General features: G+C 62.7%; 109 protein-coding genes, 1 tRNA gene and 1 pseudogene (2 of these 111 only partly in view). 57 read left to right on the forward strand and 54 right to left on the reverse strand.

All coding sequences use genetic code 11. From position 1 onward, the window contains the following. Both V1290_RS12815 and V1290_RS12820 read right to left on the reverse strand, forming a co-directional pair. On the reverse strand, window positions 1-195 hold the 5' portion of the coding sequence (locus V1290_RS12815) for a D-amino acid dehydrogenase (RefSeq protein ID WP_334364737.1). Its footprint begins 1,071 nt before the window's first position; the window shows 195 of its 1,266 coding nt (coding positions 1-195); its start codon is at window positions 193-195; the stop codon falls past the left edge of the window. 63 nt (window positions 196-258) lie between these two features. Then, entirely contained in the window at window positions 259-1,587 is a 1,329-nt protein-coding gene (locus tag V1290_RS12820) for an aspartate aminotransferase family protein (RefSeq protein ID WP_334364738.1), read from the reverse strand. Window positions 1,588-1,740: 153 nt separating this feature from the next. On the opposite strand from V1290_RS12820, the gene V1290_RS12825 reads away from it, so the two are divergent. Further along, window positions 1,741-2,289 carry a cupin domain-containing protein gene (locus V1290_RS12825; protein WP_028347208.1) on the forward strand — a complete coding sequence of 183 codons (549 nt, stop codon included), beginning with the start codon at window positions 1,741-1,743 and terminating at the stop codon, window positions 2,287-2,289. 140 nt (window positions 2,290-2,429) lie between these two features. Here V1290_RS12825 and V1290_RS12830 read toward each other — a convergent pair whose 3' ends face one another. Next, entirely contained in the window at window positions 2,430-2,966 is a 537-nt protein-coding gene (locus V1290_RS12830) for an ATP-binding protein (RefSeq protein WP_334364739.1), read from the reverse strand. A gap of 143 nt (window positions 2,967-3,109) precedes the next feature. Further along, window positions 3,110-3,721, reverse strand: a complete 612-nt coding sequence (locus V1290_RS12835) for a TetR/AcrR family transcriptional regulator (RefSeq protein ID WP_334364740.1) — start codon at window positions 3,719-3,721, stop codon at window positions 3,110-3,112. A 120-nt stretch (window positions 3,722-3,841) separates the two neighbouring features. Here V1290_RS12835 and V1290_RS12840 point away from each other — a divergent pair, with 120 nt between their 5' ends. Further along, entirely contained in the window at window positions 3,842-4,330 is a 489-nt protein-coding gene (locus V1290_RS12840; protein ID WP_334364741.1) for a tautomerase family protein, read from the forward strand. Window positions 4,331-4,380: 50 nt separating this feature from the next. Beyond that, window positions 4,381-5,160, forward strand: coding sequence for a crotonase/enoyl-CoA hydratase family protein (locus V1290_RS12845; protein WP_334364742.1), 780 nt, complete (start codon window positions 4,381-4,383; stop codon window positions 5,158-5,160). A 135-nt stretch (window positions 5,161-5,295) separates the two neighbouring features. Here the strand turns inward: V1290_RS12845 and V1290_RS12850 are convergent, their stop codons facing one another. After that, window positions 5,296-5,709: a LysR family transcriptional regulator gene (locus V1290_RS12850; protein WP_334364743.1), complete on the reverse strand. Its 414-nt coding sequence runs from the start codon at window positions 5,707-5,709 to the stop codon at window positions 5,296-5,298. Between the two features lie 89 nt (window positions 5,710-5,798). Between V1290_RS12850 and V1290_RS12855 the strand changes: the two genes are divergently transcribed. Beyond that, a complete protein-coding gene (locus V1290_RS12855; protein WP_334364744.1) occupies window positions 5,799-6,236 on the forward strand; it encodes a cupin domain-containing protein in 438 nt (145 codons plus the stop codon). A 51-nt stretch (window positions 6,237-6,287) separates the two neighbouring features. Here the strand turns inward: V1290_RS12855 and V1290_RS12860 are convergent, their stop codons facing one another. Further along, window positions 6,288-6,566, reverse strand: coding sequence for a DUF1488 family protein (locus V1290_RS12860; RefSeq protein ID WP_334364745.1), 279 nt, complete (start codon window positions 6,564-6,566; stop codon window positions 6,288-6,290). Between the two features lie 169 nt (window positions 6,567-6,735). Here V1290_RS12860 and V1290_RS12865 point away from each other — a divergent pair, with 169 nt between their 5' ends. Further along, complete coding sequence (locus V1290_RS12865) at window positions 6,736-7,140, forward strand: DUF4864 domain-containing protein (RefSeq protein WP_334364746.1); 405 nt, start codon at window positions 6,736-6,738, stop codon at window positions 7,138-7,140. A gap of 3 nt (window positions 7,141-7,143) precedes the next feature. On the opposite strand, the gene V1290_RS12870 is transcribed toward V1290_RS12865, so the two are convergent. Beyond that, entirely contained in the window at window positions 7,144-8,343 is a 1,200-nt protein-coding gene (locus V1290_RS12870; protein ID WP_442893773.1) for an MFS transporter, read from the reverse strand. A gap of 220 nt (window positions 8,344-8,563) precedes the next feature. Between V1290_RS12870 and V1290_RS12875 the strand changes: the two genes are divergently transcribed. The 3 genes from V1290_RS12875 (at window position 8,564) to V1290_RS12885 (ending at window position 10,910) form a co-directional block, all read left to right on the forward strand. Continuing rightward, window positions 8,564-8,965, forward strand: a complete 402-nt coding sequence (locus tag V1290_RS12875; RefSeq protein ID WP_334364748.1) for a hypothetical protein — start codon at window positions 8,564-8,566, stop codon at window positions 8,963-8,965. A 136-nt stretch (window positions 8,966-9,101) separates the two neighbouring features. Further along, entirely contained in the window at window positions 9,102-9,563 is a 462-nt protein-coding gene (locus tag V1290_RS12880) for a cupredoxin domain-containing protein (RefSeq protein ID WP_334364749.1), read from the forward strand. 273 nt (window positions 9,564-9,836) lie between these two features. Then, complete coding sequence (locus tag V1290_RS12885) at window positions 9,837-10,910, forward strand: AI-2E family transporter (protein WP_334364750.1); 1,074 nt, start codon at window positions 9,837-9,839, stop codon at window positions 10,908-10,910. Between the two features lie 128 nt (window positions 10,911-11,038). On the opposite strand, the gene V1290_RS12890 is transcribed toward V1290_RS12885, so the two are convergent. Continuing rightward, window positions 11,039-11,881, reverse strand: coding sequence for a GNAT family N-acetyltransferase (locus tag V1290_RS12890; RefSeq protein ID WP_334364751.1), 843 nt, complete (start codon window positions 11,879-11,881; stop codon window positions 11,039-11,041). A 211-nt stretch (window positions 11,882-12,092) separates the two neighbouring features. Here V1290_RS12890 and V1290_RS12895 point away from each other — a divergent pair, with 211 nt between their 5' ends. The 3 genes from V1290_RS12895 (at window position 12,093) to V1290_RS12905 (ending at window position 13,829) form a co-directional block, all read left to right on the forward strand. Continuing rightward, window positions 12,093-12,494, forward strand: a complete 402-nt coding sequence (locus V1290_RS12895) for a hypothetical protein (protein WP_334364752.1) — start codon at window positions 12,093-12,095, stop codon at window positions 12,492-12,494. Between the two features lie 733 nt (window positions 12,495-13,227). Next, window positions 13,228-13,416, forward strand: coding sequence for a hypothetical protein (locus V1290_RS12900; RefSeq protein ID WP_082637412.1), 189 nt, complete (start codon window positions 13,228-13,230; stop codon window positions 13,414-13,416). Further along, on the forward strand, window positions 13,413-13,829 hold the full coding sequence (locus tag V1290_RS12905; RefSeq protein WP_334364753.1) for a hypothetical protein: 417 nt from the start codon (window positions 13,413-13,415) through the stop codon (window positions 13,827-13,829). The genes V1290_RS12900 and V1290_RS12905 overlap by 4 nt, the downstream gene beginning before the upstream one ends. Before the next feature lie 522 nt (window positions 13,830-14,351). Here the strand turns inward: V1290_RS12905 and V1290_RS12910 are convergent. The 4 genes from V1290_RS12910 to V1290_RS12925 all read right to left on the reverse strand — a co-directional run bounded on the left by V1290_RS12910 (window position 14,352) and on the right by V1290_RS12925 (window position 18,177). Further along, window positions 14,352-14,852, reverse strand: coding sequence for a hypothetical protein (locus tag V1290_RS12910; protein WP_334364754.1), 501 nt, complete (start codon window positions 14,850-14,852; stop codon window positions 14,352-14,354). Between the two features lie 457 nt (window positions 14,853-15,309). Next, the gene (locus tag V1290_RS12915) at window positions 15,310-15,660 is read right to left on the reverse strand and encodes a DUF6665 family protein (RefSeq protein WP_334364755.1); all 351 of its coding nucleotides are present in this window, start codon (window positions 15,658-15,660) and stop codon (window positions 15,310-15,312) included. Window positions 15,661-15,705: 45 nt separating this feature from the next. Beyond that, window positions 15,706-16,854: an OpgC domain-containing protein gene (locus V1290_RS12920; protein WP_334364756.1), complete on the reverse strand. Its 1,149-nt coding sequence runs from the start codon at window positions 16,852-16,854 to the stop codon at window positions 15,706-15,708. Between the two features lie 333 nt (window positions 16,855-17,187). Further along, window positions 17,188-18,177 carry a LysR family transcriptional regulator gene (locus V1290_RS12925; protein ID WP_334364757.1) on the reverse strand — a complete coding sequence of 330 codons (990 nt, stop codon included), beginning with the start codon at window positions 18,175-18,177 and terminating at the stop codon, window positions 17,188-17,190. A 93-nt stretch (window positions 18,178-18,270) separates the two neighbouring features. Between V1290_RS12925 and V1290_RS12930 the strand changes: the two genes are divergently transcribed. Next, window positions 18,271-18,834 carry a YybH family protein gene (locus tag V1290_RS12930; RefSeq protein ID WP_334364758.1) on the forward strand — a complete coding sequence of 188 codons (564 nt, stop codon included), beginning with the start codon at window positions 18,271-18,273 and terminating at the stop codon, window positions 18,832-18,834. A gap of 374 nt (window positions 18,835-19,208) precedes the next feature. Next, window positions 19,209-19,598, forward strand: coding sequence for a VOC family protein (locus V1290_RS12935; RefSeq protein WP_334364759.1), 390 nt, complete (start codon window positions 19,209-19,211; stop codon window positions 19,596-19,598). Window positions 19,599-19,651: 53 nt separating this feature from the next. Here the strand turns inward: V1290_RS12935 and V1290_RS12940 are convergent, their stop codons facing one another. Beyond that, window positions 19,652-20,293 (reverse strand): hypothetical protein, encoded by a 642-nt coding sequence (locus tag V1290_RS12940; protein WP_334364760.1) that lies wholly within the window; start codon window positions 20,291-20,293, stop codon window positions 19,652-19,654. 254 nt (window positions 20,294-20,547) lie between these two features. Continuing rightward, the gene (locus tag V1290_RS12945) at window positions 20,548-20,823 is read right to left on the reverse strand and encodes a hypothetical protein (protein ID WP_334364761.1); all 276 of its coding nucleotides are present in this window, start codon (window positions 20,821-20,823) and stop codon (window positions 20,548-20,550) included. Window positions 20,824-21,137: 314 nt separating this feature from the next. Here V1290_RS12945 and flhA point away from each other — a divergent pair, with 314 nt between their 5' ends. Together flhA and V1290_RS12955 are read left to right on the forward strand one after the other, a co-directional pair. Continuing rightward, window positions 21,138-23,273, forward strand: coding sequence for a flagellar biosynthesis protein FlhA (gene flhA / locus V1290_RS12950; protein WP_334364762.1), 2,136 nt, complete (start codon window positions 21,138-21,140; stop codon window positions 23,271-23,273). A gap of 328 nt (window positions 23,274-23,601) precedes the next feature. Beyond that, complete coding sequence (locus tag V1290_RS12955; protein ID WP_334364763.1) at window positions 23,602-23,808, forward strand: hypothetical protein; 207 nt, start codon at window positions 23,602-23,604, stop codon at window positions 23,806-23,808. Between the two features lie 170 nt (window positions 23,809-23,978). Here the strand turns inward: V1290_RS12955 and V1290_RS12960 are convergent, their stop codons facing one another. From V1290_RS12960 to fliI, 4 genes are all read right to left on the reverse strand, one after another. Continuing rightward, a complete protein-coding gene (locus tag V1290_RS12960; RefSeq protein WP_334364764.1) occupies window positions 23,979-24,884 on the reverse strand; it encodes an anti-sigma factor in 906 nt (301 codons plus the stop codon). A 3-nt stretch (window positions 24,885-24,887) separates the two neighbouring features. Continuing rightward, on the reverse strand, window positions 24,888-25,445 hold the full coding sequence (locus tag V1290_RS12965; RefSeq protein WP_028347245.1) for a sigma-70 family RNA polymerase sigma factor: 558 nt from the start codon (window positions 25,443-25,445) through the stop codon (window positions 24,888-24,890). Window positions 25,446-25,643: 198 nt separating this feature from the next. Next, window positions 25,644-26,060, reverse strand: a complete 417-nt coding sequence (fliJ, locus tag V1290_RS12970; protein ID WP_057842912.1) for a flagellar export protein FliJ — start codon at window positions 26,058-26,060, stop codon at window positions 25,644-25,646. A 109-nt stretch (window positions 26,061-26,169) separates the two neighbouring features. Then, on the reverse strand, window positions 26,170-27,495 hold the full coding sequence (gene fliI / locus V1290_RS12975) for a flagellar protein export ATPase FliI (protein ID WP_334364765.1): 1,326 nt from the start codon (window positions 27,493-27,495) through the stop codon (window positions 26,170-26,172). 366 nt (window positions 27,496-27,861) lie between these two features. Here fliI and ctrA point away from each other — a divergent pair, with 366 nt between their 5' ends. The 5 genes from ctrA (at window position 27,862) to V1290_RS13000 (ending at window position 31,656) form a co-directional block, all read left to right on the forward strand. Further along, window positions 27,862-28,563, forward strand: a complete 702-nt coding sequence (gene ctrA / locus V1290_RS12980) for a response regulator transcription factor CtrA (protein WP_016848562.1) — start codon at window positions 27,862-27,864, stop codon at window positions 28,561-28,563. 169 nt (window positions 28,564-28,732) lie between these two features. Further along, window positions 28,733-29,539 (forward strand): cytochrome P460 family protein, encoded by an 807-nt coding sequence (locus tag V1290_RS12985; RefSeq protein ID WP_334364766.1) that lies wholly within the window; start codon window positions 28,733-28,735, stop codon window positions 29,537-29,539. Window positions 29,540-29,684: 145 nt separating this feature from the next. Further along, entirely contained in the window at window positions 29,685-30,089 is a 405-nt protein-coding gene (locus V1290_RS12990; protein WP_213289180.1) for a DUF350 domain-containing protein, read from the forward strand. Between the two features lie 2 nt (window positions 30,090-30,091). Next, window positions 30,092-30,493 carry a hypothetical protein gene (locus V1290_RS12995; protein ID WP_334364767.1) on the forward strand — a complete coding sequence of 134 codons (402 nt, stop codon included), beginning with the start codon at window positions 30,092-30,094 and terminating at the stop codon, window positions 30,491-30,493. Window positions 30,494-30,498: 5 nt separating this feature from the next. Continuing rightward, the gene (locus V1290_RS13000) at window positions 30,499-31,656 is read left to right on the forward strand and encodes a glutathionylspermidine synthase family protein (RefSeq protein WP_334364768.1); all 1,158 of its coding nucleotides are present in this window, start codon (window positions 30,499-30,501) and stop codon (window positions 31,654-31,656) included. Window positions 31,657-31,839: 183 nt separating this feature from the next. Here V1290_RS13000 and V1290_RS13005 read toward each other — a convergent pair whose 3' ends face one another. From V1290_RS13005 to V1290_RS13015, 3 genes are all read right to left on the reverse strand, one after another. Continuing rightward, the gene (locus V1290_RS13005; RefSeq protein WP_334364769.1) at window positions 31,840-32,154 is read right to left on the reverse strand and encodes a hypothetical protein; all 315 of its coding nucleotides are present in this window, start codon (window positions 32,152-32,154) and stop codon (window positions 31,840-31,842) included. A gap of 90 nt (window positions 32,155-32,244) precedes the next feature. Next, window positions 32,245-34,161 (reverse strand): putative bifunctional diguanylate cyclase/phosphodiesterase, encoded by a 1,917-nt coding sequence (locus V1290_RS13010; RefSeq protein WP_334364770.1) that lies wholly within the window; start codon window positions 34,159-34,161, stop codon window positions 32,245-32,247. A 2-nt stretch (window positions 34,162-34,163) separates the two neighbouring features. Then, complete coding sequence (locus tag V1290_RS13015) at window positions 34,164-35,594, reverse strand: sensor histidine kinase (protein WP_334364771.1); 1,431 nt, start codon at window positions 35,592-35,594, stop codon at window positions 34,164-34,166. Window positions 35,595-35,999: 405 nt separating this feature from the next. On the opposite strand from V1290_RS13015, the gene V1290_RS13020 reads away from it, so the two are divergent. Together V1290_RS13020 and V1290_RS13025 are read left to right on the forward strand one after the other, a co-directional pair. Continuing rightward, a complete protein-coding gene (locus V1290_RS13020; RefSeq protein ID WP_334364772.1) occupies window positions 36,000-37,283 on the forward strand; it encodes a sensor histidine kinase in 1,284 nt (427 codons plus the stop codon). Further along, window positions 37,276-37,665: a response regulator gene (locus tag V1290_RS13025; protein WP_334364773.1), complete on the forward strand. Its 390-nt coding sequence runs from the start codon at window positions 37,276-37,278 to the stop codon at window positions 37,663-37,665. Before V1290_RS13020 ends, V1290_RS13025 begins: the two co-directional genes overlap by 8 nt. A gap of 26 nt (window positions 37,666-37,691) precedes the next feature. Here V1290_RS13025 and V1290_RS13030 read toward each other — a convergent pair whose 3' ends face one another. Continuing rightward, window positions 37,692-38,483, reverse strand: a complete 792-nt coding sequence (locus tag V1290_RS13030) for an outer membrane protein (RefSeq protein ID WP_334364774.1) — start codon at window positions 38,481-38,483, stop codon at window positions 37,692-37,694. Window positions 38,484-38,605: 122 nt separating this feature from the next. Here V1290_RS13030 and V1290_RS13035 point away from each other — a divergent pair, with 122 nt between their 5' ends. Next, entirely contained in the window at window positions 38,606-40,099 is a 1,494-nt protein-coding gene (locus V1290_RS13035) for an aminotransferase class I/II-fold pyridoxal phosphate-dependent enzyme (protein WP_334364775.1), read from the forward strand. Between the two features lie 230 nt (window positions 40,100-40,329). Here V1290_RS13035 and V1290_RS13040 read toward each other — a convergent pair whose 3' ends face one another. The 6 genes from V1290_RS13040 to chpT all read right to left on the reverse strand — a co-directional run bounded on the left by V1290_RS13040 (window position 40,330) and on the right by chpT (window position 46,953). Beyond that, window positions 40,330-41,208 carry a CheR family methyltransferase gene (locus V1290_RS13040; protein ID WP_334364776.1) on the reverse strand — a complete coding sequence of 293 codons (879 nt, stop codon included), beginning with the start codon at window positions 41,206-41,208 and terminating at the stop codon, window positions 40,330-40,332. After that, the gene (locus tag V1290_RS13045; RefSeq protein WP_334364777.1) at window positions 41,205-42,371 is read right to left on the reverse strand and encodes a protein-glutamate methylesterase/protein-glutamine glutaminase; all 1,167 of its coding nucleotides are present in this window, start codon (window positions 42,369-42,371) and stop codon (window positions 41,205-41,207) included. The genes V1290_RS13040 and V1290_RS13045 overlap by 4 nt, the downstream gene beginning before the upstream one ends. An 80-nt stretch (window positions 42,372-42,451) precedes the next feature. After that, on the reverse strand, window positions 42,452-42,817 hold the full coding sequence (locus V1290_RS13050; protein WP_028347253.1) for a response regulator: 366 nt from the start codon (window positions 42,815-42,817) through the stop codon (window positions 42,452-42,454). Window positions 42,818-42,875: 58 nt separating this feature from the next. Continuing rightward, complete coding sequence (locus V1290_RS13055) at window positions 42,876-43,346, reverse strand: chemotaxis protein CheW (protein ID WP_334364778.1); 471 nt, start codon at window positions 43,344-43,346, stop codon at window positions 42,876-42,878. A 34-nt stretch (window positions 43,347-43,380) separates the two neighbouring features. Next, window positions 43,381-46,113, reverse strand: a complete 2,733-nt coding sequence (locus tag V1290_RS13060) for a hybrid sensor histidine kinase/response regulator (RefSeq protein ID WP_334364779.1) — start codon at window positions 46,111-46,113, stop codon at window positions 43,381-43,383. A gap of 192 nt (window positions 46,114-46,305) precedes the next feature. After that, window positions 46,306-46,953, reverse strand: a complete 648-nt coding sequence (gene chpT, locus V1290_RS13065; protein WP_334364780.1) for a histidine phosphotransferase ChpT — start codon at window positions 46,951-46,953, stop codon at window positions 46,306-46,308. A 150-nt stretch (window positions 46,954-47,103) separates the two neighbouring features. On the opposite strand from chpT, the gene V1290_RS13070 reads away from it, so the two are divergent. Continuing rightward, window positions 47,104-47,928, forward strand: a complete 825-nt coding sequence (locus V1290_RS13070; protein WP_334364781.1) for a 3'(2'),5'-bisphosphate nucleotidase CysQ family protein — start codon at window positions 47,104-47,106, stop codon at window positions 47,926-47,928. A 62-nt stretch (window positions 47,929-47,990) separates the two neighbouring features. Here the strand turns inward: V1290_RS13070 and V1290_RS13075 are convergent, their stop codons facing one another. Continuing rightward, entirely contained in the window at window positions 47,991-48,455 is a 465-nt protein-coding gene (locus tag V1290_RS13075; RefSeq protein WP_334364782.1) for a YHS domain-containing (seleno)protein, read from the reverse strand. A gap of 152 nt (window positions 48,456-48,607) precedes the next feature. Between V1290_RS13075 and V1290_RS13080 the strand changes: the two genes are divergently transcribed. The 3 genes from V1290_RS13080 (at window position 48,608) to V1290_RS13090 (ending at window position 50,854) form a co-directional block, all read left to right on the forward strand. Continuing rightward, entirely contained in the window at window positions 48,608-49,240 is a 633-nt protein-coding gene (locus V1290_RS13080) for a DUF1134 domain-containing protein (protein ID WP_334364783.1), read from the forward strand. Window positions 49,241-49,379: 139 nt separating this feature from the next. After that, on the forward strand, window positions 49,380-50,663 hold the full coding sequence (locus V1290_RS13085; RefSeq protein ID WP_334364784.1) for a hypothetical protein: 1,284 nt from the start codon (window positions 49,380-49,382) through the stop codon (window positions 50,661-50,663). A gap of 116 nt (window positions 50,664-50,779) precedes the next feature. Then, window positions 50,780-50,854 (forward strand) — tRNA-Val (locus V1290_RS13090). 105 nt (window positions 50,855-50,959) lie between these two features. Here V1290_RS13090 and V1290_RS13095 read toward each other — a convergent pair. Both V1290_RS13095 and V1290_RS13100 read right to left on the reverse strand, forming a co-directional pair. After that, on the reverse strand, window positions 50,960-51,109 hold the full coding sequence (locus tag V1290_RS13095) for a hypothetical protein (protein ID WP_334364785.1): 150 nt from the start codon (window positions 51,107-51,109) through the stop codon (window positions 50,960-50,962). Window positions 51,110-51,211: 102 nt separating this feature from the next. Further along, on the reverse strand, window positions 51,212-51,412 hold the full coding sequence (locus V1290_RS13100; protein ID WP_028351264.1) for a hypothetical protein: 201 nt from the start codon (window positions 51,410-51,412) through the stop codon (window positions 51,212-51,214). A 180-nt stretch (window positions 51,413-51,592) separates the two neighbouring features. Here V1290_RS13100 and V1290_RS13105 point away from each other — a divergent pair, with 180 nt between their 5' ends. The 3 genes and pseudogenes from V1290_RS13105 to V1290_RS36510 form a co-directional block, all read left to right on the forward strand. Then, window positions 51,593-51,721, forward strand: coding sequence for a hypothetical protein (locus V1290_RS13105; RefSeq protein ID WP_334364786.1), 129 nt, complete (start codon window positions 51,593-51,595; stop codon window positions 51,719-51,721). A 1,045-nt stretch (window positions 51,722-52,766) separates the two neighbouring features. Continuing rightward, entirely contained in the window at window positions 52,767-53,141 is a 375-nt protein-coding gene (locus V1290_RS13110) for a nuclear transport factor 2 family protein (protein ID WP_334364787.1), read from the forward strand. A gap of 48 nt (window positions 53,142-53,189) precedes the next feature. Next, window positions 53,190-53,276, forward strand: a pseudogene (locus tag V1290_RS36510) (hypothetical protein); the annotation flags it as partial. A gap of 182 nt (window positions 53,277-53,458) precedes the next feature. On the opposite strand, the gene V1290_RS13115 reads toward V1290_RS36510, so the two are convergent. The 5 genes from V1290_RS13115 to V1290_RS13135 all read right to left on the reverse strand — a co-directional run bounded on the left by V1290_RS13115 (window position 53,459) and on the right by V1290_RS13135 (window position 57,554). Continuing rightward, entirely contained in the window at window positions 53,459-53,599 is a 141-nt protein-coding gene (locus V1290_RS13115) for a hypothetical protein (protein WP_334369288.1), read from the reverse strand. A 100-nt stretch (window positions 53,600-53,699) separates the two neighbouring features. Then, complete coding sequence (locus V1290_RS13120; RefSeq protein WP_156433882.1) at window positions 53,700-53,879, reverse strand: hypothetical protein; 180 nt, start codon at window positions 53,877-53,879, stop codon at window positions 53,700-53,702. Between the two features lie 122 nt (window positions 53,880-54,001). Then, window positions 54,002-55,321, reverse strand: coding sequence for a M20/M25/M40 family metallo-hydrolase (locus V1290_RS13125; RefSeq protein ID WP_334364788.1), 1,320 nt, complete (start codon window positions 55,319-55,321; stop codon window positions 54,002-54,004). Between the two features lie 22 nt (window positions 55,322-55,343). Next, on the reverse strand, window positions 55,344-55,859 hold the full coding sequence (locus tag V1290_RS13130; RefSeq protein WP_334364789.1) for a hypothetical protein: 516 nt from the start codon (window positions 55,857-55,859) through the stop codon (window positions 55,344-55,346). Between the two features lie 147 nt (window positions 55,860-56,006). Then, window positions 56,007-57,554, reverse strand: coding sequence for an acetolactate synthase large subunit (locus V1290_RS13135; protein ID WP_334364790.1), 1,548 nt, complete (start codon window positions 57,552-57,554; stop codon window positions 56,007-56,009). A gap of 229 nt (window positions 57,555-57,783) precedes the next feature. On the opposite strand from V1290_RS13135, the gene V1290_RS13140 reads away from it, so the two are divergent. The 3 genes from V1290_RS13140 (at window position 57,784) to V1290_RS13150 (ending at window position 60,441) form a co-directional block, all read left to right on the forward strand. Beyond that, the gene (locus V1290_RS13140) at window positions 57,784-58,380 is read left to right on the forward strand and encodes a L,D-transpeptidase (protein WP_334364791.1); all 597 of its coding nucleotides are present in this window, start codon (window positions 57,784-57,786) and stop codon (window positions 58,378-58,380) included. 175 nt (window positions 58,381-58,555) lie between these two features. Then, window positions 58,556-59,290 (forward strand): DUF2927 domain-containing protein, encoded by a 735-nt coding sequence (locus tag V1290_RS13145; RefSeq protein WP_334364792.1) that lies wholly within the window; start codon window positions 58,556-58,558, stop codon window positions 59,288-59,290. 152 nt (window positions 59,291-59,442) lie between these two features. Then, a complete protein-coding gene (locus V1290_RS13150) occupies window positions 59,443-60,441 on the forward strand; it encodes a LysR family transcriptional regulator (RefSeq protein ID WP_334364793.1) in 999 nt (332 codons plus the stop codon). Window positions 60,442-60,452: 11 nt separating this feature from the next. Here the strand turns inward: V1290_RS13150 and V1290_RS13155 are convergent, their stop codons facing one another. The 3 genes from V1290_RS13155 to V1290_RS13165 all read right to left on the reverse strand — a co-directional run bounded on the left by V1290_RS13155 (window position 60,453) and on the right by V1290_RS13165 (window position 64,105). After that, window positions 60,453-61,556, reverse strand: a complete 1,104-nt coding sequence (locus V1290_RS13155) for a M48 family metallopeptidase (RefSeq protein WP_334364794.1) — start codon at window positions 61,554-61,556, stop codon at window positions 60,453-60,455. A gap of 21 nt (window positions 61,557-61,577) precedes the next feature. After that, window positions 61,578-62,735: a DUF898 family protein gene (locus tag V1290_RS13160; RefSeq protein WP_334364795.1), complete on the reverse strand. Its 1,158-nt coding sequence runs from the start codon at window positions 62,733-62,735 to the stop codon at window positions 61,578-61,580. A 197-nt stretch (window positions 62,736-62,932) separates the two neighbouring features. Next, window positions 62,933-64,105 (reverse strand): isovaleryl-CoA dehydrogenase, encoded by a 1,173-nt coding sequence (locus V1290_RS13165; protein ID WP_334364796.1) that lies wholly within the window; start codon window positions 64,103-64,105, stop codon window positions 62,933-62,935. Between the two features lie 222 nt (window positions 64,106-64,327). Between V1290_RS13165 and V1290_RS13170 the strand changes: the two genes are divergently transcribed. The 7 genes from V1290_RS13170 to V1290_RS36515 all read left to right on the forward strand — a co-directional run bounded on the left by V1290_RS13170 (window position 64,328) and on the right by V1290_RS36515 (window position 71,577). After that, window positions 64,328-65,599: a cytochrome P450 gene (locus tag V1290_RS13170; protein ID WP_334364797.1), complete on the forward strand. Its 1,272-nt coding sequence runs from the start codon at window positions 64,328-64,330 to the stop codon at window positions 65,597-65,599. 32 nt (window positions 65,600-65,631) lie between these two features. Then, window positions 65,632-66,906 (forward strand): cytochrome P450, encoded by a 1,275-nt coding sequence (locus tag V1290_RS13175; protein WP_334364798.1) that lies wholly within the window; start codon window positions 65,632-65,634, stop codon window positions 66,904-66,906. A 329-nt stretch (window positions 66,907-67,235) separates the two neighbouring features. Further along, window positions 67,236-68,705: an FAD-dependent monooxygenase gene (locus V1290_RS13180; protein WP_334369012.1), complete on the forward strand. Its 1,470-nt coding sequence runs from the start codon at window positions 67,236-67,238 to the stop codon at window positions 68,703-68,705. A 258-nt stretch (window positions 68,706-68,963) separates the two neighbouring features. Further along, window positions 68,964-69,596: a LysE family translocator gene (locus V1290_RS13185; protein WP_334364799.1), complete on the forward strand. Its 633-nt coding sequence runs from the start codon at window positions 68,964-68,966 to the stop codon at window positions 69,594-69,596. Window positions 69,597-69,823: 227 nt separating this feature from the next. Further along, window positions 69,824-70,411: a helix-turn-helix domain-containing protein gene (locus V1290_RS13190; RefSeq protein ID WP_334364800.1), complete on the forward strand. Its 588-nt coding sequence runs from the start codon at window positions 69,824-69,826 to the stop codon at window positions 70,409-70,411. Window positions 70,412-70,422: 11 nt separating this feature from the next. Further along, the gene (locus V1290_RS13195; RefSeq protein WP_334364801.1) at window positions 70,423-71,211 is read left to right on the forward strand and encodes an SRPBCC family protein; all 789 of its coding nucleotides are present in this window, start codon (window positions 70,423-70,425) and stop codon (window positions 71,209-71,211) included. A gap of 192 nt (window positions 71,212-71,403) precedes the next feature. Beyond that, entirely contained in the window at window positions 71,404-71,577 is a 174-nt protein-coding gene (locus V1290_RS36515) for a hypothetical protein (protein WP_442893673.1), read from the forward strand. A gap of 87 nt (window positions 71,578-71,664) precedes the next feature. On the opposite strand, the gene V1290_RS13205 is transcribed toward V1290_RS36515, so the two are convergent. Further along, window positions 71,665-72,885 carry an ABC transporter substrate-binding protein gene (locus V1290_RS13205; RefSeq protein WP_334364802.1) on the reverse strand — a complete coding sequence of 407 codons (1,221 nt, stop codon included), beginning with the start codon at window positions 72,883-72,885 and terminating at the stop codon, window positions 71,665-71,667. 390 nt (window positions 72,886-73,275) lie between these two features. After that, complete coding sequence (locus V1290_RS13210; RefSeq protein ID WP_334364803.1) at window positions 73,276-74,199, reverse strand: LysR family transcriptional regulator; 924 nt, start codon at window positions 74,197-74,199, stop codon at window positions 73,276-73,278. A gap of 132 nt (window positions 74,200-74,331) precedes the next feature. Between V1290_RS13210 and V1290_RS13215 the strand changes: the two genes are divergently transcribed. From V1290_RS13215 to V1290_RS13235, 5 genes are all read left to right on the forward strand, one after another. After that, a complete protein-coding gene (locus V1290_RS13215; RefSeq protein ID WP_334364804.1) occupies window positions 74,332-75,498 on the forward strand; it encodes an acyl-CoA dehydrogenase family protein in 1,167 nt (388 codons plus the stop codon). Window positions 75,499-75,507: 9 nt separating this feature from the next. Next, window positions 75,508-76,638, forward strand: coding sequence for a CaiB/BaiF CoA transferase family protein (locus V1290_RS13220; protein WP_334364805.1), 1,131 nt, complete (start codon window positions 75,508-75,510; stop codon window positions 76,636-76,638). Continuing rightward, a complete protein-coding gene (locus V1290_RS13225) occupies window positions 76,635-77,486 on the forward strand; it encodes an FAS1-like dehydratase domain-containing protein (protein ID WP_334364806.1) in 852 nt (283 codons plus the stop codon). The genes V1290_RS13220 and V1290_RS13225 overlap by 4 nt, the downstream gene beginning before the upstream one ends. Before the next feature lie 120 nt (window positions 77,487-77,606). After that, window positions 77,607-79,229 (forward strand): benzoylformate decarboxylase, encoded by a 1,623-nt coding sequence (gene mdlC, locus V1290_RS13230; RefSeq protein ID WP_334364807.1) that lies wholly within the window; start codon window positions 77,607-77,609, stop codon window positions 79,227-79,229. A 386-nt stretch (window positions 79,230-79,615) separates the two neighbouring features. Beyond that, the gene (locus tag V1290_RS13235; RefSeq protein ID WP_334364808.1) at window positions 79,616-79,987 is read left to right on the forward strand and encodes a hypothetical protein; all 372 of its coding nucleotides are present in this window, start codon (window positions 79,616-79,618) and stop codon (window positions 79,985-79,987) included. A 138-nt stretch (window positions 79,988-80,125) separates the two neighbouring features. Here the strand turns inward: V1290_RS13235 and V1290_RS13240 are convergent, their stop codons facing one another. Together V1290_RS13240 and trhA are read right to left on the reverse strand one after the other, a co-directional pair. After that, window positions 80,126-80,920 (reverse strand): SDR family oxidoreductase, encoded by a 795-nt coding sequence (locus tag V1290_RS13240; protein ID WP_334364809.1) that lies wholly within the window; start codon window positions 80,918-80,920, stop codon window positions 80,126-80,128. A gap of 27 nt (window positions 80,921-80,947) precedes the next feature. Continuing rightward, window positions 80,948-81,646 (reverse strand): PAQR family membrane homeostasis protein TrhA, encoded by a 699-nt coding sequence (trhA, locus tag V1290_RS13245; RefSeq protein ID WP_028351231.1) that lies wholly within the window; start codon window positions 81,644-81,646, stop codon window positions 80,948-80,950. A gap of 271 nt (window positions 81,647-81,917) precedes the next feature. Between trhA and V1290_RS13250 the strand changes: the two genes are divergently transcribed. Continuing rightward, complete coding sequence (locus tag V1290_RS13250; protein WP_334364810.1) at window positions 81,918-83,381, forward strand: YcjX family protein; 1,464 nt, start codon at window positions 81,918-81,920, stop codon at window positions 83,379-83,381. After that, a complete protein-coding gene (locus tag V1290_RS13255) occupies window positions 83,378-84,409 on the forward strand; it encodes a YcjF family protein (protein WP_334364811.1) in 1,032 nt (343 codons plus the stop codon). The genes V1290_RS13250 and V1290_RS13255 overlap by 4 nt, the downstream gene beginning before the upstream one ends. A 191-nt stretch (window positions 84,410-84,600) precedes the next feature. On the opposite strand, the gene V1290_RS13260 is transcribed toward V1290_RS13255, so the two are convergent. From V1290_RS13260 to V1290_RS13275, 4 genes are all read right to left on the reverse strand, one after another. After that, window positions 84,601-85,173, reverse strand: coding sequence for a hypothetical protein (locus V1290_RS13260; protein ID WP_334364812.1), 573 nt, complete (start codon window positions 85,171-85,173; stop codon window positions 84,601-84,603). A 408-nt stretch (window positions 85,174-85,581) separates the two neighbouring features. Then, complete coding sequence (locus tag V1290_RS13265; RefSeq protein WP_334364813.1) at window positions 85,582-88,989, reverse strand: adenylate/guanylate cyclase domain-containing protein; 3,408 nt, start codon at window positions 88,987-88,989, stop codon at window positions 85,582-85,584. A 705-nt stretch (window positions 88,990-89,694) separates the two neighbouring features. Then, window positions 89,695-90,462, reverse strand: coding sequence for a hypothetical protein (locus V1290_RS13270; protein WP_334364814.1), 768 nt, complete (start codon window positions 90,460-90,462; stop codon window positions 89,695-89,697). Window positions 90,463-91,605: 1,143 nt separating this feature from the next. Next, complete coding sequence (locus tag V1290_RS13275) at window positions 91,606-93,105, reverse strand: glycosyltransferase family 39 protein (RefSeq protein WP_334369013.1); 1,500 nt, start codon at window positions 93,103-93,105, stop codon at window positions 91,606-91,608. Window positions 93,106-93,510: 405 nt separating this feature from the next. On the opposite strand from V1290_RS13275, the gene V1290_RS13280 reads away from it, so the two are divergent. Both V1290_RS13280 and V1290_RS13285 read left to right on the forward strand, forming a co-directional pair. Beyond that, window positions 93,511-95,241: an adenylate/guanylate cyclase domain-containing protein gene (locus V1290_RS13280; protein WP_334364815.1), complete on the forward strand. Its 1,731-nt coding sequence runs from the start codon at window positions 93,511-93,513 to the stop codon at window positions 95,239-95,241. Window positions 95,242-95,624: 383 nt separating this feature from the next. Further along, window positions 95,625-95,825: a cold-shock protein gene (locus V1290_RS13285; protein ID WP_028351035.1), complete on the forward strand. Its 201-nt coding sequence runs from the start codon at window positions 95,625-95,627 to the stop codon at window positions 95,823-95,825. Between the two features lie 148 nt (window positions 95,826-95,973). On the opposite strand, the gene V1290_RS13290 is transcribed toward V1290_RS13285, so the two are convergent. Continuing rightward, window positions 95,974-96,633 (reverse strand): hypothetical protein, encoded by a 660-nt coding sequence (locus tag V1290_RS13290; RefSeq protein WP_442894119.1) that lies wholly within the window; start codon window positions 96,631-96,633, stop codon window positions 95,974-95,976. Between the two features lie 246 nt (window positions 96,634-96,879). Between V1290_RS13290 and putA the strand changes: the two genes are divergently transcribed. The 3 genes from putA (at window position 96,880) to V1290_RS13305 (ending at window position 101,865) form a co-directional block, all read left to right on the forward strand. Further along, window positions 96,880-99,891, forward strand: a complete 3,012-nt coding sequence (gene putA, locus V1290_RS13295) for a bifunctional proline dehydrogenase/L-glutamate gamma-semialdehyde dehydrogenase PutA (protein ID WP_334364816.1) — start codon at window positions 96,880-96,882, stop codon at window positions 99,889-99,891. A 109-nt stretch (window positions 99,892-100,000) separates the two neighbouring features. After that, window positions 100,001-101,206: a CaiB/BaiF CoA transferase family protein gene (locus V1290_RS13300; RefSeq protein WP_334364817.1), complete on the forward strand. Its 1,206-nt coding sequence runs from the start codon at window positions 100,001-100,003 to the stop codon at window positions 101,204-101,206. Between the two features lie 11 nt (window positions 101,207-101,217). Further along, window positions 101,218-101,865, forward strand: coding sequence for a glutathione S-transferase family protein (locus V1290_RS13305; RefSeq protein WP_334364818.1), 648 nt, complete (start codon window positions 101,218-101,220; stop codon window positions 101,863-101,865). 27 nt (window positions 101,866-101,892) lie between these two features. Here V1290_RS13305 and V1290_RS13310 read toward each other — a convergent pair whose 3' ends face one another. Continuing rightward, window positions 101,893-103,395: a hypothetical protein gene (locus tag V1290_RS13310; RefSeq protein WP_334364819.1), complete on the reverse strand. Its 1,503-nt coding sequence runs from the start codon at window positions 103,393-103,395 to the stop codon at window positions 101,893-101,895. 89 nt (window positions 103,396-103,484) lie between these two features. Beyond that, window positions 103,485-104,498 carry a hypothetical protein gene (locus tag V1290_RS13315; protein WP_334364820.1) on the reverse strand — a complete coding sequence of 338 codons (1,014 nt, stop codon included), beginning with the start codon at window positions 104,496-104,498 and terminating at the stop codon, window positions 103,485-103,487. A gap of 201 nt (window positions 104,499-104,699) precedes the next feature. Between V1290_RS13315 and V1290_RS13320 the strand changes: the two genes are divergently transcribed. Further along, window positions 104,700-105,113: a Crp/Fnr family transcriptional regulator gene (locus V1290_RS13320; protein WP_334364821.1), complete on the forward strand. Its 414-nt coding sequence runs from the start codon at window positions 104,700-104,702 to the stop codon at window positions 105,111-105,113. Further along, window positions 105,110-105,922 carry an MBL fold metallo-hydrolase gene (locus V1290_RS13325; protein ID WP_334364822.1) on the forward strand — a complete coding sequence of 271 codons (813 nt, stop codon included), beginning with the start codon at window positions 105,110-105,112 and terminating at the stop codon, window positions 105,920-105,922. The genes V1290_RS13320 and V1290_RS13325 overlap by 4 nt, the downstream gene beginning before the upstream one ends. Before the next feature lie 272 nt (window positions 105,923-106,194). On the opposite strand, the gene V1290_RS13330 is transcribed toward V1290_RS13325, so the two are convergent. The 3 genes from V1290_RS13330 to V1290_RS13340 are packed head-to-tail and all read right to left on the reverse strand — an operon-like array spanning window position 106,195 to window position 108,214. Then, window positions 106,195-106,692, reverse strand: a complete 498-nt coding sequence (locus tag V1290_RS13330; RefSeq protein ID WP_334364823.1) for a TPM domain-containing protein — start codon at window positions 106,690-106,692, stop codon at window positions 106,195-106,197. Window positions 106,693-106,694: 2 nt separating this feature from the next. After that, a complete protein-coding gene (locus V1290_RS13335) occupies window positions 106,695-107,585 on the reverse strand; it encodes a TPM domain-containing protein (RefSeq protein ID WP_334364824.1) in 891 nt (296 codons plus the stop codon). 20 nt (window positions 107,586-107,605) lie between these two features. After that, on the reverse strand, window positions 107,606-108,214 hold the full coding sequence (locus V1290_RS13340; protein WP_334364825.1) for a LemA family protein: 609 nt from the start codon (window positions 108,212-108,214) through the stop codon (window positions 107,606-107,608). Between the two features lie 163 nt (window positions 108,215-108,377). Here V1290_RS13340 and V1290_RS13345 point away from each other — a divergent pair, with 163 nt between their 5' ends. The 3 genes from V1290_RS13345 to V1290_RS13355 are packed head-to-tail and all read left to right on the forward strand — an operon-like array spanning window position 108,378 to window position 111,595. Then, a complete protein-coding gene (locus tag V1290_RS13345; protein WP_334364826.1) occupies window positions 108,378-109,229 on the forward strand; it encodes an enoyl-CoA hydratase in 852 nt (283 codons plus the stop codon). A 22-nt stretch (window positions 109,230-109,251) separates the two neighbouring features. Next, window positions 109,252-110,385: an acyl-CoA dehydrogenase family protein gene (locus V1290_RS13350; protein WP_334364827.1), complete on the forward strand. Its 1,134-nt coding sequence runs from the start codon at window positions 109,252-109,254 to the stop codon at window positions 110,383-110,385. A 13-nt stretch (window positions 110,386-110,398) separates the two neighbouring features. Continuing rightward, window positions 110,399-111,595, forward strand: coding sequence for an acyl-CoA dehydrogenase family protein (locus tag V1290_RS13355; protein WP_334364828.1), 1,197 nt, complete (start codon window positions 110,399-110,401; stop codon window positions 111,593-111,595). 186 nt (window positions 111,596-111,781) lie between these two features. Here the strand turns inward: V1290_RS13355 and V1290_RS13360 are convergent, their stop codons facing one another. After that, a protein-coding gene (locus tag V1290_RS13360; RefSeq protein WP_334364829.1) for a xanthine dehydrogenase family protein molybdopterin-binding subunit crosses the window boundary here: on the reverse strand, window positions 111,782-111,985 show its 3' portion. Its footprint extends 2,121 nt past the window's final position; only the last 204 of its 2,325 coding nucleotides appear in the window; its start codon lies off the right edge, out of view — the gene reads right to left on this strand; the stop codon is at window positions 111,782-111,784.

The following is a 111,985-nucleotide window of genomic DNA, read 5'->3' on the forward strand; positions in this document are numbered from 1 at the left end:
GATCGCTTTGACCGGCACGCCGGGGCCGGCCCAGGGCGACGAATAGCCGGGCGAGACCTCGCCGGCATTGGCAAAACTGGTTTCCTGTGCGGGCTCCGCCTGACGGTCGACGACGACAACTTGGTGGCCGGAACGTGCCAGATAATAGGCTGTGGTGACGCCGATCACGCCACTGCCGAGAACGATGACTTTCACGATTCCTCACGCATCCGCCGCGGCACAATTGCCGCGGCCTCTGTCTTTCCCTGCGAGCAAGGATCAGGCCACACGCTTGATCGCGTCGCCGAGGATCGAAACCATGTCGTCGATATGGCTCTTCTCGACGATCAGGGGCGGCGACAGCGCAAAGGAATCGCCGCTCATGCGCAAATAAAGCCCGCGATTGAAGCAATCCACCATCACGTCATAGCCACGCGCGCCAACGCCGTCTTTGCGCGGCGCGACTTCGACCGCGCCCATCAGGCCGACATTGCGGATGTCGATCACGTTCGGCAGACCTTTCAGCGAATGCAGCGCATCGCGCCAGTATTCGGCCAGCGACGCGCCGCGCGTCAAAAGCCCCTCGTCCTTGTAGATGTCGAGCGTCGCGAGGCCCGCGGCGCAGGCGGTCGGGTGCGCCGAATAGGTGTAGCCGTGGAACAGCTCGATGGTGCCCTCGGGGCCGGTCATCAACCCGTCATGAATCTTGCGGTTGGCAAACACCGCGCCGCAGGGGACGGTGCCATTGGTGATGCCCTTGGCGGTCGTCATCATATCGGGCGTGACGCCGAAATAATCTGCCGCGAACGGCGCGCCAAGGCGGCCGAACCCAGTGATGACCTCGTCGAAGATGAGCAGGATGCCGTGCTTGTCTGCGATCTCGCGCAGCCGCTTCAAATAGCCCTTCGGCGGCGGCAGCACGGCGGTCGAACCCGGCACCGGCTCGACGATGACGGCGGCGATGGTGTCGGCGCCATGCAGCGCCACCATCCGCTCGAGATCGTCGGCGAGCTCGGCGCCATGCTCGGGCTGATCCTTCGCAAAGGCGTTGCGGGCGAGATCATGGGTGTGACGGATGTGATCGACTCCGGGCAGATGGGTGGCGAACGCGCGGCGGTTGGCCACCATGCCGCCGACCGACATGCCGCCGAAGCCGACGCCGTGATAGCCGCGCTCGCGGCCGATCAGGCGCGTCCGCGTCCCCTGCCCGATGGCGCGCTGATAGGCCAGCGCGATCTTCAGCGCGGTATCGACCGACTCTGAGCCCGAATTGGTGAAGAAGACGCGATCCAGCCCCGTCGGCGCGATCTCGGTGAGCCGCTCGGCAAAATCGAACGCCAGCGGATGGCCCATGTTGAACGAGGGCGCGAAGTCGAGGTTCATCAATTGCCGTTCGACGGCAGCCGCAATCTGGCGCCGGCCATGGCCGGCGTTGACGCACCAGAGGCCGGCGGAGCCGTCGATCACCTTGCGGCCGTCGACGGTGGTGTAGTGCATGCCCTCGGCGGAGGCGAACAGGCGCGGCGTTTTCTTGAACTGCCGGTTGGCCGTGAAAGGCATCCAGAACGAGTCAGTCTGCAGGGTGTTCGGCTTCTGATGAAGGGTCACGGTCTAGCTCCTATGCTGGCAGCTCAAGGGACCACCGGGCCACGCTCGGGAAGCCACAACAAGTCCTTTTCTGCACTCCTGCAACCCATTGATTTTGCTAACCCGATCAGGGCATATTTGTTCGATCCGAAACACCTGCAACAGGGATTTTCGATGAGCGTCGATATCGGTGGGCGACTCCGCTTCGTCCGGGCCCGCCACAAGCTGTCGCAGCGTGAGCTGGCAAAGCGCTCCGGCGTGACCAATTCGACGATCTCGCTGATCGAATCGAACCAGATGAACCCGTCCGTCGGCGCGCTGAAGCGCATCCTCGACGGGCTGCCGATGGGGCTTGCCGAGTTCTTCGCGATCGAGCCGGAGCGGCCGCGCAAGGCGTTCTATCGCTCCGACGAGCTGACCGAAATCGGCAAGCAGCCGATCTCCTACCGCCAGGTCGGCGACAATCTGTTCGGCCGCGCGTTGCAGATCCTCAAAGAACGCTACGAGCCGGGCAGCGACACCGGCCGGGTGCCGCTGACCCATGACGGCGAGGAAGGCGGCATCGTGGTGAGCGGCCGACTGGAAGTGACCGTCGACGACGAGCGCCGCATCCTCGACCCCGGCGATGCCTATTATTTCGAAAGCCGCCGCCCGCACCGCTTCCGCTGCGTCGGAGGCAAACCGTGCGAGGTGATAAGCGCCTGCACGCCGCCGACGTTTTGAGAAGCGAGGACGTGCTGAATGGTGGCCATCTCCGGCTTTGCCTCGGCGGCAGACATCGGAACCGCCTGCCGGCATGTCTGGGTTGGGCCATCTGCCGAAGGCCGTTTATTTCCGGAATGCTCGACAAGCCGTCTCTCATGTCATGTCGGCAGGCGAAACGCTTCGCTTTGCACAGCGTTGATGACTGCGTTCAGAGTGTCCTTCGGAGTATGCCCGTCGGTTGACAAGACATGCCGCTCAAGCGGTCCCAGCGATGAGAGCTGGTGATAGAGCTGCGTGATGGGACCGGGATCTGCCAACGTGTCCCCGCCCCGCTCCTGACACCGCCGGATGGCTACATCGAGGGATGGACGTAGAACGACGTAGTGGAGTGGCGCGGCAATTTTCTTGAATGGACGCAAGAACCACGGCCCAACAATGCCGTCTACGATGACAAAATAGCCTCCGCCGGCATAGCCTGCGGCTACCTTCGTCAACACATCGACAACAACGATGTTCTGATCATGAGCTTCAGGCAGATAGGGCGGGAGCGCTCCGTTCTTGATGAAATGCCAGAAGTCGTCGGAATGAAGATGGACCTTCGCTGATCCGGGCTCCCTTGCGAGCGCCTGCGCTGTCGTGGTTTTTCCAGAGCCCGGCGGCCCGGTCAGGATGAGAACTTCGCCTGCACGATTCATAGCGCCGCCATTTAGCATGAAGCAGCACAATAGTCAGCTTGGGGTCAGTTACGAGCATCCGCCAGAGCCCAAAGGTGTGTCTGCCATGAGTACACGCGGCAGGCACTGGCAGCAATCGCCTGAAGCATTGCGATCCGCGCCTTCTACTTCGGCAGCGCGCTCAACAACACCAGTTCCAGTTCCTGCCTGACATCATCAAGCGGCTGGGCGCTGCGCGCGGCGCGGCACATCGCGACCGTTCCCTCCGTCGATGCGATGACGAGCGCCGCCAGCCGCCGCGCGCGCGCAGGCGCCACGCCCTCGCGGCGCAACGCCGTGAGCATGATGCGCTGCCAGTCGGCAAACACGCCGTCGGCGAGATCGAGCAGATGGCGTTGGGCGGCTTCGTCAGGTTCGCCGCCCTTCTCGGTCGCATCGTTGACATATTGCTCGACCGCGACTGCGAGCACTGGACAACCGGCCTGGAATTTCGACTTCTCCAGCGTCTGACGCCACAGCGCGATGAAGGTGCGCAGACCCGCAATCGCGCCGCGCGACTGCGTCAGTTGCTCCAGCGGCCCGCTGACCTGCTTGCCCGCAAATACCAGCGCGTCCTCGATTAACTGCTGCTTGCCCCGCGGAAAGTGATGACCAATCGAACCGCGCGGCGTGCCGGTGTGGCGGACCACCTCACGCATGCTAGTGGCGTTGACGCCGCGGCGGCTCATCAGGTTGGCGGCCCCTGCCACCATTTTTGCGCGGGTATCCGACGTCATCGCGAATCTTCCTTCGTCTGCATGACCGCATGCTAGATTATGACGATTGACATAGCCAGCTCAATGTGAAGTTATGACGTCCGTCATAGTCAGAAGAATGCCGACGCGAGGAGACGCGCAATGACGTTTATCCATGTGATGACGCCGCAGGGACGGTTGAACGCCGATCAGCGGCGGGTGCTGGCAAAAACGCTGACGGACGCCGTCCTCGTGCCGGAGGTCGGCAAGCTGACGCCCGAAGCGCGCCGCGGCTATCAGGTCCATTTCGTCGAGCGCCCGCTCGACATGATCGCGCACGGCGGGGAATTGCTCTCGGACAAGCCCAGCGACGTGATGGTACTCGACGTCGTGGTGATGGACTGCTGCTGGACGCGCGAGGATCGCGCCACCGTCATCCGCAATATACACGCCGCGCTTGCGGACGCCTGCGGGATGAAGACGCCCTCGCCGGGCTGGTGGATCAATTTCCGTATCATCGAGGAAGGAAGCTGGGGTTCGCGCGGCGGCGTGCTGTCGTTCCTCGACCTGCTCGACCATGGCGCATCGCACTTTTCGCCGGAACGCGCCGCGTCAATCCGCACCGCACTCGCCGTCAAATACGAGCGATAGACACGCGCGGCTTGCACTGCATTTTTAGAACAATCAGGACGGAGGAGATCATGAGCGCCGAAGGAACAATCCGCACCGAAATCCACGATCGCATCTTCAAGATCATCATCGACAACCCCGCCAAGAAGAACGCGTTCTCGCCCGCCATGATGGAGCAGTTGTCGGACGCGCTGACGGAGCTCCACAACAACGACAGCTATTGGGTCGGCGTCATCTGCGCCGAAGGCAGGGACTTCACCGCCGGCCTCGACATGCCGAAATTCTTCGGCCCCAACGCCGAGAAGCGGAATTTTAGGGAAGGCAATGTCGACGTCTTCGGCCTGCAGAAGCGCTGCAAGAAGCCGATCGTGTCAGCGGTGCAGGGCATCGTGTTCACCATCGGCATCGAGCTGATGCTGGCCGGCGACATCGTCGTCGCCGCCGACGACGCCCGCTTCTGCCAGATGGAATCCAAACGCGGCATCGCCCCGCTTGGAGGTGCGCATTTCCGCTTCCTGTCGCGCACCGGCTGGGGCAACGCGATGTATCATCTGTTCCTGTGTGATGAATTCACCGCAGCGCGCGCCCGCGAGATCGGGCTGGTCCAGGAAGTCGTGCCGGCCGGCCAGCAAATCGAGCGGGCGATGGCACTCGCCAAGATCATTGCCGGCAATGCGCCGCTCGGCATTCAGGTCACCAAGGAGGCGGCGCTTAAATATGTCGAGCACGGCGAGGAGGCCGCCATCGCCTACATTCCAAAAGTCCGCGAGCGCGTGCTCAACAGCGCCGATGCGAGCGAGGGCATTCAATCCTTCATCGAGCGGCGCGCTGCGGTGTTTCAGGGCAGGTAGGCGCGGGGCTGCCCGCCTCTCATCCTGTCAGGATCGATTTCAACGAGTCGCGTTCTTCCACGATGAAGTCGAAGAACGCCGCGATGCGCGGGACGCGCCTGATATCCGGGTGGGCCAGGAGCCGCCAGCTTCGGGTCAATTCAGGAATGGGCCCGAGCACGCGAACCAGATCCGGCTCCGCATCGCCGAGCGGGTCATGCGATAGACGATCGGCTCGGGACAGGTGACGCGGATCACGCCCTTTAGTTCCTGCTCGACGTCGGTTGCCCGCCTTTGGAAATCATCGACCGCCGCCTCGATGCGCTCGGCATATTTCAAGAGCGTGTTGCCGTATTCGGTCAGGCGATAGCCGGTGTTCTGCCGCGTCACCAGGGCGCGCCCTAGTCTGCGTTCGAGTTCTTCGAGGCGGCGGTGCACCGTCGACTGGCTGGTGCCGAGCGCCTTGCCGGCCGCGATCGTGCTGCCGTGACGCGCCACCGCGAGAAAGTATTTCAGATCGTTCCAGTCGAACATTCGCCCATTATGCACTTCTGCGGCGGGGTTTCGCAATCTTGCGGCTCCCGCGGCAGGGCGGCGGCCCGTAGGCTTCTTCGCGCCGAAACACCGCGCGGTACCTGACCGACACAAGGAGCGAAAACATGCGCAGCCATTTCATCCCGGCCATTTTCCTTCTCACCGGCCTCGGCGCTGGCCTCGACAATCCCGCATCGGCGCAGCAGCAAGGAGCGCCTGCGCCGAATATCGCCAAGCCGAATATGGTGTTGCAACAGGTCGTCGAGGGATTGCCAAAGGATGACAAGCAAACCGTGCGGGTGATGACCGCAACGTTCAAGCCGGGCGACAAGACCGTGTATCACACCCATCGCTTTCCAGTGACGGTCTACGTCCTCGAAGGCGCCTTCACGCTCGAACTCGAAGGCCGTCCACCGCTTAACGTCAAGGCCGGCGAAGCGATGGTCGAACCGCCGAACGTGCCCATGACCGGCTATAACCGCAGCGCCACCGAGCCGACCAAGGTGGTTATCTTCTATGTCAGCGCGAATGACACGCCGTTCCTGGACTTGCATTCGCACTAGGCGGCCAGCCATCGCGGCGACGACATTGCCTGAAGCAGGTCGGCAACAGAGCTAGCTGCGAAAATCGATGCTGCGCAGGATGATGCCGGGCGGGGTCCCCTCGAACTCCCCCGCTTCGAACTTGCGCGACGCGCATTGTTCGATGCGGTCGCGCAACCGAAGGAATTGTTCTTCGCGCTGGCTGGTCGCCGTACGCGAGGCATGCTCAAGAGCATCCATCGCGGAGGCGCTGACCGCGCAGGGTATTTCCCTCGGGCCGTCCATCATGGAAAACAGCAGCACCATGCGGTCGAACTCGTAACCGCCAATGTTTCCGCGTGCGAGTGTCATCGGATGTTCCTCCCCGAGAGAAACGATACTTGAAAAACGATAAGTGCCTTGGCTTGTTCCTTATCTCGCCTGACGCTTACGCGAATGGTACTTCCGCCCGCGTGCCGGCGGGTATAAATTTCCGCGTGTCTGCACCGCGGCAAGCACCGCCAGTTCGGGGGCATTTTGCATGCGCGCTCTTGCTCTGGTTCTCGCTTTCCTGATCGGGTTGGGCACCCCTGCCCTCGCCGACGACGTCGCTACTGCCCAGAGCGTGATCCGCGCGCAGGAGCAGGCGTTCATCCGCGACGACGCCGCGGCCGCCTATTCCCATGCCGCGCCCGAGATCAGGCAGATATTTCCTCAGGCCGATATCTTCATGCAGATGGTCCGGCAGGGCTACGCGCCCGTCTATCGCCACAAGAGTTTCGAATTCGGCGAGGCGCGTTCAGCCAATGGCCGGATCGCGCAGCGCGTCCATATCGTCGACGACAATGGTGAGGCCTGGGAGGCGATGTACACGCTGGAGCAGCAGCCGGACGGCAGCCTGAAGATCACGGGCTGTTCGCTGCTGAAAGCGGGACAGGCGGTATGACGCTCACGCCATCGCCAGCCGTTGCCGTGCCCGCATCAGCAGCAGCACCATGATCCCGATGTTGAGCGCGTTCCACGCCAGCCCATTGGCGAACGCGGCGCCGTAGGAGCCGGTGGCGTCGAAGATCGCGCCCGAGATCCAGCCGCCGAACGACATGCCGAACACGGAAGCAAAGATCACGATGCCGACGCGGGTCGCCGCTTCGGAGGCCGGCATCGCCTCGCGCACGATGATCGCATAACTCGGCACGATGCCGCCCTGGAACAGGCCGAACATCGCCGAGATAATATAGAGTGAGGTCAGGCTGTCGAAGAACAGGTAGAACAACAGCGCCGTGCCCTGCGCGAACGACCCGATCAAAAGCGTGCGGATGCCGCCGATCTTGTCGGCGAGAAAGCCGCTTCCGATCCGGCTGATGATGCCGAAGCCCAGCATCAGCGACAGCATTTCCGCGCCGCGCGCCACGCCATAGCCGAGGTCGCCGCAATAGGCGACGATGTGCACCTGCGGCATCGACATCGCCACGCAGCAGGCAATCGCGGCGAGCGACAGAATCGCCGTCAGCGCGTTGGTGGAGAGTTTTAGATCGACGCGCGGCGGCGCCGCGTTGTCGTGGTCGCGCTGGCCTCCCGCGCCCATCAGCATCCGCAAGCCGATCAGCGCCAGCGTCATCGCTACCGCCGTGAAGATGCCGATCGCGATATGACTGGTGCGCCAGCCGAGCTGCTCGATGCCGAAATTCACCAGCGGCGGCCAGATCGTGCCGCCGATGTAATTGCCACTAGCGGCAATCGCGACCGCGAGCCCCCGATAGCGGTCGAACCAGTGCGAGGCCTCCGCCATCAGCGGGCCGAAGGTGGCGGACGAGGACAGCCCGATCGCGAAATGCACCAGGATAAAGTGCCAGATCGAGGTCGACATTCCCGCGACGACATAGCCGAGGCCCAAAATGCCGATGCCGAGCCCGATCGCGGTGACGATGCCGTAGCGGTCGGTGATCTTGCCGGTCAGCACCCCGCCGGAACCGAACCCGAGCATCACCATGGTAAAGGCCAGCGACGCGGTGCCGCGGCTCGCGGCAAACTCCGTCTGCACCACCGGCAGCGCGACCACCACCGACCACATGCCGACGCTGCCGAGCGAGCCGATCAGCACGGCCACGGCAAGCCGGATCCACGCCCGGCGCGAATCGAGAACGAACAGGTCGGAATCTCGGGAAAGCTCAGAAGAAATCACCACGGCAGGCGGAGCTTCGGGGTCAAATCGCCCAAGGTCAAGCCACAATGCCGCGATGTTAGGCATGCAGTTGTGGGGGGCAACGCCCCTTCATTGCCTTGGCGGAATCGTCCGTCGGTCCTACCTTCCCATCATGTTCGTCCGCCTGACGAGACCTGCGCGTGTCAAAGCGGGGTGGTTCGCCGCCGTGCTCTACCTGTTTTGCGTGCTCGCGCCGGGCGTGGCGCTGGCGCTCGGCGATGCCGCATCCTGCCTTATGCACCAGCCCGGAACGGCGGGTGCCGCTCATTTCCATGACGGTGCGCAGCCGGAGCATGTCGCCGCGCATCAGCATCACGAGATGCAGACCGATCAGCACGCGATGGATCACGCCGATGCCGGCGACGTGATGCCCGTGCCTGCCAAGCATCAGCATGACGGCAAGGGCTCTGCGGGACCGTGCTGCGCCATGCTCTGCGTGTGCGCGATCGCGGCCGATCCGCCCGCCGTCGCAAAGCCCTCGCAGCCGATGTCGATCTGCGCCTCCAAGAACGTCCAGCGCCTGCCCGGTGAGGCGCCGCCGCGACACTTCCGTCCCCCCATCGCCTGATCTCTGACGTCACGACATGGGCAGCCGCGCGAGTGAAGCGCGCATGCCCATGGCTTATTGCAAGATCATGGATTCAGCCTGGCGGCCCGCGCCTCGCGGCCGCGCTTCGCTGACAAGGAAACAGGAAAGAACAGAGATGAAGAACATCATGACGGCCGGCCTCGCATTGATCGCCGTTTCGGCATGGACGCCACTGGCATTCGGCCATGACAAGCACGCCCACGAAACCTATTCGGCGGGCGAGCCCGGCGACCCCAAAAAACCCGCGCGCACCGTCGAGGTCGACATGAGCGAGATGAAATATGCGCCCTCGAGCATCGAGGTGAAGCGCGGCGAGCAGATCCGCTTCGTGATCCGCAATGTCGGCGAGGATGACCACGAATTCCTGCTCGCCACCACGGAAGAAAACCTCAAGCATGCCGAGGACATGCAGAAGCATCCGCATATGGAGCACGAGGAGCCGAACGCGGTGCGGCTCACGCCGAAAAAATCGGCCGAGATCGTCTGGAAGTTCACCAAACCGGGCACGTTCGAATATTCGTGCCTGATCCCCGGCCACCGCGAGAACGGCATGATCGGCAGGGTGACAGTGAAGTAGCGGCGACGAGACGGACACCGCTAATCAGAGGATGGGCACTGCGCCATGCGCTTTGCTCATCCTCCAATTCCTGCCAGACCTCATCCTAAGGAGCGCGCCTTCGCGCGTCTCGAAGGATGAATGGCACCCCAGCCGGGCCACATGGTTCGAGACGACGCTTTCGCGCCTCCTCACCATGAGGGTTCAATGGTTGCTGCATTTCCTTTTCATCGTGGCCGTGCGACAAGCACCGAACGGCCGCGCGGCCATATGGAAGGAACCAGCGAGACGCCCGTGCGACGAATTGACGAACAGGTTTTCCGCCTCCTGCTGCTTGCCGTTACGCTGGCTTTCGCCTGGGTGGTTCTGCAGCCGTTTTACGGCGCCGTGCTGTGGGCGATCATTATCGCCGTCATCTTTGCGCCGGTTAACCGCGCGCTCCTGCGGTCGATGCCCGGCAGGCCGAACCTCGCGGCGCTGGTGACCGTCCTGCTCATCATCGCGATGGTGATCCTGCCGCTCGCCATCGTTGCGGCCTCGCTGGTCCGCGAAGCCACCAGCCTGTTCGGCAAAATCCAGTCGGGCGAATATGATCTCGCCGGCTACGTCCAGCGCATCTTCGATGCGCTGCCGGCCTGGGTGATCGGCTGGCTCGAGCGGCTTAACCTGACCAACCTTTCAGGGCTTCGCGAGACCTTGTCGTCCAGCCTGATGAAGGGCGGCCAGATCCTGGCGCCGCAGGCGCTCAGCATCGGCGTGAACACGTTCGAGTTCGTGATCGGCCTCGGCATCATGCTGTACCTGATGTTCTTCCTGATGCGTGACGGGCGAGTGCTGGCTGATCGGATCAAGGAGGCCGTTCCGCTCGGCGCCGACCACAAGACCGCGCTGTTCAGCCGCTTTGCCGACGTCGTTCGCGCCACCGTCAAGGGCGGTGTTCTGGTAGCCATTGCGCAAGGCGCGCTCGGCGGCCTGGCGTTCTGGTTCCTCGGCGTTCACGCGCCGCTGTTGTGGGCGGTGCTGATGGCGTTCCTGTCGCTGGTGCCGGCGATCGGGGCCGGCCTGGTGTGGCTCCCCGTCGCGATTTACTTTCTCGCCACCGGCGCGATCTGGCAGGGCCTCGGGTTGATCGCGTATGGCGTGCTGGTCATCGGCCTCGTGGATAATGTGCTGCGCCCCTTCCTGGTCGGCAAGGACACCAAGCTACCGGACTATGTCGTGCTGATCTCGACGCTCGGCGGCATCGACGTCTTCGGCCTCAACGGTTTCGTCATCGGTCCGCTGATCGCCGCGATCTTCATGGTGAGCTGGGAGATTTTTTCGGCGTCCCGGCGCGCGTCACGGGATGAGCGGGTGAGCGACCGGTAGTATTCGCTTCAAGGCGATGCGTACTCCATCGTCATTGCGAGCGAAGCGAAGCAATCCATTTCTCCGCACGGGGATAGATGGATTGCTTCGTCGCTCCGCTCCTCGCAATGACGGTTGTGTTGTGTCCCCTATCCCAGCTCAAAGCTGGTCACCCCGAACACCCGCTCCAGCCGCAGCGGCGGGATTGCGCCGGTATACATACGCGCCGTCTCGAACACCGGCGCGAGCCCAAAACCTTCCGCCAGCGCGACCGCGTCGCCGTTGATGCTGGGCACGTCCAGAAAAATCTCGCCGCCGCCCACCTTGGCGAGCAAGGCGGACAATACCGCTTCGGCCGTAGCGCGGTCGTCGGCCACCAGCGGCCCGATCTTAAAACCCTTCCGGCACGGCCGGATCACACCCCAACCCACAAGCCGTCCATCGCGCACGACCGCGCACCCGACATGTCCGGGCGAGCCAATCCAGGTCCGCAGGAACGCCGGCCGTCGCGCGGGAAACACCGTTGCGTCGTCTGCTTCCACGTCAGCCAGCGGAACTTCGCTCAGGTCAATCACCCCGGCCTGCGGCACACTCCGCGCCGCGACCATGCCGCCATAGCGGACGTTGGCGTAAGCAAGCTGAAAGCCGGACTTCCTGTAATTGTCCTGCTGCGCCGTCACGCCATCGAGTCCGATCACGCGCGCGCCGGCATGCGCGATGGCCGCATTCCACATCCGCAAGCCGTAACCTTTGCCGCGCAAATCTGCCCGCACGATGTAAAAGCCGAGAAAGGAAAAGCTCGCTTCATAATTGACGCAGGAAATGGTCGCGACAGGCGCACCATCGATCTCGCCGATGATAAAGCCGTGCGGATCAACGGACGAAAAACAGGTCGCATCCGCAAGCCCCGGATTCCAGCCTTCGGCGGCGGCCCAGTCTATGGCGAGTGAGATTTCGTCCGGCCGCATCGTGCGGATGGTGAAGTCGCTCATGATGACGATCCTTTGGATGTGTCTCCAGCCGTCATTGCAATGACGCGCCACGCTGAGGCATTCACAATTACGACAATCGCCGACACGCGAATGTGTGCGCAGTCCAGAAATGGCACACTTCTTCGCGCAAAATATCATTGCGCAGCTCGAATTGTTTAGCGAAAATTAACCACGCTGGCTGGCGCGGCTTGAGTAGTTGGAGGCTTCACACATGTACCGATCATCGCTCACGCTGGCTTTCGTCGTCCTGTGTTCCGGGGTTGCCGCGGCCAGCGATCTGTCGTCATCCGTCTACGTCGCGCCAGGCGGAATCTACGCGCCTTCCGCAAACATCAATGTGCGCCCGCGACCGGCTTATCGGCCGTACGCGGAACCCGGTTACCGATATCCGGACCCTGCCTACCGCGCACCGGCAGCGGTCTATGGCGAGTACGGAACGCCCTACCCCGCGCAGCCCGTCTACGTCGAACGTGCGCCAGTCTATCGCGAACGCTACTACGCGCAGGAATACGACTATGCGGGCGAATACGCGCCGCGGCCGCCGCTGCCTGTGCCGTATCGTGCGCGAGCGCGATGCGACGACGGCTATGGCGGGTGGAGCTACTGCGATTGAGCCGCCCGCTCGCGCGGGTTCCTAGTGCGGTGGTTTGCCTACATTCCTGTTGCGCAACGTATCGGCTAACGCACGGCTGACATTTGCCATGACCGGGTGGGACGCGCGCAGCATCCCGGCGTCAGCCCGGTGTGAGCGTCAGGCTGTATCTGCTGCAGCAAGGGCCTTAGCTCCGTCAGGAGTTGAGGCCCTTATTTTCAATGCATGTGGACGAATGCCGGCGAAGTGCTTCCGGTAACTTCCGGCCAGTCGTCGGACACGCGCCAAGCCGCCACTCCGACGCACACGGTGAGCATCAGGGACATCACGAGCAGAAGCATAAAGGAAAACTGGCTCAACTTCCTTGCCCCGCAAACCAGACTCAAATTTCGAGGAAGCCAGCACGGACTGCCGAGTCGCACAATGCAGTTCGCTGACCTAAGCGGAGTTTTCCCCACGCAGGATTTCTTGGCGCACATCCGAGTTCAGAAGACAGTCACTCACGGCCGGAGGCGGTCCGATCTTTCCATCTCGCCGCAAGATAGCGGCTTGAAAGATCGCAACCACAACCATCACGGCCGCAATCCGTCTGCGCCCAGTAGACAAGTTCCATCCACATAGTTCGGCAGGGTTCCTGCCAAACATTGAAATAAAAATTGATGGAACTCTGAAGAAAAAACGTGGAGAAACCCAAATGGGGTCTTGATTTGCCTTCTTTCTTTTAGCGGGGCGCTGTGAGTAACGAGTAACGCGTATGACTGATCAACAATTGGCTATTCGGGCGATTGGCGAGGCGCAACTCATACTGGAAGAATACCTGCAACCCCGGCCGCAGAACAGTGAGCGTATCCTCGACAAATTGGTAGAAGTTCTCGAACGTCCCGATGTGATGGCTGCTGTGAGCCGCTTGCAGCAACGTAGTTGCTTCGAGCCACGCAAATGAGCAAGCAGCCCTCATCAATGGCTCTGACGGCTTTCGTTGCTGCGCTGTTGTTGTTGGGGATTCCAGGTGCGGAAGCGAAACAGGAATGCAGCGCCGCGGCGCCGTCAAATCCGAATGGAAAATGGTGGTCGTATCGTCTCATCGACGGACGAAAATGCTGGTACGAAGGCAAGCCGGGGCTTTCGAAAGCCTTGCTGGAGTGGCCCAAGGGCGTGGCCGCGCAACCGTCGCTCAAGGACGTTATGACCATACTCCCTGAAAAGCGCTTCAATCCACAAGACGCGCAAGCGTGGGTACCGAAAGAAGCCGTGCAAGCGTGGGCACCGGAGGAAGCCGTGCAAGCCCGGGCGCCGAATTACGTTCCTGACACTTTTGATGAGTTATGGAGCGGAAGGATCTGGCTTTTAGATTAGAAAATTGACGGTGCGCTTGGTTCTTGGCTTCGGCTTTTGTGCTCACTGATGTCTGTTGTCGAGTTAACGCGGATTTCAGCCGGTCGCCTGCCGTTCTCACGACAACTCGCGCTTGTTTTGATCGAAGGCCGACCCGGACACGTTCTTGGAACCAGTGTGCGCTTCGTCTTGCGTGAGTCGCCCTTAGAGGAGGGTGCGGTGAGTAACGTACGAGATGCGAGCGACGCCGGGCGGTGCCAACCGCCTCAACATCCAACTTGCAATCATTGCGGCGGCATAGCGCGGCCCGTGGTGATCCTCGACAGTCGCCAGGGCAAGAGCCTTCGCCTCCTCCGCTGCCTTAGCTGCGAGAAAACGGATTGGGCTGAAGAGCAGTAGCCGTTGCAATCGAGAGCACGGTCGTGGCTACCAGTAGTCGGACATCGACTAGAAGCATCCAGGCTCATGCGCGATGCTATAGGGAGCTGAAAGTCAGGGAGATTACTTGGCCACTGCCCGCATAGGACAGCCACTGCTCCCGCATTAATCGCGCAACAGCACGGCCTCCCGAAGGGTCCGGCTCGAGGCCAAGACGGAGGCGAGCCCCAGCGCCATCAGCAGCGCGCCAAGCCAGGTTGCCATCCAGCCCCAGCCGTCATCAGCCGCCTCGGCGATCGGAGAGGCGACCGGCGCGGCCGGAGGCACGGAGACCGCAACCGTGTCGCTTGGCGCCGGTGCGGCTGCCAGAAGTGTCTCCGCGTCGAGCCGGCGCGGCGTGGGGTGGTCAGGCGTGAGCTGATCGGTCGCGCGGCTGGCGACGGTTGCCGGCGGCACGAAGGCTGCGGCCCCCGTAGCCGGGACGGAAGCGGCATCGACCACCTCGAGCTCGGGCGCGGGTTGCGTCGGCTGAGACGTTTCCGCCGGTGCGGAGCGCAGCAGCTCTGCACGCGCATCCATGACCGCCTTCTGCTTGGTCCGCGCGGCCTCATTCTCCTCGGCAGTGGCGACACGAGGCTTCGCGACGCGATGACGAACCTGCTTCACCGTCGCGGTCCCCTCGGCAGCCTGGAACCAGCATTTGCGGCGCCCCTCAGTACGATAAACCCAGCGCTGACCTTCCGCCGTCGACGTACCGGGTCGTGGCAAGCACTCGCTTTCTTTTTCCGCGGGAGCAGGTGCAGGGGCTGTCTGCGGAGGAGAGACATTGAACAAGTCTGCAAGCGGATTCGAAGATGCAGGCGAAGTCGGGAGACTTGCGAGAAGGACAATAGCGGCGGTGCAAGATCGCAAATGACCGGACATAGGAACCCCGAAGTTGCGCCCCCTCGGAAACGACCTTTGGCCGTGACCTGGGTCACAATAGGGCTCAAATCCGGCAAGGCGGTGGATTCATTCTGGCCTGGAAAACGAGATCGGGGCGCGAGTGCCGGGCAGCCGCACGAACGTCCGAGGCCGCTTCTTACTCATCTCGAACTCGATGGGTCGGTCGAAACTCAGCAAGTCATGTTGCTGACAGCATCGATGTGGCAGGGACTACCCCCATGCACTGCTGCACCTCGTTCGGCACGTTGTAGTCGCGCATGACAGGGCGGCTGTCGCGCAAGCCACACGCCTCTCGCTGCACCACGAACATCCAGAGCGCGTGGCCTGCCTCCGTCACCAGCAGGCGCCGTGCCTGCTGCGCTGACGCCGGCGCGCCCGAGCGTGGTTGGGTGGCATCGAACTCCCGCAGCCTGGCGAGGGCCGCTTCCAGCGCTCGCCCCATCCGTCCGAGCGCAACGGCCTGGTCCTGGGCGATCTCATAGTTGAGAACGTCGACGGGAGTGCGATCAAGGCGAAAATCGCGGGACATGGGGAATGTATAGCGCCACATGGATCGCATGTGCAACGATGCGCGTTACTGTTGCGATCGCTGCCTGGGTTTGATGCTGATCGAGCTTAGCAGTGTTGCGGTCACGATCATCGCTGCGATGCCAGCGAAACTCAATGCTATCTGCATCGCAAGTCCGTCTGAAATGTTGAGCAGCGCCGCGTAGCTGGCGAACGTCAAGAGAACGCCGACGCAATAGATTGGCAGCGAGTTCTGGCCACAGAGGATCGCGCCGCGCATCACCGGCGTCGTCAGCCCTCGCCACTTGCGGGGCACGAGCCATGACGCCAAAACCGCAAGGGCCAAAAAATGCAGCAGTCGCAATGGATCGAGATTCGATTTGTCCAATGGGTAAAGCAGTTTCGCCAGCGCCTGCGGGATCAGTGCTTCCAGCGGTTTGATACGCCAGCTCAATACGATGACCAGGCTGAAGAGCAGATACAGGATGGCAAGCACAAGTGTCGTGCGTGACGTCACCCACGGCTGGTGTCTCTTGACATCGATCATCCACCACGCGCCAAGCACGAACAGCAACTGCCAGGCCAGCGGATTGAAGGCCCAGTGGCCGTTTGGCCAGGCCGGGACGGTCCAGCCAAAGACATGCACCAGCACATAAAGCGCCAGCGAGGCGCCAAGCGTTGCATTCGGCGCTCGCAGCAGCAGCCACAGCAGCGGCGCGAACAGGAGGTGAAGAAGTACGAAGACCGACAACACGTCGGTATTGACCGGACGGTATTGCAGGATCGCCGCGCGCGCGAACGTTGCGCCCGGATGGTCCAACAAGATACGCGTATTGCTCTCGTCAGCAATACGGCTCGTGCCTGCGAGGTGAACCAGGATGGCGCAGGCGAGCGTGAGCAGCAGAAATGCGACATAAATGTCCCAGCTTCGCCGCAGCGTTCGGCTGATCACTCCGGTCCAGCCCTCGCAGCGCCATGCTTTGCCGTAAGCCAGCGCGCAGGTTACGCCCGAGACGAACATGAACACTTCCGCGGCATCGCTGAAGCCGTAGTTCCGCAGCGTCAGCCAAGCTCCGATGTTGTTGGGAACATGGTCAAGAAAGATGAACCACAGCGCGATGCCTCGGCAGGCATCTATTCGCAGGTCGCGGCCGTGGTCTCTCAGCTCCGGCAGCTCGCCGACCACGAACTTGGGGATGGTAATTCGGTCGTGCATCTGGGTCGTCCCGAAGCCAGCAAAATGCACCTGCCGCTCGAGCTCCTGGTGTGAGCTCGTTCACCATTAAAGGCTTATTTTTTCAGGCGAATCTGCGCGCGAGCGTTGAGCCTTGCCGGCTTTGCACGTGATCATTTGAGCCACGTGATTTAAGGCCGCCCGTCCACGCGATCGTCAGCAAACGTTGCCCGGATGAGCGAAGCGACATCCGGGTCATGCCGAGTCCCGCATATTGCGGAGCCTGTCATCGGGCGCGCGTTCGCGCGACCCGTTGGCTCATGCGGGCCACTTGCTGCACCACGAACATCCAGAGCGCGTGGCCGGCCTCCGTCACTAGGACTTGCCACGCCTCCGTTCTTGCCTCGAGCGCGAACCGGTGCTCGTACTTATGCAGCTCGCCAACGTCTCGAACAGCCAAGCGAGGCCGGCATCGGCCATCGCGGCCTGCGATGCGACGAGGCGTATCGGATCGGGCCGCCAGGGCAACGGCACCGGGCGCACTACCAGATTGAACCGCGCGGCGTGGTACTCGACCAGCCTTCGCGGCAAGGTCGCAACCAGATCGCTTTCGGCGAGTTGAACCAGCGCCATCATGAAATTCGGAACCGTCAGCGCCACGCGCCGCGAATGCCCCCGCTCGGCAAGCATGGCATCGACGACTCCCTGCGCATCGCCGATGGCCGAAACCAGCATGTGCCGTGCCTTCAGGTATGCTGCCAGGTTTGGTGCGCGCGCCAGTGGATGACCTTTTCGCATCGCGACGACGAAGTCTTCCTCGAACAGCAACCGCTCGGCGAAACGGGGCGGCAACTGGCCGATCGGGAGTATTGCAAGATCGAGCCGGTGGGAGTCGAGCTCCGTGAGTGTGGTTTGCCAGACTTGGCTCGTCGGCTTGCCGTGATGTTGCGGCATGAGCTGCAGCAACCGGATGTCGACACCTGGCGCCTCGCGGGCCAAGCGGGAAACGAGAGGGCCGAGGAAGATGGCCGCCAATGCATCAGGCGCACCGATGGTAAAGCATCGCCGCGTGCCTCCGGGGTCGAACGGCCCGGCCATCGACATGATTCCATCGACACGCGCGAGAGCCTCGGCAACTGGACCGGCAAGGGCGAGGGCACGGTCCGTAGGCTTCACGCCACCGGGTGTCTTGAGGAACAGCGGATCATGCAGGAGATGCCGCAGCCGGCGCAGCCCATGGCTGACGGCCGAGGGTGTGAGATTGAGTCTTTCCGCCGCGCGCGCGACATGACCCTCCTCGAGCACGGTGCTGAACAACACCAGGAGACTGAGATCGATGCGCAGGAGCTGAGCCGGCTTCAGCATGGTGCTGAGACTTTATCACTGGCTTCACGATACCCAAAGGGTCATCTAGCGCCTCGCTCATCACACGAGTTCGTTCAACACTGGGGTGCTTACATGTCGAAGAAATCACCGATGACGACCGGCGCGGGCTCGCCTCCGGCGTTATCCCGGCGTCGCGCCATCCCGGCGATGGCGGGTCTGCCGCTCGCAGCAGCGCAGCCGGCCGCGGCGGAAGATGCGGTCGCCAAGCTGATCAAGCATTCCGAGGTGTCGAACGCGGCGCTGATGCGGGGAGACGCAGAGACTTACCGAGCGATGATCGCCATCACCGACGATTTCACATTGATGTCTCCGTTCGGCGGGCCACCCTCGCACGGCTCGCAGTATACGTCCGAGACCTGGGACAAGGTGGGACGGTTCTTCAAGAACGGCACCCACAAGCAGGAGGTCGTCCAATCCTATGGCTCGGCCGACATGGTGGTTCTCGCGCTGATCGAACGGGACCATGTCGAGGTCGGGGGGCTGCCCGCACAGGAATGGGCGCTGCGCGTTACGCTCGTCTATCGGCGGGACGGGACCGAGTGGCACCTGGTGCATCGCCACGCCGACCCGCTCGCCCATGGCATCAGCCTGCAGCAATCGGCGGCACTCGCGCGCGGCCCTGGCATGAAGAAATGACTTCAATCGGCTGGCGCGAAGCGTAGCTCCGAGGACGCAAATGCTGTTCGGTTTTCGTTTCGGCTCCCCCACGCATCGTTTTCCGTGAGGCCGCGTAGCGCCCCCTCGTCTCCTGCCGTGCGGCAGCCAAAATCATTTGACTGCATTCCAACGAATGGAACTCAACCGAAGGTGTGCTGGTTAGGCGGTGGACCCGTTTGGCAGCAAGGCTTGAGCTGCGGCTACTCGAACGAGGTCAGCCGCCTCGTCCGATCCATTCTGGCGCCTGAAGACAGCCGGTAGCAAAGGCTCGTTGTTCGCGCTGTCGAGAAGCTCTCTTTATGGATCGAACAAACCAGCGGCGCGCAGCGCAAAATCTTTAGGGAGAAGCGAACATGGCGGTCCATTTCAACCACACGATCCTGTCGGCGCGCGACAGCAAGGCTTCCGCGAAGTTCCTGACCGATATATTGAACCTTCCAGCCCCGAAGCACTGGGGGCCGTTTGAGATGGTCGCTACCGAAAACGGAGCCTTTCTCGATTACATGGACACCGACGAAATCGCGCCGCAGCACTACGCCTTTCTGGTCAGCGAAGCCGAGTTCGACGAGATTTTCGGTCGGGTTCGGGAACGCAAGCTTGCCTACTGGGCCGATCCGGCGCGCAAGCAGCCCGGCGAGATCAATCGTCACGACGGCGGACGCGGGGTCTACTTCGAGGATCTCAACGGTCACCTCCTCGAAATCATCACCCGCCCCTATGGCAGCGGCGGATGGAATCCATGACGGGCGGCGGCGAGAAGTGGCTCGTTAGAAGCAGCTTCAAGCCGTTCCGATAATCAGATTTCGCAGTCGACTGAATTCAAAGCCTTGCGCAAGCCACCAAACGCGCTTAGCCGACAGGGCTCGGTGTCGCTGGCGGTCTTTCGCCGCTCGGAAATGGTAGTTCGCCTGATATCGGTTGTCTTTGGCTTCGGCTTAGGAGCGGCGGCGGTCGTGACCTTCTTTGATTTGCGATCGTGCCGATGGCGGTTGATTATCCTCGGGGGCTCCGAAGAACCGACACTGATGCCTTGCGGCGGAGAAATGCGTTCGTCGACCAGAGCATGATGACTTTTCTTCGAATCGTCATCCTGCCCTATCTCTTTGATTTGAGCATGATCTTCGCGCAAACGCGTTCCGCGTTTGTCGCGAGGGAAAACCGGTACCGACTTTTCGCGAACACGGCCCTCTGGGTCCGGATCATGCTCTAGAGCATGCTGCGCTGGCGTCTCGCTGCTCGCAGCGGCAAATTCAAGTCGATCAGCCTTCGCCAACGCAGCATGTGAATCGGAAATATGTGAATCGGAAACGCCTACGGTTGTCTCGGCAAGGGGCTGGACGACCACTAGTGCATTACGCGCAGGAGTTCTGAGTTCCATTGCCGCGAGCACGCCAACACCCAATGGGATGAGGAGGCCCAACAACATCATTCTCAGCATGATGCTCCTCCACTTTGTTCAGTGGCAGTGAAAATTCTCCGGTCCAATGCGGCAACTTGGCGGCGGCTCGCGTAACAAACCGACCCACGTACAGTCTGTTTGCCAACAAGGTTAACCCGCCGGCCTAGATGTTCCTGAACGTTAAATGGAGGAACAGGATCGCTGCTCGGTGATTTCCCGGACGGTGCGGCAAGGATTGCCTGCAGCAAACACGCCCTCAGGAATGTCCCGCGTCACAATGCTTCCCGCGCCGATCACTGCCCGCGATCCGATCCGGACGGCAGAATGATCGCTCCGCCGCCGACCCATACGTCCGATCCGATTTCGATTGGCTTGCCGAACTCTTCCTTTCGGCGCTGTTCGGCGTTCCAGGGGTGCATCGGCGTCAGAATTTGCACGGCCGGGCCGAACAGCGTGAAGTCGCCGATCCTTACCGGGCATACGTCGAGCACCACGCAATTGAAGTTGAAGAAGACGCGCTCGCCGAGTTCGATGTTCGAGCCGTAATCGCAGAAGAACGGCGGCTGCATCCACACCGTCTCTCCGCCGGCGCCGAACAATTCGGTCAGTGTGCCCTTCGCGGGTATGACAGGAAAATGTGGAGCGACTTACGGCGGCAAAGCCATCGGCGTCGGAATAACCGGGCCAAACCTCCCCCGTTAACCCTTTGCTAACCATACACCGGGCAAAAATTGCCGGGTGAAGTCGAGTGTCGTCGGCCGCGTAAAACGGGAGGAACCCCGTGGACGCCAGTGCGGTGCCTCACTTTCGGAACGGCGGCCCTTCGGCCGCCGCCAAGACGTCTGGCGCCCGATGGCGGCAGACGCGGGGGGAAGCGGCTACCATGGTCGATGTCACGGCGGGTCAGGGCGGCGCAGGCACGGGCGGCAAGTTTCCGTCCTTGAGCGAAATCGGCGATATCCTGAAGCGCGGCGATCTGGCGCTGGCGCTCGGCGTCCTCGTCATCCTCGTAGTGCTGATCCTGCCGCTGCCGGCGATCGTGCTCGACCTGTTCCTGGCGATCTCGATCACGGTATCGATCCTGATCCTGATGACGTCGCTGTTCATCCAGGCGCCGCTGGAATTCTCGGCATTCCCGACCGTGCTTCTGATCTCGACCATGCTGCGGCTGTCGCTGAACATGGCCTCCACCCGCCTGATCCTGTCGCACGGCCATGAGGGCACGGCCGCCGCCGGCCATGTCATCGAAGCGTTCGGCAATTTCGTGATGAGCGGCAATTTCGTGATCGGAATTATCGTGTTCGCGATCCTCGTGATCGTGAACTTCGTCGTCATCACCAAGGGTTCGGGGCGCATCGCCGAAGTCGCCGCCCGCTTCCAACTGGATTCCATGCCGGGCAAGCAGATGGCGATCGACGCCGATCTCTCCGCCGGCCTGATCGACGAGAAGACCGCCAAGGAGCGCCGCAAGGCACTCGAGGACGAAAGCGGCTTCTTCGGCGCCATGGACGGCGCCTCGAAATTCGTCCGCGGCGACGCGATCGCGGGCCTCTTGATCGTCTTCATCAACGTGATCGGCGGCATCATCATCGGCGTCGCCCAGCAGGGCATGAGCTTTGGCGACGCCGCCCGTACCTACACCATTCTGACGGTCGGCGACGGCCTGGTGACGCAGGTGCCGGCACTGATCGTCTCCACCGCCGCGGGCCTCCTGGTGTCGAAGGCCGGCATCACCGGTGCGGCCGACAAGGCGCTGATGAAGCAGCTCTCGGGTTACCCGCAGGCGCTCGGCATGTCGGCCGGCGTGATGCTGGTGCTGGCGCTGTTGCCGGGCATCCCGATGCTGCCGTTCCTGGCGCTCGGCGGCGGCGCCGCGGCGCTGGCCTGGAAAGCGCGAAACCACAACAACGTCACCAAGGCTGCCGAGGCCGCCGCGGCCGCTGCACCCGATCTCGCGGCGGCTGCCGCCAACGCCGCGGCCGAAGAGCCGATCGCCACCGCGCTCAAGATCGACGACCTCAAGATCGAGCTTGGCTATGCGCTGCTGCCGCTGGTCAACGGCCCTGACGGCACCGACCGCCTGACCGAGCAGATCAAGGCGTTGCGCCGCTCGCTCGCGATCGAAATGGGGTTTGTGATGCCCGCCGTGCGCATCCTCGACAACGTCCAGCTCGAGGCCAACACCTACGTCATCAAGATCAAGGAAGTGGACGCCGGCACCGGCAAAATCTGGCCGAACCAGTTCATGGTGATGGACCCCGCCGGCAACCAGGTCGGCGTGCCCGGCATCCACACCGTCGAGCCGACGTTCGGTCTGCCGGCCACCTGGGTCGATGCCGCACTGAAGGAAGAGGCCTCGCTGAAAGGCTACACGGTGGTCGATGCCGCGACCGTGCTGTCGACGCACCTCACCGAGCTGCTCAAGAACAACATGAGCGACTTGCTGTCCTATGGCGAGGTGCAGAAGCTCTTGAAGGACCTGCCGAAGGAACAGGGCGAACTGGTCAAGGACATCGTGCCGAGCCAGGTCACGGTGTCGGGCATCCAGCGCGTTCTGCAGCTTCTCCTGGCCGAGCGGATCTCGATCCGCGACCTCTCCACCATCCTCGAAGGCATCGCCGACGCGCTCGCCTTCTCGCGCAACCCCGCCACCATGGTCGAGCACGTCCGCGCCCGCCTCGCCCGCCAGATCTGCGCACAGAATACCACATACAACGGTTATCTGCCGCTGATCGCGCTGTCGTCGCGATGGGAACAGGCGTTTGCGGAATCGATCGTGGGTCAGGGCGAAGAGCGCAGCCTCGCAATGCAGCCCTCAAAGCTGTCGGAGTTCATGGCCAGTGTTCGCAACGCCTTCGAGCAGGCAGCGCGCGAGGGCGAGGCGCCGGTGCTGGTCACCTCCGCTGCAATCCGCCCGTTCGTGCGCTCGCTGGTCGAGCGGTTCCGCTCGCAAACCACCGTGCTGTCGCAGGCGGAAATTCACCCGCGCGCGCGGCTGAAGACGGTCGGTAGCGTCTAGTTTGGCGGCGGGCGCGGCGCAAATCACCGGCGAAAATGGCGAAGCCTTTTCGCCACAGGCAACTGGTTTATCGAAAATGGCCGATACGGCACCATTCGGCCTTGAGAAGCGGTGATCTCCCCATAAGCTATTACAGAAACTGAATATTTATTCATTTCCGGCGATCGCCGCAGGCGTTCCGATCGCGGCCGTTCAAGTCTTTTCACCGCCTTGTGATCGCTCCTTTGGAAACGGATCCCGGAGTCCTACGTTTCCTGACGCGAGACGTTGAACCAGCCTGCGGACGCATCCAACAAATCCGTTAGGCCGGAGGCGGCAGGAGACTTCCATGAACCATTCGATCTACAGCGCGGATCGCACGACCCATCTCAAGATCGTGGTCGTGGCCCTCGTGGCAGGTGTCGTGGTCGCCGGGTTCAGCATCTCCGCGCGCAACAGCTCGGATGAAGGTCTCACCCAGACCGCGAGCACGCGCGTGATGAAGGCCGGCAAGCCGGTGGCGATCACCAGTTCCGGTAACTCAGTCGTACGTTAACGGAGGAATCCGAAAACAGGAATTCACGGAATTCACGCGGCTCTTTACAGCCCCCCAAAGTCGCCACGTGGATATATAAGACCCCAACTACCCCCAAGTTGACTGCGAAAACGCCCGCTCCCCACGGGCGTTTTCTTTTTTGTTGGCGTGCTGCTCCGCCCCAGCAGGCGCTAGCGAGCAGCCGGTACCGTCTCGATCAGCTTGCCGCTAAAGACCGGCGCCGAGGTCGGCTGGCCGCTCGGCGAGCCGCCGGCCTGCTCGACCGTCACCGCAAAGAGAGCGGTGTTGATCGTACTGGCGTCGTAGGTGGCGAGCGCCGGGCGCGCGGTGAATTCGCTGCCGCCGATCACGCCGAGCGAGCGCGGTTGCGGCAGGCGGTCGGAAATCAGCCAGAGCTCAAAGCTCTTGCCCGGCTCGGCATCGGCCCCGACCTTGCGGACGGTGAAATTTTTCGTCGCCGCATCGACTGTCAAGATGAACGCGGGCGAACCGCCGTCACGCTGCAGCAGCGCGACATATTGCGCCGAGGGTGTCGGCTGTGGCGCCGGCGTCTTCACCTCGACGGTCTGGATGCGCGGCTTGGGCCGCAGCGCCTCCGGTAACAGTTCCGGCCGATAGACCTGCACCGCCAGCATCGCGATAAGCGATGCGGCAATTGCGGTGGCAAAGGAAGCCACATTGCGCCAGCGCTTCGCGCGGCCCGTCAACTGGATGACGTTCGAACTGTCCGCAACCGCATTGTCTGCCACGCCCGGCGCCGTGACGGCTGGCGGTGCCTCGGCCACCACGGGCTCGGCCGGAGGCGCAGGCTGCGGCGCCTGAGGCAGCGTCAGCGGCGCCTGCGCTTCCGTGGAACTTCCAATCGCGGCCTTGATGTTTTCCCACACGATCGGCCGCGGCTCGACCGAACCGACCATCTGGTTCAAGACGCCAAGGCGGTATTCCCAGGCGTGAACGAGCGCGCTGTATTCGGCATCGACGGCCATCATGGTCTCGACCTGCGCGCGCTCGTCGGCATCGAGGGTGCCGAGCGCATATTCCGCAGCGAGTGCGATATGGTCTTCGCTATAGGCCATCGTTCAAGACCCGGACCCTAGTCCGAGACACTCCCTTATCTCCATCATGCTGCGGCGCAGCCACGTCTTCACCGTATTCACCGGTGTCTCGAACTTGGCGGCGAGCTGTTCGCGGCTCCAGCCGTTGTAGTAGGCGAGCAGCACGAGCTTCTGCCGATCCGGCTCCAGGCGGCCGACGCATTCCAGCAACCGCTTCAACTCTTCTGTCATCTCGCGCCGCGCCAGCGGATCGGGCGACTCGGCCGCCACTTCCATGGCGGTCGGCTCCTCCTCGATCGAGCTTTCGCTCTTCTTGCGCACCACATCGATCGCCCGGTTGCGCGCGATCGACGCCATCCACGTGATCGGCGAAGCGAGCGCCGGGTTGAACTGTCCCGCGCTGTTCCAGATCTTGACGTAAGCCTCCTGAATGACCTCCTCCGCAAGGTCCTGACGCCGCAAGATACGGAGCACGACGCCGAAGAGTTTCGCGCGCGTGGCGGCGTAAAGGCGCTCAAAAGCGGCCTCATCCCCCTTCGCCACCGCGGCAATCAGCCAGACCAGCTCCGCTGGCGTCAGCATTCAACGACCCCCAAGATCGATCTCGGTCCTCCATCGCGTCGTACGCTGGAAGCAATCGAGAAGTTTCGTAGCATACCCTGCGTCAAACTGGGCACCAAGTCGCCGATTCCGGGCAATCCGCCAAGAAAACCACCAAGAAAAAACCCGGGCCTTGTGGCCCGGGTTTTCGATTCCTTCAACCGATGAGTGTGAGAAGCGTCAGGCGACGCCAAGCCGGGCGCGCATCAGGCCGATACTGTCCATGTCGGCCTGTTCGCGGGCGCTCTCCTCGGCGCGCTCGCGCGCCTGGTCGCGCTCGTCGAGCAGTTCGACCTTTTTCAATTCCTCGAACGCCTCGCTCAACAGGCTTTTGGCATCCTCGAGCTGGATGCGCAGTTCGTCGGCGGAGCGGGTCAGGTTTTCCCGGCGCTGGATCGCGGCCTTGGCGTAGGTCGGATAGGCGAAGTGGGAGGGGTCGTTGATACCGGCCCGCTCCTGCTCGGTCTGGATTTCGCGCTCGAGATCGACCGACATGCGCTGGAAGTCGGCGATCATGCCTTCGATCTGGGTAACCCTTCGGCGCTTCTCGTCGACCTGAAATTTCTTCAGGCGGATCAGCGTTTCTCGTGACTTCATCGACTCATACTCCCCAGAAGTCCCAATCTGAACGCGGGACGGAGCCGGCTCCCTCGGGGGACCCCACCGGCGTCATTAATCATGTGCCGGGGATGATGGCCTGACAAAGTTAGCGTTCCGTTTCCAAATTGGCGAGGATCTGCGCCAATTGGCGGTAGCCGTCATCGAGGCTCGAGTTTTCGTCCTTGGCCTGGCGCAGAAAGGCTTCCAGCGGCTCGTGCAACCGGATCGCCTCGTCGACCTCCGGGCTCGAGCCTGCCCGATAGGCGCCAAGCCGGATCAGTTCCTCCATGTCGGCGTAGGTCGCCATCACCTGGCGGCCCCGCATGATTATGGGAAGATAGTCGGGATTGGCCGATCTCGGCATGGTGCGCGAGACCGATTTGAGAATATTGATCGCGGGAAACCGTCCGCGCTCTGCAATCGAGCGCTGCATAACGATGTGACCGTCCAGAATGCCACGCACCGCATCCGCGATTGGTTCGTTGTGGTCGTCACCATCGACCAAGACCGTGAAAATGGCAGTGATGGTGCCGACGCCGGTGCCCGGCCCTGCCCGTTCCAAGAGTTTTGGCAGCTCCGTAAACACCGTCGGCGTATAGCCTTTCGCGGTCGGCGGCTCGCCGGCCGACAGCCCGATCTCGCGCTGCGCCATCGCAAAGCGCGTGACCGAATCCATCAGGCACAGCACGTCCTTGTCCTCGTCGCGGAAATATTCTGATATCGCCAGCGTCAGGTAGGCGGCCTGCCGCCGCATCAAGGCGGGCTCATCCGATGTCGCCACCACCACCACCGAGCGCGCCAGGCCTTCGTCGCCAAGATCCTCCTGCAGAAATTCCTGCACCTCGCGGCCGCGTTCCCCGATCAGGCCGATGACGGCGATATCGGCATCGACATTGCGCGCCAGCATCGACAGCAGCACCGATTTGCCGACACCGGAGCCGGCGAAGATGCCGAGCCGCTGGCCGCGGCAGCAGGTCAGGAACGTGTTGAGCGCCCGCACGCCGAGATCGAGCGGCGCCCCGACGCGCTTGCGCGAATGCGCCGGCGGCGGCGCATTGCGATAGGGCATGGGCGACGGGCCCTGCACCAGCGGCCCCTTGCCGTCGATCGGCTCCCCCATGGCGTTGATGACCCGGCCGAGCCAGGCCGGCGACGGCCGCACCTGGCTTGCCGCCGTCGCAATGACCGCGCGGCAACCACGCCGGACGCCGTCGAGTCCACCGAACGGCATCACGACAGCATTGCTGCCGGAAAAGCCGATTACCTCGGCCGGGATGAAGCGGCTTCCGCCGGTCTCGATGACGATGCGGGCGCCGACCGACATGGCATGAATGGGCCCTGCGATCTCGACCATCAGGCCGCGCACGCCCACAACGCGGCCATATATATTGACGCCGTCGATATCGCCGATTTGCTCCGCGAGCGCCTTCATTGCGAAAACCTTAAGTTTCCGCACTTTAAGAAACCGCGCTTAACCTCGTGTTTACCCGCATCATTAATCATTGCGTCACTGTCTTTGGTGACTGAGAGCGCTTGCCCGTCAGAAGAAGGGCTAAACGCGGGAGTCGGTTAGGCCCGCCTCTTAATCTGGAACCTGAGTGGGCACTATGGAGAAAAGCTGCTTCCGAGCAACATCTTAGGGCGATTCGTTAGAAATTGCACTTAAAGAGCTTGCGAACCGGAATCAGATTTTGTTAACCATGTGTCTGTCAGGATCCGAATCAGTTGTTAAAGGCGTTTTGAGTGCCGCAAGTGCGGCCGACCTGACGCCCGGAGCGGCGGACTAAAGGGGACTGGCATGCGCGTTTTGCTGATAGAAGATGACAGCGCCGTCGCGCAGTCGATCGAATTGATGCTGAAATCCGAGAGTTTCAACGTCTACACGACGGATCTCGGAGAAGAAGGCGTCGATCTAGGTAAGCTTTACGACTACGATATTATCCTTCTCGACCTCAACCTGCCCGACATGTCCGGCTACGACGTGCTCAAGCAGCTCCGGGTATCGAAAATCAAGACTCCCATTCTGATCCTCTCCGGCCTCGCCGGCATCGAGGACAAGGTCAAAGGTCTCGGCGTCGGCGCCGACGACTACATGACCAAACCGTTCCACAAGGACGAACTGGTTGCCCGCATCCACGCGATCGTGCGCCGTTCCAAGGGTCACGCCCAGTCGGTCATCCAGACCGGAGATCTCGTGGTCAATCTCGATACCAAGACGGTCGAGGTCGGTGGCCAGCGCGTGCACCTGACCGGCAAGGAATACCAGATGCTGGAGCTGCTCTCGCTCCGCAAGGGCACCACGCTGACCAAGGAAATGTTCCTCAACCACCTCTATGGCGGCATGGACGAGCCCGAGCTGAAGATCATCGACGTCTTCATCTGCAAGCTGCGGAAGAAGCTCGCGAACGCCTCCGAAGGCCGCAACTTCATCGAAACCGTGTGGGGCCGCGGCTACGTGCTGCGCGAGCCGCACGAGGCAGACGAACGCATCCCCGCCTGATCAGGGCTTACGGCGAGCCGCAAGGCTCGCTACCCCCGACTGGACCCCGTCCGAAATGGCGGGGTTTTTGTTTGGGCCACTGCCACGCGACAAATTCGCCTCCCCGGATTGAAACCCGCTTCGCGGTGTCTCGTACTTGACGGAGTCATCCGCAAACGAGGGGGAAGTCATGAAAAACGTCAGGCTGGCTGCCGCTGTCGCGCTCGGATCGGCATCGGGCGCACTCATCGGCTATTCGGCGCTCGCCGGCGGCGACAAGGTCGCCTTCCCGGAGAATTTCGACAAGGGCACGCTCTACGCGACGGTCGATCGCTACGACAACAAGCAGTATCGCGAGCTCTATGCGACGCCGGCAGCCGTCGATGCGGTACGCAAGGGGCAGCCGATCCCGAGCGGCACGGTGCTGACGCTGGTGCAGTACAAGGCGCAGTTCGATGCGGCCGGCGAGCCTCTCAAGGATGCCAACGGTCGTTTCCAGAAGGGCGACCTCGTTGCTTACACGGTGATGGAAAAGCGCGACGGCTGGGGCACCGAGTACAAGGACGACATTCGGAACGGCGAATGGGAGTATCAGGCGTTTGGCCCGGACAAGAAAGTCAACGACAAGGCCAATTTGACGGCCTGCTTCACCTGCCACAAACCGCATGCCGGGCAGGATTTTGTTATCTCGCTGGCAGGCCTGAAGGGCACACCCGAAGGCGCCATGGCAAAGCCGGCGGCGGGGCCCGGCGTGGTCTCAATCTCCGACTTCAAGTTCGGGCCGGAGACCGTCATCGTCAGCAAGGGCCAGACCATCACCTGGCACAACACCGATTCCTCGCCGCACCAGGTGACGATCACCGGCCCCAAGCCGCAGCGCTCGCCGATCGCGCTGAAAGGCCAGACCACCCAGCTCACCCTCACTGACGCCGGAATCTACGATTACATCTGCGGCCTGCACCCGGCCATGAAGGGCAAGATCGAGGTCAGGGAATAGCCGGCTGAATCAAGGCCGCCATGGAAGTTTTGCGAACCCCGCCCGAAATGGCGGGGTTTTTGTTCGGGATTGAACCGCCTGCCCCGATGCGTCGACTGACAGATCGTGCGAACCTGCCGGAACGCACGAGTTGGGGCGAAATTCAATGATCCTGCAATCCCTCGCCGGGCTGCCGGCGTTTCTGGTGTATTTCTGCACGGCGATCGTTGCCGTGGTTGCCTACCTCTTCGTCTATACCCGCATCACCGCGCACAACGAGTTCGATCTGATCCGCGCCAATGAGCCGGCCGCCGCGATTGCGCTGGGCCTGAGCCTGCTCGGCTTCGTGCTGCCGCTGGTCAGCGCCATCACCCATTCGGCCAATGTCTGGGATTGCCTGATCTGGGCCGCGATCGCGCTGATCGTGCAGATCATCGTCTATTACCTCGTCAGGGTTCCGGTGCCGAACCTGTCGAAGCGGATCGCATCGGGCGAACTCGCCGCCGCGATCTGGCTCGGGCTGTCCTCGCTGGCCGCCGGCGCGATCAACGCCGCTTGCATGACCTACTGACCATGGCGAACAATTCAGAGCCTGAATTCGGCAAGCGCAAGCCGGTCTCGGTGCCGGCGGCGCCGCGTCCCGTTCCGCCGCCGGCCAAGCGTTCGGGCCATGTCGCACTCCTGCTGATGGGCACGTTTGCCGTCGGCGCCACCGCCTACACGCTGATGCCAAACCGCACTTGCGAGCAACCAAACCCGCACTTGGCATCGCCGACGCAAAACACCGCCGAGTGCTCCTCCCGCAGCTCTTCCTCGGGCCATGGCGGCGGCTCCGGCGGCGGCTCGTCGCGCAGCGGTTACTATAGCAGCGACTACTCCTCCTCGAGCCATTCCTCCTCCGATTCCGGTTCGCATTCGGTGCAGCGCGGCGGCTTCGGCTCGTTCGGGCATGCCATCGGCTTTTCAGGCGGTTGAATTTCATGCAGCGGATCGTCTGCCCCGAACGCGATGACTGGCGTGCCACCGCCGAAGGCGTCGGGTTTACTTTTCACACCATCAATGGCGAACGCTATTGGGATGAACGGGCCTATTACGCGTTCACGCTGCAGGAAATCGAACGGCGGATCGAGGCGCCCACCGCCGAGATCGATGCGATGTGCCTTGAGCTGGTCGGCCGCGCGATCAACGACGAAAAGTATTTGCGCCGTTTGAAAATACCCGAAGCGTTCTGGCCGCTGATGTCCGAAAGCTGGCGCCGCCGTGACGCCAGCCTCTACGGCCGGCTGGACCTGAGCTACGACGGCTGGAGCCCGGCGAAACTGCTGGAATACAACGCCGATACGCCGACCTCGATTTTCGAAGCAGCGGTTTTTCAGTGGACCTGGCTCGAACAGGCGATGGAGCGCAACATCATCCCGAAACGCGCCGACCAGTTCAATTCAATCCACGAGCGTCTGATCGACGCCTGGAAGAAATATTGCGGCGCCAAGCATCTTCATCTCACAGGAATGACCGACAATGCCGAGGATGCCGGTACGCTGGCCTATCTGCAGGACACTGCGAGCCAAGCCGGATTGAAGACGACATTGATGGACATCAAGGAAATCGGGTTGGATGGCAATGGCCGCTTCGTCGATCTCGACGACCGCGCCATCGAACTCGCCTTCAAGCTCTATCCCTGGGAATGGATGTTCCGTGACACGTTCGGCGAAAAACTCGCAACCGCGCCGACCCGCTGGATCGAACCACCATGGAAGGCGATCCTCTCCAACAAGGGCATCCTTCCCCTGCTGTGGGAGATGTTTCCGAAGCATCCCAATTTGCTGCCGGCCTATTTCGAGGACGATCCGAAGGCGGCCATGCTCGGCTCCTCGTTCGTGCGCAAGCCGCTCTATTCGCGTGAAGGCGCCAATGTTGCGCTCGTCAGTGCCGGCACCACGCTGGCGGAGCAGCAGGGCCCCTATGGCGCGGAAGGATTCATCCGGCAGGCTTTCGCGCCGCTGCCGAGCTTCACCGACCTGTACCCGGTGCTCGGAAGCTGGCTGGTCGATCACACGCCATGCGGCCTGTCGATCCGCGAGGACGAGAACCCAATCACCGGCAACTCATCGCGTTTCCTGCCGCACGCGATCTTGTAGCGCGGCAGCAGAGGCGGTGTGTCGCGCTCCCTCGCCCCGCTCTTCGCGGGGTCGAGACGACCGAAGCTCGCTCTTAGAGGGTTGGTGGGGTGAGGGTGAGGTCGCATCCCTCGTTGAAGGGGGCACGCCTAATGGGCTTCGATTTTTAACCTTTAGACTAACAGACATCACTAAATGATGCCGTTATTGAGTCAGCGCTCGCTGGGGGATCGAATCCGAAACAATGCGAATTAGATCAGCCGTGATTTCAACTTGTGCTTGGCAATATACGAATTGCAACGCGGTCATTTCTGATAGCTCACTCGCGAGCGCAAGCTTTCGAGCGTAATCTAACTTCACGGCCACAACCCGCTTTAGAAGAGCGATTGTTTCCTTGGAAGCTGGTGCAGCCGACTTTGTCCCGGCGTCGAAAAAGAACGCAAAAGCCTTTTCAGCGTTATCGAGGCCAGTGGCGACCAGGAGACGAAGTTCTGTCGGTACATCGAGTCCGGTTTCCATCACCGGCTCTCGGACCAATCAATCGGGTTGAACCTAAGAGCGTGCCCGACGCGGAAAAACACTCCCACCGGCATTTGGGTAGCACACACTTCAGGAACCGGAAGCTGGCGCACCAGCGGCTTTAAGCTGCTCCAGCAATCCAGGCACTTCGGCTGGTGGTACCGGTTTGCTGAGCAGGTATCCCTGAACTTCGATACAGCCCTCCTGGTTAAGGCAGCGCATTTGCTCTTCCGTCTCGACTCCCTCGGCGGTTGTCGTGATGCCGAAGCTCACACCCAGCCCGGCGATCGCCCGAACGATTGCCAGGCTACCCTCATCAACGAGCACATCCCGGACGAAGGATTGATCTATCTTGATCTTGTCAAAGGGAAAGCTGCGCAGGTAACCGATGCTAGAATAGCCCGTGCCAAAATCGTCCATGGATATCCGGACGCCCAGTGCGCGCAAATGGTTCAAGATCCCGATGTTTCTTTCGGATTTTTCGAGCAACACCGATTCCGTGATTTCCAACTCGAGGCGGTTTGCTGGCAGTCCCGACGAAGCCAACGCGCTCATGACGGTTGAAACAAGGTTCCCCTTGGCGAACTGCAAAGGAGACAGATTGACCGAGAGGTTGATTTCGTCCGGCCAGTGGACCGCCTCCATACATGCTTGTCTCAACGCCCACTCGCCCAGCGGCAGGATCAGGCCCATTTCCTCGGCGACCGGAATGAATTCCGACGGCGCCACCGAGCCCCGCTCGGGATGATGCCAGCGCATCAACGCTTCAAAGGCGGTTACCTTCTTGGTCTGCAGGTTAACCAGCGGTTGATAGAACAGGCTGAAGTCGCCCTGGGCCAACGCGTTGCGCATATCCCGCTCCAGCGACCGCCTGGTCTGGACGATGGCATCCATCTGCGGATCGAACATGCGAAATGTGCCGCGACCGCCGGACTTCGCGCTGTACATCGCGAGATCCGCGCATTTAAGGACGGTTTCCGCATTCATTTCACCAGGATGCACAATCGCAATTCCGACGCTCGCGCCCACAGTCACGTCGTTTCCCTCGATAGTCTGCGGATGAGCCGCGACCTCGATGACTCGCTCCGCAAGAGCGAGCGACGCTGATGGTTGGATACCCGATATCTGCAGGATCGCGAACTCGTCGCCGCCAAGCCGCGCAATGCGGTCCGTTGGCGGCAGCAGATCGCGAAGCTTGGCAGAAAGGGACTTCAGAAGCAGATCGCCGACCGAGTGGCCCCCGGTGTCGTTGACCGCCTTGAATCCATCGAGATCTACGAACAGGACCGCAAGCGGATGCGGTGTCACCGTTTCGTCTGTAAGCGCCTGCTCGAGTTGTTCCTTGAACAGCATCCGATTGCCGAGCCCCGTCAGCGAATCATGATAAGCTAGATATTGGGATCTCGCCTGCAGTTCCTCACGATCCGCGATCTCTTCCTTGAGCCTTTGATTGGCGTCGGCGAGGCGCTTGGTGCGCTCTTCCACGCGCGCCTCCAATGCTTCATTTGTCCTGCGAAGCTGCTCATTCGCAAACTCCACCTGCTGCTCGGCGCGCCTGCGGCTGATCTGCGTATTAACCCGCGCCAATGCGACCGAAAAATCCACCGGCTTCGTGACGTAGTCATTGGCGCCGCACTCGAGGGCGTCGACAATGTTGGTGCTTTCCGACTTGGCGGTAACCATGATGACGGGAAGTGCGGACGCCGATTTTCGATCGCGGATCCGCTTCAAGGTTTCTATGCCGTCAATTCCAGGCATCATGACGTCGAGAAGGACGAGATCGAACGTCTCTCTCTCGATCAGTTCAATGGCGGCAAGCCCGGATTCCGCCTCCGTGACGGCAAAGCCGCGCCGTTCAAAGCGCCGCGAAAGGATCGCGCGATTGTCGCTGATGTCGTCGACAATCAGCAAATGGGGACGCACCTCAGCATCGCTGGCGGTGGTACTCGTGGACTCCTGTGACGCAAAGTCCTCGAGACGAGTTACATTTGTGTTCTGGATGGACATCTTTACACCGCCGATGAACTGGCGACCGCAAACGCGGGCATGATGGACGGTTCATCGGCCGGCTGCTGCTCGGCCATCCAGGCCAGCACACGTATGGTGAAGCAGGATCCTCGTCCAGGCTCGCTGGTTGCCGAGATGCCTCCGCCCATCAGCGCACAAAGCTTCTGGCTTAGTGCAAGACCGAGTCCCGTTCCGCCATACTTGCTGGATGTCGCTTGGCTCGCCTGACCAAAATTCTGGAAGAGTCTCCCGATTTCGGACTCGCTGATGCCTATTCCGGTGTCCTGAACCTGGATCTCGATCCAGTCGCCCGCCTGATGCTTGCGGCGCTGCGCCGAGAGGACGATCGTGCCCGCTTCCGTGAACTTCGCGGCATTGCTCAACAGATTGAGCGCGGCCTGTCGCAGCTTGGTCTGGTCCGTCGACACGATGCCCAGGTTGGATGGGCACCTGACGACAAGCTTGTTCTTCTTTTCGGCCACCGTCGGCTGAACCGTGGCGACAACCTCGCGAACCATGTCATTCAGATCGAACTGTTCGATCTTCAGCTCGACATGGTTGGACTCGATCTTCGACAGATCGAGAACGTCGGTCACCAACGACAGCAGATGCTTTCCTGCGGAATTGATCCGTTCGAGATCCGGCTTCTTTCGGCTGTTCTTGCCCTCGAATTCCACACCCTCGAGCAAAATCTCGCTGAATCCGATCACGGCATTCAGCGGCGTTCGAAGCTCGTGGCTCATCTTGGCCAGGAAGATCGACTTCGCGCGGTTCGCCTCATCGGCCCTGTCCTTGGCTTCGCGTAGGCGCACCGCCGTCTCCCGATGCCGTTCGGCTTCGCGCTCGAGCTCGGATCCCACGGTGATCATGTTGGCGTAGTAGATCGCCATCCACGACATGTAGATCGTGGCGGAGAGGATCGAGATCCAGCCGACCGTCGAAAGTTGTTCGTGCGACAGTAGCGTCGGAAAACCCCACAGCAGGTAGGCAAGAATGAAGCCAAGAATGTTGAACGTGAACAGGCCGACGACGAGGATTGGCCGTTCCGACAGATAGAAGAAGCCAAGCAGCAGGCTGACGATCAACCACGGCAGAAATGGCGAGCTGACGCCGCCGTAGAAGTAGGCGCCGAACAACGAGGTGAAAGCAAGCAACTCAACGGAGATCAGCGCCGATAGCTGCAGGTTGCCGCTCGTCTTGTAGACGAACGGAAGAGTCCAGAACAGCCAGATGCAAGTGACGACGGTCCAGCAGGCAAAACCCTGGTGCGGGTCGCTGAGATAGAGAAACAGACTGATGGACTGCGAAAGTGCAGGCCCGAACAGATGAGTGAATATGAAGTTCTGCGCGAGTTCCCGCTCGGAGCGCTCGAGCTTGGCCTCCGCCGGAACAAACCAATCAATAAACTTAACGACTTCTTGCCAAACGGGCATATTGAGCCCCCACTGAAGTTTTATGGCAGGCAAGCTAGCGCACCGCCTTTTAAGAATCGGTTTAGTCGGGGGTGACTGTCGATTAACGCGGTTTTAAGCGAGCTGTGAAACTGTTAGCTGCCGGAAACTGTACTTATTTTACTTGCAAAGTCGCAAGGGCAACGGATCGGAATATCGGAACACTAACTCGCAGGGAGCGGGCCCAATTTCATGAACGCCAAGTTTGCAACGGCACTTGCTGCCCTCGACAATCTGGTCAATTACTTCATTCCGCCCAGCATCGCCTCCGACCGCGATACGAGAAACCGTGCTCACGTGTTTCTTGTCAGTCACATCCTGGGTCCGTTCATCGGAAACGTCGTCCCGATTTCGATCTATCTGCTAGATCCTGCGCCCGGATATGACGTGGCGGTGTTGGCGGCGTCGATCACGTTGTTCTGGGTATTTCCGTTCATTCTGCGCGCCGGCGCGCCCTACGACACGCTTGCGCTCGTCTCGATCGAGAACCTGATCTTCTGCATTCTCTGGAGCTGCTTCTTCTATGGCGGCGTGACCTCCCCCACGCTTGCCTGGGTACTCGTCATACCGTTACTGGCATTTTTCTATCTGGGCTCGTCGAGCAAGCTGCGCCTGATCGTAATGATCATGTTCGTTGCCAACGTGGCGGTATTCACCTTCTTCTACTCGCGTGGGTTCGAAATCAACAGCAAGCTGCCGGTTGCTGCGATGCAGGGGCTTGGTCTCGTCTCGACGACGGCGGCGTCGATCTATGTGGCGATGATGGCGCTCTATTATGCGAAGATCCAGGCCTCGCAGGGCGAGCTAGAAAGCGAGATGCGGCAGCACATGGCGACGGCATCGGCGTTGCGTGCGGCTACCGAGGAAGCCGAGCGCGCGGGAGCCGCGAAATCCGAATTTCTGGCCAAGATGAGTCACGAGCTGCGCACACCGCTCAACGCAGTGATCGGCTACAGCCAGATGCTGCTCGAAGACGCCGAGATAGAAGGCGACAGGGAGGGCATTGCTGACCTGACCAAGATACACACGGCCGGACAGCACCTGCTGAAGCTCGTCAACGAGGTGCTCGATCTTTCCAAGATCGAAGCAGGAAAAATGGAGCTGCATCTGGAAGAAATAGATTTCAGCGAATTGCTTCGGGATGTTGCCGAGCGGGCGAGGACCGCAGTTGAGGCAAACGGAAGCGAGTTCGCATGTTCGATCTCCCCCGATCTGGGGACCGCGCTCTGCGATGCTGGAAGGTTTCGCAATTTGGTTGGGCAGCTGACTGATAACGCAGCGAAATTCACCCACAACGGTAGGGTAGAAATCGCCGCGCGACGCCTCAAGAGCGTGGCGGGCGATCAACTCATCGTTGACGTCATCGATACGGGAATCGGTATCGCATCGGATCAAATGCCGAATCTCTTCGAGAAATTCACTGTCGCCGACGACTCCAGCACCAGCAAGTATGGCGGTACGGGACTTGGATTGGCGCTCAGCCAAAGGCTCTGCAAGTTGATGGGCGGCCAGATCTCCGTGGAAAGCGAACCCGGAAAGGGCAGCCGCTTCACCATCCGAATGCCACTCGTCGAAGGTCGGCGGAAAACCGACCGCTACGCCGCGGCCACGCTCGTTCCCGACGTCACCGATACTGCTCTGCCTGCTCCCGCCGGAATTGCCAATGCATAGAATTCTGCTTGTTGAAGACAATGAGATGAACAGGGACATGCTTACGCGCCGTCTCGAGCGCAACGGCTTTTCTGTCTGCTCCGCTTGCGACGGTCCGACGGGCGTGGATATGGCAGCGAGCGAATTGCCCGATCTGATCCTGATGGATGTAGCGCTCGGCGAAATGGACGGTTGGGAAGCAACACAGCGGATCAAGGCCAATCCGGCAACATCGGCCATTCCCATCATTGCACTGACAGCCCATGCGCTTGCCAGCGATCGCGACAAGAGCGTCGAAGTCGGATGCTCCGATTTTGATACGAAGCCTGTCGACATGCAGCGGCTGCTCGGCAAGATGCGGTCGCATCTGCCTTCGGTCGCTCGCGAGAGTCCGGCCGCCTAGGCCCACGCCGTCGAACTTCAGCGCGGTCAGTATTTCGCGACCACGGGGCCACCAAACCTGTAGTTCACGCGGGCCGTGACGAGATCAACATCCTGACGGGTGGCAACCGTGCCGGCGTAAGCACCAGCCGGGCTGGTAAAGTCAAACGTACGATCCTGCATGAACAGATGATCGTACTCCACACCGACCGACCAGTTCGAAGCGAAGCCGAATTCGAGGCCGACGCCTACCGCGGCTCCCCATCGCGTGTCGTTCGCAGCGCCGAGAACGATGCCGGTCGCATTGTCGGTGTAGCGGAAGCGGCTATCGGTGACGGCGCCGCCGCCCTTGACGTAAAACAGTGTATTTTCGACGGCCCAGCCGATCTGGCCGGTGAACAGGCCGAACGCTTCGATCCGTGACCGGTTGGTCGTGGCAGGGAACGGCGGGCTGATCTTGCTGCCGTTGAGGTCAGCCCAGTTACCCTGCGCTTCCAGACCAAAGACTGCGGCGCCTGCCTGCCAGCGATAGCCGATCTGGCCGCCGGCTACGGCGCCTGTCGCATCGTGGCAGCCTTCGGGGCCGAGCAGCGCAGGGGGTACCGGCGTGGGCGGAACAAGATCCCAGCAGTTGCGACTCGAGCCCCAGCCGCCGTTCGCGCCGATATAAAAGCCGGTCCATGAGAATACCGGAACAGGCGGGATGGGCGGGGCCGCCTTCACAGGCAGTCGCAAATCCGCAGCGAATGCGGGCGCGGAAAGCGCACAGACAACCATCGCTGCCGCCGCGACCCGGCTTGAAATTTTGTGGAATGGCTGGCCTTTCAGGACGCCGATCATGAATTCCTCGCTTGCTCCGGATGGGCCTTGAAACGTGAAAGACACATTGCGCCATCTATGGTTAACGCCGCCTTTACGCGCGCGGGCGCCCAAGACCCCCGCGGCCCTTCCTGGCGTCCGCCATGACTTTCTGTGCAGCTCTTAAGGTACAGAAAACCAAACACAAATTTCGCCGGAAAAGGCCGGAAAACTTCCCAATATCCAACCAGGAATTAATCTCGTCCCGGGCATCCTGCACGCTCAACAGAATAACCAAAAAATACGAGTTCGGGATGGCTTCAAACGATTCATACACCGGTATTGCGCCGGCCGCCTTGACGGGCAGCATGAGGGACTTCCGCGTCCCCGGTGGGGCAGACCTTTTGGGACGCACCGAAGGTTTCTTCCGCTGGCAGGATCTGCGCCGGCATCACGGCCTCTGGCCCTTCTCTCGTGCCACGGAGGACGGTCCCAAGACCGTTTGCTCTGCTCAGGACGACCGGGGCAACAGGATGCTCGGCGTAAACTTTGCTTCGCAGGACTATCTCAGCCTGGCATCGCATCCGGCCATCAAAGCAACGGCGATCGAGACTATCGAGCGCTGTGGGGTACATAGCGCTGGCTCTCCTGCGCTTGTCGGCAACACTTCGTACTCGGTAGCGCTCGAGCGCAAGATCGCCGAATTCCTGGCGATGGACCACGTCGTGTTGTACCCGACAGGTTGGGCCGCGGGCTTCGGCGTCGTGAAGGGCCTCGTCAGGTCGGCCGACCATATCGTGATGGACATGCTGGCACACTCCTGCCTGCAGGAGGGCGCTCACGCCGCAAGCACCAACCTTCATCTGTTCCGGCACCTCGACAACGAATATTGCCGGAACATCCTCGCGAAAATCCGAGCCAAGGACAAAGAGAACGGAATCCTCGTGATCACGGAGGGATTGTTCTCGATGGACTCTGACACCCCCGATCTCGCTGTCCTGCAAGCTCTCTGCCACGAATTCAATGCGACTCTTGTCGTCGACGTCGCACATGATCTTGGCTGCTTGGGCGAGGACGGCCGCGGCCACATCGGCTTGCAGAACATGCTCGGCAAGGTCGACATAGTGATGGGGAGCTTTTCCAAGACGTTTGCGTCAAACGGCGGGTTCGTCGCCTGCAAGAGCCGAGCGGTGCAGGAATATCTACGCTTTTACAGCGCCCCTGCCACTTTCTCCAATGCCCTTTCGCCGGCGCAGGCCGCGACGATCCTGAAGGCATTCGAGATCGTCGCTTCCGCCGAAGGGCACGCGCTACGGCGCAAGATGCTCGCCAACGTCCTGTCGCTTCGTCGCGAGTTGAAGCAGGCCGGCCTCGACTATTATGGCGACCCATCCGCGATCGTTTGCGTCAAAATGGGTTCGGAAGGCCTTGCACGTCTTGTTTCAAGACGCCTTATCGAACTCGGATTGGTCGCCAACCTAGTGGAATTTCCCGCCGTTCCCAAGGGCGCGGCCCGAATTCGCATGCAGCTGATGGCCAATCACTCCGAGGAAAACATCGCCTACGCTGTGCGAATACTGGCCACTGCAAAGGCGGAAGCGGAACTGGAACTCGATGAGCTGCGGCGGATCAAACCCGTAAAGGGCGTCGCAGCTTGATGCCGCGGCCCCCTGTCGAATGGCGAGTACGCCGTCACTCGCGCTGAGAAGATCGAAGTACTGTTGCACACCTGAAGTGCATCCTCCGCCTCGACCGGCTGAGGCTGAGAGGCCCCTACGGAGGGGCTCTACCCGCGAAATCCAATGACAACCGGAGCGCGCCGAGCGACCCCTCACCTGGCGCTACGCGCCGACCTCTCCCCGCGAAGAGCGGGGCGAGGTAAAGAAGATCAGCGCGCCGCGGCAACCGCCCGCAGGGTTTGCGGCACCAGGGTCGACGCCCCCACCCGTATCACCGGTGCGATGTTCGGACGATAAAGTCCGCGTCGCTCCGGATAGGGCTTGAAGCTGTTGGTGATGCCGACCACCGATTCGGCTGCGCCCAGTGCCAGCACGCCATCGGGCTCCAGCATCCGGGAGAGCCGCTCGAAGATGTTAGCCTTGGTATTCTGATCGAAATAGATCAGCACGTTGCGGCAGAAGATGACGTCGAACACGCCGAGATGGGAGAAGTCCTGCAGCAAATTGAGCTGACGGTGCTGCACCATGCCGCGGATCTCGGCATTGATCTGCCAGAGTTCGCCGTTCTGGGTGAAATACTTCACCAGCAACCCAATCGGCAATCCGCGCTGCACCTCGAACTGGCTGAAGATACCGGCCTTCGATTTTTCCAGCACCGCCTGCGACAGGTCGGTCGCGACGATCTCGGTACGCCAACCGGACAGCAGGGGTCCCGCCTCCTTCAGGCACATCGCGATCGAATACGGTTCCTGCCCGGTGGAGGAAGCCGCGCACCAGATGCGCAACGACCGGCGGGCCGCGCGCGCCTGCACCAGCGCCGGAATGACCCCTTCCCGCAAATGATCGAACGGAATCTTGTCGCGGAAGAAAAACGTCTCGTTGGTGGTCATCGCCTCGACCACCTCCGCCGTCAGCGTGTTGGCCCCGCCCTTCATCTTCTCGACGAGTTGGGAAATGCCCGGCAGGCTGGACTTGCGGGCCAACGGCAGCAGCCGGCTTTCGACCAGATATTGCTTGTCGGCCGAAAGATCGAGCCCGGAGCGCTCTTTCAGAAGCTTACGCAGATACTCATAGTCTGAAGGCGTCACGAACGATCTCCCGAAAACAACCGAACCAGTTTTGGCGCGATCTGATTGAGCGGCAGAACCGCCGCGCAAATACCTGCATTGGCGGCCGCGCCCGGCATGCCCCACACCACGCTGGTCGCTTCGTCCTGGGCAATCACGCTGCCGCCGGCGGCGACGATCTCCTTGCCGCCACGCATGCCGTCGGAGCCCATGCCGGTCAGAATCACCGACATGATGCCGCCCTGCCAGACGTCGATGGCGGAGTTGAACAGCGGGTCCACCGCAGGCTTGCAGAAATTCACCGGCGGCCCGTCGTCAAGCGCGATCGTGGCGTCCGCGCCATGGCGCACGACGCGCATGTGGCGGCCGCCCGGCGCAAGATAGATCCGGCCGGGCTTGACGATCTCGCCGTCAACGGCCTCATGCGCCGTCCGGCGGCTCGCTCGTGCCAGATGCTCGGCGAGAATTGTGGTGAAGGTTGGCGGCATGTGCTGGGTGATCAGCACCGGAAAACGATCGATCACCGGGCCGATGTCGGCGACCAGCGTCATCAGCGCCTGCGGGCCGCCGGTCGACGAGCCGATCAGAAGCACACGCGGCGCCAGCATGCTGAAGGGCCGGCGCGCCAATGGCAGTTGCGGAACCGGTGCGGCGACCGGATGAACGGATACCTCGCGCACCCGCTCGGCTGGTGCCGGAGCCGGGCTCGCGCCCGGCGACGCACGGCGGCGGGCCCTGGCGCCCAGATGGCGAATCTTCTGGATCAGATCGTGGTGGAACGTCTCGGCAGCGGTGGCCTCGCGCGTGCTCTCCGGCTTTGGAATGTAGTCGGCGGCGCCGAGCGAGAGCGCCTTGAAGCTGATCTCCGCATTGCGGCGGGTCAGCGTCGACGCCATGATGATGACGAGGTCGCGCTTTTTCGCAAGCAACTGGGGCAGCGCCGAAATGCCGTCGAGCTCCGGCATTTCGATATCGAGCACGGCGACATCGGGTTTGATGCGATCGATCTGGTTGACGGCGTCGAGGCCAGTGCGCAGGGAGGCGGAGACCTCCATGTCCGGCTCGGCGCCGATCCAGCGCGAGATCATCCCGCGGATCACCACGGAGTCGTCGACCACCATCACGCGCAGCTTGTCTTGCCTTGTCGAGATTGGCGGCGGAGACTTCGTTAACGCAACACTCATTACTTCACCCGACCCAACTCAAGCGGCACACTTGCAAAACCAACGCCGATGGCCGTCGAGCCGCCGGGATCACATAGAGATCAGATCAAGCCGACTTCCTGGAACTTCGCGGTGACGATGTCCTTGTCGAACGGCTTCATGATGTATTCATTGGCGCCGGCATGCAGCGCACGCGCAATGTGTGCGACGTCGTTTTCGGTAGTGCAGAACACCACCTTGGGCGCGTCGCCACCGGGCATACGGCGCAGATTGCCGAGGAACTCGTAGCCGTCCATGACCGGCATGTTCCAGTCGAGCAGAACCGCCTCGGGCATCGCGCGCTTGCAGACTTCAAGCGCCTTCTCGCCGTCCTCGGCCTCGACGATCTGAAAGTCGAGACCTTCGAGGATACGTCGCGCGACCTTTCGGATGACGCTCGAGTCATCAACGACCAGACATGTTTTCATTTTAGGCCTCCACTTACATCAATTCCCAAGAGGGATGTTTCCGTACCGGGTTGGATTTTCATGCCGCCATCAGGTCAGGCATGATTTCGAGAACGCGATCGACGTCGAGGACGACCATGAGCTGGCCGTCGAGGCGGTGCACGCCGCCGGCGAGCTTGGCGAAGCGGGGGTCGAGGTTGACGGGGTTTTCCTCGCGGCCATTGTCGGGCAGCCGCAGCACCTCGCCGATCTGGTCGATCAACAGGCCGTAGGACTCGCCGCGCAAGTCGACGCCGACCGCCATCGGCGGCTTGCCGTCGTCGTTCTTCGGCAAGCCGAGCCGGGCGCGCATGTCGACCACGGTGACGATGCGGCCGCGCAGATTGAGCACGCCGGCGATCTCGGCGGAGGACAGCGGCACCCGCGTCAGCCGTTCCGGCATGAACACGTCCTGGACGCGGGAGATCGGCAGGCCGAACAATTGCCCGCCGATCACGGCGGTGACGTATTCGGCCACGGTGCCCTCGATGGTCTCGGTCTTGGTTGTCATGGTCTAACTTCCTTAATGCCCCGGCCAGGCTTGCTTAGGCTGCGCGCCGGGTCTCGGCGGTCTGTTCCTTCAGCGCCGCGATCAGGCCGGGGCGGTCGAACTTGGCGACGTAGTCGTGGAAGCCGGCCTGCCGCCCGCGCTCGATCGCCGCCGGCGACACCAGCGAGGACAGCGCGATGATCGGCAGCGCGCCCAGATTGTTGTCGGCGCGGATGACTTCCGCGAACTCGAAGCCGTTCATGTCGGGCATCTCGATGTCGGTCAGCACCACGTCGAAGGTCTGGCCCGAGCGCAGCGCCGAGAGCCCCTCCTGGGCGTTGACGGCGACCCGCACCTTGTAGCCGGCGGCTTTCAAGACCGGCGCCAGCATGTTGCGGAAGAAGGCGGAGTCGTCGACCAAGAGCACCGATTGCGCGGTCGAGGAGGCCCGCATCTCCTTGCGCGAGAACCAGTCGGCAAACGCCATCGGCAGGAAGTGGCCGACGTCGATCACCTCGGTGGCCTGGCCCTTGATCACGGCGGAACCCAGAATGCCGTCCTGCTGGCCGGCGACCTCGATGTGCAGCCGCTCCTCGACGATGTCGATGATCTCGTCGACCACGAGCCCCATCGAGCGGCCGTCGTCGGCGAACACCAGGATCGGCTGCGCGCCGGTGCGCTGGACCGTGACGCCGGCCATCTGCACCAAGGGCATGAGCTGGTCGCGGTACTGCACCATATAGCGGCCGTTGGAGAGCTCGATCTTGTCGGTGGCGATCTCTTCCAGCCGGGTGACGAGGCCGAGCGGCACCGCCTTGGGCTGCGAGGAGCCGGCGCGGAACACGAGCAGCGAGGTGAGCTGCTCGCCGGACATGGCATGCGCCGCGGAGGCCTCGTCGGCCATCTCATGGGCCGAGGCGCCGGAGGCGCCGAGCGCCTTGGCAATCCCGTTGGGGTCGATGATCATGATCACGGCGCCATCGCCCAGAATGGTGTTGCCGGAGAACATGTCGATGTGCCGCAGCTTGGTCGACATCGGCTTGACCACGATTTCTTCGGTGTGAAACACGCCGTCGACCACGATGCCGAAGGTCTGGCTGCCGACCTGCGTCACCACGATGAAGCCGTTCTCGGGGTCGCTGGACGAGCCGTCGTCGATCTTCAACAGCTTCTTCAGGTGCATCAGCGGCAACAGCTTGTTGCGCAACCGCAAGACCGCGGTGTCCTTGATGCGCTCGATGCGGTGTTCGGAGTTGGCGCGGGCGCGCACCAGCTCGACCACCGACAATTGCGGGATCGCAAAGCGGTCGCCGGCGGCTTCCACGATCAGGGCCGAGACGATCGCCAGGGTCAGCGGGATCTTGATGGTGACGGAAGAGCCTTCGCCGGCCACGCTCTTGATGTCGATGGTGCCGCCGATCTGGTCGATATTGGTGCGCACCACGTCCATGCCGACCCCGCGGCCGGAGACCGAGGTGACGGCGGCGGCGGTGGAGAAGCCCGGCGCGAAGATGAACTTGTGGATCTGGGCTTCGGTCATCTTCTCCAGTTCGGCCTCGGTGACGAGACCGTTCTGCAGCGCTTTGGCCTTGATCCGCTCGGTGTTCAGCCCGCGGCCATTGTCGGCGATGCAGATGATGATGTGGCCGCCCTCGTGATAGGCGGAGAGCCGAATGGTGCCCTGCTCGCCCTTGCCGGCCGCGAGCCGCTCGGCCGGGGTCTCCAGGCCGTGGTCGGCGGAGTTGCGCACCATGTGCGTCAACGGATCCTTGATCAAATCGAGCACCTGGCGGTCGAGCTCGGTGTCGGCGCCGTGCATCTCCAGTTCGATCTGCTTGCCGAGTTCGCCGGAGAGGTCGCGCACGATGCGCGGCAGCTTCTGCCAGGCATTGCCGATCGGCTGCATCCGCGTCTTCATGACGCCTTCCTGCAGCTCGGCGGTGACGTTGGAGAGCCGCTGCAGCGGCACCTTGAACTCGGTGTCCTCGTTGCGGCGGGAGATTTCCAGGAGCTGGTTGCGGGTCAAGACCAGCTCGGAAACCATCGTCATCAGATGTTCGAGGGTGTCGACGTTGACGCGGATCGACTGGTTGGCGATCTTGTCGGCGACCTCGCCGTCGACTTCGACGGCGGCGGCGCGCTTGGCCGGCTTTGCCTTCGCCGTTTCCTTGGCGGTTTCCTTGGCTTCCTTAACCTCCGGCGCCGGCGCAGCCTTGGCGACGGGTGCCGGCGCGGCTTCGGTCGCGGTCTCGCGGAAGGCGCGCTCGAGGTCGTCGAGCGAGACTTCGCCCGGACGCAACGGGCGTTCCAGCACCTGCTCGACCAGCGTGCCCTTGGTCATCGCGGGTGGAGCCGGCGGCGCCGCCACGACGGGCGCGGGCACGGGCTCGGGCGGCGCTGCCGCCGCATGGTGACCACCTTCGGCCATCGCATGCAGCTTCTCGATCAGATCTTCGTCGGTGCCCTCGGGCTCGGTCTCGGTCGCTTCCAGACCTGCGAGGATCTCCTTGATGCGGTCGATGCTCGACAGGATCAGCGTCACGGCTTCGGCCTTGACCGGCATGCCGTCGCGGAATTTGCCCATCAAGGTCTCGCCGGCATGGGCCAGGGCTTCCAGTCGCGGCAGGCCCAGGAAACCGCAGGTGCCCTTGATGGTGTGGACCAGGCGGAAGATGTTATCCAGAATCTTCGCGTCGCTCGGGTCCTGCTCGAACCGCACCAACTGATTGTCGACCGTATCCAGGCTCTCGCTGGTCTCGGTCAGGAACTCCCGCAACAAATCATCCATGAAACTGGCCTTCGTACGCACCGGCACGCGACATCGACGCGCCTTACGGAACAGGGCCAGCTTCTATGCAAAGCGTTTAATATTGGTTGAGCAAATGGAAAAGAACGGGATCAACAAAGAGATAAGACGGCAGAAATGAATTCTGCCGCCTGTTTTCAACCGTTGGTTAACCGTGTCGGCGCTGCGCCGCGCTCAGGAAGCAGTAACGAGCACTTTTTCCCCGTCGGGTGCAAGCGTCACGCTCAGCCCGCAGGCCTGCGCCAACAGCCGCGTATAGTAAGGCTGCACCGCATGCGCGTCGACGGTCGCCGTCGAACTCGCGCTCACGAGATTGGCGATGTTCTGCGGCACGCGCGCGTTGAGGCCCGAAGACGTGACGCGAAAACCCATCGTCTCGCCGTCGCCGATCGGATCGATCGTCAGCGTGCCGCCGCGCGGGATCGTTTGCTGCGCGATGATCAGCATGTTCAACAGCAGCTTGACGCGGTTCTTCGGCAGCAACAGCCGCGGCAGATTCCAGGTGATGGCGATCTTGCCGTCCTCGATGTGGCCGCGTGCCATGGTCTGGGCATCGCCGAGATCGATCTGCGCGCCCGCCGATCCGGCAGCGCCGAACGCCAGGCGGCAGAACTGCAACCGTGCGGAGGCGGTCTTGGCGCTCTTGCGGATCAGATCAAGCGCGAAATCGCGGTCTTCGGGCTTCGGGTTGTCGTCAAGCACCTCAAGCCCATTGACGATCGCGCCAACCGGGCTGATGAGATCGTGACAGACTCGCGAACACAACAGCGCCGCAAGTTCGAGGGTATCGGGAGCCGGACCGGGAGATGAAGTGCCAGACATCATGGGTTCCTGGAAAGCCGCCGGGTCACAAATTGCTGGCGGACCGTTACGAATCACGCGTGCTTATCGGTTTGATACACTGCGCAGCCCCGTGCTGCCAGCAGGGGGCGGCAATGGTAAGGCAGGACGAACAGCAAATGGGCCGAGCTCATGAATGAGGCACGTCCGCCCGCGCTCGATCGCGAGGCCGCAGCAGTGCTGATCGAACCGCTGACCGAGATCGTGATCCGGGCCGGCGCCGCCATCCTTGCGGTCAACCGTTCCGCCATGAAGGTCGACGGCAAGGCCGACGGCTCGCCGGTAACGGAGGCCGATCTGGCGGCCGACCGAATCATCGCTCAGGGCCTTGCCCAGGTAGTGCCCGAAATACCTGCGCTCTCGGAGGAGCGCGTCCAAACGTCCGCGTTTCCCTATATGGAAAGCTTCTTCCTGATCGATCCGCTCGACGGCACCAAGGAATTCGTCGCCGGCCGCAACGAATTCACCGTCAACCTGGCGCTGGTGACCCGGAGGACGCCGCTGCTTGGCATTATCAGCGCACCTGCGCTCGGGCTGATCTGGCGCGGCATTGTCGGACGCGGCGCGGAGCGGCTGACGCTCCGCAAGGGCAAGCCGCTCGTCGAGCCTATACGTACCCGCCCCTGCCCGCCGCGCGGTCAGCCATGGACCGTGGCGGTCAGCCGCTCGCATGGCGACGCCAGGACCGAAGCCTTTATTGCCGCAAGACCGGGGGCCGTGCGGTGCGAGCTTGGCTCGGCGGTCAAATTGGGCCGGGTGGCCGAAGGCTCCGTCGATATCTATCCCCGGCTGTCGCCGGTCTCGGAATGGGACGTGGCCGCGGGCCATGCCGTCGTCGCGGCCGCCGGCGGCAAGATCACGGATTCAACCGGCGCCGCCCTGCAATTTGGCACGGGACGGACGGGCTTCATCGTTCCCGAATTCATCGCCTGGGGCGATCCGAAGGCGACGCCCTGAACGCGGGGCCTGTAACCCGGGCGAGCGCAGCGACCGCGGGAACAGTGCCGGCCAAATGGAAGCTACTGCGCTAGCCCTCGCTCGAGCGCCGGCCAACGTGCGGTGGCTTCCTCGACGAAACGCGCCGGTTCGGCGGCGAACGCATCGCGGTTGTCCTCGCGGCCGAACAAATAGAGCCGCTGGCCCGCAACCACCCAAAAGCGCGGGTTGCCTGCATAGGTAACCCCTCGCCCCAGGTCGACCGGATCATAGCCGCCGAACTGAGGCCCGTAGATATCCGGATGCGCGACGAAAGAAGCGCGATTGCCCTGGTTGCGGAAACGCCAGACGGCGCCGGCTTCGCGAGCCTCGAAATCGGGTAAGCCCTCGATGGCCATGGATTCCGTAAAGTAGGCGACGGGATCGAAGCCTCCGATGGCGAGTCCGGAATAGCGGTTCACCACCACCCGCTCGGTGGTCGCGGCGCGCGCGGCGAAATCAAGGCTGGCTACGCAAAAAAAACTTGCCAATAAGGCAAAAGCGGCCATTTGGGGGCGCGAACCGTATCTTTCCTGCCGTTGTGCCGTCATAGTTGGTGCCGATAACATGCGAGTCGAGGGGACACTGGGCGCAACCTAGAGCCATGCTTGTTGGCGTCAGGTTAAGGCGGCGGCCAGAATTCGATGCCAGGGGTTCTTTCATGACGTTTGCTTCACGCCTTGCCGCGGTGACGTTCGCCGCGCTGATGTGCTGGACCGTGCCAGCTTCTGCGCAGCAGCCGCCGCCGGGAGGGCCTTATCCGCCCCCACCGGGCGGACCTTACCCGCCACCACAGCGGCAGCCGGGTCCCGAGACTTTCGGGCCCGAGGAGTTGGTGTCGGCCGGGCACAAGTTCTTCGGCAACGTCTCGCGCGGCCTCGCTTCGGTCATCGAACGGGCGGTGAGCCAATGGGGCTTGCCCAATGGCTATGTGCTCGGCGAGGAAGGCTCAGGCGCCTTTGTGGCGGGCCTGCGCTACGGCGAAGGCACGCTCTACACCAAGAATGCCGGCGACTTGCGTGTCTACTGGCAGGGGCCGTCGGTCGGCTTCGACTGGGGCGGCGACGGCGCGCGCACCATGACGCTGGTCTACAACCTGCCCGCCACCAATGCGATCTATCAGCGCTTCGTCGGCATCGACGGCTCCGCCTATATCGTCGGTGGCTTCGGAATGACCGCGCTGACCGCCAACAACATCGTGCTGGTGCCGATCCGTTCCGGCATCGGCTTAAGGCTCGGCGCCAATGTCGGGTATCTCAAATATACCCCACGGGCGACCTGGAACCCATTCTAAGCCCAGCTTCAAGCACAGACGCCAAGTCTCCCCGGATCTCCCCGGATGGATTCAGGTTAACGCGGCATCGGGCTGGCGCAGGGTCGGGCTGGCGTGGCAATGTGATTAACGATTCCCTGTCTGTGTGGAGTAACCATCCATGATCGAGCCGATCATGTATCTGGCGATCGGTTTTCTGGTCTCGATGTTGTTCGGCCTGATGATCGTGCCGCTGGTGCATAACCGCGCGGTGCGGCTGACGACCCGGCGGCTGGAGGCGGCGACGCCGCTGTCGATGGCCGAAATCCAGGCCGACAAGGATCAGTTGCGCGCGGAATTCGCCATGTCGGCGCGGCGGCTCGAAATGAGCGTCGAGCAGCTCAAGAACAAGACCACCAGCCAACTCGCCGAACTCGGCAAGAAGAGCGATGCGATCAATCGCATGAAGATCGAGCTCGGCGAAAAGAACGCCACGATCTTTGCGCTCGAAGCGCGCGAGAAGGCGATGAAGGAGCAGCTACGCGCCACCGAAGAGGAATTCGCGGCCAAGACCGAGCTGTTGCGCAACGCCGAGCAGGCGCTGACCGACAAGCAGGCCGAACTCGCCAGGATCAATCACGAATTGAACGACCGTTCGATGATGGCGGACAGCCGCCAGGTCGAGCTGGTCACGGTGCGCACGCAGATCGAGGAACTGAAGGGCCGCGTCGGCGACGCTGAAAAGGAATTTTCGGCAACCCAGACCCGCCTCGCGCAGGAGCGCGCCGAGTCCGAGCATGCGACGCGCGAATTGACGGAAGCGCGCAGCCGTGTCGAAAATTTGAGCCAGCGCGTCACCGATCTCGACCGGCAATTGATCGTCCAGGTCAAGGAAGCCGAGATGCTCGGCAACCGCGTCAACGACCTCGAAGCGCGGCTGGCGACGCAAGGCAAGATCCTGGCTGAGCGCGAATACGAGAACAATCAGCTCCGGCAGGCGAACGAAAACGCTGAACGCACCGCGCGCGAACTGCGCGAGGAGATCGCAGGCATGAGCGGCGGCAAGTCGCCGACCGTGGAAAAATTGCGCACCGAGAAGGCGGCTCTGGAAGAGCAGCTTCGCATCGCCCGCGACGAGCGCGCCAAACTGCAGCGCGACATCAACGCGATCCAGCAGCAGGCCGAAAGCTCCTGGGCGACCGAGCGCATGGAGAACGCGCTGCTCCGCGAGCGCATCAACGACATCGCGGCCGAAGTTGCAAAACTCGCGATGCAGCTCGAGGGACCGAATTCGGCGATCGAGGCCATGCTGGCGGCGGAACCGGCCGTGCCGAAAGTGCCGGCCAAACCCGCCAACGACGTCGCCGGTGCCGCCCCCGCCATGTCGGAAGGCGGCGGGACGCTGGCCGAGCGCATCCGCGCGCTGCAGTCGCACGCTTCGCGGGCCCGCCAGCAGGGGGCGTAATTCCCCGTCCCCGCGCGAAAACGCGAGGTCACGGCCCGACTGATCGCTTGACACTATGGGCTCGTCCTTCGTAAATCGCGGGCTCTGACCGGGCTCATTCTTCGCCCACATTTCCCGGACGCATAGCTCAGCGGGAGAGCGTTCCCTTCACACGGGAGAGGTCCAAGGTTCGATCCCTTGTGCGTCCACCATTCCAAAGCCCCGTAAATCGGGGCTTTTGTCTTTTGGTACCCGCCTATTCGGCGGATAGCCGCGTCACCAGCGTGACGCGTGTAGGCGCATCGAAATCGGCTTACCTATTCGATGTGGGCTTTTTCCTTCAGGTCGCGGATGCGAATTTCGGCCTCTTCCTTCGAGGTCACGATTTCGGACTGATCGGGAACGCGGGCCTCCCGGCTGAGCCTCTTCAATTCCTCGAGCTGTTCATGCGTGGGCTTTTCGGTCATGGGCACCTCCTCTGACGGGGCAACCGTGTCAAGAACGTCCTGTTCCCCTTGAGACGTCCGTTGCAGCCGCCACAGGAAGAGAGAGGCGCAGCCCAGGCGGCCTTACTCCGGCGCCCTCATGCCGGGCGAGCGGAGCCATTCGTTTAGCCGAGATGCGGCTTCCATCTGTCGCGCCCGCCGCAAGAGCAGTTCCCGGGCCATGCCGGGCTGTGCCTCCCTTGCCGCCTCTCTGAAGCGCTTGGCCTCTTCCGCCAGCCGCTCTTCGAAGGTCTTCTCATGCTTGATGCGTCGTCGTGTTGGCATGCCCGTGGTCCTCGTTCACGAGGGCCATTGAAATCCCGTGCCGGATCGCCGTCTGCCCGGCAGCAGACTCATCGAGCAGGCTGCTTGCTTTCGCCAATAAGCCGCGGCCCGTAGTTTGCCCGTCTTGCCGGAACTCGATTCTCGGGGCGTCGTGGTGGCGGCACTTTCCGGGAGCGAACCATGCTTACAACCCTTCTTGTGATGGCGGCCATCACCATCATCGCGGGCGCCGCGCTGATCGCTATTTCCGAGCTCACCCGTGCGCGCCACCCGCAAGCCGGTCCGCCGCCGCGGCGCCGGGCGTTTTAAAGGCGCGTCCCGCGTTCGCAGCGGAGCCCTTGTTGCAGGCCATCAGCAGAAAGGGCCCCAGCGGCGGCGCTGAGGTCCTTTCAGTTAATGTCGCATCGGGGATGTGCGACACACGGTCCAATGCGGCTCGCAGATTTTCGTTCCTATCGCGCTATGGCGCCGCGGGATCCAGTGCAGCCGCATTTAGCGTGGCGACGATCGCGTCGATATCAAGTTCGGCCAAATGCCAATCCCAATGAATTAAATGGCGCCGATTACTCGTTCCAGGACCTTTTCGTTTTAGCCAGCGCGGCTGCGCCAATTCTGGCACAACCGCGCTATCGGATTTCACAGGGGATTGAACCACTATTCAAGCAGCATGCGGGTTAACAACCGTGTACCCCCGTAACGAGCGTGCATGGATTCTCGTTGCGCGGCCGCCCGAGTTTGCATCGTATGCCATCCACGTATCACCTTCGACATGTCGCTCTAGAACGAAAACGTGCCCACGCCGCGCAGCGACCATTCCGGGTGCTGGCGATGTTCGTGGAAAGCGCAGCCAGTTGGATGCGAGATTTAGACCAGGCACGATCCGGCCGAAAACACGTATAGACGCGCCGCAGCCGCAGAACGAGCGGGGACAACCGGCCGGACGACCGCCGACCGTTTGACCGCGATCGACACTCACGCCCGCCAATTCGCGACGGTAACTCTGTGCGGTCGCTTGATGTGTGTAAGAACTAATCCGCTCACGACGGGGTTGCGAAAACGAGAAGTCGCAAGGCATCGTCACATTGCATTCGGGTATTTGAGCGGTACGGGAAGGACGGGCTTCCGAAGCGATCGACCCGGTTACAACAAGGACAGACGCAACAAGAATTTGTTTGAGCATGCAGAACTCCGATTTAACGGTCCTGCCCCGCAGTCAGAAGCCGATAACAGTTTGGCGAAAATGCGTTTAGGAGCGGCCGATGCTTCGGTGTGCGGAACCCCCAACCGCATCTGAACGCCTGGTTCACAACGTGTTCATTTGCTTTGCCGTTAATTATTCGAAGGAGGATCTGACATGACAAATGCGAATAATCGCTTCGATGCGATCGATGTTGTCGTTGGCTGGATCGACGCCTGTAAGCAGCGACGCCTCGATGCGCTATTGGACTTGTATGACGATGCCGCCACCGTCGAATGCTGTGAGGACGGCCGATTCAATGGCCGATCGGACATGGAGCGATATTGGCGGCCACGACTCGCCAAGGCGGGAAACAACGCGTTCGCCATTGACGTGTTGATCCCGGAGGTGGACGGCATTGCACTGGATTATCGCGGTTACGACGGAAGGATCATGAGAACGCATTTCCGATTCACGCAATCCGGCAAGATCCGGCACACGGCGTGCGAACCAGTAAAATCCGCCGCGTGGCGACGAACGATCGGCCATTGATGTGAAGCCGCTCGGCAGTCAGATCGAGCACGTCTCTCGGTATTTGAACCGTCGACCTGGATGATGATGATCGTTGCCTTGGCGGGCATCGGGGTCTGCGCCTATCGACGGCGTAATCCATTTGCTCGGGCATGACCCGCCAGCCCTTCTCTCAGAACAACGAAAAAAAGACCGCCCAAGGGGCGGTCTTTTTTTCGTTCTGGTTCAGGAGATCAACTACGTGATGCTGCAGCGCCGACGATGGTGCGTCCTGTTAACCGGACAAGGCAGGCTTCCTCGTGACCGGCAGCACGCGGGTCGCACAGAGATAGCCTAAGTCAGATCCCGAGCACCCATATCGCCACGATGGTGCCCAGCGTCGCTAGTCCGCTGATGGTCCATCCGGTTGCGTAAGAGAACTCATTATCGCTGGTGCCGCGCATCTCGTCGGCGCCTGTGGATGCAGACCGCCACCGCATGGCATTGCTCCAAAAAGCCTGCCCGCAGGTGTAACGTCGGCCCGGGTTCCCGGTTCCACTCAATTTGTAGGCCGTCGGAGAGACGGCCACGAATCTTCGATCAGACGAAGGAAAGCCGGCGCGCGTCGGCCGGTGCGACCTCGTTTTCGTCGCCGACGATGATGGTGACCTTCCATCCCTCGCTGGCCCAGACCCGCGCTTTGGCGACCGCCACCAGCATGCTGCTTCGGTCCATCCTGACGGTCTCGTCCTTGCGTTCCGCCACGATCCTGTACGCCATGCCACATCCCCTACGCACGTAGAACTACTGGGGAACGATGTTCCGTTACCGCTTTGGCCGCAATTGGCCGACAATTTGTCCAATCGGGGGCATGGTTAACGGTGCTGGGGACAGTTCGGCCGCTATTTCACAGCGTTTCGCACTGCAAGCGCCGGTTTGGTCACGCCGTCGAGCCCGGTCAGTATCAGGACGGTCAACAGGGCGTTCTGCGGGCCGTACCAGGCGTTGGTTGGCTTGTACCATTCGTTGCGCGAGTGCCAGTTGCCGCCCTCGCCGCCGCCGCCAATGGTGACGGCAGGGATGCCGAGCGACATCGCGATGTTGGAATCGGTGGACGAGCCGGCAAAGGTCGGCCGCGGCCCCTTGGTGACCGCGGAGACCGCGCGCTGGGTCGCCTGCACGATCGGCGAATCCATCGCGACAATGCCCGCCGGCCGGTCGCCGATCAGTTTTGCCTCGACCGTCATCTTGTCGGACTTCCAGCGCGCGTTCTCATCCGCCACCGCTTCCTTCACGAGTTCGAGCAGCCGGGCCTCGAGCTTGAGCAGTTCCTCGGTCGAATTCGAGCGCATGTCGACGGCCATCCGCGCTTCTGCGGCGATGGCGTTGACCGAGGTACCTCCGGTCACGGTGCCGACGGTAAACGTGGTCTTGGGATCTGACGGCGGCTGCAGCTCGGAAATTTTCGCGATCGCCCGGCCCATCGCATGCGTCGCGCTCGGCAGTCCGAACTCCTGGAACGAGTGCCCGCCCGGGCCCTTGAAGATGAACTCGTAGCGATGGCTGCCGGTCGCCTGGTTGACGACGCGGGTGATGCCGAGCCCGTCGATCGAGATGAAGCCGTCGATATCGGCGTGATCGCGGAACAGCGCCTTCACGCCGCGCAGATTGCCGAGCTCTTCCTCGCCGACGGTGCCGACGAACAGGATGTCGCCGACGGTCGCGATCGCGTTTTCGTTCATCACCTTGATCAACGACAGCAATGTCGCAAGACCGCGTGAATCGTCGCCGATGCCTGGCGCTACGATCGCGCCGTCCTTTTCCTTCACCGTGACGTCGGTGCCTTCGGGAAACACCGTGTCGAGATGCGCGGAAACCACGAGCTTGGGCCGGCCACCGCCACTGCCCTTGCGTAGCGCGATCACATTGCCTTCGGCGTCGATCGACGCATTCTTGAAGCCGAGCTCCTGCATCCGGTTCTGAAAATATTCGGCACGGACTTTTTCCTTGAACGGCGGCGCCGGAATTTCGGTGATGCGCTTCTGCTCGGTGAAGGTCCGCTCGTCGTCAGCCTTGATGTCGTCGAGCGTCTTGGCGATTTTGGGATGGGCCAGAATGGCTTCCAGATCGGGCGCGGAAGCTTGCGCAGCGGCCTGCTGCACCAGAGCGTGCTGTGCGACGGCGACAAATGCGATGGTCAGGATCGATCGACTGAGCGTCATCAAAAATCTCCCTTCGCGGACTTCAACCTGCGCTTAGCCCTGCATCCTTCAGTCGCTGCGCGAACCAGCCGGACAGGGCCTGGTCGAGAACGCCGCTGGTATAGACCTCCGACATCGCGACGTGGGTCTTGCCCAGCGTCAGCAGCACGCCGATCCAGTAGGCGAACCACAAGTGCGGATCGGTCAGCGCGCGCAGCTTGTGCTGGTCATGTTCGAGCGGCTGGTGATTGGCCGATTTGCGCACCTCGACCGCGAGCAGATTGTTGGGAATGACGCGCTGGTGCACCACGATGTCGGGATAGATGGATTTTGCGAGGTGATCGTCGGTCGAGACGGTGGATCCGTGCGGCAGCCGCAGCGTACGGTCGCCGAGCCGGTCGTATTCGCAATCGACCTCCCAGCCCGGGAAGTGCTTTTCGAACTGCACCGCCAGCCGGTGCGTCAGCGCGCGCTCGCCGACATCCCGTTCGAGCAGGAAGGTTTCGCATGCATAAAACTCGCGAAGTGCGGTGACGACCTTCTCCAGTTCAGTCTGCATCTGGCCTCCGCACCGTCATTGCGAGGAGCGAAGCGACGAAGCAATCCAGTCTTGTTTCCTGGCTTTCTGGATTGCTTCGCTACGCTCGCAATGACGATTTCATAATTGCGGCATTCCGGCTAGCTCAAAACTTTCGATGGTCGTTCCCTACATCTGCACTTCGATCAGCCGCGGCCCCGGTTCGGCCACGGCTTCCGCCAGCGCCTTGTTGAAGTCGTCGGCATTGGCGACCGCGCGGCCCGGCACGCCCATGCCCTTGGCAAGCGCCACGAAGTCGAGGTCGGGACGATCGATCTTGAGCATATCCTGCGCGCGCTGCCCCGGCTCGCCGGCGCCGACGCCGTCGAATTCGCCGCGAAGAATCTGGTAGATCTTATTGGCGAATACGATCGTGACGACGTTGAGGCCTTCGCGCGCCTGCGTCCACAGCGATTGCAGCGTGTACATCGCGCTGCCGTCGCCGACCATGCAGATCACCTTGCGATCCGGGCATGCCACCGCGGCACCGGTCGCGACCGGGGTCGAGAAGCCGATCGAGCCACCCATGTTCTGCAGCCAGTCGTGCGGGGCGGCAGCGGCCGTCGGCGGAAAGAAGCCGCGGCCGGTGGTGATGGATTCATCGACCACGATGGCGTTTTCCGGGATCGCCATCGCAATCGCCTGCGCGATCGAGGCGTGCGTCAGCGCACCGGTCGGTTTGGCGATTTCGACCATCTTTTGCGGCTGCCGGTCCTGCGGGTGCGCGTGCAGTGCGCCAGCCAGCGCTTCCAGCGCGGCAACGGAATTTTCCGCGCCGGTGGTCATGCGGTGGACCTCGCAGCCCTGCGGCTTCAGCATGCTCGGCTTGTTCGGATAGGCGAAGAACGCCACGGGGTCGTTGGCCTCGACCAGTACGATGTTCTTGAAATCCTTCAGTATCGGCAGCGCCTGCTCGATCACGTAAGGGATGCGGTCGATCGCGAACCGGCCCCGACCGCGCGCCATGCGCGGATTGTAGGTCTGGCCCATCACCTTGCAGCCGGTCTTGCCCGCGATCTGGGCAGCCAGCGCCAACCCCTGCTCGGTCAGCGCGCTGCCGGTCATCAGCAACAGCGTCGACGCGCCGCCGTTGCGCAAAACCTTGGCGGCATTGTCGACGGCCTGTGCGGAATAATTGGCGCGCTGGCTTTCCGCCGGCGCCAGCGCGATGCCGTCGGCCTCGTTCCAGGCAGTGTCGGCGGGCAGGATCAGCGTGGCAATCTGCGGCGGCGAACTCCTGGCGGCGGCGATCGCGGCCGCGCCATCGGCGGCAACGGATTTGGCATCCGGCGAGGTCCGCACCCAGGACGACATCGGCCGCGCCAACCCTTCGATGTCTGACGTCAGCGGGGCGTTGTAGCCGATGTGGTAGGTCGCGTGCTGGCCGACGATGTTGACGATGCCGGAATTGGCCTTCTTGGCGTTGTGCAAATTGGCAAGACCGTTGGCAAGACCGGGCCCGAGATGCAACAGCGTCGAGGCCGGCGTGCCCTTCATGCGGTAATAGCCGTCGGCAGCTCCCGTCACCACGCCCTCGAACAGGCCGAGCACGCAGCGCATCCCCTCGACCCGGTCCAGTGCGGCGACGAAATGCATCTCCGAGGTGCCGGGATTGGTGAAGCAGACGTCCACCCCGCCCGCGACCAATGTCCGCACCAGACTTTCCGCACCGTTCATGGTCTCATTCCCCTTCGCGCTTTGTTCTTAAGAACCGCTAACGATCAAACATTGTTCGCACGTTTCGTCAAAGGTTTAGCGGAACAATGCAGCCATCGATTCCAGCGTGTTGCCTTTTTTAACCGCGGCGTCTGAAAATGGCTGTGGTCACAGGCTCGTTGCTTGCACGACCGCCGCAATTATGGCCTGTCTCAACCTGCATATTCAGATTTTTTCGCGAGGGAGAAAAATGATCCGGGCTTTTGCTTTGCTGTTTGCAGCAATCACGATGCTGGTGGGGACCGGTCACGCGCAGGCCCAAAATCTCTTTTTCTTTGAAGACTCGCGCGACATCATGGGCGGCGGCCCCGGTTTCTTCCGACCCGGCATGCCCAGCGGAGCGAGCCCGATCCCGCGCACGACCGTGTATTTTCCCGGCGGTTACGCGCCCGGCACGATCTACATCAACACCGCCGAGCGCCGGCTCTATCTCATTCTCGGCAACGGCCAGGCGATCCGCTACGGCATTGGCGTCGGCCGGGACGGCTTCCGCTGGGGCGGAACCCACCGCATCAGCGCGAAGAAGGAATGGCCGAGCTGGACGCCGCCGGCTCAGATGCTCCGGCGCCGGCCGGATCTGCCGCGCCACATGGCCGGCGGCATCGACAATCCGCTCGGCGCCCGGGCGATGTATCTGGGATCGACGCTGTACCGCATCCACGGCTCCAACGAGCCCGAGACGATCGGACAGGCGGTCTCGTCCGGCTGCTTCCGCATGACCAATGAGGACGTGACCGACCTCTATAGCCGCGTCCGCATCGGCACGCCGGTTATCGTGAGAAATTAGGCTATCGCCATCCCGGAATTGGGTGTCATGCGCGCAAGCGTGTGATCGAGCCTTTCAAGCCTTGCACGCGCGCGCCAATTGCTGCAGCGTTGTTGGAATGCGCACGCCCCGCCGATTCCTGTATGTACGGATGCTAGCGGCTGCTCTGTGCGCCGCGTCACTCGGCGAAACCTTCATGCCGTGCACGGCCTTCGCCGATATTCCCGCCATCGCGCAGCGTCAGCGCACCGAGAAAAAGATCTTCACCGACAGCGAGATCGTCGAGGGCTTTCTGAAGATCGCCTTCGGCGCCGAATATCATCTCGCCGGCCGCGTCGACCGCATCCGCAAATATGACAGGCCGGTGCGGGTGTTCGCCGACGGCACGCGCGCCGACCGCAAGGCGCAGCTTGCGAAGATCGTTGCCGACATCGCCGCGCATGTTCAGCACCTCAACATCGCCATGGTCGAAACCAGCGAAGACGCCAACGTGCAGGTCAAGCTGGTGCGCGACCGCGATCTCCAGCGCACTATCGCGACCTTCTACGGCAGCGAGCGGGCGCGCCAGATTCGCTCTTCGCTCGACCCGCAATGCCTGTCCGGCTTTCGCAAGAACGAGAAATTCGAAATCGAGCATTCCGACGTGATCCTCACCGTCGACAATGGCGACTTCGTCTTCTTCGACTGCGCCTATGAGGAATTGCTGCAGTCGCTCGGGCCGATCAACGATACCTCGACCGTGCCCTGGACCATGTTCAACGACAATGTGTCGAGGGGCTATTTCGATATCTACGACCAATACCTCCTCAACCTTCTCTACGATCCCCGGATCAAGCCCGGCATGACCGTTCAGGAGGTCAAGGCGCTGCTGCCGGACGTGCTGGCCGACGTGCGCACCTGGGTACGAAAGGTCAACAACTTGCCGCAGTGACCGGCCGCGCTCCGATTCCGTCTCGGCCCCCAAATCGGGGCTATCCACCTTTTTTCCAATGACAACGCCAAGTTTTATTGATGAAAGGTTGTGACTTCCAAGAGCAAATCCTGTCTAATGGGGGTCATGGGTGCTTGCTATAAGTCTCTCAAATGAACGACCTGCCGCGGATCCAGGCTCTGCGCTGCTTCATCACCGTGGCCCGCGAAGGCACGGTTTCGCGTGCGGCCACCCTCCTGCACCTGACCCAGCCTGCCGTCAGCCTGCAATTGAAGGGCCTGGAGGAGAGCACCGGCTTGCAGCTTTTCAACCGGACGCCGGGCGGCTTTACCCTGACGGAGGCGGGTGCCGCCCTGCTGCCGCTGGCACATCGGACGGTCTCGGCGTCGGCCGATTTCAGGACCGCGGCGGATTCCTTGCGCGAATCGCTGCGGGGCACGCTGCGCGTCGGCACGATCCTCGACCCCGAGTCGATCCGGCTCGGTCCGTTCGTGCGAAGCCTCGCCATCTCCTCGAAGAAGACCGAAGTCTTCTTGCGCTACGGCATGGCCGAGGACGTGCTGGCGCAGATCGGCAGAGGCGAGCTCGACGTGGGATACTACATCGACACCACACCAGCCGGATTGCTTACGTCAGGGATGCTGTCCGAACGCACCATCGACGATGGCAAGTTCCAGCTCATGGCGCTGACGCGCTTCGACTACCGCGTGATCGCCCCTCGCCAATGGAGCGGCAAGGTCCTAGGCAAGGGCTGGGCCGATCTCGTCGACCTGCCCTGGATCGGAACGCCGCATGACTCGGCGCAGCGGAGGCTGCTCGACGACGTGTTCCGGCCGATCGGCTCATCGCCGAAGCGCATCGGCTTCGCCGATCAGGAAGAAGCCATGATCGATCTTGTCGAAGGTGGCAATGGCCTCGGTCTCGCCCGCGACAGCGTGCTCGACCGCGTCATGAGCAAACGGAATTTCGTGATTGCCGACAAGGTGGCGCTGACCTGCGATCTCGGTTTCGCCTGCCTGACGTCGCGGCGCCACGAGCCGATGATCTCGCAGGCCTTCTCGGCCATGCAGGCGGTATGGGACTTGAAGCCGGCCGGTGCGGCGCCCGCACCGATCGAAGCGGCGAGATCACGGAAGAGCGCCCGCAGGTAGGCCAGAGCGGGTCAGGATTTGCCGTCGCAGATCGATTTCAGCGATCGCCATTCCTCTGATGTCAACAGTGGCGGGCCGCTGGCCGGCGGGTCTTGCCGGCTCATCCGTGCCAGCCGGTCCTCGCTCAAGGGATGGGTGGAGATGATGGAGAGGCCCTTGCCTTCCTTTCCAGTGACCCGAAGCAGCAATTCCCCGGTCGGCTTCGCCGGCCGGCCGAGCCGGTGCATGACGTCGATCGCAAAACTGTCGGCGTCGTTCTCGGCTTCGCGTGAATGCGACGACGTCACCAGCGTGCGCGAGCCGAAGATGAGCGCGCTGGATCCCGTGATATCGCCGAACAACAATCCGATCAGGAACGACGTGCCGCCGTTGTGAATCATTGCGCGCATGCTGTCGCGATGCTTGAGATGGCCAAGCTCATGGGCCAGCACGCCCGCAATCTCGTCGGCGTTCTCGGCCTTCGCCAACAATCCGTTGAACAGATAGACCTTGCCGCCCGGCAGCGCGAAGGCATTCGGCAACGAGCTCGACAGCACGCCCGACTGCACCGAGGTGTCAAGGCCCGCGGATTCGCGAAGCGCGGTGACGAGTTTTGTGAAGGCCTTCTGCCCGGCGGCATTGTCGCACACCTTGGCATCGAACATCGTCTTGACCTGGCTGTCTGCGACATCGCCGAGCCGCCGTTCGAACGCTTCGGGCACCAGCGGCGTGAGGCGATCGGCCGCGAGTGGAAGTCCGAACAGCACCACGGCGACGATCGACGCCGCGGCCGCGAGCGACCAGCCGACGATGGCGGCAACGCCGCGGCGGCCGATCATGTGGTCATCGATGTTGGTGCAGCGCGACACCAGCTCGTTGGCAAGCTCCTTGTCGCGAAGTTCAAGTCGCGCCAGCGCGGGCGCGGTCAAGCAGCTCAGGCGCAGCACACCGGCCGGACTGTCGGCGCGGCGGATGTCGGCGTAGGCCCACGCCGCCAACGCTTGTTCGCCCTCGTCGATTGCGAGCCGGTCGGCAAGGCGGAGCGTCACCATGCGCCGCCGGCTCGACGTTCCGTCGAAATAGGTCGCCGAACCGAGCGTGGTCGATTTTGCAGGCGTTGGTGTATCGCTATCCATGACCATCAGGACTCTGAAGCCTTAGAAGCCGCCGACATCGAGGCCGTCGGCGAATCCTTCGCCCAGCGCGTTGGCCATTCCGCCGCGCGCCGAAACGTTGGCGGCTGTCTCGATACCGCTGACATTGATCGATCCGAGCACCCTGACCCAGAGATCACGCAACAGATAGACCCGGATCACGATATTCATCGCCAGCGCGAAGGCAAGATAGCCGATACCGGCGAGCGCCAGAAGCGGAATGCTGCTCGCGAATTCCTGCGACTTGAAAAATTCGCTGAATGAATCGGCGCTCATGCTGGCGACCAATACCGCCGCCAGCGCCAGGTAGGCCGAGAACACCAATCCGAGCACCACGATCCAGCCGATGACTTTCCAGTACAGGCCGATCAGCGCGCTCTTGGGCAACGACGATTCCACACGCACGCCGCCGAACCGGATGCCCGACAGCCACCAGCGCCATTCGATCGCCTTGAAGGCCCCGTAGATAAACGGCGCGAGCGGATACACCATCATGGCGACGGGCGCCAGCAGCCACAGCCACCAGCCGCGCTTGAAAAACTCCCAGCCGCGCCCCTCAAAACTGCCCTGCAGGTCGCCGTAGAAGGTGTGGCGCATCTTGTAGCGTTCGAGCGCGGCCGAGCGCCACGGCAGCGCCAGCCCGAGCGTCACCGCCGACAACAGGCCCCACAGTGTCGCCTGCAAGGCATAGATCCAGCCCGAGCCGGTCATCCAGAACCGCAGGCCGCGCCACACCGTGCGCGTCAGCCGGTAACGGCGCGCGCGGTAGATCGCAAACTGCCCGAACACATAGAAGAACGCGACCAGCGGAATACTGGCAAACGCCTGGATATGCTCGGCCTCGAGGCCGACCAGAAAATAGCCGAGATAGACCGGCACCAGGATCGCGAGCGCGACCAGAAATCCGATCAGCAATTCCTTGCCGCGGCCGGTATATTCTGCGGCGTCGCCATCGACATGGGTGTTGGCCCAGAGATGGCGGCGGATGTCGGTGAGCAGCCAAAACCGGTAGAAGCCGAGGGTGACGAATTCCAGCCCGGCGCCGCGTTTGACCAGATCAAAGAATTCGCCGCGGCTGCCGGAAAACGCCACCGGCATTGGCGGCGGCACGGGCAAGGGCTGCGGTGGCGGCACCTGCGGCGGCCAGCTCATCTGGTTCATGGTTCAACTCCAACGCGAACGGTAGCGGATCAAACCACAGATTTGCCGGTTGTTGTGTGACCCAGCTCCCACACATGCATTGAAGCTTGCGGGGTTTGAGGCTGGGCGGAGCCGTCGCGCCACACTGGGACCACGTGCGTTGAGAGAGCTCCTCATCCCAACCTTCTCCCCGCAAGAGCGGGGAGAAGGAGCAAGAGCTACGCCGTCTTTTCGAACAGCTCCCGCCCGATCAGCATGCGGCGGATTTCGCTGGTGCCGGCGCCGATCTCATAAAGTTTGGCGTCGCGCAACAGCCGCCCGGTCGGATAGTCGTTGATATAGCCGTTGCCGCCAAGGAGCTGGATGGCGTCGAGCGCGCACTGCGTCGCCTTCTCCGCGGCGTAGAGGATCGCACCGGCGGCGTCCTCGCGCGTGGTCTCGCCGCGGTCGCAGGCTTTGGCCACCGCATAGACATAGGCACGCGAGGCGTTCATCGTGGTGTACATGTCGGCTATCTTGCCCTGCACCAGTTGGAAGCTGCCGATCGGCTCGCCGAACTGCTTGCGCTCGTGCACGTAAGGCAGCACCACGTCCATGCAGGCCTGCATGATGCCGATCGGGCCCGCCGCCAGCACCGCGCGCTCATAGTCGAGGCCGCTCATCAAGACGTTGGCGCCGCGGCCGACCTCGCTGAGTACATTCTCCTCCGGCACCTCGCAATCCTCGAACAAGAGTTCGCAGGTATCGGAGCCGCGCATGCCGAGCTTGTCGAGTTTCTGCGCGGTGGAAAATCCCTTCATGCCCTTTTCGATGATGAAGGCGGTGATGCCGCGCGGGCCGGCGCTGGCGTCGGTCTTGGCGTAGACCACCAGCGTGTCCGCCTCGGGGCCGTTGGTGATCCACATCTTGTTGCCGTTCAGCACAAAGCGGTCGCCCTTCTTTTCGGCGCGGGTCTTCATCGAGACCACGTCCGAGCCCGCGCCCGGCTCCGACATCGCGAGCGAGCCGACATGTTCGCCCGAGATCAGTTTCGGCAGATACTTCCGCTTCTGCGCCTCATTGCCGTTGCGGCGGATCTGGTTGACGCAGAGGTTGGAATGGGCGCCATAGGACAGGCCGACGGAGGCGGACGCCCGCGACATTTCTTCCAGTGCGATGCAGTGCTCAAGATAACCGAGACCGGCGCCGCCATATTCCTCTTCCACCGTGATGCCGTGCAGGCCGAGCGCGCCGATCCTGGGCCAGAGATCGCGCGGGAACTGATTGCTGCGGTCGATCTCGGCGGCGCGCGGGGCGATCTCGTTTTGCGAAAACGCATGCACGGTCTCGCGAATGGCGTCCGCAGTCTCGCCAAGATCGAAGTTGAACATCCGATGGGCGTTGGGAATCATTGCCGCCTCCCGGCGAATTAAATGTTGTTTCAAACAGACTTAGTACCCGGACCTACACTTGTCACGCGGCGAAATACGCGCGCGCCGCCCAAGATCGGCCGGCACTGCGATGCGGCCAAATGCGCCCAACTCGCCCTTGCGCCGGGGCAAGGCTCGGGATGTAATAGGGTAAAACATCACCCGTTCGGCATGCTTGGCACGGGGAATCAGGGAGAGCGGCTCATGCACGGAACCATCGATCTCGCCGGAGATTCTCATCTGCGCGCCGCGCGCGATGCGGCTCAATCCATGCCGCTGGCGGATTTCGATGTCGGCAATCCCGAACTGTTTCAAAACGATTCATTCTGGCCGTATTTCGACCGGCTGCGCCGGGACGACCCGGTGCATTACTGCAGGGACAGCATGTTCGGGCCGTACTGGTCGATAACCAAGTACAACGACATCATGGACGTCGAGACCAACCACGCGGTGTTCTCCTCGGCGTCGTCGCTGGGCGGCATCACCATTCGCGACATCGCACCGGACCTGCGCCGCGAAAGCTTCATCGCGATGGACCAGCCGCGCCACTCAGCGCAGCGCAAGACGGTGGCGCCGATGTTCACGCCGACGCATCTGGACCAGCTCGCGATCAACATCCGCAAGCGCTCCGCCGAATGCCTCGACAACCTTCCGAAGAACGAAACCTTCGACTGGGTCGATCAGGTCTCGATCGAGCTCACCACGCAGATGCTCGCCGTGCTGTTCGACTTCCCCTGGGAAGACCGCCGCAAGTTGACGCGCTGGTCCGATATCGCAACCACGATTCCGCATCATGGCGGCCTGGTCGAGACCGAGGACCAGCGGCAGGCCGAGCTGTTGGAATGCGCGACCTATTTCGCAAGACTGTGGAAGGAGCGCATCAACCAGCCGCCGAAGAGCGACCTGTTGTCGATGATGGCGCATAGCGATGCTACGCGCGACATGGACCCGAAGAATTTTCTCGGCAATCTGATCCTGCTGATCGTCGGCGGCAACGACACCACGCGCAACACGCTCTCGGGGAGCGTCTATGCGCTGAACAAGAATCCGGATCAGTACCGGAAGCTCCGCGACAACCCCGAGCTGATCGACAGCTTCGTCCCCGAAGTAATCCGCTGGCAGACGCCGCTGGCGCACATGCGGCGCACCGCGCTCGAAGACATCGAATTCCGCGGGCGTCAGATCAGGAAAGGCGACAAGGTCGTGATGTGGTACGTCTCGGGCAACCGCGACGATGAGGTGATCGAGCGTCCCTACGAGTTCATCATCGACCGCGCCCGCCCCCGCACCCACCTTTCCTTCGGTTTCGGCATCCACCGTTGCGTCGGAATCAGGCTGGCGGAATTGCAACTGAAGATTATCTGGGAAGAAATCCTCAAGCGGTACGATAATATTGAGGTGATCGGCGAACCGAAGCGGGTATATTCGAGTTTCGTCAAGGGCTACGAGACCCTGCCGGTCCGCATCGCCGCCTAGCCGCGCTCACGCTCACCCGGGATGATCGAACCATGAACGTTCAAACTGCCATCAGAGCCGACAAAAAAGAGCTGCTGCGCGCCGCGCGCGAGGAGGCCTATTCGACGCCGCTGAAGGACTTTCATCCCGGTGCGCCAAAACTTTTCCAGAACGACACGCTGTGGCCGTGGTTCGAGCGGCTGCGCAAGGAAGAGCCGGTGCACTACTGCGAGAATTCGCCGATCGAGCCCTATTGGTCGGTGACCAAGTACAACGACATCATGCATGTCGACACCAATCACGGCATCTTCTCCTCCGACTCCACGCTCGGCGGCATCTCGATCCGCGACGTGCCGCCCGGCTACGACTATCCGAGCTTCATCGCGATGGACCAGCCCAGGCACTCGGCGCAGCGCAAGACGGTGTCGCCGATGTTCACGCCGACGCATCTGGATGAATTGGCAAAATTGATCCGCGAGCGCTCGCAAAAGGTGCTGGACAATTTGCCGCGCAACGAGACCTTCAACTTCGTCGAGCGCGTCTCGATCGAGCTGACGACGCAGATGCTGGCGACGCTGTTCGATTTCCCCTGGGAGGAGCGGCGCAAGCTGACGCGCTGGTCCGACGTCTCGACCGCGCTGCCCAAGAGCGGCGTGGTGGAATCGCCCGAGCAGCGGCGCCGCGAGATGGACGAATGCTACGCCTATTTCTCGAAGCTGTGGAACGAGCGCGTCAACGCGCCGCCGAAGAACGATCTCTTGTCGATGATGGCGCACAGCGACGCGACGCGGCACATGGACCCCGACAATCTGATGGGCAACATCATCCTCTTGATCGTCGGCGGCAACGACACCACCCGCAACACCATGAGCGGCTCGGTGCTGGCGCTGAACGAGCACCCCGACCAGTATCAGAAGCTGCGCGACAACCCCGCGCTGATCGATTCCATGGTGCCGGAAGTGATCCGCTGGCAGACGCCGCTCGCCCATATGCGCCGCACCGCGTTGGTCGACACCGAGATCGGCGGCAAGAAGATCAAAAAGGGCGACCGCGTCGTGATGTGGTACGTCTCCGGCAACCGTGACGAAGAAGGCATCGAGCGGCCCGACGAATTCATCATCGACCGCGCCCGTCCCCGCACCCATCTGTCGTTCGGCTTCGGCATCCACCGCTGCGTTGGCATGCGCCTTGCCGAGCTGCAGCTCAAGATCGTGTGGGAAGAAATGCTGAGGCGTTTCGATCGCATCGAAGTGGTCGGCGAGCCGAAGCGGGTCTATTCGAGCTTCGTGCGCGGCATCGAGCAGTTGCCGGTGCGCATTCCGGGGTGAGCGGCGCGCGCAATCTCGTCTGATCACTACAGGCCGCAAAAGAAAAAGCCGCCCAAAGGCGGCGTCCACATTCGAACCTGATGATCGTGGATCAGGCAGAGATCACTGCTGGCTGTGTCTTCCGGAAATATCCGGAAAGCAGAACACCCGTCTTCCCCCACTTCAATATGTAGCGCACAAGGGGCTTGCTTCAAGACCCCGGTAATCCCGTAGAACCGCCGACCGAAGCCACAACCTACGGGGGTCACGAAATGAGTGCATTTGCTGTCGGCGCGCCGATCGCGCAGGGCCGGGTTGATCGCAGCTGCGGGAACGGCCGGCGTTTGGCGATGAGCGAGCATGCAGTGGTCATCGTCGGCGGAGGCCCGACAGGGCTGGTGTTGGCCGGCGAGTTGGCGTTGGCTGATATCGACGTTGCCATCGTCGAGCGGCGCCCTAACCAGGAGCTCGTCGGCTCGCGCGCGGGCGGTCTGCACGCACGCACCATCGAGGTTCTCGATCAGCGCGGCATCGCCGACCGGTTCTTGTCGCAGGGACAGGTGGCCCAGGTCGCAGGCTTCGCCTTGATCCGTTTGGACATCAGCGACTTTCCCACCCGGCACAATTACGGGCTCGCGCTGTGGCAAAACCACATCGAGCGCATCCTCGCCAGCTGGGTCGAGGAGCTGGCGGTGCCGATCTACCGCGGACGTGAGGTGACTGATATCGCGCAAGACGACACTGGCGTCGACGTCGTGCTGTCCGATGGCCAATCATTGCGGGCGAAGTATCTCGTCGGCTGCGATGGCGGACGCAGTCTGATCCGCAAAGCAGCCGGCATCGACTTCCCCGGCTGGGATCCGACGACGAGCCACCTGATCGCCGAGGTCGAGATCGCCGAGCAGCCGGAATGGGGCATCCGCCACGACGCCCGCGGCCTCCATGGCCTGAGCAGGATGGAGGATGGCGGGCCGGTGCGAGTCATGGTGACCGAGCAGCACCTGGGATCCACCGGCGAACCCACCTTGCGCGATCTCAGCGAGGCGCTCATTGCCGCCTTCGGGACCGACTATGGCATCCACAGTCCGACCTCGATCTCCAGATTCACCGATATGACCCGGCAGGCGGCGTTCTACCGCAAGGGACGCGTGCTGCTGGCCGGCGATGCCGCGCATGTGCACTATCCCGCGGGAGGACAGGGCCTCAACATCGGCGTGCAGGATGCCGTGAACCTGGGATGGAAGCTGGCGCAGGTGGTCAAGCAGACGTCGCCGGAAAGCCTGCTGGATACCTATCACGCCGAGCGCCACCCGGTCGGTGCCCGCGTGCTGCGCAACACGATGGCGCAAGTCGCGCTGATGCGTCGCCCGGACGACCGCGTGAAGGCGTTGCAGGACACCATGTCCGAACTCCTCGGCATGGACGAGCCCCGCAAACGCTTCGCCGCGATGATGTCCGGTCTGGACGTCCATTACGACCTCGGCGAGGGACATCCCCTGCTCGGACGCCGCATGCCCGATCTCGACCTGGTCACCGCCAATGGTCCGCTGCGAGTGTTCACTCTGTTGCACGGTGCCCGCCCCGTGCTACTCGACCTCGGTCATCCCGGCCGCATCGATATCACGCCGTGGGCGGATCGAGTCCAACTGATCAGCGCTGAATATGCTGGTGCGTGGGAGCTGCCGGCCATCGGCATGGTTGCCGCGCCCACCGCCGTGTTGATCAGGCCCGACGGATATGTCGCCTGGGTTGGAGAGCAAACTGAGCTCGGGCTCGCTGACGCGCTAACGACGTGGTTCGGACCGCCTGCCGCAACGTAGCTGCATCGGTTTTGCCGCGACCTCTCGCTGATCGGGCGGCCCGCCCATGTCCGCCCCTGTGAAGGGTTTCGGATGCCGGCCGCTTGAGAGACGGCGCGGCGTATTCGGCGGCCGACGTCCGAAAGCCTTCACACAACCAGACATCGACAGCTTCCTCCACGAACCGTATTGTGAACTCGAATCCGTGTCTGGCGCGTTGGCAACCTGTCCCTAGCCAGACTTCTCTATCCAGCACCGGGATCTTTTTGGGAATCAGCGATGATCAGCCTTTCGACTGCTGTGGCTTTCGGTGTGCTGGCGTTTTCTATGGCGCTATCGCCGGGTCCCAATCTTATGTATCTCGCTTCGCGTGCGATCTGCCAGGGTTATAGAGCGGGATTCTCATCTCTCGCCGGTGTGTGCACGGGGATGATGGCCTATGTGGTTGTTACGGCGCTTGGGCTTTCAGCTATTTTTGACACCGTTCCGCTTGCATACGACGTCGTGCGGACGCTTGGAGCGCTCTATCTCGTTTGGTTAGCTATCAAGGCCTTTCGTACTCCCTCAAGGCAACTCGCTACCTCAGAAGTTGCGCCGGAGCCATTTGCTGTTCTTTTTCGTCGAGGGCTCTTCACCTGTATCCTGAATCCCAAGTTGGTCCTGATGTACGGGGCTCTGTTGCCGCAATTCGTCCAAGTCGAGCAAGGAAATGTTTTGTGCCAGACGGTGCAGCTAGGCCTTCTTCAGGTGATTGCAGCAGCGTGCGCACACAGCTGCGTGATCCTCGGGGCCTCGCGGGTTGCCGCAATCTTTCGGAAAGCCTCCAATTTCGCTCAGCTGCAGCGCTACATTCTCGGATTCTCGTTGCTGGCGGTTGCTGCCAAGCTCGGCCTGGAGCGTCGTCCAGCCTAGTGATGGATGTCACCTCGGTTGGGTGTACTAGTCCGCTTTGGGTCTCGAATGCGGACATCGCCGCCGGCGTTCGATTCCCCTTGTGCCAGGAAAAGCATCGCCATCTCGCTTGCGCAGGCTCGACAACTCCATTCGGATGAGAGTGCACAGTCTCGTCGGGTGGACTGCGACCGAAGGCAACTGCCGCGGCGCCTTGACAAAAAAATTTGTCAACGTACGTTACCGCCATGATCGATATCGAAGTGATCAGCGAACCGGCGGTTGCGGTTGCCGCTCTTGACCCTATCCGAAGCGCGTTGCTGGCCGAACTTGCAGAGCCCGCGTCGGCAGCGATCATGGCGACGCGCCTGGGACTGCCTCGTCAGAAGGTGAACTATCATTTGCGCGCGCTCGAAGCCTGCAGGTTGGTCGAGGTCGCGGACGAACGGCAGTGGGGCGGATTGACCGAGCGGCTATTGGTGTTGTCGGCCAAGTCGTTCGTTGTTTCGCCGGCGGCGTTAGGCGCGGTCGCAGCCGATCCGAAGCGGAGCAAAGATCAACTCGCGGCCAGCTATCTGATCGCACTCGGCGCCCGGATCGTTCGCGAGGTCGGCGATCTCTGGAAACGTGCGCGGAAAGCCGACAAGCAGCTTGCGACCCTGTCGATCGACGCAGAGATTCGCTTCGCCTCCCCCGCCGCCCGCGCTGCGTTCACGCGCGAGCTGACGCAAGCCATCACGGAGCTGGTCGGCCGCTACCACGATGCGAGCGCTTCGGGAGGCCGTAACCATCGATTGGTGATCGTGTCTCATCCCTTGCCTCAAACGTCTCACTGAAAGGACAGACCATGCCCGTGAAGAAGGAACCGTCTGGCCGTCGCAGCGTCGAAGCCAAGGTTGAGGTCCCCGGCACACCCGAAGAGGTGTGGCAGGCGATCGCGACAGGTCCCGGCATCTCGTCGTGGTTTGTGCCGACGACGTTGGACGAGAAAGTCGGCGGCAATACCAAATCGAGCTTTGGCCCGGGAATGGATTCCGAGGCCAAGATCACCGCTTGGGAGCCGGCCAAGCGTTTCGTCGCCGAAGCAGAGGGAGGACCTGGCACGGTGGCCACCGAGTGGACCGTCGAAGCCAAGGACGGCGGCACCTGTGTGGTCCGGGTCGTTCATAGCTGGTTCGCCAATACGGACGATTGGGATGACCAGTTCGAGGGACACACCTACGGCTGGATCGCGTTCTTCCAGAACCTGCGGCTCTATCTGGAGCAATTCCGTGGGCAACAGTCGACGACAGTGGCGCTTTCCGCGATGTCGAACGACAGCGATGCCTGGAGCCGCCTGGTCGGTCCGCTCGGGTTGGCTGACGCAAGCGCCGGCACACGCTTCGCGACACCGACTGGGGTGCCCGAGCTACGCGGCATCGTGGAAATCGTCAATCCTCCGCAGTGGCCAGGGCTGCAATTGCTGCTCGAACACCCCGCACCCGGCATCGCACATCTGTTTGCCATGCCGATCGGAGGGCCGATTCTGCTGACGGTCCGTCTCTACCTCTACGGAGACGCCGGGCGCGCCGTGGCCAATCACGTCGAGGCCGATTGGCGGCGTTGGCTTGATCGTCAATTCCCACCACAGACGTAGCGGCTGACGGTGACGGTTATTCCTGCAAGCCACTAAGCGGCGTTAGCGAGTTGGCGCGACATCGACACGATGGCGAGCATGGTCTCGGCCGGCTCCAGTGTCGGGTGAAGATGCGTGCCTTGCAGTCTTATTACCGGCCATCCGCGGCGCTGCGCTTCCAACGTTGCGTGATCGTAAATGGGCGAGCATTGAATGAACCCGGCCGGAACGTGGTCCCAGCCGGCGCGCGTTCCAATTACGAAATTCGATAAACGAGACATGAAGTTCAAAGATCTGCTTACCGGGTTCATCAGACGGCGCATTCTGCATCACGCAGCGGAACATGAGATCTACGGTCAATGGATCATCGATGAACTCGCCCGTTGAGTAGCGGGTAAAGCGTGCCGGGACTGAGCGCGCACCCGGCCGAACCATTTCCGACTCGAAGGAGGCGGCAAGAATCGTGGGCGCTTGCTACTTGTCCGTGCTGGCAAACGCGGTTTCGAGGACGTCGCCGATCGGCTGCCAGGTGCGGCCGTCGAACTGAACGAGCCGCATATGCTTGATCGGCCGGAAATTCCAGGGACCGGTGCTGATCTTGATGCCGGGCAGCAGAACGGAGCCCTGATAATCCTTCAGCGCCGCGGCCTGTTTCATGACGTTCTCGCGCGATAGATCATCGCCGCACTGCCTGAGCACCTGCGCCAGAGTCTCGGCGGCTGCGTAGCCGAACATGGCGGCGCTTTCGTCATGGCCGCCGGCGCGACGATAGTTTTCCAGGAACGACTGCCAGTCGGCGCCAGACTGGTCGTCCTTCCAGGCCGGATCGTTGGCGTCCTTCAGATAGGCAGCGGTAGTCACGCCCACCGCGTTCTCGAGACCCGCGGGTTTCAGCCCTGTCCCGATTGAGGAGGCCATCTGATTCATGATGAACACGGGACGCCAGTCGAGGCTCGCCGCCAGGCGGATAACTTTTGCGGCGTTTTCGGGTACGCCCGCGAACACGAGAATTTCGGCGCCCGATCGCTTCAGGATCGATACATGCGTATCCAGATGTTCATCCCTGAGATCATAGGCGATACCGACCCTGATCATCCGCGCGACGGGACCGAGGCCGTCCTCCATCCCCTTGATGACCTCCCGGCCGAAATGATCGTTCTGCCAGAGAACGACGATCCGCTTGCCCGGATAGAACGCCTGAATGTAGTTGGCGTAGATGCGTCCCTCCTCCCGGAACGAGGGCTGCCAGCCCATGGTCCATGGAAACAGCGAGGGATCGCTGAGATGATCGTCTCCGGAAGCAACGAACAATTGGGGAAGCTGGCGTTCGTTGAGATATTTGCGGACCGCAAAATTGCCCGGCGTTCCGAACGAGCCGAACATTAGAAGCACGTTGTCTTCCTCGACGAGCTTGCGCGTCAGGCTAAGGGCGGAAGCAGGATCGGATTTGTCGTCGTAGGAGATGAACCGCACCTTGCGGCCGTTGATGCCACCGCGCGCGTTGAGCATCTCGAAATAGGCTGCTTCGGCCTTGCCGATCGCCCCGAAGATCTCGAGGCTCCCGCTATAGGGCATGAGATTGCCGATGCGGATTTCGTCATCGGTCACCCCCTCCAGCCGCAGCCGCTCCGAAATTGCGCCCAGCGAGGCAACGGCTACAACGATCGCCAGCAGGATCCGGAGGAGCGTGTTCATGGCAGGAACTCCACCTGAGACAGGGGCGTCAGATTTCAAGTCTGCTGAGTTAATCGCTTGATCTGAATCCATGACCAGCCACTTCCCGGTGGGGGATCGGCTGCTCGGGCATCTTATGAGGCTCCGCGAGGGCTGCAATTGCCAGAAGCGGTCATTTCGATCAATTGCCTGCGAACAAAGCGGTGACAGGAACAATGGCGTCAGGCTGACTGCTCGGCAAAAGCCGTCGTGTGGTTGCGATGCATCAGCCGAAAAAAGCCCTTTGCGACGGTTAGTGCCAGCAGGCTGCCCCGCCGCCCCTATACAATTGCGGCATGACAGAAGTAGCCAGATGGGAATGCCGCACCCGGCTGTTTTGTTCTAAGCCACTACGCAGGCCCTCGCATCGGCTCAGGCGAGCTTGATGTCCCAGAGGCCCTCTTCGCGGCAGGCGATCAGTTCGTCGCGGAGCAATTCGGTGACTAGCGCAATCGCAGTCGAGCCGGGATGATCGATGGGAGACGCAAGGGTCAGTTCGCGCATCGGCGACGGTTTTGCTATCGCCGCGGTTTCCAGCCGGCCGCCGGCTACTTCCTGGCGCACCGAGGACGGCGGCAGCAGCGTGTATCCCAGCCCTTCCTCGACGAGGCTGGTCAGCACGCGGAAGGAATCGGCCTCCAGCTTGACGTCGAGCTTGATTTTCTTCTTCGCCGCCGCCTGCTCGATCAGCGCACGGAGCCCATGCGAATGACTGGGCAGCACGAGGCGCTGCCGCAGCAGCCAGCCGATATCGACCTGCTTTCTCTCGGACAGCCCGCTGCCGCACGGTCCGACGGCGACAATGGGATCGCGGCCGAGGCTTTGTACGGAAAGATGCAGGTCGCTCGACGGCCCGTAGATCAGCGCCAGGTCCATTTCGCCGCGGTGCAGCCATTCGGTCAGATGGCCGCTGTAGCTTTCGACAATGCAGAGCGAGATGCCCGGATACTTGTCGACCGTGCGCCGCGCGAGCCGCGCCGAAATCACGTAGCTCACGGTCGGCACCAGCCCAAGCACCACCCGGCCCGAGGGCGGGCCGCCGGCGGACTGGATCTCATCGCGCACCTGGTCGATCTGCCGGACGATGCCGGCGGTGCGCGCCAGCAGCAGCCGGCCCGCGTCCGTCAGCACCATGCCCCGACCGTTCCGCGTGAACAGCTCGGCCCGCAGTTCATGCTCGAGCAGCTTGATCTGGCGGCTCAGCGCCGGCTGCGCCACCCGCAGCGTATCGGAGGCCTTGCTGAGGCTGCCGAGCTCCGCCACGCAACTGAAGGTCCTGAGCTGCCGGATATCCATTGCTTGCTTGCCAATCTTCGAAGACAGGTTCATACGCTATAACAATTCAGCATAGGTGCCTTGCCGTCGTTTCACAACGGCCCGCATCCTTAAGCAATTGACATCAACCCGCATCCATCGCCAGAAAACCCAATGACCGCACAAGAACAACAAGACGAATTCCACGACATCCGCGACGCCGTCGCAAAACTCTGCGCCCAGTTCCCCGGCGAATACTGGCGCAAGCTCGATCGCCAGATGGCGTATCCGAAGGAGTTCGTCGATGCGCTCACCGAGGCCGGGTACCTCTCGGTGCTGATCCCCGAGGAATATGGCGGCTCCGGGCTGAAGCTGTCGGCCGCGGCCGCGATCCTGGAAGAGATCCAGCGTGCTGGCTGCAACGGCGGCGGCTGCCACGCCCAGATGTACACGATGGGCACCGTGCTGCGGCACGGCAGCGATGCGCAGAAGGCGAAATACCTGCCCGGGATCGCCAGCGGCAAATTGCGGCTGCAGGCGTTCGGCGTCACCGAGCCGACCAGCGGCACCGACACCTCCTCGCTGAAGACTGTCGCCAGGCGCGACGGCGACCACTACATCGTCAACGGCCAGAAGATCTGGACCAGCCGCGCCGAGCATTCCGACCTGATGATCCTGCTCGCGCGCACCACGCCGAAGGAGCAGGCCAAGAAGCGCACCGACGGGCTTTCGGTGTTCATCGTCGACATGCGCGAGGTGAAGGGCAAGGGGCTGGAGATCCGCCCGATCCGCACCATGATGAACCACGCCACGACCGAAGTGTTCTTCACGGACATGCGGGTGCCGGCCGAAAACCTGATCGGCGACGAGGGCAAGGGTTTTCGCTACATCCTCTCCGGCATGAACGCCGAGCGCATTCTCATTGCGGCCGAATGCATTGGCGACGCCAAATGGTTCATTGCAAAAGCCACCACCTATGCCAAGGAGCGCGCCGTGTTCGGCCGTCCGATCGGCCAGAACCAAGGTATCCAGTTTCCGATTGCAAAAGCCTACGCCGCGATGCGTGCGGCGGAGCTGATGGTGAAGGAAGCCACCCGCAAATACGAGGCCGGGCTCGATTGCGGCGCCGAGGCCAACATGGCCAAGATGCTGGCGGCGGATGCGTCGTGGGAGGCGGCGAACGCATGCGTGCAGACCCATGGCGGGTTCGGCTTTGCGGAAGAATACGACGTCGAGCGCAAGTTCCGCGAAACGCGGCTCTATCAAGTCGCGCCGATCTCGACCAATCTGATCCTGTCCTACGTCGCCGAGCACGTGCTCGGCATGCCCCGCTCCTACTGAGAACAGAAGATGCTGCCGTTAGAGGGATTGATCGTCGTCTCCGTCGAACAGGCGGTTGCAGCCCCGTTCTGCAGCTCCAGGCTTGCGGACGCCGGCGCGCATGTCGTCAAGGTCGAACGCCCCGAGGGCGATTTCGCCCGCGGTTATGACGCCGCCGCCAAGGGCCAGAGCAGCTATTTCGTCTGGCTCAACCGCGGCAAGAATTCGCAAGTGATCGACCTCGCCACTAAAGAGGGCCGCGCTGAACTCGAAGAGCTGATCGCATGCGCCGACGTGCTGCTGCAGAACCTCAAGCCCGGATCGATGGACAAGCTCGGCTTCTCGCTGGATCGCCTGAAGAAGGATTATCCCGCGCTGATCTGCTGCACCATCTCCGGCTATGGCGACGAAGGCCCCTACGCCGACCGCAAGGCCTATGATCTGCTGATCCAGGCCGAGAGCGGACTTGCCTCGATCACCGGCGGCCCCGAGGGCCCGTCGCGCGTCGGCATCTCCGTCGTCGATATCGCCACCGGCGCCACCGCGCATGCCGCGATCCTCGAGGCGCTGATCGCGCGGGGCCGCACCGGCAGGGGCGCCGATATCCGGATCTCGATGTTCGACGTGATGGCGGACTGGATGGCGGTGCCGCTGATCAATTCGGAAGCCGGCAATCCGCCAAAGCGGATGGCGCTGGCCCACCCCTCGATCGCGCCCTATGGCGTGTTCAATTCCAGGGACGGCAAGGGCATTCTGATTTCGATCCAAAGCGAGCGCGAGTGGAAGAAGCTCTGCGCGGAAGTCCTGGATCAGCCCGACCTGCCCAATGATCCGCGCTTTGCCAACATGGTCGAGCGCGTGCGCAACCGCCAGCTCACCGACAAGGTGGTCGCCGACAGTTTTGCCGCGATGATGCGCGCCGAACTCTTAAAGCGCCTCGACGAGGCCGACATCGCCTTCGCCGAGGTCAACAGCATGGCTGACCTCTCGGTGCATCCACATCTGCGCCGCATCGAGGTCGACACGCCGAACGGCAAGGTGAGTTACGCCGCCCCCGCCGCGATCTTTGTCGGCGAGGAACGGCACTATGGCGCGGTGCCCGCCATCGGCGATCACGTCGAACTTCCCAAAGCTCCCCGTAACAAGAGCCGCCAGTCATGACCGAAGCCCTCAACCTCGATCATTTGCGCCAATGGATCGGCCGCAGCGCGGAAGCGTCAGACATCGTCACCGCGCAACTCGTGAAGGGCCTGCGCGCGACGCTATTTCAGGACATCGGCGACCCGAAGCCCGGCGATGCCGCGCCGTGGACCACGCATTGGTGCCTGGCGCAGCCGGTATTTCCGATATCGCAGCTCGGTCCCGACGGCCACCCGACCCGCGGCGGCTTCCTGCCGCCGGTGCCGCTGCCGCGCCGGATGTGGGCCGGCGGCGAAATCGAATTCCTCCAACCGTTGCGCGTCGGCGATGAATCGACGCGCACATCGCGCATTTCAGACGTGACAATGAAGACCGGCTCGACAGGCGTGCTGTGCTTCGTTTCCGTCGAACACACCATCACGACGCCGCGCGGGGTTGCGATCCGCGAACGGCAGGACATCGTCTATCGCGACATGGGGAGCGCTGCCCCCGCTTCGCCGCCGAAAGCCGCTCCGCCACCGGTCGCACGGCATCGCGAAACCCATGTCAGCGATCCCGTGCTGCTGTTTCGCTATTCGGCGCTGACCTTCAACGGCCACCGCATTCATTACGATCGTGACTACGCTACCAAGGTCGAGGGCTATCCCGGCCTGATCTTCCACGGCCCGCTGCAGGCCGCCCTGCTCGTCGAGTTCGCCGCCAAGCTGCACGGCGATTCGGCGCCGAAGAAGTTCAGCTATCGCGGCGTGCAGCCGCTGTTCGAAGGCGGCGAGTTCTCGATCAACGCCAATGAAACCCACGCCGGTATGGAGCTGTGGATCGCGAACGCGGAGGGACAGCCGACGATGAAGGGCACGGCTGTGTGGTGATAAATCACCGTCATTGCGAGGAGCGCAGCGACGAAGCAATCCATCTGTCCCCGCGTTGAAGCATGGATTGCTTCGCTTCGCTCGCAATGACGGAAAGCTAGATACAATGGGAATCACCTGATGTCGTCTCGCAAACCAGCCAAAGCCGCCGCCGTAACCGTCAAGGACGCCACCTTCGGCCTGCTGCGCGCGTTCGGCATCAAGCGCGTGTTCGGCAATCCCGGCTCCACCGAACTGCCCTTCCTCAGCGACTGGCCCGACGACATCGACTACGTGCTCGGCCTGCAGGAGGCTTCCGTCGTCGGCATGGCCGATGGTTATGCGCAGGCGACCCGCAATGCCGGTTTCGTCAATTTGCATTCCGGCGCCGGCGTCGGCAATGCGCTCGGCAATATCTACACCGCCCATCGCAACCAGACGCCGCTGGTCATCACCGCAGGCCAGCAGGCGCGCTCGATCCTGCCGCTGCAGGCTTTCCTCTATGCCGAGCGCGCCTCCGAATTCCCGCGCCCCTACGTCAAATACAGCGTCGAGCCGGCGCGCGCCGAAGATGTGCCGGCCGCGATCGCGCGCGCCTATTACGTCGCGATGCAGCCGCCCTGCGGGCCGACCTTCGTTTCGATCCCGATCGACGACTGGACACGCCCGACTCAGCCGGTCGAGGCCCGCCACGTCAGCCGCGAGCTCGGCCCCGACCCGCAAGCGATGAGAGCGCTGGTCGCAGCGCTCGCAGCCAGCAAACGCCCCGCCTTCGTCGTCGGCCCGGCCGTCGACCGCGCCGAGGCCGTCGATCTGATGGTGTCGGTGGCGGAGAAGGCGAAGGCTGCCGTGTGGGTCAGCCCGTTCTCGGCGCGCTGCGCCTTTCCGGAACGTCATCCGCAATTTGCGGGCTTCCTGCACGCCTCGCCGGGACAGCTATCGGACGCGCTGCGCGAGCATGACCTCGTGGTCGTCATCGGCGCGCCGGTGTTCACCTTCCATGTCGAGGGCCATGCTCCGATCTTCGACGGCGCCACCACGATCTTCCAGATCACCGATGATCCGGATGCCGCCGCGGTCACGCCGGCGGGCGCCAGCATCATCGCGACCATGAAGCCGGCGCTTTCGATGCTGCTCGACCTCTTGCCCGAAACCGCGCGCGCGATGCCGGCGGGCCGCGTGCTGCCGCCGGCGCCAGCGGCGGCCGATCCGCTCCCGGTCGAATTCCTGCTGCATCAGCTCTCGCAAGCCATGCCCGACAATGCAGCACTGGTGGAGGAAGCGCCCTCGCACCGCCCGGCGATGCAAAAGTTCATGCCGATGCGCGGCCAGGACAGTTTTTACACCATGGCAAGCGGCGGCCTCGGCTACAGCCTGCCTGCCGCGGTCGGCATCGCGCTCGGACGCCCCGGCGTCCGCACCGTCTGCCTGATCGGCGACGGCTCGGCGATGTATTCGATCCAGGCGCTGTGGACCGCGGCGCAGCGCAGGCTGCCGCTCACCGTGGTAGTCATCAACAACGCCGGCTACGGCGCGATGCGCTCGTTCAGCCAGGTCATGCAGGTGCGCAATGTGCCGGGGCTCGAGCTACCCGGCATCGATTTCGTGAAACTCGCGGAAGGCATGGGCTGCCACGCCGTGCGGGTGACGAAATCATCCGAACTCGCGGGCGCGCTCAAGCACGGGCTCTCGCATGCCGGCACCAGTCTGATCGAAGTGATGGTCGATTCCGCGGTCCCCCTGCTCTACGCGCAGAAGGGGTGAGGCACGCCTTTCGCCACGTCATTGCGAGGAGCAATGCGACGAAGCAATCCATCTCTCCTCGTGCGGTGAGATGGATTGCTTCGCTTCGCTCGCAATGACGTGGATGGACCATTGCGGCCGCGCGGAAGAGCTAGGCCCGACGCGCCGCAGCGATCAGCGCATCGGGCGATCCTGCGTCGCTGGGGCCCGTCCGAATGGCCTGGCATACCAGCTCATGACCCCATAAGGCTCGTCTATTGGACCGCGAGTTCCATACGCGGCATTTACTTGACGTTGTTCTACGTTCGCACGAGAATTCGGTATGGGGCAACCATGGAGTGAACGCCATGAAACAGCCAAGCCTCAGAAAAGCTGCCCTCGCTATCTCCGTCTTTACATGCGCGACCATGCTCTCGTTTGATTGGAGCGAACAAAGGAACGTTTCGCTATCTGTCGAGCGCGCGCAAGCACAGACGGTTGATCCGTTGACCCCGGCGCCGGGCGTTACCCGGCGGCAGGCGCGGCGGGCCGCGGCCGGCGCGGCTGCCGTGGGTGCCGGTGCTGTCGCAGCCGGAGCGACTGCCGCCTACTACGGCAGCGGTCCCTACGCTTACGACCGCGGCAACGGACCCTACGCCTACTACGGCGGCAACAGTCCCAACGCCTATTACGGCGGCCCGGGCGTATGGAGCCAGGACTACGCGGCGCGCAACGGCATAATCTGCCAGCCCGGCACAATGGTCCGCCTGGACGACGGCTTGATGCACAGGTGTCAGTAGCAAAGGAGTAATGCGAAATTCTCTCCTCCGTCATTGCGAGGAGCAACGCGACGAAGCAATCCATGCCTCCGCGTGTTGAGCCATGGATTGCTTCGCTTCGCTCGCAATGACGGGGGAGAGGTCCGTGTGCCCCTCAGCTCATTTCCCGTAAGCTTCCCGCATCTTCGCCTGGATCTTGGCCATGCCCGCGATCCAGCGGTCGTAATTCTCGGTCTTCTTGCGCATGTAGCCGAGCACCTGCGGGTGCGGCAGGATCACAAAGGTTTCCTCTTCCAGCCCCTTCAGCACGTCCTGTGCTACCTGCTCCGGCGAGAGATCGCCGTCGCCCGATTGCGGGCCCTTCGGGATCGAGCGCAGCATGTTGGTGTCGACGCCCTGCGGGCACAGGATCGAAACCTTGATGTTGTCGGCCTTGTGCGAGATCGCGAGATTCTCTGCAAAGCCGACTGCGGCATGCTTGGTGGTCGAGTAGGCCGGGCTGCCGACCTGCGACAATAGTCCCGCCGCCGAGATCGTGTTGAGGAAATAGCCGCCGCCGCGCGCCTTCATGCGCGGGATCAAATGCCGCGCCGCATAGACATGGGCCATCACATGAACGGCCCAGCTTCGCTGCCACGGTTCGTCGGAGTTTCCGCCGGCATTCACCGACAGTGGATCGAAACCGCCGCCGATGCCGGCATTGGAGCAGAACAGCGCAATCGGGCCGAATTGATGCTCGGTCTCCTCGATGACGTGAAGGACGTCCTTCTCTTTTCCGACATCGCATTTGAAGGCCGCCCCACTGATCGGAGTGGCGACGGCTCGCGCGCCATCGGGATCGATATCGGCAACAACGATCTTGGCGGCGCCTTCACGATGAAAGGCCTCGCACATCGCCTTGCCGATGCCATTGGCGCCACCGGTGACGACCACGACTTTGCCTGTCACCTGCATGGTCGCTCTCTCCCGTTTGTTATGATCCTACGTCAGGACCACCATATCGAGAATAGCCGTATAATGGCAGGCGGCGCCGAGCAAGACGAAGCCGTGCCAGATCGCGTTCTGGAAGCGCAACCGCTGCCAGGCATGGAAGATCACCCCAAGGCTATAGAGCACGCCGCCCGCCACCAAAAAGCCCAGCGCCAGCGGCGGCACCGCCTTCACCACGGCGTCGTAGAGCGTGACGCCGCTCCAGCCCAAGGCGAGATAGAGGCCGACCGCCAAACGATCGTATCGCCCCGGCAGCGCCAGTTTCAGCACGACACCGGCAATCGCGATGCACCACACCCCGGTCAGCAGCGCGATCGCGAGATAGCTGTCCCTCAGCTCCACGATGAACGGGGTATAGGTCGCGGCGATCAAGAGATAGATCGCCGAATGATCGAAGCGGCGCAGCACCCATTTGGCGCGCGACACCGGCCAGAGATTATAGACCGCCGACAATGTCAGCATCGCGAGCAGGCCTGTGACGTAAACGGACACCACGGTAATTTCGAACGCACCGGCATAGACCGCCGTCAGCACGATGAGGGCGGTGGCGGCGATGAGCCCGAAACAGACGCCGACAATATGCACGACGCCATCGGCGATCAGCTCGGCGCGGTCGTAATTCCAGTGCATGGCGCCAGCCGCCGCATGGATGGATGTCGAGGCGATTTGTTTCAGTCTGAAGATGGTCATGCAGGTCCGCAGTACGTGGTGAGGGAGCGATTATATATGGGTCTTCCGAGGTCAACGAACCGTTCACGCCGCCGGCTCCAGGGCCGTCGCCATGCGCTTTCGCTGACGATGCCAGTATCCCGTCGCCGTGGCATTTTCGTGCAGCCGGTAACCGCCGGATATCCCGAGCGGATTCGCTCGTCAGACGATCACAAGCGCTTGATTTCGGTCCGCCAATCGCCACTTCTCCGGTAATTGCACACCAACGCCCCTCTCGAGCTTTCCGCCCCGCATGGCCCCCAGTTTTTCAGATATCGTCGAGGAAGCGCGCCTGTCGGCGCGGGCGCTGCTGGACTACGGCGACAGCTTTTTCAATCCCACCGTGCGGCTCGGCGTCACCGGCCTGTCGCGCGCCGGCAAGACCGTGTTCATCACGGCGCTGATCCACGGCCTGACCCGCGGCGGCCGGTTTCCGGTGTTCGAACCCTACGCCTCGGGCCGGATCGCAGGCGCCCGGCTCGCGCCGCAGCCGGACGACGCGGTGCCGCGCTTCGACTATGAAAACCACGTCCGCACCCTCATCGAGCAGCGGCGCTGGCCGAACTCGACCACTGACATCTCTGAATTGCGCCTCGTCATCGATTACCAGCGGCAGAACGGCGCGGACCGCACGCTCACCATCGACATCGTCGATTACCCCGGCGAATGGCTGCTCGATTTACCGCTGCTCAACAGGAGTTTCGAGCAATGGTCGGCCGAGAGTCTTGCGCTGTCGCGCGAAGGCCCGCGGGCAACACTCGCCGCGCCCTGGCACGCGCATCTGAAGGCGCTTCAACCCGAGAGCCGCGAGAACGAGCAGGCGACGCTCGCCGCTGCAAGACTTTTCACCGATTATTTGCGCGCCTGCCGCGACGAACGGTTTGCCATGAGCCTGCTGCCGCCCGGACGTTTCCTGATGCCGGGCAACCTCGCAGGATCGCCGGCGCTGACCTTCGCCCCGCTCGACGTGCCCATCGATGGCGCCGCGCCCGACGGTTCGCTGTGGGCGATGATGCGGCGGCGCTATGAAGCCTACAAGGACGTCGTGGTGCGCCCGTTCTTCCGCGATCATTTTGCGCGGCTCGACCGCCAGATCGTGCTGGTCGATGCGCTCGCGGCCTTCAATGCCGGGCCCGAGGCGCTGCACGATCTCGAAGCCGCGCTTGCCGGGATTCTCGATTGCTTCCGGATCGGTCGCAGCACCATCCTCAGCAGCTTGTTTCGTCCGCGGATCGACCGGATTCTGTTTGCCGCCACCAAGGCCGATCATCTGCACCATTCCAGCCACGACCGGCTCGAAGCCGTGCTACGGCGGGCCGCCGCCAAGGCAGCCGACCGCGCCGAATATGCCGGCGCCGCCATCGATGTGGTCGCGCTATCAGCGGTACGCGCCACGCGCGAGGCAATGGTTACGCGCGGCCGGGAGAAGCTGCCGTCGATCCTCGGCACGCCCGCGCCCGGCGAGGCCGCCAATGGCGAGGCCTTCGATGGCGAGACCGAAGTGGCGACCTTTCCGGGTGATCTCCCCGCCGATCCCGAAGAGCTGTTCAAGGGCGGCTTTCGCGGCCTTTCCAGCATGCCGTCCGACAGCGCCGATTTCCGCTTCCTGCGCTTCCGGCCGCCGCTGCTGGAGCGCACCGGCAAGGACGAGCCCGCGCTGCCTCACATCCGCCTCGACCGCGCCCTTCAGTTCCTGATCGGAGACCGACTGCAATGAGCGAGAAAACGCCGCATCGGCGACCGGCGACGTTCAAGCTCGGCGATCCCGGCGTCATCGTGATAGACCCGGACGACACCGGCCGCCCTGCCCGCGGCACGGTGCAGATCACACCGGAGGCGGATCCGGCGCTGTTGCCCGTTCCACTCGATGCACCGAGGGTCCCGATGCGCCGCGGCTTTCGCTGGGGCGCGCTGTTCTGGTCGGCTATCGGCGGGCTGGTGCTGCTCGGCACAGGGCTCGGCGTCGTCAACCTGATCGAGGACCTGTTCGCGCGCAGCCAGACATTGGGCTACGTCGCGCTGGCATTTGCGGCGGCGGCCGGACTGGCGCTGACCGTCGTCATCGCGCGCGAGGCGTTCGGGCTGGCGCGGCTGGCGGCGATCGAAAAGCTGCACCAGCGCGCCACTGAAGTGCTGCGCAGCGACGACCGCGCCGAGAGCCGCGCCGTCGTCAACGAACTCCTCAAGCTCGCGCATCAAAACCCGCAACTGGCGCGCGCCCGCGCCACGCTTGCCAGCCACGCCGACGACATCATCGATGGCGCCGACATGATCAAGCTTGCCGAGCGCGAACTGATGGCGCCGCTGGATGAGGAGGCGCGCCGGCTGGTTTCAACGGCCGCGCAGCGCGTTTCGGTCGTGACCGCGGTGAGCCCACGCGCGCTGATCGACGTGCTGTTCGTGTTCGTCGCCGCGATGCGCTTGATCCGGCAACTGGCGCGGCTCTATGGCGGCCGCCCCGGCACGCTCGGCATGATCAGCCTGTTGCGCCAAATCATCGGCCATCTCGCCATCACCGGCGGCATGGCGGTGGGCGACAGCCTGGTGCAGCAGATGCTCGGCCACGGTATCGCGGCAAAGCTCTCGCAACGGCTCGGCGAGGGCGTGCTCAACGGCCTGCTGACGGCAAGGCTGGGATTGGCCGCGATCGATGTGACGCGCCCGCTGCCGTTCACGGCATTACCGCGGCCTGCGCTCTCCGATCTCGCCAAGGACCTTTTGAGCAAGCGCGAAGATGAGGCGTAAGCTAATCGCCACGGCATCTGCTCTCACCGTCATTCCGGGCGCGACGAGCGGTGTCTGACGCGGGGGTCCGTACCATCAGATCGATGTCACCTATGAATACCGCGAGCCCCGCGGCAGTTACTTTCTATCCGTCCTATATCGAGCAACGCAATTTTCGGAAGTGGCTTGGTCGCGCGTCCAGTTCCTTGACGCTATTTTCGTTGCTCCCACTGGATGAATTTCTCAAGCAGAGCTTCGGATTTTTCGGGTGCTTTAGCCGTTCCAGCGGAGGCGGGTTCGGAAACAGCACGTTCCGCGCTATTGCTTTCTTGTGATTGTTGAAACTGCATGAAGCCGTGCAGCAGCTCTTGGGAGTCTTTGGGCGTCGTTTGAGCCGGTGTAGCCAATGCGGGAGTGGAAATGGAAACAGCGAGCTCCGAGCGATCGCGTTCTAGCTTTGGAACTACGTTAGAAAAGATGAGCGCCACGACCACAGCGACACCGATTGCTGCGGCAACTCCACCCGCAATGGCAAACAGCGCGGGTCGTGGACGGCGTTCCTGAGCGAACTGCAACTCCAGCGGATGCCGGTTGGATTTGGCGAAGGCTTCCTCACGCATCTCATCAAAACGAGACCGAGAGGAAGTGGGAGGCAAATGGTCCGATCTCGTCTGTGTCGCGTTAGATCGATGGGCCGCTTCACTGCGCACCGCGCGCGGCGCGTAGTACAAAGGATCGTCTGGACTATGGGGCGCGGAATGTTCGTCCGAACGGATGAAACTCATTTGCACTGCTCCTCACGACGCCAAAATTGCTACTCCGGTGCTTTGGTATAGGCGAGATTGTCGTCCACGAAATCCTAGCGAGTCAGTTGCGTTGAGTCATCTCTAAATCACTATCGTACACCCAACGCCCCAAGACGGTTAGGTGAAGGTTCCCCGTCGGCTTTCCAGGCCCTGGGCTTCCGCCCATGCCGGCATAACCGTTCCGGTTTTGGTACCTATCGGACATGACCGGCTAGCCTGCGAGTCCGTACTTAGGGGCAAAGCAGGCCATATTGCTGCGCGCGTCGATGCCCGAAAGTGGCCCGAAGCAGACGTCAAACGCGGGCGGCTTCATGCCACGACTGAAAATCGGCGAGATCCCGTGCAGGCGACCTGGCCTAAAGACCTGCCATGCCCGTATGCCGCCATTCACTGCTGGTGTTTGGGATCCATCTTCTCGGAGCTGGCAGTCGTCTCTCGAAGTATTGCGCTGGCAGCCTGCAGATCAGGTGTCCCAAAGCCCTCAGTGAACTGGCTGTAGAGCCGGGAGAGCAAGTCGTGAGCCTCACCGCGCCGACCCTGTTCTCTCCACAATCGTGCAAGGCATGTCGCCGCGCGCAACTCCCACAGCTTGGCGCCTTGCCGGCGCGCGGTTGCCGCCGCATGCCCGAACCGTGCTTCCGCGGAGATCGGATCGGGCTTCGGCAACCGCAGCATCAGCTCACCCATGATCCGATGGAGTTCGGCCTCGAACCACCCCTCGGCGGTTTCTTCCGCGCGCTCCAGCGCCTTTGCGACCAGATCCAAACCTTCCTCCGTTGCGCCGGAACGGCCGTGCGCCTCGGCCTGCAGGCCAAGGAAATACGGCTCGTAGAGCCCGGCCCCGGTAGCACGCCAGGCGGGAATGCCCTGCCGAATCTGCGTGAGCCCTGTCTGCACCTCTCCTGACTGAGTCAGAGCCCAGCCCCGGATCACTATCGCCGGCGCGAGAAAATGCGGGAAGCCCTGGTCCGTCGAAAGTTCCACTAATGCCTCCGCTCGGTCCTTTGCCTCGCGCCACGCTCCGCGATATTGCTCGAAGAAACACGCATACAAGAGGGCGTATGCGAGTGTATTGAGGTGAGCGAGCTCGCGGGCGGCACCGAGCGCCTCTTGGCTGTGTGCGCGTGCCTGCTCCGGACAGCCTAGCGCAAACAACGTCCATGATAGCGCCGACAGCGCCGCCACCCGCGGATCCTGCACGTAGAGGAAGGCGAGCGAGCGATGCTGCTCCGGGTCATAGAGGGCGAGCGTCCGCTCCAGATGGATACGGGCAGCCGTCACCTCGCCGCGCCAAAAGGCACCGGTCCCACTGACGCGGTGGGCCATCACGGTTGCGGAAGTTTCCTGATGGTCCTGCGCCCGACGCAAAAACTCGTCTGCCACGTCGCGTGCCGCTTTGTGCTCGGCGCGCACGCCGTGGAACACCCATTGACCGTAGAGTAGGGGCCACAGCTGGGCGGTGGCTCCGATCTGCTCACAGAGCTCGCGAGCACGCGCGTTGGCCCGTCCGGCGTCGGGCGCCGACCAGCCTTGCGTAGCCATCAGCGCCACGCCCAACGCCACCTGCAGGTCGAGTTCTCGCCGCTTCCGATCCGCCTCAGGCAGGCCCGCCAGCAGGTCCAAGCCGCTCCGCAACTGTGCAAGCGCTTCGGTCATAGCCGAGCGGGCGATGGCTCGCTGTCCTGCCCTCAGCCAATAGTCGATCGCCGGTTCGGCCAGCCCGGCCGCAGTGAAATGGTGGGCCAGGAGCTCGGGCTGCGCCTGCACGGTCTCCGGAAAATGCTGCTCGATCGCGGCGGCGATCCGGGCCTGCAAGCGCTGCCGCTTCGCGCGCACCAGGGTCGCATAGGCCGCGTCCTGCACCAGCGCGTGTTTGAAACTGTAGGTCGCCTGAGGCGGCGTCCCGCGCCGGAACACCAAGCCCGAGCCGACGAGGTCGTCTAACGCCATGTGCAGTTCGCTCTCCGGCAGCGCCGCCGTGATCGCAAGCAGTTCGTGCGAGAATTCCCGGCCAATCGCGGCCGCGACCTGGGCCACCTCACGGGCGGGGGCCAGCCGGTCGAGCCGGGCCAGCAGCGACTCCTGGAGCGTGGTCGGGATCGCCATCGGCGGCAGCGGCCCCGCGAGCGCATAGTGGTCCCCTTCATCCCGGAGCAGATTGGCCTCCAGCACGGTCCGCGTCAGCTCCTCGACGAATAGCGGCACGCCGTCCGTCTTGGCGACGATCTGGTCGAGCACAGCAGGCGGTAGCGCCTTGCCGCCGCTCAGCCGCGCGACCATGGCCGCACCCTGCCGGCGGCTTAACCGGCTGAGGGCCAGCGCGGTGACATGGGCATAGCGCATCCAGGGCGGCTCGAACTCGGGCCGGAAGGTGATGAGGACGAGCACGGGGGCACCTTGCACCCGGTCGACCATGAGATCGAGCAGCTCGAGCGAGGTGGGATCGGCCCAGTGCACGTCCTCATACAGGGCGAGGACCGGCCGGCGCGTGGCGAGGCCGAGCACCTGATTGACCAGCTCCTCGAGCGTTCGCTCCTTCTGCCGATGCGGGCTCATGTCGAGCGGTGGGTAGCGCGCGGCCGTCTCGACCGACAGCAATGCCGCGAGCAGTGGGGCTACCGCGGCGACATGATCGGTCGAGAGCGCAAGCAGCGCCTCGAGCTTGTCGAGCCTCGTTGCGGCGGGATCGTCCGCGGCGAAGCCCGCCGCCCGCTCCAAATGCCCGATCACCGGATAAAGCGGGCTGGTCTGATGGTGCGGTGAGCAGTAGTGGCTCAGGGGCGTATGCGGCTCATTTTCAAGTCGCCCGCGCAGCGCCCGCACGAGGCGCGACTTGCCGATGCCAGGCTCGCCCCCGAGCAGCACCACCTGGCCCTCACCCTCCTTGGCCCGTTCCCAGTGCTCGAGCAGCAGGCCGATCTCATTCTCGCGACCGACCAGCGGCGTCAGGTCGGCCCCATGCAACGCCTCGAACCGGCTCTCGGCGGCGCCTTCCCCGACCACGCGCCACGCCCGCACCGGAACAGGAAATCCCTTCAAGATTTGCGGGCCGAGCTCGGCGAGCTCGAACAGCCCGCCAATGAGCTCCCGGGTGCGGGCGGAGATCGCGACCGTGTCCGGCTCGGCCAGGGTTTGCAGGCGTGCCGCGAGGTTGGGCGTGTCGCCGACCACGGTCTCCTCGCGGGCCGCACCTTCGCCGATCAACTCGCCAACAACCACCGGGCCGGTCGCGATGCCGACACGGGACGCCAGCATCTCGCCATGCACCGATACCAGGCTGTGCACTGCTGCGACCGCGGCAAGACCGGCCCGCACCGCGCGTTCGGCCTCATTCTCGTGGGCGCGCGGATAGCCGAAATAGGCCAGCACACCATCCCCCATGTACTTCGCCACGTGCCCTTCGAACCGCGCGATCGCGCCCGCCACTGCGCTCTGATAGGTCCGCAGGACTTCGGCCATCTCCTCCGGATCAAGCCGCGCCGCGAGCGCGGTCGAGTCGACCAGGTCGACAAACATTACGGTGAGCTGGCGGCGCTCGGCCTCGGGTACAAGCAAGGCCTTCCCGGAGACAGTGGCAGGCGGGGCCGTGGCAGGGGTGGTCGCCGAAATCGACCCGGCGCGCAGGTTGGCAATGGCGGCGAGCAGCTTACGGCGATGGCCGATCGAAGCGACGCCGAGCCCGATCAGATCCTCGGCCGTGAGGTCCATGAGGACCTCGGCGTCGATGTCGTTCTCCCGGAACGCCTGTTCGTACTGTCCCAGCCCCAAACCACACAGCCAGGCCGCGACGTCCATGGGCGCCTCCCGGCTCTCGACTTCAGAGCACCAGGTATCTTAAGCCTACTGCAAAATGGCCGGGAGGGCACGGGGAAATACCACGAGCTGATTGCAGCGAAGGGCAGCTTCTGGCCCCTAGCCCAACAGCCCTTAAGCCGTGGTGAGGTTGGTTGTCAGCGCTAAACCGGACATCGGTCCGCGCTCGCCTCCATCGCTGCTTACGACCCGGAGCGGACTTCGAATCTCAATGCTGAGCAGGTGCAAGCCGCACTCGACACAGCGACCGCCTGATTAGGCCTAGTATCCATCCGGCAGTGGGATACCTGGGAAGAGCCTGCCCGGACCTCGAACCGTGCGCGCCGCGGATTGTACGCGCCAGCTTGTCCAAAGCTTCTCGTCCGATGTGCAGTACAAGAGATACTCGCCGGGATTTCGCGACGATTCGCGTCCCGCGGCCTGACTGCAGGCAGAGACTTTGTTTAGTGTGAGAACATCCCGGATCTCTTGCGTAACCTCTAGCCAAGGACCGGAAAATTGCTCCGATACCAACAGCGGACGAGCATCGGCCGTGCTAAGCAAACACGTCAGACCCAAAAGCGCTAAGCTGCAATGATAAGCCGCTCTGAGTGGCTTACGCAGAAATGATTCCATGATCGCTATCCTTTTCCCATGTCGGCTGGCGCTCGGTCGCACATTTTTGTATTTGACGCCTCGAGTTAGAAACTATTCGCCCGACGCGTTCGGTTTCAGGAACTGAGTGGTGGCGAGCGCTGCGGCCTCATTGACTCCCATGGACCGCCTTCGCCAACGCAGCTTCATTGGAAACAAAAAGCGGGACGCCACAGGTATTTCTGCGTCGGCGCTACCATCTCGGCCGATGAGGACTAATCCCGCTCCGCCATTAGCCACGGTTAGAATGACAGGTTCGCCCGTCCACGTTTTGATCGGCTCCATTCCGATGACAAACTCCCCCATCGGCTGGTCAAAATATTGGAGCCTTAGTTGCGGAGCGACCTCTGTCGCCGCAAGTCCGAAACCTAATTGCTGAGCGCGCGCATAAATGTCTGCCAGCGGTGCAGTATCGGTCTGAAAGCCGAGTTCGGCCGCCGACACCGCAAAAAGCTCCACGTTTGTTTTCGTAGTGCCGACGGTAAAGGCCGGTCGAGCGAGAATTTCCCCAGCCAAGCCTCCGATGCCACAGCCTGCTGCATCCAATGCGTTAAGGAGGGCAAACGAATTTGCAAACGTCCCTATCGTGATCGTTTTCCACACAGGAGCGGCGAAGGCGGATTTGACTAGAACTGGCGGAGTTTTAGCTGAGGGAGCTGGCTTGAGCGTCAAGCGGTTCTGAAGGACGTCTCGCGCCGTACATCGAGCACTGGCTTCGCTCGCGAAGAGGACGATGCACGCGGTGCAAAGCATAGCAATAATGAGGATACCGCCACTTTGTGTAGCCTGGTAACCGCTTTCCTTGCCAGCAGTTCGGTCCATAGCGACCTACTTGCGCATGCTATTATGCGCGGCAATGCAATCTTACAATTCCTTCAGTATCGTCCGCGCGAAGTGGTTCGCAGCGGGGGCAAGCTTGCTATGCAAAAGCGAAGCGTTTGGGTCTCACTGCAATCTGAGTTCTCGAACGGCTATGTTGAGAACAGCGCGCTGCTTCAAAGCGGCTGCGGAACCGACGCGATATCGGCTCAAAGAATACTGCAGTGACGCTTTGCGGTATGTGAACTGGTTTACATCCGCTCAAAACGTTTCCTTGCCGGTAGGTCGCCTGTTAGCCCACCTTCTTGTCCCTGCGAAAGCAGGGTCCCGTAGCCACAGGGTTGCGTGGTCCGTAGGGGGCAAAGGCGCGATAGCGCCGTGCCCACCATCTGTCATCGAGCACGCTTCGTGATGGTGGCCACGCTTGCGTTTTGCCACCCTACGATCCGCGAGCTGATTTGCGGCGCGCCCAAGCGAAAATTCAATGCGCGGCTGCGACCAATTGGCACGACAGGCAAATCACTTCTGATTTTCAGAAATCGTGTCAAGCCCAGGAATCAAAAATATTCCGCTTAACATCACGGGCAAATCATCTGCATAACTGCGCCCGTCTCACCCATTGAGGGGCGCTCGCGATCGTCACGAACGTGCGGTGAGATGCGATGGACGCGGAATGCGCAAGACGTAGGCGCAGGAAGCGTACGGCGAAGTCGTGTGGTTCGGGCGCCGCGGTGCTGGCGTTAAGTCTGCGGGAAGTGTCCCGCCGACGACGGAGGCAAAAGAGCCGTTCTCCGGGAAGAGCGCGAAGTAAGCCGTAAAGCCATTGCGCAGGGAAGGCCGGGATGCTCCCGCTGTACCTGTATGCTCGTGTGCGTTTTTGCTTTGCGCACTTGCACACGAGACCGCGGGTGCGGCAAGCACCCGGTCTTCCCTGCGCCCTCTGAATGAGAGGGCGGGAAAAGAAGATGCAAACCTCGGGCTAAACATGTCGCGAGAATGCGAAACTGTAGCCACACGTCATTGCGAGCGAAGCGAAGCAATCCATTGCCACCTCATACGCGGAAAGATGGATTGCTTCGCTTCGCTCGCAATGACGTGGAAAGGCCACGGCGTACTGGCCCCCCGCATGCGCGGGGGATGACGACCTCACGAAAGGCGATTGTCATGCGCCTCGCGCCCCGCCAGCACACGCCAGCGGAACAGCGGCGAATCCGGCGGCGGCGAGAGTTCGGGGGTCCAGCCCGTCAATTTTTCCAGCGCGTAGGTATCCATCACCATCCCGCGCCAGACGCGCTCGACCCGCTCCAGCGGCTGCCGCTTCGCGGTGGTGAGATTCCAGAGCGGCAGGCGATGGTCCGGCTCACGGGCGACGTAGAGGCCGGGATGATCCTTGATCAGGTTCATGCCGGGATCGCGAAAGCCTTGAAACCGTCCGCGCTCGTTGATCTGGATGACCGGCACCTGCCCTTTGAAATACCAGCGCAACATTGCATAGGTGCGATAATCCGACGTCGCGATCCAGCTCGCACCGGTCTCTCGCAACTGGTCCCGCGCGCGCGCCGCGACCTGCTCATAGCCGGCCTCGCCACCGATCGGATCGGTCCTGCCGATAAAATTCCAGGGCGCCGCGATATAATAGAAGAACACGCCTACCACGAAAGCGATGCCGGAGATCACCGCCACCCTCGCCCACCGGAACGTCGATTGGACCATCCACTCCGAAAAGCCCTCGCGCGGCAGCATGACGAGGTTGATGGCGGTCGCGGCAAAGCCGGCGGGCCACAGGAACATCGGCCAGGTGTCGCCGACGCGGAGCATCAGCGACTTCCAGAGGAAATAGAGGAACGGCACCAGCACGGCGGTCGACAGCAGGATCGCGACCGGCTCGCGCGTGCGGTAACCGCGCCAGGCCGTCAGCGTGACGCCGGACAGCACCACCGGCAGCAGCACGAAGCCGACGAGCCCGAACTGCAGGCCGATGAATTCGCCGACGGTGCGCAGCGACAATTGATGGGTCGCGACCGCGCGCACGAACTGGAAGCGGAACGAGGCCCAGTCGTGCTGCGCGTTCCAGATCAAGACCGGCGAAAACACGATCACCGCAATCAGCGCCGCTGCCCAAGGATATGGGCTGAGCAGCCAGCGGCGGCGCCAGTCCGGTACCAGTGCGAACGCAGCGATCGCCGGCAGCAGCATGATCGCGGTGAATTTCGACAGCAGCGCAAACCCTGCGAACAGTCCCGCGGCAAGCCACCAGCGCGGGTTGCCGCTCTCGTTGAGCCGCACCAGCGCCCACAGCATGGCGACCGCAAACGGGATCATCGCGGTGTCGGGCGCGACCTTCGCCATCAGCAGCCCGTAATACAGCGCTGCTTCCGGCAACAGCATGGCGAAGATCACGGCGCGAACATCATGCGTCACGCGCCGGACGATGTCGGCGAGCAGGAGCTGCGTGACCAGCATCGCGACGATGCCGCCGAAACGCACGCCGAGATTGGTGTCGCCGAAGATCGCGGTGCCGAACCGGATCAGCCAGGCGATGCCGGGCGGATGATCGAGAAAAGCGAGCGCGCTCTCCTTCGACCAGGTCCAGTAATAGGCCTCGTCGGTGCGCAGATCGAGCACACTCGCGTAGACCAGCCGCATCGCCGTCAACGCGGCGATCAGCAACGCCACGGCAAGCCAGGGCGGCGTGGAAGGACGGTCCGGTTTGGCTTGGCTGTTATTGGGCGGGGCGATGGTCACGGCGCGCTTTTCCTCGACTGTGCCGGGAGTGTCAACGAGCCGCGGCGGAAAAAAGTTGATCGTCGTCCCTGCGAACGCAGGGACCCATAACCACCGATCATGATAAGGAAAACCGCATGGGCCACAGCCCCACCGAAAGGCCGCGGAGTATGGGTTCCTGCGTGCCGCCTTCGCTAAAGCTTCGGCGAGCCCAACGTCAAACCCCGGCGAAGCCTTGGCGAAGACGGGTCGCAGGGACGACGGCGAGTGGTATTCACCGTATGAATTAGTCGCTACCATTGCCCAATATTGACCCCTATGGATCGCATGGCCGCCTTCTCCCGAGACCAGATAACGACCTTCCTCCGCGGCATCAGCCTGCGGCAGGTCCGCCTTGTCACCGGGGTGATTTTGTTCGCCTATCTGGTCAGCCATTTCCTCAACCATGCGCTCGGCAACATCTCGCTCGAGGCGCTGGCGACCGGCGTCTATCTCCACACGTCGTTCTGGCAGTTCCTGCCGGTCACGGTCCTGTTCTACGCGGCATGCCTGGTGCACACCGCGCTCGGCATCTGGGCATTGTATGAACGCCGGCAATTCCGCTGGAAGGCGATCGAGCCGCTGCAGCTTGCACTCGGCCTCAGCGTGCCGATGCTGATCATCGCCCATATCATCGGCGTCCGGCTCGGCCAGACGCTCTACGGACATGAGAAACTCTATCCGCAGATCCTGTTCCTGTACTGGATCTGGGCGCCGTGGCGGATCTGGATGATGCTCGCGGTCATGACCATCGCTTGGGTGCATGGCTGCATCGGGCTGTGTCTGTGGCTGCGGATGCGGGCGTTCTACAAGCGCGCAGCCCCGTTGCTGCTCGCCGCGGCGGTACTTATTCCGACGCTTTCCATGCTCGGCTTCTATCAGAGCGGGCGCATGGTGATTGACAATGACAGCGTGGAATGGCGGGCGGAAACCCAGTCGGAGCGCCAGATCGGCACGCGGGCCGAGGCGCAGGCGCTCGATCGCATCACCGACTATTTCCTGTTCGGCTATTTCGGCCTGATCGGCATCGCGCTGGTGGCGAGAGGCGTGCGCGCCATCAACGAGCGCCGCCGCGGCATGATCAGCCTGTCCTACGGCAACGGGCGCACCGTCCGCGTGCCGAAGGGCCTGAGCGTACTCGAGGCGAGCCTGCGCAACAACGTGCCGCATGCCAGCGTCTGCGGCGGCCGCGCCCGCTGCTCGACCTGCCGCATCCGCATCATCGGCGACTGCTCTGCGCTGCCAGAGCCGTCGCAGCGCGAGGCGTTCGTGCTTGGCCGGGTCGGCACCTCGGATCCATCCATCCGCCTCGCCTGTCAGTTGCGGCCGCCATCCGATCTCTCATTCTTTCAACTCTTCCTGCCGCACACCTCCGCCGACGGTCACGAGTCGCACCCGACGCGGATTGGTCAGGAGCGCTATCTCGTCAGCCTGTTCGTGGACATGCGCGGCTCGACCAAGCTTGCGGAAAAGCGCCTGCCGTTCGACACCGTCTTTATCGTCAACCGGTTTCTCGGCGCGGTTTCGCAGGCGGTGATCGCGAGTGGCGGCATGCCGAACCAGTTCGTCGGCGACGGCATGCTGGCGCTGTTCGGGCTTTCGACCAGCCGGCAAGAAGCCTGCCGCCAGGCGTTGCACGCGGCGGCGATGATCGCCGCCAACATCGACGAATTGAATAAATTTCTCGAACATGATTTGCGCGAACCGATCCGCTTCGGCATCGGCATCAACGGCGGCGAAGTGATCGTCGGTGATATCGGCTACCGCGATCACATGGTGTTCACCGCGCTCGGCGACGCCGTCAACGTCGCGGCGCGCCTGCAGGACATGACCAAGAGCCTTGCATGCGAAGTCGTCATCTCGGACGAAGTTCGCGCTACCGCTGGCCTCGCCGCCGATGCATTGCCGCAGCATGAAGTCGAGATCCGCGGACGCAACGAGCCGATGATCGTACGCAGCGTGACAGATGCGCGGATGCTGCCGGCGCTGGCTAACGAAGAGCAAAGCGCCGCCGCGTGAAATCACGCCGGCAATGGTGGTTCGAGGCGCATGAATAATCGTTCAGAAAAGTGTCGGCGAACGCGGCGCGGCTATGCCCAAGCGCGGCGCGGCCATGCTGAAGGCTCGCCGCCGCCACCCTCCAGGCGAAAGAATGGCGTCAACGCAGCGGATCGATCCACCCGCCAAAAATTGGAATTGCCGGCCGCCCGGCCGCGTCAAATGGACCGGAAACCCTCAAAACGGCCGGAATCGGCTGGGAATGGGGGCATTTTTGCCGAAACGGCCGGTCCGTTTACGCTACCCAGCCTGCCCCAACCCGCGTATCCTCATGCCTCGGGCATGCCGGTTAGTGCGGGGACCGGCAGCTCGTTTATTTTTTTGATTCCGCGGAGACGACGTGAATGGCTAAAGGTACGGTGAAGTGGTTCAACCCGACCAAGGGATACGGGTTTATCCAACCCTCAAGCGGCGGCAAGGACGTGTTCGTTCATATTTCGGCAGTTGAGAAAGCTGGTCTTTCGACACTCAATGAAGGGCAGACCGTCGAGTACGAAGAGATCGCCAACCGCGGCAAAACTTCGGCCGAGAACCTCAAGGTTTAGCGCGACCGCGCAATCGGCAACGGCGCACTCTCGGACCTAAATCCGGGAGTAGGGCTTAAGAAACTTCTCGAAAACTGTGAGCGTTCGGCGGAGCGGGCACCGCTTCTGCACGCACGATGGCTAGATCGTTGCGCGAAAAACCGGCCGCTCAATCTTCCGTGACCCACTTCTGAACCGTCATCACGTCCGGTGGCTGCAGGTAGCCGCGCGGCCAGAGATCGACGACCCATTCGACCCTGGTGGCGCGATCGACCAGCACCGCGGTGTTGTGCGGTGTCTGCAATACCAGCGTATTACCGCGATAGCGCGGATCGCCGATCGCGTGATGCTTCAACAGGCCCCACTCCTGCAGCACCAGCAAAAGACTGGTGGTGTTGCGCGTGGTGTCCCAGCAATCGTAATTGTGCTTGTCGTCGAAGTAGCGGAAGTCAGCTTTCGCCACGCGCTTGTTGGTGCCGATGATCGGCCCCATGCGGCGATCGAACCACACCACCGCCCTCTGCACTGCCGCGCGTTCGGCCGCGGCCGAGGCGCGGCCCGCTTGCATGATCTGTGTCAACGCGCTGCGGTCGCCGGCCGTGAAATCGAGGATCTCGCGGCGCCGGCAGACGAAGCCGTAGCATACGGTCATGGATTTGGCTGAAGGCGGATAGATCGAAACCGAGCTGTAGAGATTGGCGACCTCGGCGCTCATCTCGACCGCTCTCGCCGGCGGCGCTCCAAACAGCGCGGCCAGAATCACGCCAAGCGCGGCCGCGAAGCTATTCCGCGCTCGGCTTCCCTGTATCGGCTGAGCGGCACCTCTCATGATCCCTGCTGTTCCCAAGCGACGGCGTGCCTGACGATTAGCGCGGCTCCCGCTCGCTGCCAACCAGCAAGCCCGCGATCTGTGGATCAGGCCGGCGAAATTCCGGCCGCTGTGTTTTCCATGCGCCAGTCGGTTCCGCCGGCGCCGCCATCCCCAGCGCAATTGAGGGGACTTGCGGGCCTGTTCCGCCCATCCCGGCCCCGTTAGACTGGCCGAAGCCAAGAGAAATCCCATGCTAGAAATCCCATGCTGATTCCTCCGTCGCCGCTTCCACCCTTCCGCGCGCCCTACGCGCCCGATGACCGCGCAATGGCCACCCGCCTGCTCCAGGCCGCGCGGCTGGACGCGGCGCAGGAGCGGCGCATCGATCGCGCAGCGACTGCGCTGATCAAAGCCATCAGGGCCAACGACGATCCTCTCGGCGGGGTCGAGGACATGCTGCGCGAGTTCGCGCTGTCGACCAAGGAGGGGCTGGCGCTGATGGTGCTGGCGGAAGCGCTGTTGCGGGTCCCGGACGCCCGCACCGCCGACCAGTTCATCGAGGACAAACTCGGCCAGGGCGACTTCATCCATCATGAAACCAGGTCGAGCGCCTTCCTGGTCAACGCCTCGGCGTGGGCGCTCGGCATGTCGGCCCGCGTGATCCAGCCCGGCGAGACCCCGCAGGGCACCATCGGGCGGCTGACCAAGCGGCTGGGCGCGCCCGCGGTGCGGGCGGCAACGCGGCAGGCGATGCGACTGATGGGCAATCATTTCGTGCTCGGCGAGACCATCGAGGCGGCGCTGTCGCGGGCGCAACCGCATTCCGCGCGCCAGCAACGCTACTCCTTCGACATGCTCGGCGAAGGCGCCCGCACCGACGACGACGCCGCGCGCTACTTCACTTCCTATGCCAGTGCCATCGAGGCGATCGGCCGCACGGCCGATGACCGTCCCCTGCCCGACCGGCCCGGCATCTCGGTCAAGCTCTCCGCGTTGCATCCCCGCTTCGAGGCCGTGAGCCAAGCGCGGGTGATGGACGAACTGGTTCCGCGGCTGATCGATCTCGCCCGGCAAGCCAAAGCCTATGATCTCAATTTCACGGTTGATGCCGAGGAAGCGGACCGGCTGGAATTGTCGCTCGACGTGATCGCGGCAGCCTTCGCTGATCCCTCGCTTGCGGGCTGGGACGGATTTGGGCTAGCGATCCAGGCCTATCAGAAACGGGCCAGTGACGTGATCGATTACGTCGATCGTCTCGCACGCAGCCTCGACCGCAACATGATGGTGCGGCTGGTCAAGGGCGCCTACTGGGACACCGAGATCAAGCGCGCACAGGAACGCGGGCTCGACGGCTATCCCGTATTCACCCGCAAGGCGATGACGGACCTGAACTACGTTGCCTGCGCAAAACAATTGCTGGCGCTGCGACCACGGATATTTCCGCAGTTCGCCACCCACAATGCGCTCACCGTCGCGACCATCCTCGAACTGGCAACGGAGCAGAGCGGATTCGAATTCCAGCGCCTGCACGGCATGGGCGAGGCCCTCTACGCAAAGCTAGGCGAAGACCGTCCCGATATCGCTCATCGCACCTACGCGCCGGTCGGCAGCCACCGCGACCTCCTCGCCTATCTGGTGCGGCGATTGCTGGAGAACGGCGCCAATTCATCCTTTGTCGCGCTCGCCGCCGACGAGGCGGTGCCGGTCTCGCAATTGCTGCGGCGCCCTGCTGATATCGTCGGCAGCGCCGATAATGCCAGACATCCGAATATCCCGCTGCCGCGCGACCTCTATGGGCCGCAACGAAAAAACTCCCGCGGAATCGAATTCGGTGAACGCGCGGCGTTGAGCAAACTCGTCTCGACCATCGCCGCGGAACGACTGCCCGCATCCGGAAGCATTGCGGATGCGACGGAGATGGAGGCGAATGCGGCGGTATCGGCCGCACGCGCCGGCTTCACGAATTGGAGCAGAACACCGGCCAAGACACGCGCAGCCGCGCTGAAAACGGCCGCTGACCTGTTGGAATCCCGCGCGGCGCATTTCATCGCACTGTTGCAACGAGAGGGCCGCAAGACGCTGGACGATTCGGTATCGGAGGTCCGCGAAGCCGTGGACTTCTGCCGCTACTATGCGGCGCAGGGACGCGAGCTGTTTGGCGAAGGCAAGCCGCTGCCCGGGCCGACCGGCGAGAGCAATATGCTCCGTCTGCGCGGCCGCGGCGTCTTCGTCGCGATCTCGCCGTGGAATTTTCCGCTGGCGATATTCCTTGGACAGGTCGCGGCGGCATTGATGGCGGGCAACGCGGTCGTCGCGAAGCCGGCCGAGCAGACGCCGCTGATTGCGGCTGAAGCCATCAGGCTGTTGCACGAAGCCGGCGTGCCGGCATCAGCGCTGCATCTGATCGCCGGCGACGGCCGGATCGGCGGCGCGCTGGTGGCACATCCCGAGATCGCCGGCGTCGTCTTTACCGGCTCGACCGAGGTGGCGCGCACGATCAACCGCGCGCTCGCTGCCAAGGATGGGCCGATCGTGCCGCTGATCGCCGAGACCGGCGGCATCAATGCGATGATCGTCGATGCCACCGCCCTGCCCGAACAGGTCGCCGACGACGTCGTGACCTCGGCATTCCGCTCCGCCGGCCAGCGCTGCTCGGCACTGCGGCTGTTGTTCCTGCAGGACGACGTCGCCGACCGCGTGATCGAGATGATTGCGGGCGCGGCGCGCGAACTCGTCATCGGCGACCCCTGCGATCCGGCCACGCATATCGGACCGGTGATCGACGCCGAGGCCAAGCAGCGGCTGGACGCACATATCGAACGGATGAAGAAAGAAGCCCGGGTGCACTTTGCGGGTCACGCACCACAGGGCAATTACGTCGCACCGCATATTTTTGAACTGTCCGATGCCGGCCAGCTCACGGAAGAAGTGTTCGGCCCAGTGCTGCATGTGGTGCGCTATCGCGCTGACCGGTTCGACGAGGTGCTGCAATCGGTCGAGCGCTCCGGCTACGGACTGACGCTCGGCATCCATTCCCGGATCGACGATACGGTGGAAGACACCATCGAGCGCCTGCAGGTCGGCAATATCTACGTCAACCGCAACATGATCGGCGCCGTCGTCGGCGTGCAGCCGTTCGGCGGCCACGGGCTATCCGGCACCGGGCCCAAGGCCGGCGGGCCGCATTATCTGGCGCGTTTTGCAACTGAGCAGACGGTGACCATCAACACGGCGGCTGCCGGCGGAAATGCAGCGCTGATGTCTGGCGGCGAGTAGTTGCATCGCCCACCCCACATGGGCCAAATGGCATCCGAGTTCCAGATTTTCGCTAGCGGTAATTCCGACTTGCGAAAAAAATCAACAAGCCACACGGAGCGGCGGCACTATGGAAAAGGGTATCTTCGACGGCCTCAAGGTTCTGGATTGCGCGAGCTTCATCGCCGCGCCCGCGGCCGCCACCGTGCTGTCGGATTTCGGCGCCGACGTGATCAAGATCGAGCCGCCCGGCGCCGGCGATCCCTATCGCAACCTGCCGAATTTGCCGGGCTACCCGCATAGCGAGTACAATTTTGCGTGGATGCTGGAGGCGCGCAACAAGCGGAGCCTTGCGCTCGATCTCTCCAAGCCCGAGGGACAGGCGGTGCTGCATCGCCTCGCCGCCCAGGCCGACGTTTTCATCACCAACTACCCGCCGCAGGTGCGCCAACGGCTCGGCATCACCCACGAGCATCTGGCACCCCATAACGAGCGCCTGATCTACGCCTCGTTCACCGGCTATGGCGAGAAGGGCGAGGAAGCCAACAAGCCCGGCTTCGACTCCAATGCCTATTGGGCGCGCTCCGGCCTGATGGACTTGGTACGGGCGGACGAACATACGACGCCGGCGCGCTCGATCGCCGGCATGGGCGACCACCCCTGCGCGATGGCATTTTACGGCGCGATCGTCACAGCGCTCTACAAGCGCGAGCGCACCGGCAAGGGATCGCATGTCAGCTCCAACCTGATGGCCAACGGCGTCTGGGCCGCTTCGGTGCTGGCGCAAGCAAAACTGGTCGGCGCGAAATTCGGCGAACGCCGTCCGCGCGAGCGCGCGCTGAACGCGGTGACCAACCACTACCAGTGCAAGGACGGACGCTGGCTGATCCTCTCCCTGCTCAACGAGGACCGGCAATGGCCGACGCTAGCGCGCTGCCTTGGCCGCGAGGATCTCGTCACCGATCCCCGCTTCGAGACCAAGAAGGACCGTCATGCGCGGTCGATCGAGCTGATCAAGATTTTCGACGAGACCTTTGTGACCAAGGACCTTGCGGAATGGCGCAAGATCCTCGACGGCAACGGCCTGGTATTCGGCGTGGTCGGCATCCTCGACGATATTCCGAATGACAGGCAGATGATCGAGAACGAGGTACTGGTGCCGTTCGAAAATGACACCATGCTCACGATCAACAGTCCGATCTGGGTCGACGGCAGCCGCAAGGTCCAGCCGCGCAAGCCGCCCGGCATCGGCGAGCACAGCGACGAAATTTTGCGTGACGCCGGCTATGATGAGGCAGCAATCAAATCGCTGCGCTCGGCCGGCGCAGTGGCGTAGGTCGAAAAGCCATGCCCAGATATCGACTGCATTACTTCCCGGAGTCGGGAAACAGCTACAAGCTCGCGCTGATGCTCACTCTGTGTGGGCAGACATTCGAGCCGGTATGGACCGATTTCGGCGGCGGCATCACGCGCACGCCGGAATGGCGGCGCGACGTCAATCCGATGGGCGAAATTCCCGTGCTCGAGGTCGACGGCGAGCGTCTCACCCAGACAGCGCCGATCCTACTCAAGCTGGCAAAGCAATTCGGCCGGTTCGACGGCGAGACCGAGCAGGAACAGTTCGAATTGCTGCGCTGGCTGTTCTGGGACAACCACAAGCTCACCGGTTACATGGCGACGTACCGCTATTTCCGAACCTTCACGCCGTCGCCGGACGAGCACGTGCTGAAACATTTCCGCAGGCGCCTCGACGATTTCCTGTCGATTCTCGAACAACACATGCAGAAGAATGCATTCGCCATCGGCGAACGGCCGACGGTGGCCGACATTTCCATGATGGCCTATCTGCATTATCCCGCAGACGAGACCGGGTATGATTGGGCGGTGAGCCATCCCGCGATCAACGCCTGGCTCGCGCGGATGGCGCAACTGCCCGGCTGGAAATCAGCGTATGATCTGCTACCCGGCAAGCGCCTGACGCACTACGCCAAATAGTCGTGCGTCAAGCGACCTTGCGTATCGCTACCGGCTTTTGACGAAGCACATGCCGATGCGCGAGATCTTGCCGGCGGCTTGACAGGTCAGGCCTTCGGCGCAGGTCCAGTCGCGAAAACTTCCGTCATCGTTGGCGGCTGACTTGCCTCGCACATAACAATGCGCGCCCCAGCCGTCGTAGTAGTTGCTGCCGGCAAGTTCGGTGCTGCCGCGCAACTGCGGACGGCTGGCAAATCCGCGCGAATAGTCCGGCGGCTCGCCGTCGCGCAGCGCCGCGAGAATATCGCGGCGGCGGATCTGGTCGCCGAAGAAGTGCGGCGACGCCGGCACCACGGTTGTATTCGAAGGCTTGTCAGCCATCCAGTCGACGCCTGGGAAATGAAAGCCACCGATGCCGCGCGTCTGATGGCAGCCGGAACAGGTCACGTCGTTGAGCCGCCGCTCGAACCCGGCACGCGAGCGGATATTCTGCAGCTTCGCGCCGCCTTCCGTGGCCTTCCTTAACGCCGTCACCACGTCAGCATCGCTGAACACGGCGCCCTCTCCATGCACCAGCCCGAATTCCGGCTCCAGATCCGACGGATCGAATCCGACCGGCGTTGGCGCAATCGCGCCGCTCGCGAGGAATTTTTCCGGGATCAGCACGGTGCCACGATCGAACGCGACGAGATTGACGGGATCGAGCAGCCATGCCCTGAACTCGCGCTTGAGGCCATCGTCCGCCAGAAGGCGCGCACGGTCGATCTGGTTCTCCATCGGCGATTCCACGAACGCGCGCGCTTGCCGGTCGTAGCGAAACACCTTCAGGAGATAATCAGTACGGAAGTCGCGAACCGAGGATTTCGGCGCGTGCGCGATCTGGAGATTGGTCTCGATGCGATCGATATTCTGATAGTCGATCAGATCGAGCGGGCCATCGCTCGCCGACGGCTCTCCGCCGAGCCAGCGCCTGGCAATTTCGGAGCATGCGATCGCCGCCCCCTCGCCTCTTGCCTTCAGCACGAGGTTCAGCGTCATCGGCAGCCGCGGCGGCGACGCATCGTCGCCCGCCGCCTTGTTGACCCGCGTCAGGCGGTAAATCAGGCGTATCTCGCCGCAGCTTGCTTCTGCGGCGTAGGTGCGGTCCATACGATTGACGATGCCGGCCAGCACGAACCGCGTCTCTTGTGAATAAAGCAGCGTGCGGTCGAACAATTGGAAATCGAAGCCCTCGCCGATGCCGATCGTTTCCTTTGAAAGGCTCGCGTGATGCCGCGCGATGTAGCGATCGAACTCGCCGTCGATCGCATGCCGGACTGTCGCCATCGATGGCAAAGCGAATAATTCGCTATTGGCAAGCGGGATATCCGCCGACCGCTCCGGCACGAGCATGCGGTCGAGGCGAAGTTTTCCACCATCAAGCCCGCGTAACGTCACGGGATCGGTGATAGCGGCACCGCGCCCAAGCGCCGCACCCTGTGCCGCACGCGCCGACAAAGCACCACACAGCAGAGCAAACAAAATGGCGAGAAATCGTGGCGCGCGGCTCATGTCGCAACTAACACCGCGCGAAGAGGTCTATTCAAGAAAAAAGGCGCTTCACATCGCCGTGAAACGCCTTGCTGTTGGTTTGTCGTGCGTTATCGCGCGGCGATCAGGCCTTTGCTGGTCACGACCACCCAACGGCCGTCCTGCTTGCGAATGGCGTCGACACGGCCGAGGCCGGGCACGGGATCGCCGGCATAGACCTCATACATGCCGCGGCGGCTCTCGATCAGCGCGCTGCCGTTGCCGACATCGCGCAATACCCAGCCTTCGACGGTCGGCAGGCGGGCGACTTCAGGCTTGGGCGGAACCGCGGGTGCTGGCGCGGGCGCGGCGGCAGCAACCTGCTGCGGCACCGAGCCGGTCACTTCCTTCGCAGGGGCCGGCGCGGCAGCAGCGGTCGTTGCGGAGGCCTGGGCGGCGCGGAGCTTGTCGACGGTCTCGCTGAGCTTGGCAAGTTTCGCCGCGGGCTCGGCCTGGGCCTTCTCGACCTTGTCGAGGCGATCACTGGCCTTGTTGAGCTGGCCTGTCGTCGTCTTGGACGTCTGCTCCAGGCTCGCCTTCAGTGCACCGATCTCGGCATCGAGCCGCGCCACCGAGGCTTCGAGGGCGCTGTCCTTTGCCGACGCCTGGGTCGAATCTCCGGCCATCAACTTTCCAATGCCTGTGGTCGCCAACGCGCCACCGAGCGCACCGGCCACGGTCGCCAGCGCCACGACGGCGGCCATGGCGCCGATCCTGCGCTTGCCGGACGATGGCTCCGCCGGCGCAGCCTTCGTCTCAGTGCCGACGCGGTCGCCAGGCGACATGATCGTCACATTGCCGGGGAAGCGCGGCGCTTCCGGCTTTACGGCGTCGATTTTGGGAGCATCAAGCTTGGGAGCGTCAACCTTTGGTGCCTCGACCTTTGGCGCTTCCATGTTGACGGCGTCCACCTTGGGCGCGTCTGGCTTCGGGGCGGTCTCTTCCTGCTCGGGCGCCAGTCTCACGGGCTCGACCTCAGCCGCGGCGGCCGCCGGCTCGCTCGGCGCCGGCTTGTCCGGTGCGGCTGGCCCGGCCCCAAGGGTTCCGGTCTCACCGCTGGTGGGCTGGGATTGTTGATCGCTCACGTTGGATTCTCCAGAATTGATTGACCATTTGGTAACTTTTATTGCTTGCCAAATCGTTACCGGCCCGGGCCTTACCGAAATTTTAGGAACTGATCCGGTCCGGTTTTGGCCTGATACACGTCAGCCATCCCGGTCCAGCCTCTCCTATGCTGCCCTGCGGCATCCGTGGTTCCGTTTGCGCCGGCTCTTTTCCCGACTAACATGGGCGCAACCGACCAGCCAGAAAGGCAGGGGGCCACCATGACCATCGAGAAATGCATCAACGAGTTTGATGTAGATGACGTCATTTTTGAGGAAGGCTCGACCGGCCGGGAACTGTTCGTCGTGCTCGACGGCAAGGTCGAGATCGCCAAGATGAACGGTGCCAGCAAGACCGTGATCGTCACGCTCGGCAAGGGTGAGTTCTTCGGCGAGATGGCGGTAATCGACGGCTCGGCGCGTTCGGCGACGGCCATTGCGGCCACCCCACACACCCGCGTGATGCGCATAAATCACGCCCGCTTCGTCTACCTGGTGAGCCAGCAGCCTGCCTTTGCGCTGATGATCATGGATGCGCTCAGCAAGCGCCTGCGGGCCTCCAACACGGTCGCCTTCAGAGCCGCGGGCGGTTCATGAGCGAGCGCAGACCAAGCCCGTTCAAGACGCTGCTCGAAAGCGACTTCTGTACGCTGATCCAGGCCGCCGAAGACGTCTACCAGGTCCGCTTCAAGAACCGTGCGGCGAACGCCTATCTGGTGCGAGGGAGCTCGCGCACCATCCTGATCGATGTCGGGCTATCCTCGAACTATCCGCACCTGTTGACGTCTCTCAATCACATCGGGGTGAAGCCCGACGATATCGATATGGTGGTGCTGAGCCATGAGCATCTCGACCATATCGGCGCGGCCTATCATTTCCACGGCCGCGCCTTCATCGCCGCGCACAGGCTCGCCGCCAACAAGATCATGCTGCGCGACGACTTCTCAATGCTGCGCAAGATGTTCAACGAGCCGAACGTGCCGATCAACATCGATCTCTGGCTGGAAGAAGGCAATCTGATCGACCTCGGCAACTTCCGCCTCAACGTGATGCACACGCCCGGCCATACCTCGGCCTGCATCACGCTGTTCGACCAGGACAAGGGACTGCTGTTCGCCTCCGATACGTTGATGCCCGGTGGCGTGATGGGCGGCGTGTTCGGCTCCGGCAGCATCGCCGACTACATCCAGTCGCTGGAGCGGCTGAAGGGCCTGAACTCGAAAATCCTGCTGTCGGGCCACGGACGGCTGTCCGACACGCCGCAGGAGGATGTGCGGATCGCGATCCAGCGCTCGCATGGATTATTGTCGGATACCGCGCAATTATTCGACGCGCTGGATGCGCGAGCGAATTTCGAGCCGATCATGCAGTCGGTGCGCGACCTCAACAAGCTCGACGACAGCTAGGCCTGCCGGCCCGCAGGATACAATGTCGAGCAGTTCGCTGTCCGCTTGATCAAGAAAAAGGCCGGCGGGCGTTACGCCGCCGACCTTGTCTTGCAACTGCCGGCTCGCGGGTCCGGTTCCGTTGCTTTGCATTCCGCTTACTGCATTATCGGTAACACCCAGCATCGGCTGATGCCATTGCATGCAGGTATGGCCAATCCGTCCAGAGGTAGGCTCACACTATGGAAACGGATGGAGCCGACTATCCATTGGTTTAGGGCATTGGGCGTGGGTTACATCACCACAGGTGCATCCGGGAGTTCATTCGCCCCGTCGCCCGCCTTCGGAAAATGCGTCGCCAATTCCCGCGACACAGCCTGGACGCCAGTGATCACGCCCCGCTCGAAATGCCCGGCGCGGAAATCGGCTTCCATCTGCCGGCAGATTTTCTCCCACCCCTCAGCACCGACCTTAGCATCGATCCCGCGGTCGGCGACGATCTCGACGTCGTGATCGGCGAGCAAGAGATAGATCAGCACGCCGTTATTGTCGGCGGTATCCCATATCCGCAAATGCGAAAAGACGTCCAGCGCCCGTTCTCGCGCGGGCTGGTTGCGAAACAGCGGTGCGCCGTCGAGCGCGCCTTCGACCACGAAACGGACCTGCCCGGAATGAGTTGCCTCGCCCGCTTTGATCGCCTGTTCGATCCCTGCCAAGACGGCTGGCGGGAAATCGCGGCGGCGACGCCAGTGATGCTGGAGAAGATGCCTGATGATACGTCCGATGCTCATGTCTACCAGTTCCCCGATGCACCGCCGCCGCCAAAGCTGCCACCGCCACCGCGGAACCCGCTGTCGCTGGAGCTGCCACCGCCGGACCAGGAGCCCGCGCTGCCACCGACCCATCCACTGTCCCTGCCGCGGCGTCCCACGCTTGGGCCCATCGAGCCCATGTTCTGGACGAGGAAACTTACGACGAACGCGATAAAGCCGATGAGGATCGCCACTGCGAACGATCCCGCAACGAACCAGCCGAAGACGCCTGCGATGCCGCCGGTCGCCGCCGCGCCGATGAATCGGCCGAGCACCGCCCTCAGCACCCCACCGACAATGAAAACGAAGACGAGGATAAATGGATTGAACGGATCGACATAGTTGGACAAGCCGGGACTTTGCCAGTGTGGCGGTTCCGGCTCCGGCAGTTTCTCGCCGTTGGCGACCGCGATCATCCGGTTGACGCCTGCCGAAACACCGCCGGCGAAATCGCCGCTCTTGAATTTTGGCGTGATGTCCTCGTCGATGATGCGCTTGGTGGTGGCATCCGTCAGCGCGCCCTCGAGGCCGTAACCGACCTCGATCCGCAAGCGGCGATCGTTCTTGGCGATCACGAGAAGCGCGCCGTCGTCGATCTTCTTGCGGCCGATCTTCCAGGCTTCCGCGACGCGGAGCGCGAATTGCTCGATGGCCTCGCCGTCCGTCGTCGGCACAATCAGCACCGCGATCTGGCTGCCTTTTCGCGCCTCGAGATCCCCAAGCTGCTGCGTCAGCGCGGCGACGTCGCCGGCGGTGAGCGTGCCGGTCTGGTCAACGATCCGCCCGCTCAAGGGCGGCACCGCGACGAGCGCCAGGGCTGACGCAGTCCAGCACAGCAGTAGCGCAAGAAGGGACGCTCTCGCAGCGTTCATCGCAGTGGCCTTTTCAGCCGCTACTTGGTAGGCGCCGGCGTCGGGTTGAAGTCCACCTTCGGCGCCGTCGAGATCGCCTTCTCGTTCTCGACCGCAAAATTCGGCTTTTCCTGGTAGCCGAACGCCATCGCCGTGAGATTGTTCGGGAAGGTGCGGATGCCGACATTGTAATCCTGCACCGCCTTGATGTAGCGGTTGCGCGCCACCGTGATGCGGTTCTCGGTGCCCTCGAGCTGCGCCATCAAATCGCGAAACAGCGCATCCGATTTGAGCTGCGGATAATTCTCGGTGACGACCAGCAGCCGCGACAGCGCGCTCGTGAGTTCACTTTGGGCGGACTGGAATTTCTGGAACGCAGCGGGATCGTTCAGCACCTCTGGAGTGGCCTGGACGCTGCCGACCTTGGCGCGGGCATTGGTGACGCCGAGCAGCACGTCCTTTTCCTGTTGCGCAAAGCCTTTTACGGAATTGACGAGGTTGGGCACCAGATCGGCGCGGCGCTGGTACTGGTTGACCACCTCCGACCACCCCGACTTGACCCGCTCGTCATTGGTCTGGATGGCGTTGTAGCCGCAATTGGTCAGACTCAGCGTCGCCAGCGCCGCCAGTACAGTCCAAACTCTGCGCATCGAACTCTCCCAAAGGAAAGTTCAACGCCAACAGGTTTGATTGGTTGCGTCTGGCATGCAAGGCGCAAGCCTGCTTCAGGTTCATTTTGCAGCCCGATGGCCCTTGCCTATCATTCGCCGAAATAACAACATGGCCCGATAACAATAATTGAGGGAGGGCCGATTGACCGCTTTCGAAACCATCGTCGTGGAGCGGCCGGAGCCGCGCATCGCGCGGATCGTGATGAACCGGCCCGAGGCGCGCAACGCGCAGAACCTGCAGATGACCTACGACCTCAACACCGCCTTTGATCAGGCGGTGCAGGACGACGCAGTCAAGGTCATCGTTCTCGCCGGCAACGGCCCGCATTTTTCGTCAGGGCATGACCTGCGCCCCGGGCCTAAGAATACTGCCGGCGTGGATTTTCCGTCGGTCGGAAATTGGGGCGGGTTCGCCGAACCCAACGCCCACGGCCGCTTTGCGCGCGAGCAGGAAATCTATCTGCAGATCACGCGGCGCTGGCGCAACCTCGCAAAGCCGACGATTGCCGAAGTGCATGGCAAATGCATCGCCGGCGGATTGATGCTGGCCTGGGCCTGCGACCTCATCGTCGCAAGCGATGATGCCGAGTTCTGCGATCCCGTGGTCACCATGGGCGTCTGCGGCGTCGAATGGTTCGTGCATCCCTGGGAGTTGGGCCCGCGCAAGGCCAAGGAATTGCTGTTTACCGCCGACGTCTGGAGTGCGCAGGAAGCCCACCGGCTCGGCATGGTCAATCACGTGGTGCCGCGAGACGAGCTTTCCCCCTTCGTGATGAAGCTTGCTGAAAGGATCGCGGCAAAACCTTCCTTCGCGCTGAAGCTGACCAAGGAGGCCGTCAACCGCTCGGTCGATGTAACGGGACAGCCTGCGGCGATCGAGCAGGCATTCGCGCTGCATCAGCTCTGCCACGCGCACAATCTTCAGGAATTCGGAATGATCGTGGATCCCGCGGGCCTTCACCCGTCCGTCCGAAAGCCGGCGCAGGCCAGCTAAGAAAAAGGCAAAAGCAAATCAGATGGACCTCAATCTGAGCGACGAGCAGCGATTGCTGCGCGAAAGTGCCGACCGCTTCGTCAATGAGACTTACACCGCCGATCACCGCCGCAGGATCGGGAACGATCCGCTCGGCTTCAGCATGGATATCTGGAAGCAGTTCGGCGATCTCGGCTGGCTGGCACTGCCGATTGCCGAGGCACGTGGCGGGCTCGGCGGTGGCGCTATCGAGATCAGTATCCTGATGGAAGCGTTCGGACGCGGCCTCGTTACCGAACCTTATCTCTCCACCGTCGTCATCGGCGCTTCGCTGATCTCGGAGTGCGGCACGGAAACGCAGAAGCAGGCGCTATTGCCGAAAATTGCCGATGGTTCACTGATTCTAGCCTTCGCGCATTCGGAACGTCAGGCGCACTACGATCTTGCCAAGGTGGCTACGACAGCGAAGAGAACGCCTGACGGCTGGCGTATCGATGGACAGAAGATCGCCGTACTCGACGGCAACGCCGCCGCGCAGATCATCGTCTCGGCGCGCATCGATGACGGCAAGATCGGTCTGTTCATGGCGCCGCAAGGCGCGGCCGGCCTCACCTCACATGATTTCCCGCGGCTTGGTGGCGGCCGGGCCTGCAACCTCGAACTCAGGGATGTGCAGCTTCCCGCCGATGCCCTGCTCGGCGACGGCAGCGACGCGCTGCCGGCGATCGAAGTCGTGGTCGACCGCGCCATGGCCGCGCTCGGTGCCGAAGCCGTCGGTATCATGCAGACCCTGCTCGACCAGACGCTGGAATACACCAAAATCCGAAAGCAGTTCGGCCGGCCGCTCTCTGCCAACCAGGTGATCCGCCATCGCCTCGCCGATATGGCGATGCAATGCGACGAGGCGCGCTCGATGGCTCTGCGCGCGGCACTGATGGTCGATGCCGAACCGGTCGCGCGCAGCCGCGCCGCCTCGGGCGCCAAAGCCAAGATCGGTAAATGCGCGCGCTTCGTCGCCGAACAATCCGTCCAGCTTCACGGCGCGATGGGCGTTACCGAAGAGCTCGACATCGGCTCCTACTTCAAGCGCCTGCTCGCCTTCGAGACGCTGTTCGGCGGCAGCGCCCATCATTATCGCCGTCATGCCGCCCTCGGCGGACGAGCCGTTGAGGCTTGAAAGGAACATACCCATGGATCTCACTTTCAGCGCCGAGGAACGCGCCTTCGAACAGGAAGTGCGCGACTTCATCGCGGTCAACCTGACGCCGGAGATGAAACGCGCCACCGCGCTGACGCCCTCGGTATTCTCCGATCCCGATATCGGCATGGCCTGGCAGCGCGCACTGCACAAGAAGGGCTGGGGCGCGCCGGGCTGGCCGGTGGAATATGGCGGGCCCGACTGGACCCCGGCGCAACGCTGGATTTTTGAGGCCGAATGCGCCCGCGCCGGCGTGCCCAATGTGAACGTGATGGGCGTCAAGATGGTCGGCCCAGTCATCATCGGCTTCGGCTCGCCCGAGCAGAAGAACTTTTATCTGCCGCGGATTCTCTCGGGCGAGGATTATTGGTGCCAGGGCTATTCCGAGCCGGGCTCCGGCTCCGACCTCGCCTCGCTGAAAACCCGAGCCGCGCGCGACGGCGACGACTACATCATCAACGGCACCAAGATCTGGACCACGCACGCCCACCACGCCAACCGGATGTTCGCGCTGGTGCGCACCAACGAGACCGAGCGGCAGCAGGACGGCATCTCCTTCATCCTGATCGACATGAAGACCCCGGGCATTACCACGCGGCCGATCCTGACCATCGGCGGCGACCACGAGGTCAACCAGGTGTTTTTCGACGACGTACGGGTGCCCATCGCCAACCGCGTCGGCGAGGAAGGCAAGGGCTGGACCTACGGCAAGTATCTGCTCGAGTTCGAGCGCGGCTCCGGCATCGCCTCGGCCAAGCTGCGCGATGCGCTGAAGACGATTTCGGAGCTTGCCGAATCTGACGCGACCGGCCGGGCCATCGGCGATCCCGATATCGCGGTGCGGATGTCGGAGATCGAGGTCGATATCGACGCGCTCGAGATGACCGAACTGCGCGTGCTGTCGGCGCTGCAGACCGGGCAAAATCCCGGCGCGGTGTCGTCGCTCTTAAAACTGCGCGTCAGCGAAATCCGCCAGGCGGTGACACGGCTCGGCGTCGACGTGATCGGCAATGACGGGCTCTATGTCGAGCCAATGCGGCCGCTCTACCGGCTCAACGAGGCGCCGGGAATCCCCGAGGAGTTGCTTCCCGTCGTGCCGGAGTATCTCAACGGCAGGGCCTACACGATTTTCGGCGGCTCGTCGGAGATCCAGCGCGATATCGTCGCAAAGATGGTGTTGGGGCTGTAGGCACGAATACCCTCCCTGGAGGGGGAGGGTCGACTCACATTGAGCAAAGCGAAATGTGAGACGGGGTGGGGTGATCTCTCCACTCGGGCACTGTTCGGGAGGAGAGACTGTCACCCCACCCCGCCACGCATCTTCGATGCGCGCCGACCCTCCCCTCCAGGGGAGGGTAAGAAGAGCGCGCGATCTTTACCCCGCCGCCCTCGCATCCCTTATCGCCTGCCAGACCTTCGCCGGCGTCAGCGGCGTGTTGAGTTGCTTGATGCCGAGCTCGCTCAACGCGTCCATCACGCCGTTGGTGACGCAGGGCGGGCCGCCGATGGCGCCGGATTCGCCGCAGCCTTTGGCGCCGAGCGGATTAGTGCGGCACGGCGCGGAATCGTCCAGCGCCAC

The organism is Bradyrhizobium sp. AZCC 1578 (assembly GCF_036924675.1).
Classification (GTDB): domain Bacteria; phylum Pseudomonadota; class Alphaproteobacteria; order Rhizobiales; family Xanthobacteraceae; genus Bradyrhizobium.

What these genes read in the sequence shown, in the direction of transcription:
- V1290_RS13225 (WP_334364806.1), top strand. Translation starts at nt 76,635, where the DNA reads ATGACCGAAGCCCTCAACCTCGATCATTTGCGCCAATGGATCGGCCGC.
- V1290_RS12860 (WP_334364745.1), bottom strand. Translation starts at nt 6,566, where the DNA reads ATGACACTCGCACGCGGAAACATTGGCGGTTACGAGTTCGACCGCATG.
- V1290_RS13005 (WP_334364769.1), bottom strand. Translation starts at nt 32,154, where the DNA reads ATGGAAACCGGACTCGATGTACCGACAGAACTTCGTCTCCTGGTCGCC.
- V1290_RS12890 (WP_334364751.1), bottom strand. Translation starts at nt 11,881, where the DNA reads ATGAGCGACTTCACCATCCGCACGATGCGGCCGGACGAAATCTCACTC.
- V1290_RS12905 (WP_334364753.1), top strand. Translation starts at nt 13,413, where the DNA reads ATGAGCAAGCAGCCCTCATCAATGGCTCTGACGGCTTTCGTTGCTGCG.
- V1290_RS13180 (WP_334369012.1), top strand. Translation starts at nt 67,236, where the DNA reads ATGAGCGAGCATGCAGTGGTCATCGTCGGCGGAGGCCCGACAGGGCTG.
- V1290_RS12835 (WP_334364740.1), bottom strand. Translation starts at nt 3,721, where the DNA reads ATGACGTCGGATACCCGCGCAAAAATGGTGGCAGGGGCCGCCAACCTG.
- fliJ (WP_057842912.1), bottom strand. Translation starts at nt 26,060, where the DNA reads ATGAAGTCACGAGAAACGCTGATCCGCCTGAAGAAATTTCAGGTCGAC.
- V1290_RS13120 (WP_156433882.1), bottom strand. Translation starts at nt 53,879, where the DNA reads ATGGCGTACAGGATCGTGGCGGAACGCAAGGACGAGACCGTCAGGATG.
- V1290_RS12955 (WP_334364763.1), top strand. Translation starts at nt 23,602, where the DNA reads ATGAACCATTCGATCTACAGCGCGGATCGCACGACCCATCTCAAGATC.
- V1290_RS13010 (WP_334364770.1), bottom strand. Translation starts at nt 34,161, where the DNA reads ATGTCCATCCAGAACACAAATGTAACTCGTCTCGAGGACTTTGCGTCA.
- V1290_RS12990 (WP_213289180.1), top strand. Translation starts at nt 29,685, where the DNA reads ATGATCCTGCAATCCCTCGCCGGGCTGCCGGCGTTTCTGGTGTATTTC.
- V1290_RS13220 (WP_334364805.1), top strand. Translation starts at nt 75,508, where the DNA reads ATGCTGCCGTTAGAGGGATTGATCGTCGTCTCCGTCGAACAGGCGGTT.
- V1290_RS12880 (WP_334364749.1), top strand. Translation starts at nt 9,102, where the DNA reads ATGAAGAACATCATGACGGCCGGCCTCGCATTGATCGCCGTTTCGGCA.
- V1290_RS13240 (WP_334364809.1), bottom strand. Translation starts at nt 80,920, where the DNA reads ATGCAGGTGACAGGCAAAGTCGTGGTCGTCACCGGTGGCGCCAATGGC.
- V1290_RS13125 (WP_334364788.1), bottom strand. Translation starts at nt 55,321, where the DNA reads ATGACGCTCAGTCGATCGATCCTGACCATCGCATTTGTCGCCGTCGCA.
- V1290_RS13275 (WP_334369013.1), bottom strand. Translation starts at nt 93,105, where the DNA reads ATGCGGCTGGTCTACGCGAGTGTGCTCGATCTGCGCACCGACGAGGCC.
- V1290_RS13135 (WP_334364790.1), bottom strand. Translation starts at nt 57,554, where the DNA reads ATGAACGGTGCGGAAAGTCTGGTGCGGACATTGGTCGCGGGCGGGGTG.
- putA (WP_334364816.1), top strand. Translation starts at nt 96,880, where the DNA reads ATGCTGATTCCTCCGTCGCCGCTTCCACCCTTCCGCGCGCCCTACGCG.
- V1290_RS12825 (WP_028347208.1), top strand. Translation starts at nt 1,741, where the DNA reads ATGAGCGTCGATATCGGTGGGCGACTCCGCTTCGTCCGGGCCCGCCAC.
- mdlC (WP_334364807.1), top strand. Translation starts at nt 77,607, where the DNA reads ATGTCGTCTCGCAAACCAGCCAAAGCCGCCGCCGTAACCGTCAAGGAC.
- V1290_RS13320 (WP_334364821.1), top strand. Translation starts at nt 104,700, where the DNA reads ATGGGCGCAACCGACCAGCCAGAAAGGCAGGGGGCCACCATGACCATC.
- V1290_RS13050 (WP_028347253.1), bottom strand. Translation starts at nt 42,817, where the DNA reads ATGAAAACATGTCTGGTCGTTGATGACTCGAGCGTCATCCGAAAGGTC.
- V1290_RS13270 (WP_334364814.1), bottom strand. Translation starts at nt 90,462, where the DNA reads ATGGACCGAACTGCTGGCAAGGAAAGCGGTTACCAGGCTACACAAAGT.
- V1290_RS13310 (WP_334364819.1), bottom strand. Translation starts at nt 103,395, where the DNA reads ATGAGCCGCGCGCCACGATTTCTCGCCATTTTGTTTGCTCTGCTGTGT.
- V1290_RS13300 (WP_334364817.1), top strand. Translation starts at nt 100,001, where the DNA reads ATGGAAAAGGGTATCTTCGACGGCCTCAAGGTTCTGGATTGCGCGAGC.
- V1290_RS13170 (WP_334364797.1), top strand. Translation starts at nt 64,328, where the DNA reads ATGCACGGAACCATCGATCTCGCCGGAGATTCTCATCTGCGCGCCGCG.
- V1290_RS12935 (WP_334364759.1), top strand. Translation starts at nt 19,209, where the DNA reads ATGGCGGTCCATTTCAACCACACGATCCTGTCGGCGCGCGACAGCAAG.
- fliI (WP_334364765.1), bottom strand. Translation starts at nt 27,495, where the DNA reads ATGAAGGCGCTCGCGGAGCAAATCGGCGATATCGACGGCGTCAATATA.
- V1290_RS12960 (WP_334364764.1), bottom strand. Translation starts at nt 24,884, where the DNA reads ATGGCCTATAGCGAAGACCATATCGCACTCGCTGCGGAATATGCGCTC.
- V1290_RS13095 (WP_334364785.1), bottom strand. Translation starts at nt 51,109, where the DNA reads ATGACCGAAAAGCCCACGCATGAACAGCTCGAGGAATTGAAGAGGCTC.
- V1290_RS12945 (WP_334364761.1), bottom strand. Translation starts at nt 20,823, where the DNA reads ATGCAGCCGCCGTTCTTCTGCGATTACGGCTCGAACATCGAACTCGGC.
- V1290_RS13355 (WP_334364828.1), top strand. Translation starts at nt 110,399, where the DNA reads ATGGATCTCACTTTCAGCGCCGAGGAACGCGCCTTCGAACAGGAAGTG.
- flhA (WP_334364762.1), top strand. Translation starts at nt 21,138, where the DNA reads ATGGTCGATGTCACGGCGGGTCAGGGCGGCGCAGGCACGGGCGGCAAG.
- V1290_RS12840 (WP_334364741.1), top strand. Translation starts at nt 3,842, where the DNA reads ATGACGTTTATCCATGTGATGACGCCGCAGGGACGGTTGAACGCCGAT.
- V1290_RS12915 (WP_334364755.1), bottom strand. Translation starts at nt 15,660, where the DNA reads ATGTCCCGCGATTTTCGCCTTGATCGCACTCCCGTCGACGTTCTCAAC.
- V1290_RS12900 (WP_082637412.1), top strand. Translation starts at nt 13,228, where the DNA reads ATGACTGATCAACAATTGGCTATTCGGGCGATTGGCGAGGCGCAACTC.
- V1290_RS13325 (WP_334364822.1), top strand. Translation starts at nt 105,110, where the DNA reads ATGAGCGAGCGCAGACCAAGCCCGTTCAAGACGCTGCTCGAAAGCGAC.
- V1290_RS13185 (WP_334364799.1), top strand. Translation starts at nt 68,964, where the DNA reads ATGATCAGCCTTTCGACTGCTGTGGCTTTCGGTGTGCTGGCGTTTTCT.
- ctrA (WP_016848562.1), top strand. Translation starts at nt 27,862, where the DNA reads ATGCGCGTTTTGCTGATAGAAGATGACAGCGCCGTCGCGCAGTCGATC.
- V1290_RS13140 (WP_334364791.1), top strand. Translation starts at nt 57,784, where the DNA reads ATGATCCGGGCTTTTGCTTTGCTGTTTGCAGCAATCACGATGCTGGTG.
- V1290_RS13260 (WP_334364812.1), bottom strand. Translation starts at nt 85,173, where the DNA reads ATGAGTTTCATCCGTTCGGACGAACATTCCGCGCCCCATAGTCCAGAC.
- V1290_RS12925 (WP_334364757.1), bottom strand. Translation starts at nt 18,177, where the DNA reads ATGCTGAAGCCGGCTCAGCTCCTGCGCATCGATCTCAGTCTCCTGGTG.
- V1290_RS12865 (WP_334364746.1), top strand. Translation starts at nt 6,736, where the DNA reads ATGCGCGCTCTTGCTCTGGTTCTCGCTTTCCTGATCGGGTTGGGCACC.
- V1290_RS13250 (WP_334364810.1), top strand. Translation starts at nt 81,918, where the DNA reads ATGGCCCCCAGTTTTTCAGATATCGTCGAGGAAGCGCGCCTGTCGGCG.
- V1290_RS13045 (WP_334364777.1), bottom strand. Translation starts at nt 42,371, where the DNA reads ATGAGTGTTGCGTTAACGAAGTCTCCGCCGCCAATCTCGACAAGGCAA.
- V1290_RS13070 (WP_334364781.1), top strand. Translation starts at nt 47,104, where the DNA reads ATGAATGAGGCACGTCCGCCCGCGCTCGATCGCGAGGCCGCAGCAGTG.
- V1290_RS13215 (WP_334364804.1), top strand. Translation starts at nt 74,332, where the DNA reads ATGACCGCACAAGAACAACAAGACGAATTCCACGACATCCGCGACGCC.
- V1290_RS13015 (WP_334364771.1), bottom strand. Translation starts at nt 35,594, where the DNA reads ATGCCCGTTTGGCAAGAAGTCGTTAAGTTTATTGATTGGTTTGTTCCG.
- V1290_RS13235 (WP_334364808.1), top strand. Translation starts at nt 79,616, where the DNA reads ATGCTCTCGTTTGATTGGAGCGAACAAAGGAACGTTTCGCTATCTGTC.
- V1290_RS13145 (WP_334364792.1), top strand. Translation starts at nt 58,556, where the DNA reads ATGCCGTGCACGGCCTTCGCCGATATTCCCGCCATCGCGCAGCGTCAG.
- trhA (WP_028351231.1), bottom strand. Translation starts at nt 81,646, where the DNA reads ATGACCATCTTCAGACTGAAACAAATCGCCTCGACATCCATCCATGCG.
- V1290_RS12855 (WP_334364744.1), top strand. Translation starts at nt 5,799, where the DNA reads ATGCGCAGCCATTTCATCCCGGCCATTTTCCTTCTCACCGGCCTCGGC.
- V1290_RS12965 (WP_028347245.1), bottom strand. Translation starts at nt 25,445, where the DNA reads ATGCTGACGCCAGCGGAGCTGGTCTGGCTGATTGCCGCGGTGGCGAAG.
- V1290_RS13130 (WP_334364789.1), bottom strand. Translation starts at nt 55,859, where the DNA reads ATGCAGACTGAACTGGAGAAGGTCGTCACCGCACTTCGCGAGTTTTAT.
- V1290_RS13330 (WP_334364823.1), bottom strand. Translation starts at nt 106,692, where the DNA reads ATGAGCATCGGACGTATCATCAGGCATCTTCTCCAGCATCACTGGCGT.
- chpT (WP_334364780.1), bottom strand. Translation starts at nt 46,953, where the DNA reads ATGTCTGGCACTTCATCTCCCGGTCCGGCTCCCGATACCCTCGAACTT.
- V1290_RS13075 (WP_334364782.1), bottom strand. Translation starts at nt 48,455, where the DNA reads ATGGCCGCTTTTGCCTTATTGGCAAGTTTTTTTTGCGTAGCCAGCCTT.
- V1290_RS13195 (WP_334364801.1), top strand. Translation starts at nt 70,423, where the DNA reads ATGCCCGTGAAGAAGGAACCGTCTGGCCGTCGCAGCGTCGAAGCCAAG.
- V1290_RS13340 (WP_334364825.1), bottom strand. Translation starts at nt 108,214, where the DNA reads ATGCGCAGAGTTTGGACTGTACTGGCGGCGCTGGCGACGCTGAGTCTG.
- V1290_RS13155 (WP_334364794.1), bottom strand. Translation starts at nt 61,556, where the DNA reads ATGGATAGCGATACACCAACGCCTGCAAAATCGACCACGCTCGGTTCG.
- V1290_RS13085 (WP_334364784.1), top strand. Translation starts at nt 49,380, where the DNA reads ATGATCGAGCCGATCATGTATCTGGCGATCGGTTTTCTGGTCTCGATG.
- V1290_RS13190 (WP_334364800.1), top strand. Translation starts at nt 69,824, where the DNA reads ATGATCGATATCGAAGTGATCAGCGAACCGGCGGTTGCGGTTGCCGCT.
- V1290_RS13035 (WP_334364775.1), top strand. Translation starts at nt 38,606, where the DNA reads ATGACTTTCTGTGCAGCTCTTAAGGTACAGAAAACCAAACACAAATTT.
- V1290_RS13165 (WP_334364796.1), bottom strand. Translation starts at nt 64,105, where the DNA reads ATGATTCCCAACGCCCATCGGATGTTCAACTTCGATCTTGGCGAGACT.
- V1290_RS12985 (WP_334364766.1), top strand. Translation starts at nt 28,733, where the DNA reads ATGAAAAACGTCAGGCTGGCTGCCGCTGTCGCGCTCGGATCGGCATCG.
- V1290_RS12930 (WP_334364758.1), top strand. Translation starts at nt 18,271, where the DNA reads ATGTCGAAGAAATCACCGATGACGACCGGCGCGGGCTCGCCTCCGGCG.
- V1290_RS13025 (WP_334364773.1), top strand. Translation starts at nt 37,276, where the DNA reads ATGCATAGAATTCTGCTTGTTGAAGACAATGAGATGAACAGGGACATG.
- V1290_RS13000 (WP_334364768.1), top strand. Translation starts at nt 30,499, where the DNA reads ATGCAGCGGATCGTCTGCCCCGAACGCGATGACTGGCGTGCCACCGCC.
- V1290_RS13290 (WP_442894119.1), bottom strand. Translation starts at nt 96,633, where the DNA reads ATGAGAGGTGCCGCTCAGCCGATACAGGGAAGCCGAGCGCGGAATAGC.
- V1290_RS13100 (WP_028351264.1), bottom strand. Translation starts at nt 51,412, where the DNA reads ATGCCAACACGACGACGCATCAAGCATGAGAAGACCTTCGAAGAGCGG.
- V1290_RS13060 (WP_334364779.1), bottom strand. Translation starts at nt 46,113, where the DNA reads ATGGATGATTTGTTGCGGGAGTTCCTGACCGAGACCAGCGAGAGCCTG.
- V1290_RS12830 (WP_334364739.1), bottom strand. Translation starts at nt 2,966, where the DNA reads ATGAATCGTGCAGGCGAAGTTCTCATCCTGACCGGGCCGCCGGGCTCT.
- V1290_RS13210 (WP_334364803.1), bottom strand. Translation starts at nt 74,199, where the DNA reads ATGGATATCCGGCAGCTCAGGACCTTCAGTTGCGTGGCGGAGCTCGGC.
- V1290_RS13115 (WP_334369288.1), bottom strand. Translation starts at nt 53,599, where the DNA reads ATGCGGTGGCGGTCTGCATCCACAGGCGCCGACGAGATGCGCGGCACC.
- V1290_RS13110 (WP_334364787.1), top strand. Translation starts at nt 52,767, where the DNA reads ATGACAAATGCGAATAATCGCTTCGATGCGATCGATGTTGTCGTTGGC.
- V1290_RS13175 (WP_334364798.1), top strand. Translation starts at nt 65,632, where the DNA reads ATGAACGTTCAAACTGCCATCAGAGCCGACAAAAAAGAGCTGCTGCGC.
- V1290_RS13305 (WP_334364818.1), top strand. Translation starts at nt 101,218, where the DNA reads ATGCCCAGATATCGACTGCATTACTTCCCGGAGTCGGGAAACAGCTAC.
- V1290_RS12845 (WP_334364742.1), top strand. Translation starts at nt 4,381, where the DNA reads ATGAGCGCCGAAGGAACAATCCGCACCGAAATCCACGATCGCATCTTC.
- V1290_RS13280 (WP_334364815.1), top strand. Translation starts at nt 93,511, where the DNA reads ATGGCCGCCTTCTCCCGAGACCAGATAACGACCTTCCTCCGCGGCATC.
- V1290_RS13160 (WP_334364795.1), bottom strand. Translation starts at nt 62,735, where the DNA reads ATGAACCAGATGAGCTGGCCGCCGCAGGTGCCGCCACCGCAGCCCTTG.
- V1290_RS13335 (WP_334364824.1), bottom strand. Translation starts at nt 107,585, where the DNA reads ATGAACGCTGCGAGAGCGTCCCTTCTTGCGCTACTGCTGTGCTGGACT.
- V1290_RS13055 (WP_334364778.1), bottom strand. Translation starts at nt 43,346, where the DNA reads ATGACAACCAAGACCGAGACCATCGAGGGCACCGTGGCCGAATACGTC.
- V1290_RS12995 (WP_334364767.1), top strand. Translation starts at nt 30,092, where the DNA reads ATGGCGAACAATTCAGAGCCTGAATTCGGCAAGCGCAAGCCGGTCTCG.
- V1290_RS13255 (WP_334364811.1), top strand. Translation starts at nt 83,378, where the DNA reads ATGAGCGAGAAAACGCCGCATCGGCGACCGGCGACGTTCAAGCTCGGC.
- V1290_RS13080 (WP_334364783.1), top strand. Translation starts at nt 48,608, where the DNA reads ATGACGTTTGCTTCACGCCTTGCCGCGGTGACGTTCGCCGCGCTGATG.
- V1290_RS13030 (WP_334364774.1), bottom strand. Translation starts at nt 38,483, where the DNA reads ATGATCGGCGTCCTGAAAGGCCAGCCATTCCACAAAATTTCAAGCCGG.
- V1290_RS12920 (WP_334364756.1), bottom strand. Translation starts at nt 16,854, where the DNA reads ATGCACGACCGAATTACCATCCCCAAGTTCGTGGTCGGCGAGCTGCCG.
- V1290_RS12940 (WP_334364760.1), bottom strand. Translation starts at nt 20,293, where the DNA reads ATGCTGAGAATGATGTTGTTGGGCCTCCTCATCCCATTGGGTGTTGGC.
- V1290_RS12895 (WP_334364752.1), top strand. Translation starts at nt 12,093, where the DNA reads ATGTACCGATCATCGCTCACGCTGGCTTTCGTCGTCCTGTGTTCCGGG.
- V1290_RS13205 (WP_334364802.1), bottom strand. Translation starts at nt 72,885, where the DNA reads ATGAACACGCTCCTCCGGATCCTGCTGGCGATCGTTGTAGCCGTTGCC.
- V1290_RS13285 (WP_028351035.1), top strand. Translation starts at nt 95,625, where the DNA reads ATGGCTAAAGGTACGGTGAAGTGGTTCAACCCGACCAAGGGATACGGG.
- V1290_RS36515 (WP_442893673.1), top strand. Translation starts at nt 71,404, where the DNA reads ATGAACCCGGCCGGAACGTGGTCCCAGCCGGCGCGCGTTCCAATTACG.
- V1290_RS13105 (WP_334364786.1), top strand. Translation starts at nt 51,593, where the DNA reads ATGCTTACAACCCTTCTTGTGATGGCGGCCATCACCATCATCGCGGGC.
- V1290_RS13265 (WP_334364813.1), bottom strand. Translation starts at nt 88,989, where the DNA reads ATGGACGTCGCGGCCTGGCTGTGTGGTTTGGGGCTGGGACAGTACGAA.
- V1290_RS13150 (WP_334364793.1), top strand. Translation starts at nt 59,443, where the DNA reads ATGAACGACCTGCCGCGGATCCAGGCTCTGCGCTGCTTCATCACCGTG.
- V1290_RS13350 (WP_334364827.1), top strand. Translation starts at nt 109,252, where the DNA reads ATGGACCTCAATCTGAGCGACGAGCAGCGATTGCTGCGCGAAAGTGCC.